This is a genomic window from Nocardia pseudovaccinii, assembly GCF_050942345.1.
Classification (GTDB): domain Bacteria; phylum Actinomycetota; class Actinomycetes; order Mycobacteriales; family Mycobacteriaceae; genus Nocardia; species Nocardia pseudovaccinii.
The window spans coordinates 7,163,371-7,278,713 of sequence record NZ_CP192074.1 but is presented as its reverse complement, the minus strand read 5'-3'; the positions used below and the strand labels follow the sequence as shown (position 1 = coordinate 7,278,713).

102 protein-coding genes, 1 pseudogene and 1 riboswitch (1 of these 104 running past the window's edge) are annotated in these 115,343 nt (G+C 66.7%); of the genes and pseudogenes, 44 read left to right on the top strand and 59 right to left on the bottom strand.

Features of this window, described 5'->3' with window-relative positions:
- Window positions 1–39: 39 nt before the first annotated feature.
- Window positions 40–2,025 carry an asparagine synthase (glutamine-hydrolyzing) gene (gene asnB / locus ACQPZ2_RS32755; RefSeq protein ID WP_433521964.1) on the bottom strand — a complete coding sequence of 662 codons (1,986 nt, stop codon included), beginning with the start codon at window positions 2,023–2,025 and terminating at the stop codon, window positions 40–42.
- A 601-nt stretch (window positions 2,026–2,626) separates the two neighbouring features.
- Here asnB and ctaC point away from each other — a divergent pair.
- Window positions 2,627–3,613 (top strand): aa3-type cytochrome oxidase subunit II, encoded by a 987-nt coding sequence (ctaC, locus tag ACQPZ2_RS32750; RefSeq protein ID WP_433527586.1) that lies wholly within the window; start codon window positions 2,627–2,629, stop codon window positions 3,611–3,613.
- Window positions 3,614–3,626: 13 nt separating this feature from the next.
- Entirely contained in the window at window positions 3,627–4,043 is a 417-nt protein-coding gene (locus ACQPZ2_RS32745) for a cytochrome c oxidase subunit 4 (protein ID WP_433521963.1), read from the top strand.
- Between the two features lie 73 nt (window positions 4,044–4,116).
- Here the strand turns inward: ACQPZ2_RS32745 and ACQPZ2_RS32740 are convergent, their stop codons facing one another.
- From ACQPZ2_RS32740 to qcrB (ACQPZ2_RS32715), 6 genes are all read right to left on the bottom strand, one after another.
- Entirely contained in the window at window positions 4,117–4,941 is an 825-nt protein-coding gene (locus tag ACQPZ2_RS32740; RefSeq protein WP_433521962.1) for an SDR family NAD(P)-dependent oxidoreductase, read from the bottom strand.
- Between the two features lie 147 nt (window positions 4,942–5,088).
- Window positions 5,089–6,366, bottom strand: a complete 1,278-nt coding sequence (locus tag ACQPZ2_RS32735) for an FAD-binding oxidoreductase (protein ID WP_433521961.1) — start codon at window positions 6,364–6,366, stop codon at window positions 5,089–5,091.
- Window positions 6,367–6,418: 52 nt separating this feature from the next.
- On the bottom strand, window positions 6,419–7,978 hold the full coding sequence (locus tag ACQPZ2_RS32730) for an alkaline phosphatase D family protein (protein ID WP_433521960.1): 1,560 nt from the start codon (window positions 7,976–7,978) through the stop codon (window positions 6,419–6,421).
- Between the two features lie 73 nt (window positions 7,979–8,051).
- Window positions 8,052–8,516, bottom strand: a complete 465-nt coding sequence (locus ACQPZ2_RS32725) for a nitroreductase/quinone reductase family protein (protein ID WP_245720957.1) — start codon at window positions 8,514–8,516, stop codon at window positions 8,052–8,054.
- A gap of 128 nt (window positions 8,517–8,644) precedes the next feature.
- Window positions 8,645–8,872, bottom strand: coding sequence for a hypothetical protein (locus tag ACQPZ2_RS32720; protein WP_433521959.1), 228 nt, complete (start codon window positions 8,870–8,872; stop codon window positions 8,645–8,647).
- Window positions 8,869–10,491, bottom strand: coding sequence for a cytochrome bc1 complex cytochrome b subunit (gene qcrB / locus ACQPZ2_RS32715; protein ID WP_433521958.1), 1,623 nt, complete (start codon window positions 10,489–10,491; stop codon window positions 8,869–8,871). Before qcrB (ACQPZ2_RS32715) ends, ACQPZ2_RS32720 begins: the two co-directional genes overlap by 4 nt.
- Before the next feature lie 362 nt (window positions 10,492–10,853).
- On the opposite strand from qcrB (ACQPZ2_RS32715), the gene ACQPZ2_RS32710 reads away from it, so the two are divergent.
- A complete protein-coding gene (locus ACQPZ2_RS32710; RefSeq protein WP_433527585.1) occupies window positions 10,854–12,065 on the top strand; it encodes an RNA-guided endonuclease InsQ/TnpB family protein in 1,212 nt (403 codons plus the stop codon).
- A 122-nt stretch (window positions 12,066–12,187) separates the two neighbouring features.
- Here ACQPZ2_RS32710 and ACQPZ2_RS32705 read toward each other — a convergent pair whose 3' ends face one another.
- The 11 genes from ACQPZ2_RS32705 to ACQPZ2_RS32655 form a co-directional block, all read right to left on the bottom strand.
- Window positions 12,188–12,940 carry a hypothetical protein gene (locus ACQPZ2_RS32705; protein WP_433521957.1) on the bottom strand — a complete coding sequence of 251 codons (753 nt, stop codon included), beginning with the start codon at window positions 12,938–12,940 and terminating at the stop codon, window positions 12,188–12,190.
- Window positions 12,941–13,306: 366 nt separating this feature from the next.
- A complete protein-coding gene (locus ACQPZ2_RS32700) occupies window positions 13,307–14,032 on the bottom strand; it encodes a lysophospholipid acyltransferase family protein (protein WP_433521956.1) in 726 nt (241 codons plus the stop codon).
- A gap of 210 nt (window positions 14,033–14,242) precedes the next feature.
- A complete protein-coding gene (locus tag ACQPZ2_RS32695; protein WP_063042047.1) occupies window positions 14,243–15,256 on the bottom strand; it encodes an ROK family protein in 1,014 nt (337 codons plus the stop codon).
- Window positions 15,253–15,717, bottom strand: coding sequence for a hypothetical protein (locus ACQPZ2_RS32690; protein WP_433521955.1), 465 nt, complete (start codon window positions 15,715–15,717; stop codon window positions 15,253–15,255). Before ACQPZ2_RS32690 ends, ACQPZ2_RS32695 begins: the two co-directional genes overlap by 4 nt.
- Window positions 15,718–15,781: 64 nt before the next feature.
- Window positions 15,782–17,074: an ArsA family ATPase gene (locus tag ACQPZ2_RS32685; RefSeq protein ID WP_433527584.1), complete on the bottom strand. Its 1,293-nt coding sequence runs from the start codon at window positions 17,072–17,074 to the stop codon at window positions 15,782–15,784.
- Window positions 17,074–17,511: an SRPBCC family protein gene (locus ACQPZ2_RS32680; RefSeq protein ID WP_040688545.1), complete on the bottom strand. Its 438-nt coding sequence runs from the start codon at window positions 17,509–17,511 to the stop codon at window positions 17,074–17,076. The genes ACQPZ2_RS32685 and ACQPZ2_RS32680 overlap by 1 nt, the downstream gene beginning before the upstream one ends.
- A 40-nt stretch (window positions 17,512–17,551) precedes the next feature.
- Window positions 17,552–17,941 (bottom strand): polyketide cyclase / dehydrase and lipid transport, encoded by a 390-nt coding sequence (locus ACQPZ2_RS32675; protein ID WP_433521954.1) that lies wholly within the window; start codon window positions 17,939–17,941, stop codon window positions 17,552–17,554.
- A 284-nt stretch (window positions 17,942–18,225) separates the two neighbouring features.
- The gene (locus ACQPZ2_RS32670) at window positions 18,226–19,353 is read right to left on the bottom strand and encodes a glycosyltransferase family 4 protein (protein WP_433521953.1); all 1,128 of its coding nucleotides are present in this window, start codon (window positions 19,351–19,353) and stop codon (window positions 18,226–18,228) included.
- A gap of 193 nt (window positions 19,354–19,546) precedes the next feature.
- Entirely contained in the window at window positions 19,547–20,545 is a 999-nt protein-coding gene (locus ACQPZ2_RS32665) for a hypothetical protein (RefSeq protein ID WP_433521952.1), read from the bottom strand.
- Between the two features lie 6 nt (window positions 20,546–20,551).
- Window positions 20,552–21,577, bottom strand: a complete 1,026-nt coding sequence (locus ACQPZ2_RS32660) for an NlpC/P60 family protein (protein WP_433521951.1) — start codon at window positions 21,575–21,577, stop codon at window positions 20,552–20,554.
- A 247-nt stretch (window positions 21,578–21,824) separates the two neighbouring features.
- Complete coding sequence (locus ACQPZ2_RS32655) at window positions 21,825–22,397, bottom strand: C40 family peptidase (RefSeq protein ID WP_433521950.1); 573 nt, start codon at window positions 22,395–22,397, stop codon at window positions 21,825–21,827.
- 607 nt (window positions 22,398–23,004) lie between these two features.
- On the opposite strand from ACQPZ2_RS32655, the gene ACQPZ2_RS32650 reads away from it, so the two are divergent.
- Window positions 23,005–24,774 (top strand): DEDD exonuclease domain-containing protein, encoded by a 1,770-nt coding sequence (locus ACQPZ2_RS32650; protein ID WP_433521949.1) that lies wholly within the window; start codon window positions 23,005–23,007, stop codon window positions 24,772–24,774.
- Window positions 24,775–24,779: 5 nt separating this feature from the next.
- The gene (locus ACQPZ2_RS32645) at window positions 24,780–25,055 is read left to right on the top strand and encodes an Lrp/AsnC family transcriptional regulator (protein ID WP_040688558.1); all 276 of its coding nucleotides are present in this window, start codon (window positions 24,780–24,782) and stop codon (window positions 25,053–25,055) included.
- A 7-nt stretch (window positions 25,056–25,062) separates the two neighbouring features.
- Here ACQPZ2_RS32645 and ACQPZ2_RS32640 read toward each other — a convergent pair whose 3' ends face one another.
- The 3 genes from ACQPZ2_RS32640 to ACQPZ2_RS32630 all read right to left on the bottom strand — a co-directional run bounded on the left by ACQPZ2_RS32640 (window position 25,063) and on the right by ACQPZ2_RS32630 (window position 27,039).
- The gene (locus ACQPZ2_RS32640) at window positions 25,063–25,359 is read right to left on the bottom strand and encodes a hypothetical protein (protein ID WP_433521948.1); all 297 of its coding nucleotides are present in this window, start codon (window positions 25,357–25,359) and stop codon (window positions 25,063–25,065) included.
- Window positions 25,360–25,493: 134 nt separating this feature from the next.
- Window positions 25,494–26,549 (bottom strand): anthranilate phosphoribosyltransferase, encoded by a 1,056-nt coding sequence (gene trpD / locus ACQPZ2_RS32635; RefSeq protein WP_433521947.1) that lies wholly within the window; start codon window positions 26,547–26,549, stop codon window positions 25,494–25,496.
- 70 nt (window positions 26,550–26,619) lie between these two features.
- Window positions 26,620–27,039 (bottom strand): hypothetical protein, encoded by a 420-nt coding sequence (locus ACQPZ2_RS32630; protein WP_433521946.1) that lies wholly within the window; start codon window positions 27,037–27,039, stop codon window positions 26,620–26,622.
- A gap of 221 nt (window positions 27,040–27,260) precedes the next feature.
- Here ACQPZ2_RS32630 and ctaE point away from each other — a divergent pair, with 221 nt between their 5' ends.
- The 4 genes from ctaE to qcrB (ACQPZ2_RS32610) all read left to right on the top strand — a co-directional run bounded on the left by ctaE (window position 27,261) and on the right by qcrB (ACQPZ2_RS32610) (window position 31,717).
- Complete coding sequence (ctaE, locus tag ACQPZ2_RS32625; RefSeq protein ID WP_433521945.1) at window positions 27,261–27,872, top strand: aa3-type cytochrome oxidase subunit III; 612 nt, start codon at window positions 27,261–27,263, stop codon at window positions 27,870–27,872.
- Window positions 27,873–27,934: 62 nt separating this feature from the next.
- On the top strand, window positions 27,935–28,816 hold the full coding sequence (gene qcrC / locus ACQPZ2_RS32620; RefSeq protein WP_433521944.1) for a cytochrome bc1 complex diheme cytochrome c subunit: 882 nt from the start codon (window positions 27,935–27,937) through the stop codon (window positions 28,814–28,816).
- Between the two features lie 103 nt (window positions 28,817–28,919).
- Window positions 28,920–30,095 carry a cytochrome bc1 complex Rieske iron-sulfur subunit gene (gene qcrA / locus ACQPZ2_RS32615; protein WP_433527583.1) on the top strand — a complete coding sequence of 392 codons (1,176 nt, stop codon included), beginning with the start codon at window positions 28,920–28,922 and terminating at the stop codon, window positions 30,093–30,095.
- Window positions 30,092–31,717 carry a cytochrome bc1 complex cytochrome b subunit gene (gene qcrB, locus ACQPZ2_RS32610; protein ID WP_433521943.1) on the top strand — a complete coding sequence of 542 codons (1,626 nt, stop codon included), beginning with the start codon at window positions 30,092–30,094 and terminating at the stop codon, window positions 31,715–31,717. Before qcrA ends, qcrB (ACQPZ2_RS32610) begins: the two co-directional genes overlap by 4 nt.
- Window positions 31,718–31,766: 49 nt before the next feature.
- On the opposite strand, the gene ACQPZ2_RS32605 is transcribed toward qcrB (ACQPZ2_RS32610), so the two are convergent.
- Complete coding sequence (locus tag ACQPZ2_RS32605) at window positions 31,767–32,285, bottom strand: polyadenylate-specific 3'-exoribonuclease AS (protein WP_433521942.1); 519 nt, start codon at window positions 32,283–32,285, stop codon at window positions 31,767–31,769.
- A 107-nt stretch (window positions 32,286–32,392) separates the two neighbouring features.
- Between ACQPZ2_RS32605 and ACQPZ2_RS32600 the strand changes: the two genes are divergently transcribed.
- Window positions 32,393–33,778: a class II 3-deoxy-7-phosphoheptulonate synthase gene (locus ACQPZ2_RS32600; protein ID WP_433521941.1), complete on the top strand. Its 1,386-nt coding sequence runs from the start codon at window positions 32,393–32,395 to the stop codon at window positions 33,776–33,778.
- A 48-nt stretch (window positions 33,779–33,826) separates the two neighbouring features.
- Here the strand turns inward: ACQPZ2_RS32600 and pknB are convergent, their stop codons facing one another.
- Window positions 33,827–35,785, bottom strand: a complete 1,959-nt coding sequence (gene pknB / locus ACQPZ2_RS32595; RefSeq protein ID WP_433521940.1) for a Stk1 family PASTA domain-containing Ser/Thr kinase — start codon at window positions 35,783–35,785, stop codon at window positions 33,827–33,829.
- 400 nt (window positions 35,786–36,185) lie between these two features.
- Between pknB and ACQPZ2_RS32590 the strand changes: the two genes are divergently transcribed.
- Window positions 36,186–36,554 carry an Rv2175c family DNA-binding protein gene (locus tag ACQPZ2_RS32590; RefSeq protein ID WP_040688576.1) on the top strand — a complete coding sequence of 123 codons (369 nt, stop codon included), beginning with the start codon at window positions 36,186–36,188 and terminating at the stop codon, window positions 36,552–36,554.
- 185 nt (window positions 36,555–36,739) lie between these two features.
- Here ACQPZ2_RS32590 and ACQPZ2_RS32585 read toward each other — a convergent pair whose 3' ends face one another.
- The 4 genes from ACQPZ2_RS32585 to ACQPZ2_RS32570 all read right to left on the bottom strand — a co-directional run bounded on the left by ACQPZ2_RS32585 (window position 36,740) and on the right by ACQPZ2_RS32570 (window position 42,199).
- Window positions 36,740–37,678, bottom strand: a complete 939-nt coding sequence (locus tag ACQPZ2_RS32585) for a phytoene/squalene synthase family protein (RefSeq protein WP_433521939.1) — start codon at window positions 37,676–37,678, stop codon at window positions 36,740–36,742.
- A complete protein-coding gene (locus ACQPZ2_RS32580; RefSeq protein WP_433521938.1) occupies window positions 37,675–39,378 on the bottom strand; it encodes an alpha-(1->6)-mannopyranosyltransferase A in 1,704 nt (567 codons plus the stop codon). The genes ACQPZ2_RS32585 and ACQPZ2_RS32580 overlap by 4 nt, the downstream gene beginning before the upstream one ends.
- A gap of 79 nt (window positions 39,379–39,457) precedes the next feature.
- Complete coding sequence (crtI, locus tag ACQPZ2_RS32575; protein WP_433521937.1) at window positions 39,458–41,041, bottom strand: phytoene desaturase family protein; 1,584 nt, start codon at window positions 41,039–41,041, stop codon at window positions 39,458–39,460.
- Window positions 41,042–41,065: 24 nt separating this feature from the next.
- Window positions 41,066–42,199, bottom strand: a complete 1,134-nt coding sequence (locus ACQPZ2_RS32570) for a polyprenyl synthetase family protein (RefSeq protein ID WP_433521936.1) — start codon at window positions 42,197–42,199, stop codon at window positions 41,066–41,068.
- Between the two features lie 175 nt (window positions 42,200–42,374).
- Here ACQPZ2_RS32570 and ACQPZ2_RS32565 point away from each other — a divergent pair, with 175 nt between their 5' ends.
- On the top strand, window positions 42,375–43,376 hold the full coding sequence (locus tag ACQPZ2_RS32565; RefSeq protein WP_433521935.1) for a methylenetetrahydrofolate reductase: 1,002 nt from the start codon (window positions 42,375–42,377) through the stop codon (window positions 43,374–43,376).
- Window positions 43,377–43,481: 105 nt separating this feature from the next.
- Here the strand turns inward: ACQPZ2_RS32565 and ACQPZ2_RS32560 are convergent, their stop codons facing one another.
- The 10 genes from ACQPZ2_RS32560 to ACQPZ2_RS32515 form a co-directional block, all read right to left on the bottom strand.
- The gene (locus ACQPZ2_RS32560) at window positions 43,482–44,681 is read right to left on the bottom strand and encodes an LLM class flavin-dependent oxidoreductase (protein WP_433521934.1); all 1,200 of its coding nucleotides are present in this window, start codon (window positions 44,679–44,681) and stop codon (window positions 43,482–43,484) included.
- Window positions 44,678–45,484: a DUF1684 domain-containing protein gene (locus ACQPZ2_RS32555; protein ID WP_433521933.1), complete on the bottom strand. Its 807-nt coding sequence runs from the start codon at window positions 45,482–45,484 to the stop codon at window positions 44,678–44,680. Before ACQPZ2_RS32555 ends, ACQPZ2_RS32560 begins: the two co-directional genes overlap by 4 nt.
- Before the next feature lie 61 nt (window positions 45,485–45,545).
- Window positions 45,546–47,240: a dipeptide ABC transporter ATP-binding protein gene (locus tag ACQPZ2_RS32550; RefSeq protein WP_433521932.1), complete on the bottom strand. Its 1,695-nt coding sequence runs from the start codon at window positions 47,238–47,240 to the stop codon at window positions 45,546–45,548.
- Window positions 47,237–48,109: an ABC transporter permease gene (locus ACQPZ2_RS32545; RefSeq protein WP_433521931.1), complete on the bottom strand. Its 873-nt coding sequence runs from the start codon at window positions 48,107–48,109 to the stop codon at window positions 47,237–47,239. Before ACQPZ2_RS32545 ends, ACQPZ2_RS32550 begins: the two co-directional genes overlap by 4 nt.
- A gap of 89 nt (window positions 48,110–48,198) precedes the next feature.
- Window positions 48,199–49,203 carry an ABC transporter permease gene (locus ACQPZ2_RS32540; protein ID WP_433521930.1) on the bottom strand — a complete coding sequence of 335 codons (1,005 nt, stop codon included), beginning with the start codon at window positions 49,201–49,203 and terminating at the stop codon, window positions 48,199–48,201.
- Between the two features lie 2 nt (window positions 49,204–49,205).
- Window positions 49,206–50,825 (bottom strand): ABC transporter substrate-binding protein, encoded by a 1,620-nt coding sequence (locus ACQPZ2_RS32535; RefSeq protein ID WP_433521929.1) that lies wholly within the window; start codon window positions 50,823–50,825, stop codon window positions 49,206–49,208.
- Window positions 50,822–51,949: an LLM class flavin-dependent oxidoreductase gene (locus ACQPZ2_RS32530; protein ID WP_433521928.1), complete on the bottom strand. Its 1,128-nt coding sequence runs from the start codon at window positions 51,947–51,949 to the stop codon at window positions 50,822–50,824. The genes ACQPZ2_RS32535 and ACQPZ2_RS32530 overlap by 4 nt, the downstream gene beginning before the upstream one ends.
- A gap of 4 nt (window positions 51,950–51,953) precedes the next feature.
- Window positions 51,954–52,928, bottom strand: a complete 975-nt coding sequence (locus ACQPZ2_RS32525) for an ABC transporter substrate-binding protein (protein ID WP_433521927.1) — start codon at window positions 52,926–52,928, stop codon at window positions 51,954–51,956.
- Window positions 52,929–52,947: 19 nt separating this feature from the next.
- On the bottom strand, window positions 52,948–53,727 hold the full coding sequence (locus tag ACQPZ2_RS32520; protein ID WP_433521926.1) for an amino acid ABC transporter ATP-binding protein: 780 nt from the start codon (window positions 53,725–53,727) through the stop codon (window positions 52,948–52,950).
- Entirely contained in the window at window positions 53,724–54,719 is a 996-nt protein-coding gene (locus tag ACQPZ2_RS32515; RefSeq protein WP_433521925.1) for an amino acid ABC transporter permease, read from the bottom strand. The genes ACQPZ2_RS32520 and ACQPZ2_RS32515 overlap by 4 nt, the downstream gene beginning before the upstream one ends.
- A gap of 9 nt (window positions 54,720–54,728) precedes the next feature.
- Window positions 54,729–54,822, bottom strand: a riboswitch (SAM riboswitch).
- Window positions 54,823–55,154: 332 nt separating this feature from the next.
- Between ACQPZ2_RS32515 and ACQPZ2_RS32510 the strand changes: the two genes are divergently transcribed.
- A complete protein-coding gene (locus ACQPZ2_RS32510; RefSeq protein ID WP_433521924.1) occupies window positions 55,155–55,868 on the top strand; it encodes a hypothetical protein in 714 nt (237 codons plus the stop codon).
- Between the two features lie 86 nt (window positions 55,869–55,954).
- Here ACQPZ2_RS32510 and ACQPZ2_RS32505 read toward each other — a convergent pair whose 3' ends face one another.
- The 5 genes from ACQPZ2_RS32505 to ACQPZ2_RS32485 form a co-directional block, all read right to left on the bottom strand.
- Window positions 55,955–57,103 (bottom strand): glycosyltransferase, encoded by a 1,149-nt coding sequence (locus ACQPZ2_RS32505; protein WP_433527582.1) that lies wholly within the window; start codon window positions 57,101–57,103, stop codon window positions 55,955–55,957.
- Window positions 57,104–57,111: 8 nt separating this feature from the next.
- Entirely contained in the window at window positions 57,112–57,855 is a 744-nt protein-coding gene (locus ACQPZ2_RS32500) for an LppM family (lipo)protein (protein ID WP_063042024.1), read from the bottom strand.
- A gap of 116 nt (window positions 57,856–57,971) precedes the next feature.
- Window positions 57,972–58,880, bottom strand: a complete 909-nt coding sequence (locus ACQPZ2_RS32495) for a carotenoid biosynthesis protein (protein WP_433521923.1) — start codon at window positions 58,878–58,880, stop codon at window positions 57,972–57,974.
- A 473-nt stretch (window positions 58,881–59,353) separates the two neighbouring features.
- The gene (locus ACQPZ2_RS32490) at window positions 59,354–60,922 is read right to left on the bottom strand and encodes a phytoene desaturase family protein (RefSeq protein WP_433521922.1); all 1,569 of its coding nucleotides are present in this window, start codon (window positions 60,920–60,922) and stop codon (window positions 59,354–59,356) included.
- On the bottom strand, window positions 60,919–61,536 hold the full coding sequence (locus ACQPZ2_RS32485; RefSeq protein WP_433521921.1) for a GNAT family N-acetyltransferase: 618 nt from the start codon (window positions 61,534–61,536) through the stop codon (window positions 60,919–60,921). Before ACQPZ2_RS32485 ends, ACQPZ2_RS32490 begins: the two co-directional genes overlap by 4 nt.
- Window positions 61,537–61,686: 150 nt before the next feature.
- Here ACQPZ2_RS32485 and ACQPZ2_RS32480 point away from each other — a divergent pair, with 150 nt between their 5' ends.
- The 23 genes from ACQPZ2_RS32480 (at window position 61,687) to ACQPZ2_RS32370 (ending at window position 88,200) form a co-directional block, all read left to right on the top strand.
- Window positions 61,687–62,127: an SAV_6107 family HEPN domain-containing protein gene (locus tag ACQPZ2_RS32480; protein WP_063041982.1), complete on the top strand. Its 441-nt coding sequence runs from the start codon at window positions 61,687–61,689 to the stop codon at window positions 62,125–62,127.
- A gap of 122 nt (window positions 62,128–62,249) precedes the next feature.
- Window positions 62,250–62,672 carry a DUF3040 domain-containing protein gene (locus tag ACQPZ2_RS32475; protein WP_040688643.1) on the top strand — a complete coding sequence of 141 codons (423 nt, stop codon included), beginning with the start codon at window positions 62,250–62,252 and terminating at the stop codon, window positions 62,670–62,672.
- Window positions 62,673–63,120: 448 nt separating this feature from the next.
- Entirely contained in the window at window positions 63,121–63,552 is a 432-nt protein-coding gene (gene mraZ, locus ACQPZ2_RS32470; RefSeq protein ID WP_036535307.1) for a division/cell wall cluster transcriptional repressor MraZ, read from the top strand.
- Between the two features lie 207 nt (window positions 63,553–63,759).
- On the top strand, window positions 63,760–64,737 hold the full coding sequence (gene rsmH, locus ACQPZ2_RS32465; protein ID WP_433521920.1) for a 16S rRNA (cytosine(1402)-N(4))-methyltransferase RsmH: 978 nt from the start codon (window positions 63,760–63,762) through the stop codon (window positions 64,735–64,737).
- Entirely contained in the window at window positions 64,734–65,549 is an 816-nt protein-coding gene (locus ACQPZ2_RS32460) for a hypothetical protein (protein ID WP_433521919.1), read from the top strand. The genes rsmH and ACQPZ2_RS32460 overlap by 4 nt, the downstream gene beginning before the upstream one ends.
- Before the next feature lie 2 nt (window positions 65,550–65,551).
- Window positions 65,552–67,477, top strand: a complete 1,926-nt coding sequence (locus ACQPZ2_RS32455) for a peptidoglycan D,D-transpeptidase FtsI family protein (protein ID WP_433527581.1) — start codon at window positions 65,552–65,554, stop codon at window positions 67,475–67,477.
- 188 nt (window positions 67,478–67,665) lie between these two features.
- Window positions 67,666–69,282, top strand: coding sequence for a UDP-N-acetylmuramoyl-L-alanyl-D-glutamate--2,6-diaminopimelate ligase (locus ACQPZ2_RS32450; RefSeq protein WP_433521918.1), 1,617 nt, complete (start codon window positions 67,666–67,668; stop codon window positions 69,280–69,282).
- Window positions 69,279–70,793, top strand: a complete 1,515-nt coding sequence (locus ACQPZ2_RS32445; RefSeq protein ID WP_433521917.1) for a UDP-N-acetylmuramoyl-tripeptide--D-alanyl-D-alanine ligase — start codon at window positions 69,279–69,281, stop codon at window positions 70,791–70,793. The genes ACQPZ2_RS32450 and ACQPZ2_RS32445 overlap by 4 nt, the downstream gene beginning before the upstream one ends.
- Window positions 70,790–71,866 carry a phospho-N-acetylmuramoyl-pentapeptide-transferase gene (mraY, locus tag ACQPZ2_RS32440; RefSeq protein ID WP_063041962.1) on the top strand — a complete coding sequence of 359 codons (1,077 nt, stop codon included), beginning with the start codon at window positions 70,790–70,792 and terminating at the stop codon, window positions 71,864–71,866. Before ACQPZ2_RS32445 ends, mraY begins: the two co-directional genes overlap by 4 nt.
- A 49-nt stretch (window positions 71,867–71,915) precedes the next feature.
- Window positions 71,916–73,361, top strand: a complete 1,446-nt coding sequence (murD, locus tag ACQPZ2_RS32435) for a UDP-N-acetylmuramoyl-L-alanine--D-glutamate ligase (protein WP_433521916.1) — start codon at window positions 71,916–71,918, stop codon at window positions 73,359–73,361.
- Window positions 73,358–74,836 (top strand): putative lipid II flippase FtsW, encoded by a 1,479-nt coding sequence (gene ftsW, locus ACQPZ2_RS32430; RefSeq protein ID WP_433521915.1) that lies wholly within the window; start codon window positions 73,358–73,360, stop codon window positions 74,834–74,836. The genes murD and ftsW overlap by 4 nt, the downstream gene beginning before the upstream one ends.
- Window positions 74,833–75,960, top strand: a complete 1,128-nt coding sequence (gene murG / locus ACQPZ2_RS32425) for an undecaprenyldiphospho-muramoylpentapeptide beta-N-acetylglucosaminyltransferase (protein WP_433521914.1) — start codon at window positions 74,833–74,835, stop codon at window positions 75,958–75,960. The genes ftsW and murG overlap by 4 nt, the downstream gene beginning before the upstream one ends.
- A 92-nt stretch (window positions 75,961–76,052) precedes the next feature.
- The gene (murC, locus tag ACQPZ2_RS32420) at window positions 76,053–77,492 is read left to right on the top strand and encodes a UDP-N-acetylmuramate--L-alanine ligase (protein ID WP_433527580.1); all 1,440 of its coding nucleotides are present in this window, start codon (window positions 76,053–76,055) and stop codon (window positions 77,490–77,492) included.
- A gap of 6 nt (window positions 77,493–77,498) precedes the next feature.
- The gene (locus ACQPZ2_RS32415; protein WP_433521913.1) at window positions 77,499–78,191 is read left to right on the top strand and encodes a cell division protein FtsQ/DivIB; all 693 of its coding nucleotides are present in this window, start codon (window positions 77,499–77,501) and stop codon (window positions 78,189–78,191) included.
- Window positions 78,192–78,513: 322 nt separating this feature from the next.
- Window positions 78,514–79,752, top strand: coding sequence for a cell division protein FtsZ (gene ftsZ, locus ACQPZ2_RS32410; protein WP_063041956.1), 1,239 nt, complete (start codon window positions 78,514–78,516; stop codon window positions 79,750–79,752).
- A gap of 196 nt (window positions 79,753–79,948) precedes the next feature.
- Window positions 79,949–80,644, top strand: a complete 696-nt coding sequence (gene pgeF, locus ACQPZ2_RS32405) for a peptidoglycan editing factor PgeF (RefSeq protein WP_433521912.1) — start codon at window positions 79,949–79,951, stop codon at window positions 80,642–80,644.
- Window positions 80,641–81,390 carry a YggS family pyridoxal phosphate-dependent enzyme gene (locus ACQPZ2_RS32400; protein ID WP_433521911.1) on the top strand — a complete coding sequence of 250 codons (750 nt, stop codon included), beginning with the start codon at window positions 80,641–80,643 and terminating at the stop codon, window positions 81,388–81,390. Before pgeF ends, ACQPZ2_RS32400 begins: the two co-directional genes overlap by 4 nt.
- A gap of 105 nt (window positions 81,391–81,495) precedes the next feature.
- Window positions 81,496–82,272 (top strand): cell division protein SepF, encoded by a 777-nt coding sequence (locus ACQPZ2_RS32395; protein ID WP_433521910.1) that lies wholly within the window; start codon window positions 81,496–81,498, stop codon window positions 82,270–82,272.
- A gap of 89 nt (window positions 82,273–82,361) precedes the next feature.
- Window positions 82,362–82,652, top strand: coding sequence for a YggT family protein (locus ACQPZ2_RS32390; protein ID WP_040688811.1), 291 nt, complete (start codon window positions 82,362–82,364; stop codon window positions 82,650–82,652).
- Between the two features lie 80 nt (window positions 82,653–82,732).
- The gene (wag31, locus tag ACQPZ2_RS32385) at window positions 82,733–83,596 is read left to right on the top strand and encodes a DivIVA-like cell division protein Wag31 (RefSeq protein WP_433521909.1); all 864 of its coding nucleotides are present in this window, start codon (window positions 82,733–82,735) and stop codon (window positions 83,594–83,596) included.
- Between the two features lie 87 nt (window positions 83,597–83,683).
- A complete protein-coding gene (locus ACQPZ2_RS32380) occupies window positions 83,684–83,884 on the top strand; it encodes a hypothetical protein (protein ID WP_040688662.1) in 201 nt (66 codons plus the stop codon).
- A gap of 294 nt (window positions 83,885–84,178) precedes the next feature.
- A complete protein-coding gene (gene ileS, locus ACQPZ2_RS32375) occupies window positions 84,179–87,310 on the top strand; it encodes an isoleucine--tRNA ligase (protein WP_433521908.1) in 3,132 nt (1,043 codons plus the stop codon).
- Between the two features lie 356 nt (window positions 87,311–87,666).
- Entirely contained in the window at window positions 87,667–88,200 is a 534-nt protein-coding gene (locus ACQPZ2_RS32370; RefSeq protein ID WP_433521907.1) for an NlpC/P60 family protein, read from the top strand.
- Between the two features lie 8 nt (window positions 88,201–88,208).
- Here ACQPZ2_RS32370 and ACQPZ2_RS32365 read toward each other — a convergent pair whose 3' ends face one another.
- Entirely contained in the window at window positions 88,209–89,084 is an 876-nt protein-coding gene (locus tag ACQPZ2_RS32365; protein ID WP_433521906.1) for a UTP--glucose-1-phosphate uridylyltransferase, read from the bottom strand.
- A 376-nt stretch (window positions 89,085–89,460) separates the two neighbouring features.
- Between ACQPZ2_RS32365 and ACQPZ2_RS32360 the strand changes: the two genes are divergently transcribed.
- The 3 genes from ACQPZ2_RS32360 (at window position 89,461) to ACQPZ2_RS32350 (ending at window position 94,895) form a co-directional block, all read left to right on the top strand.
- A complete protein-coding gene (locus ACQPZ2_RS32360) occupies window positions 89,461–90,915 on the top strand; it encodes a DNA polymerase IV (protein ID WP_433527579.1) in 1,455 nt (484 codons plus the stop codon).
- 96 nt (window positions 90,916–91,011) lie between these two features.
- On the top strand, window positions 91,012–91,512 hold the full coding sequence (locus ACQPZ2_RS32355) for a hypothetical protein (RefSeq protein WP_433521905.1): 501 nt from the start codon (window positions 91,012–91,014) through the stop codon (window positions 91,510–91,512).
- A gap of 131 nt (window positions 91,513–91,643) precedes the next feature.
- Window positions 91,644–94,895, top strand: coding sequence for an arabinosyltransferase domain-containing protein (locus ACQPZ2_RS32350; RefSeq protein ID WP_433527578.1), 3,252 nt, complete (start codon window positions 91,644–91,646; stop codon window positions 94,893–94,895).
- On the opposite strand, the gene ACQPZ2_RS32345 is transcribed toward ACQPZ2_RS32350, so the two are convergent.
- Both ACQPZ2_RS32345 and rarD read right to left on the bottom strand, forming a co-directional pair.
- Window positions 94,892–95,818: an ADP-ribosylglycohydrolase family protein gene (locus ACQPZ2_RS32345; protein ID WP_433521904.1), complete on the bottom strand. Its 927-nt coding sequence runs from the start codon at window positions 95,816–95,818 to the stop codon at window positions 94,892–94,894. The two genes, ACQPZ2_RS32350 and ACQPZ2_RS32345, sit on opposite strands and share 4 nt — an antisense overlap.
- Before the next feature lie 137 nt (window positions 95,819–95,955).
- Window positions 95,956–96,912, bottom strand: a complete 957-nt coding sequence (gene rarD / locus ACQPZ2_RS32340; protein ID WP_433521903.1) for an EamA family transporter RarD — start codon at window positions 96,910–96,912, stop codon at window positions 95,956–95,958.
- Here rarD and ACQPZ2_RS32335 point away from each other — a divergent pair.
- Both ACQPZ2_RS32335 and ACQPZ2_RS32330 read left to right on the top strand, forming a co-directional pair.
- The gene (locus ACQPZ2_RS32335) at window positions 96,911–99,337 is read left to right on the top strand and encodes an HAD-IC family P-type ATPase (protein ID WP_433521902.1); all 2,427 of its coding nucleotides are present in this window, start codon (window positions 96,911–96,913) and stop codon (window positions 99,335–99,337) included. The genes rarD and ACQPZ2_RS32335 overlap by 2 nt on opposite strands.
- A gap of 79 nt (window positions 99,338–99,416) precedes the next feature.
- Entirely contained in the window at window positions 99,417–100,235 is an 819-nt protein-coding gene (locus ACQPZ2_RS32330; RefSeq protein ID WP_433521901.1) for a PhzF family phenazine biosynthesis protein, read from the top strand.
- 14 nt (window positions 100,236–100,249) lie between these two features.
- On the opposite strand, the gene ACQPZ2_RS32325 is transcribed toward ACQPZ2_RS32330, so the two are convergent.
- From ACQPZ2_RS32325 to lspA, 3 genes are read right to left on the bottom strand one after another with little or no spacing between them, the layout of a single operon-like run.
- Window positions 100,250–100,909, bottom strand: coding sequence for a hypothetical protein (locus tag ACQPZ2_RS32325; protein ID WP_433521900.1), 660 nt, complete (start codon window positions 100,907–100,909; stop codon window positions 100,250–100,252).
- A complete protein-coding gene (locus ACQPZ2_RS32320) occupies window positions 100,902–101,828 on the bottom strand; it encodes an RluA family pseudouridine synthase (protein WP_364485307.1) in 927 nt (308 codons plus the stop codon). The genes ACQPZ2_RS32325 and ACQPZ2_RS32320 overlap by 8 nt, the downstream gene beginning before the upstream one ends.
- A complete protein-coding gene (gene lspA / locus ACQPZ2_RS32315; RefSeq protein ID WP_433521899.1) occupies window positions 101,825–102,526 on the bottom strand; it encodes a signal peptidase II in 702 nt (233 codons plus the stop codon). Before lspA ends, ACQPZ2_RS32320 begins: the two co-directional genes overlap by 4 nt.
- A 77-nt stretch (window positions 102,527–102,603) precedes the next feature.
- Here lspA and ACQPZ2_RS32310 point away from each other — a divergent pair, with 77 nt between their 5' ends.
- Together ACQPZ2_RS32310 and ACQPZ2_RS32305 are read left to right on the top strand one after the other, a co-directional pair.
- Window positions 102,604–103,557 carry a hypothetical protein gene (locus tag ACQPZ2_RS32310; RefSeq protein ID WP_433521898.1) on the top strand — a complete coding sequence of 318 codons (954 nt, stop codon included), beginning with the start codon at window positions 102,604–102,606 and terminating at the stop codon, window positions 103,555–103,557.
- Between the two features lie 93 nt (window positions 103,558–103,650).
- Window positions 103,651–104,118, top strand: a complete 468-nt coding sequence (locus tag ACQPZ2_RS32305) for a VOC family protein (RefSeq protein ID WP_063041909.1) — start codon at window positions 103,651–103,653, stop codon at window positions 104,116–104,118.
- Window positions 104,119–104,173: 55 nt separating this feature from the next.
- Here the strand turns inward: ACQPZ2_RS32305 and ACQPZ2_RS32300 are convergent, their stop codons facing one another.
- The 3 genes from ACQPZ2_RS32300 to ACQPZ2_RS32290 are packed head-to-tail and all read right to left on the bottom strand — an operon-like array spanning window position 104,174 to window position 105,872.
- Window positions 104,174–104,629, bottom strand: coding sequence for a Rieske (2Fe-2S) protein (locus ACQPZ2_RS32300; protein WP_433521897.1), 456 nt, complete (start codon window positions 104,627–104,629; stop codon window positions 104,174–104,176).
- Between the two features lie 12 nt (window positions 104,630–104,641).
- Window positions 104,642–105,226, bottom strand: coding sequence for a DUF6529 family protein (locus tag ACQPZ2_RS32295; RefSeq protein WP_433527577.1), 585 nt, complete (start codon window positions 105,224–105,226; stop codon window positions 104,642–104,644).
- The gene (locus tag ACQPZ2_RS32290; protein WP_433521896.1) at window positions 105,216–105,872 is read right to left on the bottom strand and encodes a hypothetical protein; all 657 of its coding nucleotides are present in this window, start codon (window positions 105,870–105,872) and stop codon (window positions 105,216–105,218) included. Before ACQPZ2_RS32290 ends, ACQPZ2_RS32295 begins: the two co-directional genes overlap by 11 nt.
- A 50-nt stretch (window positions 105,873–105,922) precedes the next feature.
- Here ACQPZ2_RS32290 and ACQPZ2_RS32285 point away from each other — a divergent pair.
- A pseudogene (locus ACQPZ2_RS32285) lies at window positions 105,923–106,198 on the top strand (BTAD domain-containing putative transcriptional regulator); the annotation flags it as partial.
- Between the two features lie 36 nt (window positions 106,199–106,234).
- Here the strand turns inward: ACQPZ2_RS32285 and ACQPZ2_RS32280 are convergent.
- The 8 genes from ACQPZ2_RS32280 to ACQPZ2_RS32245 all read right to left on the bottom strand — a co-directional run.
- Window positions 106,235–107,179: an extracellular catalytic domain type 1 short-chain-length polyhydroxyalkanoate depolymerase gene (locus ACQPZ2_RS32280; protein WP_433521895.1), complete on the bottom strand. Its 945-nt coding sequence runs from the start codon at window positions 107,177–107,179 to the stop codon at window positions 106,235–106,237.
- Between the two features lie 124 nt (window positions 107,180–107,303).
- Window positions 107,304–109,232 carry an acetate--CoA ligase gene (gene acs / locus ACQPZ2_RS32275; protein WP_433521894.1) on the bottom strand — a complete coding sequence of 643 codons (1,929 nt, stop codon included), beginning with the start codon at window positions 109,230–109,232 and terminating at the stop codon, window positions 107,304–107,306.
- A gap of 52 nt (window positions 109,233–109,284) precedes the next feature.
- Entirely contained in the window at window positions 109,285–110,922 is a 1,638-nt protein-coding gene (locus tag ACQPZ2_RS32270; protein WP_433521893.1) for a solute symporter family protein, read from the bottom strand.
- A complete protein-coding gene (locus tag ACQPZ2_RS32265) occupies window positions 110,919–111,281 on the bottom strand; it encodes a DUF485 domain-containing protein (RefSeq protein ID WP_063041895.1) in 363 nt (120 codons plus the stop codon). The genes ACQPZ2_RS32270 and ACQPZ2_RS32265 overlap by 4 nt, the downstream gene beginning before the upstream one ends.
- A 139-nt stretch (window positions 111,282–111,420) precedes the next feature.
- A complete protein-coding gene (locus ACQPZ2_RS32260) occupies window positions 111,421–113,178 on the bottom strand; it encodes a cation acetate symporter (protein WP_433521892.1) in 1,758 nt (585 codons plus the stop codon).
- Window positions 113,179–113,317: 139 nt separating this feature from the next.
- Window positions 113,318–113,683 carry a hypothetical protein gene (locus tag ACQPZ2_RS32255; protein WP_433521891.1) on the bottom strand — a complete coding sequence of 122 codons (366 nt, stop codon included), beginning with the start codon at window positions 113,681–113,683 and terminating at the stop codon, window positions 113,318–113,320.
- Window positions 113,680–114,477 carry a LytR/AlgR family response regulator transcription factor gene (locus ACQPZ2_RS32250; RefSeq protein WP_433521890.1) on the bottom strand — a complete coding sequence of 266 codons (798 nt, stop codon included), beginning with the start codon at window positions 114,475–114,477 and terminating at the stop codon, window positions 113,680–113,682. Before ACQPZ2_RS32250 ends, ACQPZ2_RS32255 begins: the two co-directional genes overlap by 4 nt.
- Window positions 114,478–114,606: 129 nt before the next feature.
- Window positions 114,607–115,343: the 3' portion of a histidine kinase gene (locus ACQPZ2_RS32245; RefSeq protein WP_433527576.1), read on the bottom strand. Its footprint extends 463 nt past the window's final position; 737 of the gene's 1,200 nt are visible here — the last part of the coding sequence; the start codon falls outside the window, past its right edge; it ends in the stop codon at window positions 114,607–114,609.

The window sequence follows — 115,343 nt, the reverse complement described above, 5'->3', positions numbered from 1 at the left end:
TCGGTGCGCGGCGTGCGAAAACGTGCGCGGCAGAGGTGACTACAGCGAGACCGGGTAGACCGGCTCCTGGATGTCGGGAGTAATGCGCTTCTCCACGAAGATCCCGTGCCAGACCATGAAGACCAGCAACGTCCACAACCGGCGGCTGTGGTCGCCGCGGCCCGCGCGGTGGTCTTCGAGCATGCCCTTGATCGCGCCCTTGTCCAGCAGGTGATCGGTCTGCGATTCGGCGATCTGCAGGTGCGCCCAGTCGTAGAGTTCGGTGCCGCGCAACCAATGCCGCAGTGGGACAGGGAAACCCAGCTTCGCTCGGTGCAGCACATGCGGCGGGACGATGCCCTCGAGTGCCTGGCGCAGCGCGTACTTCGTGGTCTCCTTGGTGATCTTCTGCTCGTAGGGCAGTTGCTCGGCGACCTTCAGAACCTCGGAATCCAGGAACGGCACGCGCAGCTCGAGCGAATTCGCCATGGTCATCTTGTCGGCCTTGACCAGGATATCGCCGCGCAGCCAGGTGTAGAGATCCAGATGCTGCATGCGCGCGACCGGGTCCCAGCCGCGTGACTGTGCGTAGATCGGCGCGGTGACGTCCCGGTGGGTCCATTCCGGCCGGAATTCGCGCAGCACCGCACGCAACTGCGCATCGCTGAAGCTGCGCGCATTGCCGTAGTAACGCTCCTCCAACGGGAGCGAACCCCGGTGCAGCAGACTCTTACCGCGGGTGCCGTCCGGAATCCGCTCCGAGAGCTTGCCCGCCAGCTTGCGCACGCCACGCGGCAAGTATTCGAAGGGCTTGAGCGACAACGGTTCCCGGTAGATCGTGTATCCGCCGAACAGCTCGTCTGCGCCCTCGCCGGAGAGCACGACCTTGACGTGCTTGCGTGCCTCCTTGGCGACGAAGTACAGCGGAACCAGCGCCGGGTCGGCCACGGGATCGTCGAGGTACCAGACGATTTCGGGGATGGCGGCCGCGAATTCGGCGGGGGAGACCACCTTCACGATGTGCCGCGCGCCGATCGCCTCGGCGCTCTCGGCGGCCACATCGACCTCGGAGTAGCCCTCGCGTTCGAAGCCGGTGGTGAAGGTGATCAGCTTCGGGTTGTGCCGCATGGCCAGCGCCGCGACCGCGGTGGAGTCGATGCCGCCGGACAGGAACGATCCGACCGTCACATCCGCGCGCATATGCTTGGCGACCGAGTCCTCCAGGGCCTCGGCGATATCGCGATAGCGGGCGGCCGCCGAACCGGGTGCGAAGGCCCGCACCTTGAACCGCGGGTCGAAGTAGCGGGTGATCTGCGGCGCCTGGCCCGCCCGCACGGTCGCGTAGTGCCCGGATTCCAGGCGACGGATGTCCTTGTGCAGGGTCTCCGGCTCCGGCACGTACTGCAGCACCGTGTAGTGCTCCAAAGCCCGCGGATCCAGCGCATCGGACAGCCCGAGTGTGGGCAGCAGCTCCAGCAGGCTCTTCTTCTCGCTGCCGAACGCGGTCCCGCCGGGACCCGTCGCCAGGAACAACGGCTTGATCCCGAACGGATCGCGCGCCAGGAACAACTCCTGGGTCTCGGTATCCCAGATCGCGAACGCGAACATGCCGCGCAGCTTGCGCACCGCCTCCGGACCCCAGTAGTGGAAGGCCGCGACGATCGCCTCGCTGTCGCCCTCGGTCTCGAAGATCTTTCCGTCCGGGTACTCCTCGGCGTGCGCCTTCGCGAGCTCCTCGCGGATCTCGATGTAGTTGTAGATCTCACCGTTGAAGGTCAGCGCGTAGCGCTCCCGATTTTCGGCCGGACCCCAGCGCAGCGGCTGGTGCGAATGCTCGATATCGATGATCGACAGCCGGTTGAAGCCGTAGATCACATGATCGTCGTGCCAGGTGCCGCGCTCGTCCGGGCCGCGATGGCGCACGCAGTGCAGGGCGTCGTACACCCGCTCCACTGTGTTCGCCCACCCCGCCAGCTCCGCTGGCTGCCGTCCCCGACGGTCGTCGGTTGCCGCATCAGATGTCAGAAATCCGAGCAGTCCACACACGGCGTCGGCAACCTCGTTTCCGCTTCGGTACGGGCGCTGGCCCGATTGATTGGGTGGCTGCGCCCGATAGGTGGGCGCACAGGACGAAATCTCGTGTCCGAGTATGCCGCACCGGGCGGATTCGTGTGTCGCGCCCACCGGACAGTTGCCCTGCGAAATGTTGTGTCCGCCTGCATCGCACCTGCCCGATCCGGTCGCGTCGCACGCCTTGTACTGCGACGATGTCCGGGTGACCGGATCACCCCCCGCGTCGGCGGAGTGTCGAATGCGACCCGACGTCAAACGGGGCGCCGGTTTGGTCTACGCTGCGTAGTACTCAGGACATTCTCAGTTGGATCGCGCGCGAAGCAAGCGGCCGACGGAATGCCCTGAAACGTGCTTAGGACGTACCGCCGGGCGATCGCAACCCGAGCGGTGCACTGTCGGAATGTGTGGCGACCAGGAAGGCGTGAGCGTGGCGCATAAGGCGAGCGAAGAGATCGGGGCACGACCCGTGAAGGGTCGGCGGAGCTCACCCACCCCGCCGACTTCGTCGGCTTACCGTCCCCAAGGCCGCATCATTCGGCGGGCCGGGCTGGCGGTGTCCCTGGGGATCACCGCGATGCTCGTCTCGGGCTGCTCGATCGACAATGTTTGGCTGCGATTCGGCTGGCCCTCGGGCATCACGCCGCAGGCCACCCGGATGCGGGAGCTGTGGACCTGGTCGGTCATCGCGGCATTGGCGATGGGTGTGCTGGTGTGGGGTCTGACCTTCTGGACCGTCGCCTTCCACCGCAAGAAGAAGGACTCCCCGGAGTTCCCGCGCCAGACCGGTTACAACGTGCCGCTGGAGCTGACCTACACGGCCGTGCCGTTCGTCATCATCGCGGTGCTGTTCTACTTCACCGTGGTCGTGCAGAACTACGTGCACGAGAAGGTCGACAACCCGGATGTGACCGTCGACGTGACCGCATTCCAGTGGAACTGGAAGTTCGGCTACCGCAATGTCGACTTCAAGGACGGCTATCGCTTCGACGGCATCGACAAGGCCCGCGAGGACGCCAACCAAGAAGAGCTCGAGGAGTACAAGGAGCGGACCAAGGACGGTCACCCGCAGCCGGGCCCGGTGCACGGCAAGCCGGAGAACGAGATCCTGTCCTACCTGCACTACGACAAGGTCGAGACCGTCGGCTCCAGCACCGAGATCCCGGTGCTCGTGCTGCCGACCGGTAAGAACATCGAATTCCAGCTGGCCGCGGCCGATGTGGTGCACGCCTTCTGGGTGCCGGAGTTCCTGTTCAAGCGCGACGTGATGCCGAACCCGAAGGAAAACCACTCGGATAACGTCTTCCAGATCACCAAGATCGAGAAGGAAGGCGCGTTCGTCGGCCGCTGCGCCGAGATGTGCGGCACCTTCCACTCGATGATGAACTTCGAGGTCCGTGCGGTATCGCCGGAGAAGTTCACCAAGTACATCGATGCGCGCAAGGCGGGCAAGACCAACGCCGAGGCGCTCGAGTCCATCGGTGAATCCCCGGTCGCGACCACCACACAGCCGTTCAACACCAAGCGCGACACCAAGAGCGCGTCCGCGGTAGAGAGCAAGTGAGGACTGATCTGACATGAAGATCGAAGCGCGGATTTTCGAACTGCTCACGGTGTTCTTCGTCATCGTGGCAATCGTGTACGGCTACTTCACCGGCCAGTCGCGGACCGGTGTCGAATGGGCGGGCACCACCGCGACGGTGCTGACCGCCGGTCTGTCGCTGATCATCGGCACCTACTTCCGTTTCGTCGCACGTCGCCTCGACCTGCGCCCGGAGGACTACGAGGATGCCGAGATCGTGGACGGCGCGGGCGATCTGGGCTTCTTCTCGCCCGGCAGCTTCTGGCCCATCACCCTGGCAGGCGCGGGCTCCATCACCGCCCTCGGCTTGGCGTTCTTCCAGTTCTGGCTGATCGGCATCGGCGTGGTGTGCATCCTCGGTGCGGCCGCCGGTCTGGTGTTCGAGTACTACCTCGGCCCCGAAAAGCACTGAGCGAATAGCTCTTTACCGAAGCGCCCCACCGGATTCCGGTGGGGCGCTTCGGCGTTCCGAGATCGGCCCGTGGTCAGAGCGAGGCGAGGCGGGACAGGATGCGGTTGGTGGAGCGGGGTGCGACACCGGCCAGTCCGCGCAGGGTGCGCGCGAAGCGGGGTTGGAGGCGGGCCGGGCGGGTGCGGATGGCCGTTTCGATCAGCCGGGCGGCGGCGGTCGGTTCCAGAGCGGGCTCGGTGACGTAGTGCGCGATTGTTCCGGTATCCGGTTGGACGGCCGGATATTGGACGGCGGTCACCTGGATGCCGCGCGGCGAGAGTTCGGCGTCCGCGCATTGACCGAAGGTGGTCCAGGCGGCCTGGGAGCTGGCGTAGGAGGCGAAATTCGATGTGGCACCGGTCTTCAGGCTCCACGGGCCCACATTGATCACATGGCCGGAGCCGGATTCCAGCATGGCGGGCAACAGGCCGAGCGTCAGGCGCAGCGGACCGAAGTAGTTGGTCGCCATCATGCGATGGTAGTCACGGAAGCGGTCCAGGGACTGCGAGACGGGTCGGCGCAGCGGACGGCCCGCATTGTTGATCAGTACATCGACCCGGCCGAAATCGCTGAGCACCCAGTCGACGAGCTGATCGACATCACCGAGTGCGGAAATATCGCAGCGGAACCAATTCGCCGCACCGCCCGCCTCGACGATCTGATTGCAGCCGGCGACGAGTTGATCCCCGCGCCGGGCGACCAGCAGCAGCTGCGCACCCTGTGCGGCAAGCAGTGTGGCTGTGGCGTGACCGATCTCGGAACACGCATCCGTCACGAGAACCCGCAGCCCCTCGACGGATTCGGGCCGCTGACGCTTACGATCGGGCAAACAGGGCGGGGCAGTGCGGAATTCGAGCATCAGAGCAACCTTCACCGTAGATGGGCTGAACCAACGCATCGACACCCCGCCGACAGTGCCGAAGTCGACCGCTATCGCCAACAGATAGCCGAACCGCCGGATGGCGGCGAAGCTATTTGCTGGCGACTATATGCGGCGCGACATAGTCTAATCCGCGGAGTCGTACCGCAGGGCGTGTTCGGATGCGCAGATCTCATCGATTCCGGTAACGATGTCGCGCAACAGTTCTGAGGGCAGCGCCGAGGGCCGCAAACGGCAGGTGAAGGTGATCAGTCCGTGGTCCTCGATCGCGAGTCCGCGCGCTTGCGCCTCCTCACGCAGGTACTTCGAGCGCACGCCGTAGGTCATCGCGGAGATGACGGTGAAGCATCCGGTCCGCTCCCGGTGTCCGGCAAACAAATCGTGCAGTCTGTAGAAAACCGAGGTGTAGGTCGACAGCGGCGCGAAAATCGCGACCCGGTAGGCGGGGCCGCGTTCCGAGGAGCTGATGACCGTGTCGGCAAGATACTCCGCATCGCGCAGTGTCAGCACCTTCGGGGCGAACATGAGCGCGCCCGCCGCGGCATTGCGCACCGGTGCACCCGCGCGGCCGCCCGCGGCAGAGGCGATGACGCCCAACGACTTCCTGGTCTTGGTGCCGACCTCACGGCGCGCCCGCAGCGAGCGGGTGGGCGTGGTGGGGTAGAGGCTCGACCACTGGCCGAAACGCACGGTCCCCAGCTGCACATGGCCGGTCCCGACCGGGCGCGAAACCTTCAGTGGCGCGGTATCGACCCAACGACCGACCTGCAGTGCGACATTGCCCGGCCGGGTGATTTCGGCATAGGCATGTTCGACGAAGGAGTCGAAGTCCAGGAAGCGGTCGGCGTCGGTGGTGAGCCAGGTGTGGTCCTTGTCGATATCGACCGCATCGAGGGTGAGTGCGGTGATGATGCCCGCGCGTCCGCCCGCGCCGAGGATCCGGTGGAAGCGCTCCGTGTGGTGATTGCGACCGCAGGTGCCGATGCGTCCGTCCGGATCGACGTACTCCAGGTCCACGATCTGATCGATGAACATGCCGTACTTGTGCGATGCCGTGCTGACACCGCCGACCGAGGCGAAGCCGCCCGCGGTGATATCGCGGTGGTCGCCGACGATCGGCAGACCGAGCCCGTGCGCGCCGAGGCGGCGATCGATATCGGACAGTTTGGCGCCCGCCTGCACTCGCACGGTGCGCCTGCCGAGGTTGATATCGAGCACCGCATTCATCTTTCGCAGCGACACCACCGCGCGCGGATCGGGTAACGACAGGCCATCGTCGATCGGTTCGCCGCCACGCACCGTGAGGTTTTCCGCGCGACCGCGTGAATTCCGCACCGTACGAACGACATCCGCGGTGTCACGAGGTAGATATTCTTCGGCGGCGACAGTGTGCGGCGTGCTCATGGACCGAAAGCTAACCACAGCGCGGCCTCCGATGCTCGTTCGATCTCTACGGTTACCGGACCGGCGGCGCCAGCCGCTGGCTGAACAGGACGGATCCGGTCGCATCGCACAGATTGACCGTCAGTTCCCTTGACTTGCCGTTGATCAGCACCTCACCGAAATGTTGGAAGCTGTCCAGCGGTGAGGCGTTCTGAACGGTCGGTGCGTGCACGAAGACCGCCTCCGGACCGAAGGTGCCGTCGAGCGGATTCGGGCCGAACGCACCGGCATTCAGCGGTCCCGACACGAACTCCCAGAACTCGTCGAAGTCGGTGAAGGCGGCGCGTTCGGGGGAATAGTGGTGGGCCGCGGTGTAGTGCACGTCCGCGGTCAGCCAGACCACGCCGCCCACCTTGTTCGCCTTGATCGCCGAGAGCACTTGGGCGATTTCGGTTTCCCGGCCGGACGGGGCGCCGTTGTCGCCATTCGCGGGGCCCTCGTAGGCCGCGACTTTTTGTTCACCGTCCTTGACGACAAGACCGAGTGGTAGGTCGTTGGCGACGATTTTCCAGGTGGCCTTGGAATCGCGCAGACCCTCGATGAGCCACTTCGTCTGTTCCGGACCGAAGATGCGACCGGTGGGTCCGTTGTCGATGTCGTTGGTGTCCTTATAGGTCCGCATATCCAGGACGAAGATGTCCAGCAGCGGACCATAGGAGATCTTGCGGTAGAGGCGGCTGTCGACCGCCTCCTTGGGCTCCAATGGCATCCACTCGTGGAAGGCCTGCCAGGAGCGCGTAGCGAGGGCGTCCATGCTGCGCTCGCTGTAGCCCTTGGTCACGGCGACCAGGCCGCCGTGGTACCAGTTGTTGACGGTTTCGTGGTCGTCCCACTGGACCACCTGGGCGACCGAGGTATTGAAGCGGCGGTAGTTCTGGTCGGTCAGGTTGTAGGCGTAGTTGCCGCGGAACTGGGCCAGGGTCTGCGCGACAGCGCTTTTCGCCTCGGAGACGGTATTGCGCCAGATCCGGCCGTCGGGCAGCGTCACCGATTCCTGCAGCGGGCCGTCGGCGTAGATCGAGTCACCGGAGTGGATGAACAGGTGCGGGTCGCGCGCGGCCATGGCGGAGAAGATCTTCATACCGCCGAGTTCGGGGTTGATGCCGTAACCCTGGCCGACCACATCACCGGACCACTGCAGCTTGATATCGGATGCGCCGGTGGGCACGGTGCGGAACACACCGGTAATCGGTTCGGAGGTGGCGCCGTCCTCACCTTCCAGGGTGACCCGGTAGTGCACCTGCTGGCCTGCGGGCAGACCGTTGACGCGCACGCGTCCGGTGCCGTCGGAGTCCGGAGTGAGCATCGGGCCGGTGAATCGTTTGGCGTCGGTGAAGGATTCGGTTGCCGCGGTCTCCACGATCAGCTTCGCGGGCTGATCGGAGCGCGCCCAGATCAGCGCGCCGTCGGCGCGCGGATCGCCCACCGCGACGCCGTGGGTGAGTTTCGGGCGCGGCCGGACCAGTGTTGGCCCGTCGTTCGAGCAGGCGGCGAGTGCGGGGACCGCGACGAGACCGAGGGCGGAGGAGCGCAACAGGGTGCGCCGGGAGATGCCGAAGTCCGAACCAGTCATTGGCTTACCTTGGCGCAGGGAGTCCAACACCATGTGAACTCCCATCGTCGGCTCGGCCAACAGGCGCCCGGTATCAGCTGCGCGGTCGGAGTTCGATGATCGGGATGAGCCGGTCGGTCTTCTTCTGGTAGCCGAGATAGCGCGGTTGCACGGCGGTGATCTGCTTCCATGCCTGCTCACGCCGTTGCTCGTCCAGCTGTTCGGCCGTGACGTGGTACTTCGTACCGCCCACCTCGGCCCACACCTGATCCGGGTGCGCGGCGATATTGTGATACCAGCCCGGATGTTGGATCGCGCCGCCCATGGAGGCGACGATCAGCCAGCCGCCGTCGTCGGCCGGAAACCGGCTCACCGTCACCCGACGTTCCTGACCGCTCTTCGCACCGACGGTGGTCAGATAGACCAGGTCCATCCCCATGAATCGGTCGTGGCGGAATCGGTGGTATCGCTCCATCGCCTGGATGAGGAAACGGAACACCGGATTGGGTGACGGCGGTCGGGATCCCCGGGTCCCTGGTGGAATCTTCTGAAAACTCATGATTCGCTCCCATGCCGCTCGGAACTGTCTACCTGACAGCATTCCACTTCGGTGATCATTTCGTGGCCGGACGCCGGATGATCGAAGGCCCCGAACCCGGATGGTTCGGGGCCTTCTGGTGCGAACCCTCAGATGGTGTTGTCGCAGAGGATTTCGAATGCGCGGACGGCGTCTTCCGGGAAGACGAGTACCCGGTGCCGGCCGGGCTGAGCCGGGCCGATGGTGGCGCGGATCCCGTTGTCGCGCAACAGGTCGCGGACCGTGCGGGCGGTGGCTTCGGCGGCCACCGTCGCGGCCGCGACGAGCAGGCCGTAGTCCTCGGTAGTCGGCTCATGCGAGCGCGTGAGCCACATCATGGGGTGTGCCTTTCGCCGTCGGTGCTTCGGTCCTGGTACTTCTGCAGCACGGCGAGCTGTTTGCGTTCCTCGGCGTGCTCGATCTCGAAGTATCGCTCGGATTCCGCCACGGGATCGGGTCGCAGGAAGCTGCCGGTGCCCGGTTTACCCGCCGAACCGAGTTTGTTCATCTTCTTCGGGATCGCCGCGCCCTGGTAGACCAGCGGCACCGGATGGCCGTACTCGTCGACCGGTCCGAGTGCCTGGTGCACCTCGACGTACTCACCGTGCGGCAGTCGCTTGATTATGCCCGTCTCGATGCCGTGCTCCAGCACCGCCCGGTCGCTGCGCTGCAGACCGATGCAGAACCTATAGGTGATGAAGTACGCGATCGGCGGTGCGATCAGCAGGCCGATGCGGCCCATCCAGGTGGTGGCATTGAGCGAGATGTCGAACTTCAACGCGATGATGTCGTTGACACAGCTGAGCGTCAGCACCAGGTAGAAGGTGATCGCCATCGCGCCGATTCCGCTGCGCACCGGCACATCTCGCGGCCGCTGCAACAGATTGTGGGCCGCGTAGTCCTTGGTGAGCCGCTTCTCGATCCACGGGTAGGCGGGCAGGATCACGAGCACCAGGCCCATCACCAGGGCGACCCAGAACGCCGCCGGGATGGTGTAGTTGCCGAGGTATATCTCCCACGGCGGCATGAGCCGGGCCAGGCCGTCGGTCCACATCATGTAGAAGTCCGGTTGCGAACCCGCCGACACCTGCGCCGGGTTGTACGGCCCGAGTTCCCAGATCGGATTGATCTGGAACACCCCGCCCATGATCGCCACCGTGGCGAGGGTGAACATGAAGAACGCACCCTGGTCCGCGGCGAAGACCGGGACGATGCGCGCACCGATGACATTGCCCTCGGTGCGGCCCGGCCCCGGGAATTGCGTGTGCTTCTGATACCAGACCAGCGCGATATGCGCGGCGATCAGCGCGAGCATGATGCCGGGGAACAGCAGCACATGCGTGATGAACAGCCGCGGAATCAGCACCTCGCCCGGAAATTCGCCGCCGAAAAGGGCGAAATGGATCCAGGTTCCGACGATCGGGACGCTCATCGTGATCCCGCCGAGCGGTGAACGCAGACCGGTGCCCGACAACAGATCGTCGGGCAGGCTGTAGCCGAAGTAGCCCTCGAACATGGCCAGGACCAGCAGGGTCGAGCCGATCACCCAATTCGCTTCGCGCGGTTTGCGGAACGCGCCGGTGAAGAAGATCCGCAGGCAGTGCACGATGATCGCGGCCAGGAACATCAGTGCGGCCCAATGGTGTACCTGCCGGACGAACAGACCACCGCGCACTTCGAACGAAATGTCCAGGGAGCTGGCATAAGCCGCCGACATGTGCACGCCGCGCAGCGGTTGATACGCGCCGTCGTAGACCACTTCCGTCATCGATGGATCGAAGTACAGCGTCAAGTAGATGCCCGAGATCAGCAGAATGATGAAGCTGTACAAGGCGATCTCGCCGAGCAGGAAGGCCCAGTGCGTCGGGAAGACCTTGTTTATCGAACGTTTCACAAAGGCCGCGGCGCGGTACCGCTCGTCCGCGGCGTCGGCGTGCTGCGCCGCCTTCGAGCTCATCGCGGGCTCCCGTCCGAGCCGCGTGGCGCCACCTCGTATCGAATGAACAGCACAGGCATTGTCATCTCCTTCTCGATCCGAAGCCAGTACGCATAAGACGATTGAGCGGACCGAAACGTGACGGCTTGGCGTTGAGAGGTTTTGCCGGAGTGCGGGTTAACGGGCGAATGCCCTGAATCGACAGTGCTCCGCGGTGTCGCTTTTCGAACATGTTTGCGATCCGTGGCGGATGGCGGTACAAGTAGAGCGTGTCTGTGGCGCTGCGGAGCAAATCGAACGGTCGGCGGCGCGCCGTTGTCTGTCATCGAACGCTGCGTCGAGCAGCAGAAGGCACCGTGATGGCGTGCTGACAGGGCGTAGATATTAGGCTCGAGTTCACCCCGGAGCAGGCGGATTTCGCCGAACGAATTGGCGGTATCTGCCGCGCGGTGTGGAACACGGGCCTCGAGCAACGCCGCGAATACCGCCGCCGCGACGCCTGGATCAACTACCGGCAGCAGGCAAAAGAACTCGTGGAAGCCAAGGCTGAGCACAGCTGGCTCAGCGAAGCCCCATCGCATTGCCTTCAGCAAACCCTGATCGACCTGGACAAAGCGTGCCATAGGAACGGTACGTTCCGGGTTCGGTGGCGGTCCGGTCGCCATTGGAGGCCGTCGTTCCGTATGCCGGACGGCGGGAAGATCGAAGTGGAGCGCCTGAACAAGCGTTGGGGGCGGGTAAAGCTCCCGAAGTTCGGTTGGGTGCGGTTCCGGATGTCCCGCGCGCTCGGCGGTACCGTCCGTTCCGCTACGGTTTCCCGCGACGGCGGTCGCTGGTACATCTCTTTCCTGGTCGAGGATGGGATCGTCCAACCCGGAAGACATGCCAGTACATCATCGATCGGTGTGGATCGCGGTGTCGCCGTCGCCGTCGCAGCAAGCGACGGACGGCTCTACGACCGTTCGTTCGCTAGCAAAGTCGAGGCCGAGCGGTATAAGCGGTTCCAGCGAAAGCTCGCCCGCCAGAAGAAGGGCAGCGCGAACCGCCGCAGAACCCTCGACCTGATGCGGGCCATGAAGCGGCGGGAGCGGAACCGGCGTGCCGACTTCAACGCCTGGGTAGTGAACCGCCTCACAGCACGTCACGGCATCATCGCGATTGAGAAGTTGCCTGTCTGGAATATGACAGCCTCGGCCCGAGGCACCGTCATTGCCCCAGGAAAGAACGTTCGCCAGAAAGCGGGCCTGAACCGGTCTATCCTCGACAAGGGCTGGTGCCAGTTCGAGCGGGCACTAACCAACGCTGCCCGTTACACGGGCACAACGATTGTGAAAGTACCGGCTGCGTACACGTCGCAAACGTGTTCCCGATGCCGTACGACCGACCCGGAAAGCCGTGAGAGCCAAGCGGTTTACAGGTGCCGGGCGTGCGGGCACAGCGAGAACGCGGACGTCAACGCCGCCAAGAACATTCTCGCCGCCGGGCTGGCGGTGACAGCCTGTGGAGACCTCGGCGCTGGCCGGTCTGTGAAGCAGGAACCCCAACCCTCACAGGTTGGAATCCCCGCCATTAGGCGTAGGGAGGAAGCCAAGTAGTCGGAGATGCCGGCTCGTTGTCTCGTCCGTCGTTATGCGCCTTTGCAATCCGCGTCCATGGCCGAGTCACCCATTCTCGCGCGGATCGGCGTGAGTCGCAGCCCCCGCGATCGACCGAGGCCTCAGGAGAGCAGGAACGTGACGATCGGTAGCACGACGGCCGTGAAGGCGGCGAAAACTGCTGTGCCGATCCGGCTTTTCGGAACCGTGGGGAATCGTGTCGTGACGTAGACGTAGGTGCTGATGGCGATGAATAGCGTGCCCCACACGACCAAGGCGCGGCTGCCGATATCACCGAGTTGATCGGCGAACGCCACAGACATGATCGCGATGGTCAAACCCGCCGGGCCGCCGATCGCGAGCAGTCCCGCGCCTGCATAACTGTTCGTGACCACCGACTTGCCGCCCGCCGACAACACATCCTGTGGATCGGCGGGGCTGGCTCCTTCATCACGGCAGATGAGGTCGAAGACCTTTGCCGGATTGACCCTTTCGTTCAGTGTCTGTCGAAGTTGTGCAAGCGCCTCGACAGCCTGTGTCGTCGCATAGGTGGTGACGAAGCCCTCGCTCGAGGTCCGGAAACCGCCGCGGGTTGTCAGCGTCGGAACCGTGTCCTGAAGATCGAGGAGATCCTTCAGCGCTTTGCGGAAGATTGGATCGAATACCACTCGACCGGCCGCGTACGCCAGTGCGGTAACCGCCCAATGCAACGAGACGTGCCGCCACGCATCCGTGACATCGCCACGGCGGACTATCTCTTCTTCGACTCGCGCGCCGCCTTGCCGAAGGATGCCCAGGATGTTGTCCCATGCCAATTCCCGTGCGCGCTCGATTTGTTTGCCGCCGAATACTGTGATCTCCGGCAGCGACAACACAATTGCCGCTTGTGCGGATGCATAGAGCGGACGGAATCGTACGTCGTCATCTAGGAGTGCGGAGACGACGAAATTGGTGCCGCGGGAGACAGCCTCCGCCGCGGCGTTCGGGCGGCGTCGGCGTTATCGGTTCGGATGTTCCGGACCAACCAGTCGGCGGCCATATTGATGCGGTCATCCACGCTGGACATCGAATGCTCCCCCGGTAGGTGCGAATACGGCACCCAATACCCTAAGTGGAATCGCCTTGGGGGACCAGCGTGCCTGATTGTGAATACCTTTGCGAGGCAAGCAAGTTCGTAGTCGAGCGGTTACATGGAACGAGCCCGGTGGGTTCGGCACCGGGCTCGCAGAGCGGGAAAGGCCTTAGCTGGCGGCCGTCTCCGGGATACGGGTGGCTTCGGGGGTGGAGCCGCTGGGGACGCCCTTCTTCAGGCTGGCGGCGTAGACGTCGACGTATTCCTGGCCGCCGAGCTGCATGAGGTCGTACATGACCTCATCGGTGACAGCGCGTTCGACGAAACGGTTGCCGCCCATGCCTTCGTAGCGGGAGAAGTCGATGGGGGCGCCGAATTTGACGGTCACCTTGTGGCGACGCCAGCGGAACGGGCCGGGCGGGCAGACCTCGAAGGTGCCGATGACGGCGACCGGGATGACGGGCACGCCGGTCTCGAGCGCGAGCCGCGCCAGGCCGGTCTTGCCCTTGTACAGGCGACCGTCGGGGGAGCGGGTGCCCTCAGGGTAGAGGCCGACGAGGTGCCCCTTGTCGAGCAGTTTGCGTGCGGCATTGAGCGCGTCCTCGGCCGCGGAGGCGCCACTGCGGTCGATCGGGTACTGGCCGGTGGCGCTGAAGAAGAACTTCTGCAGCCGACCCTTGAAGCCGGGGGTGGTGAAGTACTCGGCCTTGGCGAGATAGCTGATCCGACGCGGGCTCATCAGGGGAGCGAACAACCAGTCCGAGAAGGACAGGTGGTTCCCGGCCAGGATGGCCGGTCCGTCGGCGGGGATATGCTCCACGCCTTCGACCGTCGGACGGTTGTAGAGGTGCATGAACGGTCCTGGGAACAGGTACTTCAGCATCCAGTAGAGCATGGCGTCCTAACCCCCGCGGCCGGGATCGTTTACGAGTACAACCGTCTGTTGCCGACTTTACCGCTGGGTACAGATCACATCCAAGCCGAGCGGCGTATCTCACCACATGTTCTCGAGTTCTGATATCCGACCGCCCGCGGCGTGAGCGACGGGCCCGGAGGCGGTAGCGGAGCGTGACCACGGAGGGACCCGGGAGCGCCGCAATTGAACTCAGTGGGTGGAACGAGCCGCCCAGGAACGGCCGCGGCCGGTTTCGGCGAGGGTGGCCCTGGCGAGCTCCGCCGCGCCGATCATCCCCGCCGCCTCACCGAGCTGTGTGGTCCGGATCCGGGCGAGCGGCCGATGCCCGGCGCCGGTGATCGCCCGCGCGTACTCCTCGCGCGCCTCGTCCAGGAACTGCGGCGCCGAACTGCTTACGCCACCGGCGATCACGATCAGCCCGGGATCGAAGATATCGCTGACGAATGCCAGTCCGAGCCCGAGCCAGCGGGCGAAATCGGCCATGACCGCAACGGCCAACGGGTCGCCGTCCTGGGCGGCCCCGGCCACCCTGCGTCCGGTCAGCGAACCGGGATCGCGCAGCACCTCGCGCGCCAGCACCGTCGAATGCACCGGATCGGTGGCCAGCATTTCGATCGCGGTGTCGACCAGAGCCGTTCCGCTGCAATACCTTTCCCAGCAGCCGCGTTTCCCGCACGGACAGGACCGGCCCTGCGGCACCACCTGCAGATGTCCCAGCTCGGGTGCGACGCCGTGCGTGCCCCGATACAGTTCGCCGTCGATGAGCAGTGCCGCGCCGATGCCGGTGCCGATCGCGACGAGCACCGAATTGTGCCCGCCCGCCGCCGCGCCGAAGCGGTACTCGGCCCACATCGCGGCATTGGCGTCGTGTTCGAGGATCACCGGTAGTTCGAGGCGTTCGGTCAGCCGCTGCGCGACCGGGGTGTCCTGCCACGGCAGGTGCGGCGCGAAGCGCACCGTCGAGCGATCGGCGTTGATGAATCCGGCCACCGCGAGGCCGACCGCGCCGATCGGATGTCTGCGGCACAGTTCGCGGACCGCACGGTCCAGCGCGTTCTCCAGTGCCCGCGCCGAATGCGGTGTCGGCGCGACCACGGTGTCGAGCACCTCGCCGTCGCCGTCGACCACCGATGCGCGAATATTGGTGCCACCGACGTCGATTCCGACGGTCAGCGGTCGCGCATCTGCTACTCGCGCCGTCATGCCTTGATCGTCACGGGGATGCCGACATAGCGTGATCGCTTGCGCCCGGCCGAGTTCGACTGCCGTGTGCGGGTATCCGCATCGGCGGGTGTGGATTCCGTATCCGGTGGATCGGCGTGCTGCCCGGGGGCGAACGAATGATCGTGCGGCACATCGTCTTCGGGCATCACCGGATCGACCGGGACACCGGCGAGCGCCTCGCGCAGCACGGTGACGATCGCGGTCCCGTGATCGGCCACCACCGCGAGCACATCGTGATGCTCACCGCGCACCAGCGCCGCGGCCGCGCAGACCGGGCACCAACTGCAACTCGACCAGTCCGGCTGTCCGTCGGCCGCGCGACGCAGCACGGGTTCGACCCGTTCCAGCACCGCCTCCGCAAGCAGCTTCAATTCCGCGGCGAATTCGCCGAGGCCGTCACCGGGCTCGGCAGCGCCGGGCCAGTCATTCGAATCGCTCATGCCTGCGCCTCGCTAGCGCTCGGCTCCGGCATGCGCGCCGCGCGCTGTGACATGATTCGCTCGCTCATACCGGCCACGCTTCCGGGTCCGGGTGGAAACGCACGATCAGATAGCCGTTGTCGAGTTCGGCGCCGTCGACCGTGCACCGTCGCAATACCGGCGCCAGGCGCACCCGGCGCCGGACCCCGTCCGCTCCCACGATCAAATCGTCCTCCACTCGTCCCAGTCGCAGCGTCGCCGGATCGACGACGGGCAGGTGCATCCGCAACGCGTACACCGAATGCAGACCGGTGCCCGATTCCAATCGAACCACCGGCTCGCCGGAACTTGTGCGCACCTCCGCCGGATTGTCGCTCAGCTTCGAGTCCGCATTCAACCGCTCACCCGAATCCATCGCATACGACAGCGCGGACAGGGACGTGAGCCCGACCGGTTCGGGCCCGGTGTGCTGTGCGATCAGCACCCGTGTCCCGTTCATACCCCGTTGCAGCCGGTTCACCACATCCAATTGTTCGGCGCGTCGATTCACATACCACTGCACGGCGGGATGGGCGGCCACCTCGAGCGCGGTCGGCGGGGGCACGGCGGGCAGCACCTTGTTCACCACCACCGCATCCAACCGCAGACCGAGCAGGGCCGCCGCCGAACGCACCCGCTCCGATTCGGCGATGGCGACCTGTTCGGCAACGGTGATCAGTCGCGCACCGGTTCGTCCGTGATCGGTGAGCAGATCGTGCACCTCGGTGACCGCCTTGACGATCCGCTCGACCGTGGTGGCCAGCACCGCGCGCCGCAGATCGGTGCCGACCATGCTCATCGCCCGCGCATGCGGCGGCCACATCCGCTCCACATATCCGAGCAGGGTTTCCGGCGCGGTGATGATGCGCAACATATCCGCCGAGGGCGGGCAGTCGACGACGATCACATCCCAGTCGTCCTCGGCGGCGAACTGGCTGATCTCCACCAGCATCAGCAATTCCTGCACGCCGGGCAGTCCGGTCAGCTCGGCCGGATCCAGTGCGGCCAGGTCGATGCCGTGATCGTGGTCGGTTCCGGTCGCGAGCACGCGCACCACCTCGCGGAACCGATCCTCCAGCAGCGCAAGGGAATCGACCTCGATCACATCGAGTCCGGACAGTACGCTCGCGATCCCGGGCACGGTGCCGGGATCATGCGGAAATCGGAAGCCGAGCGCGTCGCCGAGCGAATGCGCCTGATCCAGCGAGGCCACCAGCACCCGCTGCCCCGCCCGGGCATAGGCCATGGCGGTAGCGCAGGCCAACGTCGTCTTGCCGACTCCGCCCTTGCCGATGAATAGTTCGACCCGAGTACCGGCCGCCTCGGGCTTGTGTGTGATCAGCCTTCGACCCGTTTCTTCAGTTCCTTGAGCGCGGTATCGGTGATCACCTTCTCGGCCTTGCGCTTGAACATGCCGATCATCGGAATATTCAGGTCGACGGTCAGCTCATAGGTCACCTCGGTGGTGCCGTCGGGCTGGTCGACGAGTTCATAGGTGCCGTCCTGGGCCTTCTGCAGTTCGCCGCTGATCAGCGTCCAGCTGACCGATTTGTCGTCGGGCCGCCAGGTGTAGGACAGCACGTAGGTGTCCTTGACGACTCCGGCATCCAGCACGAAGCGCGCGGTCCGGGCCCGGCCGTCGGCGCTCTTCTCCAGCACCTCAACGGTTTTCGCCGCCGAGACCCACTCCGGGTAGGACTCCAGATCGGCGATGACGGACATCACCCGCTGCGACGGTGCATCGATGATGATCGACCTCTGGGTCCTGTCGGCCATGGCGGACAACGATTCCTTTCAGCTGCTGTGCTCGTATGCGTCAGCGGGCGGTCGGTGCGGCGTGTGCCGGCGCGACACCGGCCGCGCGGCCCGCCTCCAGCCTGGCCTTGATCTCGAACGACATATCCTTGCCCGCCACCCGGCGCGCCCGATTCGCGGCGGCCATATCCCGTGTCGGCGCCTTCGGTTCGGCGTGCAGGAAGTAGTGCAGGATCACCCCGTCGAGTGCGGGCTCCAGCCATACCTCCATGGTTCCGGTCAGCGCACCGGTGACCGACCAGCGAATACCCTTGTCGGCCCGGTCTTCCCGGACGCTGAGGGTCAGATCGGGCCACCAGCGGCGCCAATTGTTCTCCCCGGCCAGTATCTCGGCGACCGCGGCCCCGGGGGCGGCGACAAACGTCTGATCAGCGACCTGAATACTGCTCACGGCTGCGCCTCGCTGGCGCTCAGCTCCGCCGTGCGCAGAGCGCGCTGGCACATGGTTCGCTCGCTGCGCTCGCTCACTGCCGCGCCTCGCTGACGCTCAGCTCCGCCGTGCGCAAATGCGCGCTGGCACATGGTTCGCTCGCTGCGCTCGCTCACTGCCGCGCCTCGCTGACGCTCAGCTCCGCCGTGCGCAAATGCGCGCTGTGTCTTTGGTTCACTCGCTGACGCTCGTTCACAGCCCGAGCGTAGTAGATCACAGCGCGAACCTGTGAGCCGCCGTCGCCTTTATTGCAGCAGCTGACGCAGTCGCGCGCCCAGACTGTCCCAGCGCCACTGTTCCTCGACCCAGACGCGTCCCGCCGCGCCCATCTCGGCGGCGGCATCGCGATCGGACAGGATCTCGACGATGGCGTCGGCGATCTCGGTGGTCTTGCGTCCGTCGACGACGCGGCCGGTCTTGCCCTCCAGCACGGTCTCCGGCGCACCGCCCGAACGTCCGGCCACCACCGGTACTCCGGCTGCCGAGGCCTCCAGGTACACGATGCCCAGACCTTCGACATCGAGTCCGGCCCCGCGGGTGCGGCTCGGCATGGCGAATACATCGGCCAGGGTGTGGTGGGCGGCGAGTTCGCTGGACGGGACCCGGCCGGTGAAGACCACGTCATCGCTGACGCCGATGGCCGCCGCGAGCCCGTGCAATTTGTCCTCGTACGGTCCGCCGCCCGCGACCACCAGCACCGCGCCGGGAATCCGCGCGCGGATCTCGAGCATGGCGACGATCAATGCGTCCTGGCCCTTGCGCGGAACCAGCCGGGACAGGCACAGGATGGTCGGGCGATCGCCGAGGCCGTAGCGCTGGCGCAGTTCCGCGCGCGCGGCCGGATCCGGCCGGAACACCTCGGTATCCACTCCCGGCGGCAGATATTCGAGTGCGGCATTCGGCCCGAACGCCGAGGCGAACCGGCCGCGCGTATATCTGCTGACATAGGTGACGACATCGGTGTGGTCACCGATCGCGCGCAGTGCCTGCCGCGCACCCGGCAGCATGGACCAGCCGACCTCGTGACCATGGGTACTCGCCAGAATCCGGGTGGCGCCCGCCCGCCGCAGCATCGGCGACAGCAGTGCCAGCGGCGCTGCCGCACCGAACCACACCGTGTCGCAGTTCTCGCTGCGCAGCAGGCGCGCGGCCCGCCGCAGCACCAGCGGGGTCGGCAGCATCAGCGTGGTCGGGTGGCGCACCACCTGGAACTTCTGCTTCGCATCGAATTTCAGATGACTGTCGCCACGCCACCGCGGAGCGTAAACGACCAGATCATCGGGCGGCAGCTCACCGGCCAACGCCTGCAGATACGACTGGATACCGCCCGGCCGCGGCGGGAAATCATTGGTAACCAGCAGAGTTCGGGCCATGCGAACAAACTACTGTGTTGGATTTGCCGCGCCTGCGGCGCGGCGTGTTCGCGGCCCCCTTCTGTCTCGCGTCCGAGCCGTCGAGACTCGCGACTTCGTCGCATGCGCTTCGACGACTCGGACGCGAGACGGGCCGCGAACGGTCGCTCGTAAGACTCGCTCCCGTCGTGGTCAGGGTGCAACGACGCTCGACTCAAGTGGCTTGGGCCGACAACCAACCGCGCCAGTCGGCGACCAGATCGTCGCGGCTGGTGCCGAGCACATCGCGCATGATGCGGTCCTCGCTCGCGTGGTCCTGTTTGCCCGCGGCGATGCGGCGGTACAGCTCGACCAGGCGCGGCTGGTCGAACTTGTCGGCGACGAACGCGCAGACCGACCACGCCTGCTCATAGGCGGCGACGGCGCCGCTGCCCGCGAAGTCGGCGGCGGACGGGAGATCGCGGGGGACATCCCCGGCGCGGATGCGGGTGGCCACCGTCGGTGCGATATCGGCGAAATGATGTCCGGTGCCGAGGTGGGCCACGAATTCGGCGAAACCCTCGAGCATCCACTGCGGTGCGCCGTCGATGGTTTGGGCCCGCGTGGCGATATGGGTCAGTTCATGGCGCAGCAGGGTGCGCAGACCGTCGGCGTCGAGGCGGCGTCCGGCATCGGAGCTGAAGACCACGCGCTGGCCGGTCGGCTGGGTGCCAGGCACGAACGGATCGGCGACCGAGGCCGCGGCGACATCGGCGGGCATGCTCGCGCCCGAGCGCACCAGCGCCGCGAACTCCGACGGATTCGAAGCGACCACCACCATCGCGGATTGGGCCCAGTCCGGCCCCCACACACCGGTGACGGCAGTCGTCGCGGCGGCGAGTTCGCCCGCGAGCGTATCGATTTCGGCCCGCTGCGCCGGATGACCGACGACCAGGGACTCCTGGCCGTTCCCGGTCGGCACCTGCTCCGTGACGAGTTGCCCGAAGGGTTCGAGCGTGCGACGCACCGAGGCAAGGCGCGGATCGTCATCGGCGGCGCGCAGGCTGCCGATCGAAGTCGGCTGGGCCGCACGCAGTTTCGGCAGTACCGAATTCGGCATCATCAGCAGTGCACCGCAGGTTCCCGTCAGGACGGTGACCATCACGACGGTGGCGACGAACTGGAAGCGGCGCCGCACGAACAACCAGGCGTGGGCCCGCCGAAAGCTACTCATAGCTGATTAGTATCGCCGAGCCGAGTGATAGGGCGTCGACCCCATCGGCGCAACGGCTACCGGAACCCCGAATGTGGAGGCGTGCAGCATCATTCCATTGCCCGCATAGATGCCGACATGGGAGATATCGGAATAGAAGAACACGACGTCGCCGGGTTGCAGATCCGCCTTGTCCACCGGGGTGCCGTAAGCGGCCTGCTGCGAACTGGTTCGCGGCACATCCTTGCCGACCTGTTTGAAGGCCCACTGCACCAGGCCGGAGCAGTCGAACTGGTGCGGTCCGGTCGCGCCCCAGACATACGGGTCGCCGATGCGGGTGAGCCCGGCGGCCAATGCACTGGTGCCGCTGCCGGGAACCAGCCCGCGCAGCAGGGTGTCGGTATCGAAACCGGGTGGGAACGGCGATCCGGCCAATGCCGATTTGTCCTTGGTGGACAACTGACCCCACGCCTCGACCACCTGCGCGATGGAGCCGGACAGACCGGCCCGCTTGCGTTCGAGATCGGCGCGCACCTGGTCGGCCTTATCGGAAGCGGCGCGTGCGGTGTCGGCGGCGGCGCGTGCGGTCTTTTCCGCCTCGGTCGCGGCGGCGGTCGCCTGTTTGTAGAGATTGAGCTGCTCGGAGTTCTTGGCCGAGATCACGTCGATGGTGGACATCTGGTCCAGCAGACGCTGCGGCGAATCGCTCAACAGGACAGCGGACAGCCGGCTCGTGCGTGCGCCCTGATAGGCGGCGATCACGGTGCGATCGATGATCGGCTGGAACTTGCGGACTTCCTCGCGGGCCGCATCGGCGGTCTGCGTGGCCGCGTCGAGTTTGGCGTCGGCATCGTGCAGGGCGTCGAGTTTGGTGTCGAGATCGGCCTGTGCGCCGAGTGCCTGTTGATTGAGCTGCTCGGATTCGCGGGACAGGTCGATCATCCGCTGTACGGCCTCACCGGCCGTGGTCGGCATCGCTGCCGGATCGGCTCCGGCTGGACTGCCACCGGAGAGTGCGGCGCCCAATACTGCGGCCGCTAATGCCCCTCCCACCAGACGTTTCCTGCGATGTCTCCGGTGATGTGCTGTCACAGCGCGCCAGGCCCCGTTTCTCTCGTGAAGCGATCTTGTCGCCTCCGCAAGCTGCGGAACTTCTGCGGCGAACTCCGCAAGCCGGGAAGGTCTCGATTAGGTTACGGAACGGCGCATGTCTGTGTCCAGTGGGCCACAAAACGATCACTCATGCCGTCCAGACGCCCAGCCGTCTCGTACGGCCGGGCGGGATGATCGAAAGAGCTGCTCAGAAGCGGCGCGCGCCGGCGACCGGCATGGAGGAGATCGGCGCGAGCTTCACCGGGGTGCCGGAGGTGGAGGCGTGGACGACGTTGCCGTCACCGGCGTACAGGCCGGAGTGGCTGCCGCCGTAGAACGACACCAGATCGCCCGGCTGCAGGTCGTCGAGCGAGACCGGGGTGCCCGCGTTCAGCTGCTCACCGCTGGTGCGCGGCAGCTCCAGACCGGCCTGCTGGTAGGACCACTTGACCAGGCCCGAGCAGTCGAAGGCGTTCGGGCCCGCGGCGCCGTAGACGTACGGCGAGCCGACCTTGCTCAACGCGGCGTCGAGCGCGATATCGCCGACGGACTTCTTGGGGGCCATGAACGGCAGCGGGCCGGGGTTGGGCACCTCGATGCCCGGGATGCCCTGCGGGATCGGGATCTCGTTGGGCACGTCGAAGGTGCCGATGCCGGGGATGGTGACCGGCTGGGCCGAGGCGGGCGCGGCGGGCAACAGGAAGACGCCGAGCGAGGCAGCTCCGACGGCTCCGGCCGCGACGGCACGCTTGGCATGTCGCTTGACGGTGTTGGTCGCCATGATGCGGTACTTCCAATCTGCCCCACGACGCCGCACCCGGTGGTACAGCGGACTGCGTGTCGAAGCACCGTCGGGTGGTGCGCCGAACTCCGTGAGGTCTCGAAAAGGTTACGAACACATCACGGTGTTTTGTAAAGCCGGAGACATCCGAAATGGCGATGCTCAACAAATTTGCCCCCGAATATGTGCGACTTATGTCACACCAATCACGAAACAATAACGACGCGTGATTTCCCAAGGATGGCGGCATCGCCGCCGGTCTCCTCGACATCTGAGGGCGGCGTGTCCCAGACGCTGAAATTCTCAGGATTTCCCCAGGTCGCGAAGGTATCTCGGCGTATGCTCGGCCGGGCGAGTCGGACCGAACGGTCTTCTCGTTGGCATCGCTGGCAGCACGCCGAGGGTGCCGACGCCTGGCGCCCGGGCGTGTCTGTCCGATTGATGCAATTCGCCGAATAATGTGACGTGCACCACTTTTGGGTGTTCTAGATCATTTCGTGGGAATCGGAGCGAAATCCTCGCCGTGTAATTCGGACATTTCTCTGCTGAAATCCCAGGTGGCTTTTCCGGGCGGGACCTGTCGTACCGAGGCCCTACGCTGCACGCCGTGCCCGATCCGACGCCGCGCCAGGCCGCCGCACTGCAGTTGGCCTTCGACGAGCTCGAGACGCCGCTCTACGACACCACCTTCGTGGTCGTCGACCTCGAGACCACGGGCACCAGCCCCGAAGGCGACGCCATCACCGAGATCGGTGCGGTGAAGGTGCGCGGCGGTGAGGTGCTGGGGGAGTTCGCGACCCTGGTGAATCCGGGACGGGCCATACCGCCCGCGATCGTGCAGATCACCGGGATCACCACCGCGATGGTCTACGAGGCCCCCCGGATCGAGGCGGTGCTGCCGGGTTTTCTCGAATTTGCCAAGGGTGCGGTGCTGGTCGCGCACAACGCCCGCTTCGACATGGCCTTCCTGCGCGCCGCGGCGGCCCGCATGGATACGTCGTGGCCGAGCGGGCCGGTGGTGTGCACGGTGAAGCTGGCGCGGCGCGTGCTCGCCCGCGACGAGGCCCCCTCGGTCCGGCTCGGGGTGCTCGCGCCACTGCTCGGTGCGAGCACCCAGCCGAACCACCGTGCACTCGACGATGCAAGGGCGACAGTGGACGTGCTGCACGCCCTCATCGGGCGGGTCGGCAATCTCGGCGTGCACAGCCTGACCGAACTGCTCGACTATCTGCCGAATGTCACACCGCGCCAACGCGCGAAGCGGGTGCTCGCCAACGATCTGCCGTCGAGTCCGGGCGTCTATCTCTTCCGCGGGCCCTCCGGCGAAGTCCTCTATATAGGGACGGCCGTGAACCTGCGCCGACGCGTGCGTAATTACTTCACCGGATCCGAGACCCGCGGCCGGATGAAAGAGATGGTCTCCCTTGCCATCCGGGTCGACCACGTGGTGTGCGCGCACGGTCTGGAGGCCGGGGTGCGCGAGCTGCGACTGATCGTCGCGCATACGCCGCCTTATAACCGGCGGTCGAAATTCCCGAAGCGCGGTTGGTGGATAACGCTGACCGACGAACCTTTTCCCCGATTCGCGATCGCGCGCACACCGACCGCGGATGCGTTGGGGCCCTTCCCTTCCCGGATGGACGCGAACGACATCGCGCTGACCATCGCGGAGCACAGCGGCCTGCGCACCTGCACCGCGCGACTGCCGCGCGAGGGTCGCCACGACTGTCCGCCCGCGGTGGTCGGCGGATGTCCGGCGGCCGTGAGCGGCACTCCTATATATAGGGAGGAATACGAACCCGCCGCCGCGGCCGTCCGGGCGCTGTTCGCCGGGCATTCCGACGCGGCGCTGCGGGCCATGCTCGACCGCATCGAAACCCATTCGCACGCCGAACATTTCGAGGCCGCCGCCCGACTGCGCGACCGGACCGTCGCGGTGGTGCGGGCGCTGCACCGCACCCAGCGACTCGCCGCGGTGGCGCGGATCGCCGAACTGATCGCGGCGCATCCGGACGGTGCGGGTGGTTGGGAGTACGCGGTGATCCGCTATGGGCGGCTGGCGGGGGCTGGCACCTCGGCGCGGGGTGTGCCGCCCATGCCGGTGATCGAACGCATCGTCGCGGCATCGGAGACCGTACTGCCGGATCCGGTGCCGCCGTTGCGCGGCGCGTCGCCGGAGGAGGTCGGTCTGGTGACGCGATGGTTGGGGCGGCCGGGGGTCCGGATCGTGCGCACGAGTGAGGGATACGGCGATCCGATCCGAAGTGCCGGACGCTGGGCCGGGTGGGCGGATCTCGCCGATGCGGCAGCACGGGCCCGGCCGCACGGGCCGGAGACCGAACTCGCGGAGTACAAGGGCGGTGACCGCCTAGGCTGACAGCCATGATTACCGCGATCGTGATGATCCAGGCCGAGAACGCCCGCATTCCGGAAACCGCACAGGCGGTCGCCGACACCGTGGGCGTGACCGAGGTCTATTCCTGCGCGGGCGATGTCGACCTGATCGCGATCGTGCGGGTGCGCGACCACGAAGAGATCGCCGAGGTGGTGACCGGCCGGATCGACAAGACCCCCGGCGTCGCCCGCACCACCACCCACATCGCCTTCAAGTCCTACTCCAGCGCCGACGTCGAAGCGGGCTTCTCCCTCGGCGAGTGAGCCGTACTCAGCGAACGAGGATGGAGGACCCGAAGAAGGTGCGAGAGGCGCCGGAGGCGAGTACGGCGCCGGCTTCGCCCTTGCAACCGGCCATATAGAAGACGGTGACGGTGGCGTCGGTGTGGTTCTCGATGGCCAAGGGGGCGGCGCCGCCGCCGATCTGCAGGCAGCCGGACGGTTCGCGGTAGACGCTGCCGTTGACGACCAGGCTGCCCTGTGCCGCGTGCGCGGCGGCGGGTCCGACGGCGATCGCCGCGGCGATCGATAGCGCGCCTAGTGCCGCGTAAACGCCCCGCTTCATCATGTGCTCCTCAGCAGTCGAGCCGGGCGGCGTACGCCCGACGCGAAAACGGGGCAACGCCGGATTGCCGCGTCACTGTAACCTGCACCGCCACAAGAGGTCTGCCGACATGCGGCGCACGATGAGCGCCGCGGCAGTCAGTTGTCGCCGAGGGTATTGGTGAGCTTCGCCCAGCGGTCGAGCAAGGCCGCGGATCTGCCGGTGTCGATGGCTTCGGCGGCGCGATCGATGCCCGCGGCGATGGCGTCGTGGATATCGTCGTCCGGATCGCCGACCCCCTGAGACAAGTCGTAGGCGACGATGGCGGCGGCGGAGTTCAGCAGTACGGCATCGCGCACCGGGCCAGCGCTACCCGCGAATACGCTGCGTGCGACACCCGCGTTGACCTCGGCGTCACCGCCGCGCAATGCGTCCAGCTCGACGTGCGCGATGCCGATGCGGGTCGGATCGATGGTGGTTTCGCGCAGTTTTCCGCCCGACACCACCCACGCGTCGGTGGTGTCGGAGGTGGTGATCTCGTCCAGGCCGTCATTGCCGCGCACCACGATGGCGCTGGCGCCGCGCTCGGCGAAGACCCCGGCGATCACCGGCAGTAGTTCGGGGAACGCGCAGCCGACCAGCCCGGCCCGCGGTTGCGCGGGGTTGGTGAGCGGGCCGAGCACATTGAAAACGGTGGGGATGCCGATTTCCTTGCGGGCCGGACCGGCGAAGCGCAACGCGGGATGGAACAGTGGCGCGAAGCAGAAGCCGATGCCGACCTCGCGCACGCAGCGAGCGACGGCCTCGGGGCCGAGGGCCAGCTTCACGCCCAATGCCTCCAGCACATCGGCGCCGCCGCTCTTCGAGGAGGCCGCGCGATTGCCGTGCTTGACCACGGGCACACCGGCCGAGGCCACCACGATCGAGGACATCGTCGAGATATTCACCGAACCGGACCGGTCACCACCGGTCCCGACAATGTCCACCGCGTCACCGTCGACGTGCACCAGGCGGGCGTGGCCGAGCATGCCCGCGGCCATGCCGGACAGCTCGGAAGGAGTCGGGCCCTTGATCTTCATCGCGACACCGAATGCGGCGATCTGTGCCGGCGTCGCATTGTCGGTGAAGATCTCGTCGATCACCCAGGTCGTGTCGTCCGCTGCCAGATCGCCGCCATCGGCAAGGGTCCCGAGTACTTGGGGCCAGCTGCGCATGTCCACTTCTCCTGTCACCACTGGTTCGCGCACCAGTCTGTCGCGATAGAGCGTAGTGGTCGAGACGTTATTACCGCTGCGCGGTCGCGGAACCCGGTTGCAGGGCGTCCCAGCCGTCCGTGACGCCGTCGTGGCGCTGGGCGAGACCGACCATCCTGGCCCGCTCCTGCGAACAATGCAGTGCGTCGAGCAGTTGAACCCGTTGCAGGATCAGCGATTCCAGTTCGTGTGGACCTTCGGTGCGTGGCGCCGCGGCGTAACCGTCCTGGGCCGCGATCGCACACACCTCATCGATCCGATCGGGCGGAATGCGCAGGTGATGGCGCAGCAGCGCGGGCTCGTCGGCTTTGAGAGCCGAGGCGCGCGCGAGTGTTGTCGAACACGCCTCGGAGTCGTCGAAGGACTCCGCTACGACTACTAGATCGGAACGGGCCGGATCCAGCGGTTCGGGTTCGTTCCCGCCGAACAGCCGTTGCCACCAACGCGTCACATCCGCCTCCTGATCTCAGCTTTTACTTACCAACGCCTGCCATGCTCGCCAAGGGAGTCACACCGGTCGTCCCACCTGCCGCGCCGCAGCTGCGCGCGCTCGTAAACAACACGCCGTCCACCTCGGTCGAGACACCGTCTGTCCGTGCGTTTTCCGACACGGGAGGACAAGTTTCGCACCCGGGTACTTGTGTCGTACTACGACGAGTCATACTTACCCCCGTGACGACCGCAGTAGGGACCCCAGGATCGGCCATTACTCAGCGTGTGCATTCGCTGAACCGGCCCAACATGGTGAGCGTCGGTACCATCATCTGGCTGTCTAGCGAGCTGATGTTCTTTGCCGGGCTCTTCGCGATGTACTTCGTCGCGCGCGCCCAGGCCCACGGCAACTGGCCGCCGGAACCGACCGAGCTGAACCTGAAGCTTGCCGTGCCGGTCACCACCGTGCTGGTCGCCTCGTCGTTCACCTGCCAGATGGGTGTGTTCGCGGCGGAGAAGGGCGATGTGTTCGGCTTGCGCCGCTGGTACGTCGCCACCCTGATCATGGGTGCGATGTTCGTGGCCGGTCAGGGCTACGAGTACACCAACCTGGTCAAGGAAGGCACCTCGATCTCGAGCAGTGCCTACGGCTCGGTGTTCTACATCACCACCGGTTTCCACGGTCTGCACGTCATCGGCGGTTTGATCGCCTTCGTGTTCCTGCTGGTCCGCACCAAGGTCAGTAAGTTCACCCCGGCACAGGCCACCGCCGCGATCGTCGTCTCGTACTACTGGCACTTCGTCGACATCGTCTGGATCGGGCTGTTCGCCACGATCTACTTCGTCCGCTGAGTCGGGCCAGTACCCCCAAATCTTTTGCACAAGTCGGTTCCGTCTACTCCAAAGGGACACAGATGAGTTCATCTCCCCCGTCAGCGCCAGAGCCCGCCAGCCCCAGCGCGGCGATCAGCGGCCAAGATGTCGCGGCCAGCAAGACGCGCAAGCAACGCCGCATGCGGCGTCGCATCGCGGGTGGGCTTGCGCTGTTGGTGGGCCTCGTCGGAGCCGGATTCCTCGCCACCGCGATCACGCCGGACCCCCAGGTCGCGACCGCGCACGAGGACCAGTCCGCGCTGATCCGCGACGGTAAGCAGCTCTACGAGACCTCCTGCATCACCTGCCACGGCGCCAACCTGCAGGGCGTGCCCGACCGCGGTCCGAGCCTGATCGGCGTCGGCGAGGCGGCCGTCTACTTCCAGGTTTCCTCGGGTCGCATGCCGCTGGCCGCCAACCAGGCTCAGGCGACGCGCAAGCCGCCGAAGTTCGATGCCCACCAGACCGACGCCCTCGGCGCGTACATCGCCTCCAACGGGGGCGGCCCGTCCGTGGTGCGCGACGCCAACGGCGAGATCGCACAGGAATCGCTGCGCGGGCCGGACGTCGCTCGCGGTTCGGAGTTGTTCCGGATGAACTGCGCGTCCTGCCACAACTTCACCGGCCGTGGCGGCGCGCTGTCCTCCGGTAAGTACGCGCCGCCGCTGGATTCCGCGAGCGAGCAGCAGATCTACGATGCGATGCTCACCGGCCCCGAGAACATGCCGAAGTTCTCCGACCGGCAGCTGAGCCCGGAAGAGAAGCGCGACATCGTCGCCTACGTCAAGAACGCCACCGAGGAGAGGAGCCCCGGCGGCTGGGATCTCGGCGGGTTCGGTCCCGCGACCGAGGGTCTGGCCATGTGGGTGGTCGGCATCACGCTCGTCGTGGGTGCCGCGATGTGGATCGGATCCCGTTCATGAGCGAGCGCAGCGAGCGAACATCAAACACAGCCGACATGTCGGTCATGTCGGAGCCGAGCGGCAGCGAGGCGGAGGCATGAGCGATAGCAAGGAGCCAAACGACATGGGTCGGCCGGATGAGGGCCACGACGGCGTAGAACCGTCGAACGAGCAGGTGAACACCACACCGGCTGAGCCCACCGAGGAAGAACTCGACGCGATGTCGCGCGACGAGCTGGTCAAGCTCGGTACCGAGCGCGACGGCGTCGACGTCGCCTACCGGCGCGAGCGGTTCCCGGTGCCGGGCACCCGCGCCGAGAAGCGCGCCGAGCGGCAGGTCTCGTTCTGGTTCGCGGTCTCCGGTATCGCGGCCGCGGTCCTGGTCGGGGTCTTCCTGTTCTGGCCTTGGGAGTTCAAGGGCAAGGACGAGGAAGGCCACACCGCCTACTCGCTGTTCACCCCGCTGGTCGGCCTCAGCCTCGGTATCGCCGTGCTGGTCATCGGCGTCGCGGTCGTGCTGATCCGCAAGAAGTTCATCCCGGCCGAGCTGTCGATCCAGGTGCGTCACGACGGGCCCTCGCCCGAGGTCGAGCGCCGCACCCTGGTCGCCGAGTTGCAGGACGCGCTGGACACCTCCACGCTGGGTCGCCGCAAGATGATCACCCGGACCGCGGGCGCCGGTGTCGGCGTGCTCGGTATCGGTGCGCTGCTGGTCTTCGTCGGCGGCATGATCAAGAACCCGTGGGCCAAGGGCGACAAGTCGCCGCTGTGGGTCTCGGGCTGGACCCCGGACTTCCCCGGCGAGACGATCTACATCCGTCGCGACACCGGTCGCCCCGAGGACGTCATGCTGGTGCGTCCCGAGGATCTGGACGCGGGCGCGATGGAGACGGTGTTCCCGTGGAAGGAGAAGTGGCGCGGTGACGAACACGCGACGCTGCAGTCCCTGCGCGGTATCCGCAACGCCGTCATGCTGATCCGGCTGCGCACCGAAGACGCGCAGAAGGCCGTCAAGCGCAAGGGGCAGGAGAGCTTCAACTACGGCGACTACTTCGCCTACTCGAAGATCTGCACCCACCTCGGTTGCCCGACGTCGCTGTTCGAGTCGCAGACCAATAAGATTCTGTGCCCCTGCCACCAGTCGCAGTTCCTGGCGACCGAATGGGCTAAGCCGGTCTTCGGTCCCGCCGCTCGCGCACTGCCGCAGCTGCCGATCACCGTCAACTCCGAGGGCTACCTGGTCGCCGCGGGCGACTTCATCGAGCCGCTCGGACCGGCCTACTGGGAGCGTCGTTCATGAGTCCTTCAGTCGCAGCCCAAGCCCACGAGGCCGACGAGCGGTATCGCGCCGCGGCGTTCGTGAAGCGGTCGATCAACAAGGTCTTCCCGACCCACTGGTCGTTCCTGCTCGGCGAGATCGCGCTCTACAGCTTCATCATCCTGCTGCTGTCGGGTGTCTATCTGACGCTGTTCTTCGATCCGTCGATGAGCGAGGTCGTCTACAACGGCGCCTACCAGCCGCTGCGTGGTGTGACCATGTCGCGGGCCTACGAGACGGCGCTGAACATCTCGTTCGAGGTGCGCGGCGGTCTGTTCGTGCGCCAGGTGCACCATTGGGCCGCACTGCTTTTCGCGGCCTCGATCATCGTGCACCTGTTCCGCATCTTCTTCACCGGTGCGTTCCGCAAGCCGCGTGAGGCGAACTGGGTCATCGGCTGCCTGCTGCTGATCCTGGCCATGTTCGAGGGCTTCTTCGGTTACTCGCTGCCCGACGATCTGCTCTCGGGTACCGGTCTGCGGGCCGCGTTCGGCGGTATCACGATGAGTATCCCGATCGTCGGCACCTGGATGCACTGGCTGATCTTCGGTGGTGACTTCCCCGGCGACATCATCATTCCGCGTCTGTACATCGCGCACGTGCTGCTGTTCCCCGGCATCATCCTGGCGCTGATCGCCGCGCACGTCGCGCTGGTCTGGTACCAAAAACACACGCAGTTCCCCGGCCCCGGCCGCACCGAGAACAATGTCGTCGGTGCGCGCATCGTGCCGGTGTTCGCCTCGGATCAGGGCGCGTTCTTCGCCTTCACCCTCGGCATCGTGGCGATCATGGCCGGCGTGCTGCAGATCAACCCGATCTGGAACATGGGTCCGTACAACCCCTCGCAGGTGTCGGCGGGTTCGCAGCCCGACTTCTACATGATGTGGACCGACGGTCTGGCGCGTCTGATGCCGCCGTGGGAGCTCTACCTCGGTCGCTACACGGTGCCCGCCGTGTTCTGGGTGGCGCTGATCATGGGTCTGGTGTTCACGGTGCTGATCCTGTACCCGTGGATCGAGAAGCGCCTCACCGGCGACGATGTGCACCACAACCTGCTGCAGCGCCCGCGCGACGTGCCGGTGCGCACGGCGATCGGTGCGATGTCGATCGGTTTCTACGTGGTGCTGACGCTCTCGTGTGTCAACGACATCCTGGCGCTGAAGTTCGACATCTCGTTGAACGCCACCACCTGGATGGGTCGCATCGGCCTGCTGGTCGTGCCGCCGGTGGCGTACTTCCTCGCCTACCGGTTCTGCATCGGTCTGCAGCGCAGTGACCGGGCGGTGCTCGAGCACGGCATCGAGACCGGTGTGATCAAGCGTCTGCCGCACGGTGAGTACATCGAGGTGCACCAGCCGCTGGGCCCGGTCGACGATCACGGCCACCCGGTCCCGCTGGAGTACCAGGGCGCGCCTGTGCCCAAGAAGATGAACAAGCTGGGCTCGGCGGGTAAGCCGGGCACCGGTAGCTTCCTGCGCGCCGACCCGCCGCACGAGATCGAGCAGGCCTTCGAGGACGACCACGCGGAAGAGCACAAGCAGCTCGCCGTACTGCAGAAGGTTCAGGAGAAGGCGAACGGTCAGAACGGCAAGTCCGCGCACTGACAGATAAAGCAAAGGCCCCGAGTCGAATTCGACTCGGGGCCTTTCGCTTTTATAGAGCGACTCGGCGGCGGGCTGCCTCGATGGCCTCGAATTTGGCCAGGTTGTGGCGGGCATCGGCGAGTGCGTCGTGGGCGTCCGGGGGGACCGGCGGCAGTTCGGGACGACCGTGGGCCTCCCAGTGTTGCCGCAGTTCGTTGGTGTAGCGGGGGAGGGCGTTGGGCAGATCGATCATGGAGCCCCAGAGCTGGCACAGGGCGACGTGGTCGTAGGCGGCCACCCAGGCCCACAGTTCGGGGGTGACGCTGGGCCGCGGGACCAGGAATTCGTAGAGGTCTTTGCGGATCTGTTCGCGGCTGCGCCAGCGCGGAGAGGCGGGCGGCGGAAGCTGCGGAAGCACATACCTGCGTACCCACGGACCCGCCCGTTCGGGATCGAATTCGGTTGAGACCGCGTAGTATTCGCGGCCGTCCTCGCAGACCACACCGATCGATACGAGGTCGATGGTCGACCCGTCCTCGATGAATTCGCAGTCATAAAAATATCGAAGCGAGATCGGTCTCTCCTCCAAAGATCGGTACGGTGCGGCGATACTGCCCGGCAATTCACCCTAGGTGGGCAGAATCCACCCCTAATACCGGGTACCTGCATGCTTCGGGGTATCCGTATTCTGAACGGGTGAACTGGACCGTCGACGTACCCATCGATCGCCTGCCGGAGCTGCCGCCGCTGCCCGCAGAGCTGCGGAGGCGGCTGGACGACGCGTTGGCGCGTCCGGCGCTACAGCAGCCGGCGTGGGATCCGGAGCAGGCGGCAATGATGCGGACCGTGCTGGAGAGTGTGCCGCCGATCTGCGTACCCGCCGAGGTGGAAGAGCTGCGCGGGCAGCTCGCGGAGGTCGCGCGCGGCGAGGCCTTCCTGATGCAGGGCGGTGACTGCGCAGAGACCTTCGCCGACAACACCGAACCGCATATCCGCGGCAATATCCGCACGCTGCTGCAGATGGCCGTCGTGCTCACCTACGGCGCCAGCCTGCCGGTGGTCAAGGTCGCGCGCATCGCGGGCCAGTACGCGAAGCCGCGCTCCTCGGATACCGACTCGCTCGGCCTCAAGTCCTACCGCGGTGACATGGTGAACTCGCTGGTCGCCGATGCGAAGGTGCGCGAGCACGACCCGTCGCGACTGGTGCGCGCCTACGCCAACGCCAGCGCGGCGATGAATCTGGTGCGCGCGCTGACCGGTGCGGGCATGGCGGATCTGCACCGTGTGCACGACTGGAACCGTGATTTCGTGGCCCAGTCGCCCGCGGGTGCGCGCTATGAGGCGATGGCCGGGGAGATCGACCGCGGTCTGGCCTTCATGACCGCCTGCCGGGTGAACGATCCGAGCCTGCAGTCGGCCCGCATCTACGCCAGCCACGAGGCGCTGGTGCTGGACTACGAGCGCGCCATGCTGCGCCTCGGCCAGAATCCGGCGGGCGAGCCGGTGCTCTACGACCTGTCCGCGCACTTCCTATGGATCGGCGAGCGCACCCGTCAGCTCGACGGCGCGCACATCGCCTTCGCGGAACTGGTGGCCAACCCGATCGGCCTCAAGATCGGGCCGACCACCACGCCGGATCAGGCGGTCGAGTATGTCGAACGGCTCGACCCCAATAACGAGCCGGGCCGGTTGACCATCGTCTCGCGCATGGGCAATAACAAGGTTCGCGACGTGCTGCCGCCCATTATCGAGAAGGTGCAGGCGACCGGGCACCAGGTCATCTGGCAGTGCGACCCCATGCACGGCAACACCCACGAGGCCTCCACCGGCTACAAGACCCGGCACTTCGACCGGATCATCGACGAGGTGCAGGGCTTCTTCGAAGTGCATCACGCACTCGGCACGCATCCCGGCGGTCTGCATATCGAACTCACCGGTGAGGATGTCACCGAATGCCTGGGCGGCGCACAGGACATCTCCGACCTGGATCTGTCCGGTCGCTACGAGACCGCATGCGACCCTCGGCTGAACACCCAGCAGTCGCTGGAGCTGGCCTTCCTGGTCGCCGAAATGCTGCGCTGACCAAGGTCTTCCGACAGGAGCGCCGCGACATGCGGCGCTCCTTTGTCGTCAGGGCAGCGCTGTCAGCGAGACGGTACTGCCTGCCTCGACATTGGAACCCACGCCAGGAACTTGGCCGATCACCACGGAGCTGTCGGACGGGGCGAGCTGACGCACCGCCACCACCAAGCCGAGCGCCTGCAGCTTGGAGCGGGCGTCGCCGACGCTCGAGCCGACCAGCAGGGGCACCTTCACGGCATTCGAGACGACCAAGGTGATGCCGTCGCCGGACTGGATCGTGGCGCCCGCGGCCGGTTCGGTGGCGATGACCTTATCCGCCTCGACACTGCGGTCGTACTGAGTTCTGGTCTCGCGCACCGTGATTCCGGCCGCGGTGAGCACCTTGTTCGCTTCCTCGGTGGTCTTGCCGCGCACATCGGGCATCTTCACCGGCTGAGATCCCTTGCTGCGGTACACCTTCACCTGTGCGGCCAGCGGCAGGACGGTGCCGGGAGCCGGATCCACCTTCGCGAGGGTGCCCTTGGGCGCGGCGCTGCCGGCTTCGCCCGCGTCCACCGGTTGCAGTCCGGCATCGCGAATGAGCTGGTTGACCTTCGAAATGTCGTCGCCCGCTTTGATATCCGGCACCCGGGGTTTGCCGCTGGAGATCAGCACGGCCACCGTCGAACCCTTGGTGATCTTGGATCCGGCCGAGGGATCGGTGCCGACCACGCCGCCGACCGGGATGGTGTCGGAGGTCTTCTGTCTGATCTCGGTGTCGAAACCGGCATCCGCCAGCGCCGAAATCGCGCTGGCCTGATCCTTTCCGGCCACCGACGGGACGGCCGAGTAGCGCCCGATGCCCAACCACCAGCCGCCGATCCCGACCAGCAAGGTCAGGACCGCGACGATGGCGACCCAGAGCAGGACCGTGCGCCGCGATTTGGTCCGGTCGTCGAAGGGGGACGGCTGCGGCGAATGCGATGGTGCGTAGTGATCGCGGTAGGTGTCCGGCGGCCCGTAGTTGTCGGGCGGACCGTAGTCGGGCACCCGTGGCCGCGCCGCGGTGACGACCCTGGTGTGCTGCTCGGGCTGTGGTGGCGGTGCCGCGGCCCTGGCCTGCTGCGGGGTCGGTGCGGCAACTTTGAAGCTGGCGCTGAGATGTTCGGCCGACTCCTGGGGTGCGGGCACCCGATACGGCGGCAGATTCAGCGCGACCCCGATCGAATGCAGTTCGGCCGCCATCTCGTTGGCATCGGCGAAGCGATGCGCGGGTTCGCGGTTGGTGGCCCGCGCGATCAGCTCGTCGAACTCCTGCGGGACACCGGAGATGAATTCACTCGGGCTGGGCACATCGTTCTCGATGCGCTGATATGCCACCGATAGCGAAGTGTCGCCGGTGAACGGGACCTGGCCGGTGAGCAGTTCGAAGATCAGGATGCCGAAGGAGTAGACATCGCTGCGGGAATCGGCGGTGCCCGCGGTCACCTGTTCGGGTGACAGGTACGCGGCCGTGCCGAGAATTACGCTCGCCGAGGTGGTGTTCGCGGCCGCGACCGCACGCACCAGACCGAAATCGGCGATCTTGACCTCGCCGGAATCGGAGATCAGCACATTCTCCGGTTTGATATCGCGATGGATCAGGCCCGCCGAATGCGCGACGCCGATCGCGGCCAGTACCGGCTCGGCGACCGCACGCACCGCATGCGGTGGCATCGGACCGCGTTCGCGCAGCAGCTCGCGCAGCGTGCCGCCCTCGACCAACTCCATGATCAGGAACGGATACTCGCCGTCCACACCCTGGTCATAGACCGCGACCAGGGATGGATGCTTGAGCTTGGCGACCGCGCGCGCTTCGAATTCGAACCGGGTCAGAAACTGGGGATCGGCGGCGAACTTGGGCTCCATCACCTTGATGGCGACCGGACGGTCCAGACGGGTATCCACCCCTCGGAAGACCATCGACATCCCGCCCCGCGCGATCGGCGCGTCGATGCGGTAGCGCCCCTCCAGGATTTGCCCGATCAAGTGATGTCCTCCGGCTTTCACGAACTTCTCACCCCTCGCTCCGACGCGACAAGCGATTGACCGCCTCGCGCGGCCCGCTCACGATCGTAGCCGTGTCGAATCGCTGTGCTTTTGGCCGCGCGGGCGCGGCGTGTTCGCGGCCCCCTGGTGTCTCGCGGGCTGACCCTTTCGAGCGACCTGCAAGCAGTCGCCAGCGGCGCCGTCGAGACTCGCGCCTGCGGCGCATGCGCTTCGATGACTCGAACGCGAGACGGGCCGCGAACGGTCGCGCGTAAGACTCGCTCCGTGGTGGTTGGTTTGTGTGCAACCGATGGTTCGTGGCCACCAGGGTGTCGAATCGCGCGGGAACCGTCCAGGGTGTCTCGAGCCACGCGGCGCGGGACCGTCTACCGTTATCCGGGTGAGTGCATTTCCTTGCAGTGACGATGTTCTTCCCCAGTCGGAGGCGGTGATCCCGCTGCCCGAGGTGGCCGACAAGCTCGGGCTCGTGGTAACCCGAGTGCATCAGATGCTGCGCGACCACCAGTTGCTCGCCCTGCGCCGCGATGGCGTGGCCGGCGTGCCCGAGCGATTCTTCGACGATACCGGCGCGATCGTGAAGTCGCTGCCGGGCCTGATCACCGTCATGAAAGACGCCAAGTACACCGACGAGGAGATCCTGGAGTGGATCTTCACCGACGACGAGAGCCTGCCCGGTAAGCCCGTCGACGCATTGCACGGCCCGCTCGCGCGCGAGGTCCTGCGCCGCGCCGCAGCCGAGCCGTTCTGAATTTTTGGCCGCGCGGGCGCGGCGTGTTCGCGGCCCCCTGGTGTCTCGCGTCCGAGCCGTCGAGACTCGCGACTTCGTCGCATGCGCTTCGACGGCTCGGACGCGAGACGGCCGCGAACGGTCGCTCGTAAGACTCGCTCCGTGGTGGTTGCGTGAGTGAGTTGCGTAGTTGCTGCGATCGAGTGTCAGCGCCGTAGGGCCGCAGCGGTGAACTCGACCGCCGCGACACGCAGACGTCGGTGGCGGGGGACCACGGCGCGGCGCGCGAATACCGCGTAGTCGGAGTGTTCGATTTCATCGAGAATGCCGGAGTAGAGCGTGCTCGCGGTGCGAATGGCGGGGCGCACACGGGGGTCGAGTAGGTCGATGCCCGGGTTCGCGAAGCGGTAGAGGTCGCGGTTGATCGCGATCAGGTGGGCCAGTGCGCGGCGGACCCGCTGGTCGGTGTGGCCGATGCGGTGGCAGTGGGCCAGCAGGTTCGCGTCCACGCCGAAGGCCGCGAGTTCGTCGGTGGGGAGGTAGATCCGGCCCCGGTCCAGATCCTCGGCGATATCGCGCAGGAAGTTGGTGAGCTGAAAGGCTTCGCCGAGGGCGGCGGCGGCGGGTTCGGCCTCGGCTACCGTGCCGACCGTGCCGAGTACCGGCAGCAGTTGCAGACCGATCGCGGCCGCGGAACCGCGCATGTAGTCGCGCAGTTCGGTCATGGTGGCGTAGTCGGCGCGGAAGTGCGCGGTTCCCGGAACATCCATGCGCATGGAGTCCAGGAAGGTCCAGAAGTGCTGGGGCGCAATGTCGTAGCGCTGGATGGTGTCGGCCAATGCGGCCAGTACCTGGGTGCGGCGGTCGGTGGGAGGCGTCGCCTGTTCCAATGCGACGCGCAGTTGTTTCTCGACCAGATCGAGTTCGCCCGCGGGGCCGTGTTCGGCGTCGTACGCCGGGTGATCGACGATGTCGTCGACCATGCGCGCGAAGGCGTAGAGCGCGTGCACCGCGGGTCTTCGTGGTGCGGACAGCAGGCGGGTGGCGAGGAAGTAGGTGCGTCCGTGTTCGGCGGCGATCGCTCGGCAGACGCGGTATGCCGCGGCAAGTTCCGAGGCGCGGGCGGGTAGCGCGACCTCGGTCATGACCGGGTGACGGCGACCGGATTGCTCTCCGGTGGGGTGGCGCGCAATCGCAACGGGTCGACCCGTCGCAGTGACAGGGCCGCGACCACGGCCGCGAACGTCGCGGCGGCCACGTGCCCGAAGCTGTAGAGCCCGATCGAGCCGTCCGGCTGGAAGACCAGCATCAACCAGGTGCACAGCCCGACCAGCACCATCAGCGTGGTGGTGGACAGTGCGAACCCGGCGGCCAGCGCCAGCGGCCAGGAGTAGTACCAGGGCAGTGCGGCGGGCGAGAGGATGACGATGGCGACGAAGGCGATGAGGATGCCGAAGACCGCCTCGCGCTCGCTGTGCCGGAACCGCCACCAGGTCCACGCCAGCACGGCGATCAGCGCCAGCGCACAGAGTGCGCGGGTCACCGCGAGCACCGGATCCATCTGGAACGGTGTCACCCACCGGACCATATGCGCCATGATCGTCGGCAGCGAGAGCCAGTTGATGATCTTCTTCGAGCCCGACAGCGCGGTCAGCCAGCCGATGCCGACCCCGGCGATGGCCGAGGCGGCCACGAAGACCACCGCGAACACGCTCAAACCGAGTCCGGCGATCTTGGCGAACATCAGCGCCGGATGCGGTACTTCCGCACTCGGTCGCGTGGGTTCGGCCTCGCTTTCGACCTGCTGGGTCGCACCCGGTGATTGCGCGGCGCGTTGCAGCGCCCGGCGTTCACGTTCGTGCAGCATCCAGATCCACACCAGGAACGGCAGTGCGACACCGGCGGTCGCCTTGATGGCGACGCCGATCGCGACGACCACGATGCCCGCCACATGATGGCGCTCCAGCACGAGTGCGATACCCGCGCACATGAGCCCGACCATGAGCATTTCGTTGTGCACGCCGCCGATGAGGTGGATCAGCACCAGCGGGTTGAGCACCGCCAGCCACAGCGCGACCGTCGGCTTACCGCCGAGATGTTTGGTCAGATACGGCACCGCCCACATCATCAGCGCCAGTCCCGGCAGCATGACCAGCCGCAGCGCGATGGTGCCCGCGACCACGTTATCGCCGGTGATCGCGGTGATCGCATTGCCGAGCAGCAGGAAGATCGGACCGTATGGCGCGGTGGTGGTGGTCCAGACCGGGCTCACATTGTCGAGCAGTACGCCGGGATTGGCGACCGGCGGGGAAACGTAGGGATCGAAGCCGTCGCGTAGCAGTGCGCCCTGGGCCAGATACGAATACGCGTCCCGGCTGAACATCGGCACCGCGAACAGCAGTGGGAAGATCCAGATGCCGACAATCGCGCGCAGCTCGTTCAGCGTGACCCCGGCGTCGGGCCGATCGCCGAATCCGATCGTGGTGCGACCAAGGCGCACCCACGCGGTGATCATCAACAGCACACCGACCCAGATGACCATGGTGGACAGCACATAGCCGTGCCCGAATCGCAGCCAGGACAGATGTATCGCCTCGAGCAGCGGATCGCGCTTGCGCACGCTGCCCGCGCCGAATCCGCCGAAGGTGATCATCAGCGCGCCGAAGAAACCGAGCAGCGCCGAATGTCCCTCGGGGCTGCGGGCGAAGTCGGCGGTGGTCCGCAGCCAGGCCCGGAACCCGTGTTCGTCGACGGCCTGCGGTGCCTGGCGCGCCGGGACGCTCGACGGACGCGCCTCGTCTTCGGTCGCGGTGATCGAGTTGTCGGTGGGCGCGGGGGCCGTCATCTCAGGGGGATGCATGTGGTGTCGGTCCCCCCGGAGTGGTCGGCGGTCGCAACCGCAGGCTGATAGGTCGGCCGTTAGTTTATCGGCTCGCCGGGAACACTATCCCGCTGGTGCGTGGGGATTCATCCCGAGTGGCTCGCGTGGTGCCGATAATTCGGTTTGCCGCCAGTTTTCCGGATAGCAAGGTGGTTGGCACGCCGACACCCGGAGTAGTGCCACAACCGGCGATAACCACGTTGTCGCTGCCGCCGGAAAAATTGCGCGGACGAAATGGACCGGTTTGCCGGAACAGGTGCGCGGCGGAGAAGGGTGTGCCCGCCAGCATGCCCTGATCGCGCCAGGTGCCGGGTGTGTCGAGATGATCGACGGTGAAGTGTTCGGCGATGCCGTGATATCCGCGTTCCGCCAACACATTCAGGAGTTCACGCAGGTACGAGGGTCCGAGTCGGTCCCAGTCCAGCGGTGCGGCGTCGAGGTTGGGGCAGGGGGCGAGCAGTGAGAACGGCTCGTACCTGCCGTCGGCACGGTCGATGTAGAGCCCGGGATCGGTCAGGGCGGGCCGGGTGAGCAGCAACGACGGGTCGCTCATCAGGCGCCCGCGGCCGGGGCGGGCGGCGATCTCGTCGAAGGTTCCGTTCCAGGCGTCGCCGAAATCGATGGCGTGGTGGGCTTGGATCGGCCAGGTCTCGGCGATCGCGGCGGGGATGGTGCCGTGTGCGACGACGGCGGACGGTGCGGCGCGTAGTCGACGGCGGCGGCGCACACCGAAGCGCTCGAGCGCGCCGAGGTCGGCGGTGAGCACCACGGCGTCGCAGTCGAAGGTGCGGCCGTTCGCGGTGCGGACCCGCCTGGCCCGCCCGTCCGCGTATTCGATCCCGGTGACCTCGGTGTTCAGCTCGAGTGCGCCGCCCGCCGCGGTGAAGGCGTCGGCGAGTGCGGCGGTGATGGCGCGCATACCGCCCTCGGGGAAGTAGACGCCCAGTGAGGTGTCCATATGCGGGATCGCGCCGTATACGGCCAGTGCCTTGGCCGGGGCCATGCCCGCGTAGAGCGCCTGGAAGGTGAACAGTCGGGCCAGGCGTGGATCCCGGAGGAAGTGGGAGACGCGCGGGCCGAGCCTGCCGAATCCGCCCAGACGCACGAGGGTGGCCAGTGCGCGGCGCTTGGCCGGATGTCGGACCATATCGAGCGGCGAATCGAAGTTCGTATCCATGAACTCGGTGAATTCGGCCTGGTAGATCTCCGCGAGCCAGTTGCGCAGCCGTCGGTAGCGCAGTGCCTCGTCCGCGCCGCAGACCCGGGCCACTTCGATGGCCATCGCTTCGGGATCGGCGTAGACGCGAATGGTGGAGTCGTCGGCGAAGCGGGCGTGATAGCTGGGGGCGAGTTGGTGGATGCGCAGTGGCGGAGTGCAGGTTTCCGGGGTCGCGCCGACGGCGGCGAGGGCATCGGCGATCAGCTCCGGCAAGGTGAGTACCGTTGCGCCGGAGTCGATTTCGTAATCGGGGCCGCGGTACAGGCCGACTCGGCCGCCGGGATGATCGGCGCGTTCCAGCAGGGTGACGGTGCGCCCGGCCCCGGTCAGATACAGGGCGGCGGCGAGGCCGGATAGGCCCGCGCCCACCACAACGACGCGATCGGTCGGTCCCGCAACGGTTTTCATGTGGATCTCCTCGCGCGGTCGCGGCTAGTGCGTGCGACTCGTCGCGGCCAGGGCCATGGCGCGCAACCGCTCCTTGGCATCGGGCGTTGCGGTACTCGAGGCCAGTGCGGCCAGGCCCTGTTCGGTGAGTTCGGTGATGCGGCGCTCCACCTCGCCGACCGCGCCGAGCTCGGTGATCACCGCACGCAACCGTTCGACCTGGTCCGCGGTCAGATCGGTGCCGATGCTGGTGCGCAGCAGATCGGCGGCGGCCGGGTCGGTGGCGTCGGCGCGCTGCAGCGCCTCGGCGACCAGGACGGTGCGCTTGCCCTCGCGCAGGTCGTCGCCGGAGGGCTTTCCGGTGACCGCCGGGTCACCGAAGACGCCGAGCAGATCGTCGCGCAGCTGGAAGGCGATGCCGATATCGGTTCCGAAGGTCCGGTAGGCCTCGATCAGATGCGGATCGGCGTCGGCGAGTGCCGCACCCAGGTGCAGCGGGCGCTCCACGGTGTAGGCCGCGGTCTTGTAGCGGTTGATGCGCAGCGCCGCCGCGACGGATTCGTCACCCGCCGATTCGCCGTGGATATCGAGCAGTTGCCCGCCGAGCACCTCGGTGCGCATCAGCGCCCAGACCGGTGCGAAGCGGCCGAGGGCGGCGGCGTCGAGTCCGGCGGCGTGCACCATGTCATCGGCCCAGGCCAGCGCCAGATCGCCGACCAGGATGGCGACCGAGGTGCCGAAGTGTTCGGCATCACCGGCCCAGCCGTGGTCGCGGTGGCGCTGTTCGAAGTCGACGTGCACGGTGGGGAAGCGGCGGCGGGTGCGCGAGGAGTCGATGATGTCGTCGTGCACCAGCGCGCAGGCCTGCACCAATTCCAGTGCGGCACAGGCGTTCAGGACCGCGGCGGCGTGCGGGCCGGTGGGATCGCCGCCCGCGCCGAGCCAGCCGGTCCAGGCGAAGGCCGGACGGGTGCGCTTACCGCCGCGCAGCACGAACAATTCGAGCGCTTCCGCGGCCTGGACGAAAACCGGACCGAGCGGCTCGACTATCGGGCGTCGGGTCAGGAAGAAGGCTTTGAGCGCATCCTCGACCGCCGCGACGAATCCGGGGGTGCCGGGCGCGGGCGGGGCGGGGTGAGGCGTCTGGATACCGGTTCCGGCGGACAGGGGAGCCTCCAAGGTCGTGCGGGTGCTGGTGCGCGGTGGATCGTGGGCGCTATAGGTAGTTCGGTGCCGGACGGTGGGCGTCGCGCGTGTCGTTCCGGCGATTGCGAGCGTGTCGCTTGCTCGCAGAATACGCGTACGGTTGCGACGACCTGACGGCCCGGTGACGGCCCACCACTACACTGAACCGGTGACTTTCGATAACGTGCGGGGACGTTCGACCCCTGGCCGGCCGTCCCCGACGCCACCGATCGTCTCTGGAACACCCTCGGTTGTACAGAGTCTGCGGACCCATTCCGGGGGTTCGGTGCCCTTCTCGGTGGAGTTCAATCCGCCGCGTGACGCCGCGGGCGAGGCGCGGCTGTGGCGCGCGGCGCGCACCTTCGAGCGCATGCATCCGGCCTTTGTCTCGATGACCTACGGCGCAGGCGGCACCACTCGTGACCGCACCGTGCGGATCACCGGCGCGCTGGCCGAGGAGACCACGCTGCTGCCGGTCGCGCATCTGACCGCCGTCGAGCACAGCGTCGCCGAACTGCGCTCACTGGTCGGCGCGTACGCCGATTCGGGCATCCGCAATATCCTCGTGCTGCGCGGCGACCCGCCCGGCGATCCACTCGGCGAATGGCGCAAACATCCCGAGGGTGTGGCCTACGCCGAGGAACTGGTGCGCATCGTGCGCGACCTCGGTGACTTCCATGTCGGCGTGGCCTCGTTCCCACAGGGCCACCACCGCTCCCCGGATCTGGAGCACGACACCGCGTACCTGGCAGCGAAACTGCGTGCGGGCGCGGAGTATTCGATCACCCAGATGTTCTTCGACGTCGAGCACTATCTGCGGCTGCGCGATCGCATCGCGGCCTTCGACCCGATCGAGGGCGCGAAGCCGATCATTCCGGAGCTGATGCCCATCACCTCGCTGCGCACGGTGGCGCGCGCCGAGGAACTGTGCGGACGTCCCCTGCCGCCCGCGGTCATGGAGCGCCTGCGCAAGGCCGCCGGTGACGGTCCGGAGGAGAACAATGCCGCGGTCCGCGAGGTCGGCATCGAAATCGCCACCGAAATGGGCCAGCGCCTCATCGATGAGGGCGCGCCCTGCCTGCACTTCATCACGCTGAACTTCGCCAAGGCCACCGGTGAGGTCCTCACCAACCTCGGCTACGGCGTAACCGCCGCCCCTATCAGCGCCTGAGCATCGGACGTACGCCGAGCCCGCCGGGGCAGACTCCGGCGTACGAGGCCGACGAAACAGCTGAGCACATGGGTAACTCTCGGGTACGCCCGAACTGCTCCGTGGTCAACCGCCGATCCGCGACGGTGCCGTCGGGGCACTTACGGCTGGCAAAAGATCCGGGGAGGTGGGGGAGCGAACCCACGCATCGGCGAGGAGCCGGTGGGATTCCAGGCGGTCCTCGTGACGATGCGTGATGCTGGTGACGAGGAGTTCGTTCGCGCCGGTGACCCGCTGCAGGGCCTGCAGGCGTTCGACGACGGTGCGCGGGCTGCCGACGAATTGGGTGGCGAGGCGGTCGTCGACCAGTCGGCGCTGCTCCGGTGTCAGCGGGGTGGCGGTATCCGGATCGAGGTAGTCGGCGGCGCCCGCACCGCTGCGGATGCTGTGCACCCAGTGGCCGTAGGTGGCGGCCAGATGTCGGGCGCGCGCGTCGTCGGGGGCGACGACCACGTCCGCGGAGATCACCACATACGGCTCGGCGAGCTCGGCCGAGGGGCGGAAGGCCGCCCGGTAGGCTGTGACCGCATCCAGGGCGGTGCCGGGGGAGACGTGATAGGCCGCGGCGAAGGGCAGACCGAGTTTGCCTGCCAACTCGGCGCTTTCGCTGGCCGCACTGCCGAACAACCACAGCTCGACCTGTGCGCCCTCACCCGGAACCGCGTGCAGCGCAATGCCTTCGGCGCTCTTGTAGGTGCCGTTGAGCAGGGCGCGCACCTCGTCGACCTGGTCCGGAAAGTCCGGTGCCTGCGCGCCCTGCTGTTGCAGTGCGCCGAGGGAGGCGATGAACCTGGACCTGTCGGTGATCCGTCCGGGATCGAACGGCGGCGGAACCACCACGCCATCGCGGACCTCGGTGCGCCCGGTCACGGTATCGACGACCGGGTGACCGCCTTTGGGGTGCGCGGGCTGCGCGCCGAACTGGGTGCGGCGATGGCCCGATCGGCCAAGGCCAAGGTCGAGCCGTCCCGGGTAGAGGGCGTCGATGGTGCCGAACGCCTCCACGATCGATGCCGAGGTGTGGTGGCCGACCTGAACCGCCGCCGAGCCGACGCGAATCCGGGTGGTTGCCGCGGCGACCAGGCCGATCAGCGTGATGGAGGAGGAACTCGCCACCGAAACGAAATGATGTTCGGCCAGCCAGTAGCGGCGGTAACCCCACTGCTCGGCGTGCTGGGCCAGATCGATGGTGTTGCGCAGGGCCTGCTGTGCGGTGGATCCGGCGCTGATCGGGGCCAGATCGAGGATGGAAAGCGGGATCGTCATGCGGACCGTCCCAGGCGCGGATGCTGCTCGCCCGCTTCGATGGCGACCCGCAGCCGGTTTTCCGCGGGTGCCAGCGGGCAGGTGGCGAAATCGGTGAAGGCGCAGGGCAGATTGGCCGCCCGGTTGAAATCGAGACGCAAGGTCCCATGGGCGTCGGGCGCCTCGACGGCCAGCGAGCGGGCCGCCGGGTAGGTGGTGACGCCGCTGGTGGCGTCGGTGAACAGCACCCGCAGGTTGGTCGGCTCGCCGAAGGCGATGACGCGCTCGGTGACCTCGCCGATGCTGAATTCGATGGTGCCCGAGGCGGTGTGGTGATGTTCGAGTCCGTCGATGACGGCGCCGGTAGTGATCGTGCGCGGCTCGTCGAACGGTTCGAAGCGACCCTCGACCACCCAGTGCTGGTCCGGGGCATAGGCCGGGATGCCCTCGAAACTCAGCAATGTGGGTGCGGCGGGGTCGTGTACGCGCACGGCGTAGCGGCCGCTGCGGCGAATCACCTCGAGTACCCGATTCTCGTGCAGCACCTCGAGTCCCGGCGCGCCTTCGGCCGGTGTGACGATCTGTACGCCCGCGATGTCGCTGCCCTCGAACCGCAGGCGGTCGGCGGGCTGGGCGGTGATGAACACCTTGTCGTCGGTGACCCACCAGGTGCCGGGTAGGTCGGGGAGGCGCTCGGGTTGGTCGGTGAGCCAATGCAATCCGGTCAGGCTCAGGAAGCCGAGCGGATCGCGCAACTGGTCCTCCCTGGCGTGATGCCAATGCGCCCACTCGGTTTCGAAAAGACTGGTGATGCTGGTCGTCATGACGCTCTGACTCCTTCGAGTGTGCGGTTGCGATGGGGATGGCGTAGTCGGGTGCCGGTCATCAGGCCGCCCCCGGTGCGGTGACGTGCGGTGTGGGGATGGCCGACAGCAGTTCGCGGGTGTACTCGTGCTGTGGGTTGTCGAAAATCTCGGCGGTGGAGCCGGATTCGACGATGCGACCGTCGCGCATGACCGCGACGCGGTCGCTGATGCGGCGGACCACGGCGAGGTCGTGCGAGATGAACAGGTAGCTCAGTCCGAGTTCGGTTTGCAGGCGGTCCAGCAGTTCCAGGATCTGGGCCTGGACGGAGGCGTCGAGTGCCGAGACCGGTTCGTCGAGTACTAGCAAGTCGGGGTGCAGGGCCAGGGCGCGGGCGATGGCAACACGTTGGCGTTGTCCGCCGGACAGTTCCGCTGGGCGGCGCTGGGCGAAGTTCTCCGGCAGCGCGACCTGGCCGAGCAGTTCCCGTACCCGCTCCTGCCTGGCCTTGCGATCACCGACGGCATAGGCTCGCAGCGGTTCCTCGATGATCGATCCGACCCGCCAGCGCGGATCCAATGAGCCGTAGGGATTCTGGTAGACCACCTGGAAGCGCTGACGCAGGTCGCGCAGCCGTCCACCTTTCACCGCGGTCAGGTCATGTCCGTCGAACGTGATCGCGCCGCTATCGGGTTCCGTGAGCCGCAGAGCGATTCGCGCCGTGGTGGACTTGCCGGAGCCGGATTCACCGACCAGTGACAGGGTTTCGCCGCGACCGAGTTCGAATCCGACACCCGCGACCGCGGTGACCGAACCACCGGCCGGTGCGCGGAACCGCTTGTGCACGTCCCGCACCGTGAGCAGCGGCGGACCGGAGTTCGCGCGCGGCGTGCGGAACCCGTCGAAAGGGGCCAGACTCGGCGAGGCAGCGAGCAATCGCTTCGTATACGGATGACGGGGTTCGGCGAGCACCGTCGCGGTCGGCCCGGTTTCGACGATTTCCCCGCCGCTCAGCACCACGATCCGATCGGCCCGCTCGGCGGCGATCGCCAGATCGTGGGTGATCAGCAGCACCGCCGTACCGCGTGCCGCGGTCTGCGCGGCGAGTTTGTCGAGCACCCGCCGCGCCACCGTGGCGTCGAGCGCACTGGTCGGCTCATCGGCGATCACCAGTTCCGGTCCGGCGATGAGCGCCGCCGCGATCAGCACCCGCTGCCGCTGGCCGCCGGACAGTTCGTGCGGATACTGCGCCGCCCGCAGCTCCGGCAGATCCAGTCCGGCGTCGGCGAGCAATTCGATCGCCCGCGCGGTCGCATCGTGGCGATCGGCGAGTCCGTGCACCAGCAGCGCCTCGGCGACCTGATCACCGACGTGCCGCACCGGATTCAGCGACAGCCCAGGATCCTGCGGTACGAATCCGATCCGTGCGCCGCGAATCCTCCGCAGCGCCCGCTCGGATCCGGTATCCACCGTCTCTCCGTCGAAGGTGACGGTCCCACCGGTGATCTCGGCATTGGGGCCGAGCAATCCGATCACCGATTGCGCGAGAGTCGACTTGCCGGAACCGGATTCGCCGACCAGCGCGACGACCTCGCCGCGTGCGACGGTGAGGGATACGCCGCTGAGTGCGGCGACATCGCCGCTGTCGGAGGCGTAGCGCACATGCAGGCCGTCGATATGCAACAGTGCTGCTGCCGACCCATCCGGTCCATTTGCGACGTCGCGGATATGTGGCGTGCGGTCCGTCGGATCGGCGGACGTAATGCACTCACTCATGCGCTGTGACTCCTTCCTACGGCGCGGCCGAGGCGTTGGGCCGAGAGGACGACGACGATGATCACCAGGCCCGGCATGGTGGTCATCCACCAAGCCGTGGCGAGGAAATTGCGTCCCTCCGATATCAGTGAGCCCCATTCGGGGGTGGGGGGTTTCGCGCCGTAGCCGAGGAAGCTCAGCGCTGAGACCGACAGCACCGCCATACCGAATTCGACTGCGGCCAAGGCGAGTACCGGCTGATAGGAGTTCGGAAGAACATGCCGGGCCAGCACCATGTACCAGCGGACCCCGGAAGCGTGTGCCGCCTCCACATACGGCGCTTGTCGCACCCGGAGTACCTCCGAGCGCATGACCCGCGCGAAGTTGGCGATCAGCGAAACACCCACCGCGACGGCCACATTGCGGGTGCCGAACCCCAGCGCGGTGACCAGGGCGAGCGACAGCAGCAGCGATGGAATCGACAGCAGCACATCGACGAACCGCATGATGACGGTGTCGACGAAGCCGCCGAGCGATCCGGACAGCAGCCCGAGTATCGATCCGGCGATCAGGGCGATGGCGACCGCGGAGAGGGTGGCGGTGAGCGAAAGTCCCGCGCCGTGCACCATCCGGGTGTACAGATCGCGCCCGAGATTGTCGGTGCCGAACCAGTGTCGGGCACTCGGTCCCTGGAATTTCTGCGCGGGCACACCGGTCAGCGGATCACCGCTGGCGAAAGCCGAAGGGAACAGCGCCCAGCCGAGCGCCAGCACCGCGACGGCGCCGGACAGGATCACTACGATATTGCCGCGCAGCGACTTCCATCGCAGGGCGGGCCGGTGGAGTCCGGGAAGCGCGATCCGCCGCGACTCATCGGCGACATCAACCATGATCGGTCACCTGCTGTCGATGGTCAGGCGACGACGCGAAGCCACTGACGAGAGGGCCGGACGCGGCGCGGGTGTGGGTAACGAGTGGTTCAGGCACGGACGACCACCTCCTGCGCGATATCGTTCGCGGCGGTCTCGGAATCGGTTGTCGCACGGCGGGATCGACCGGCGATGCGCGGATCGAGCAGCGGATACAGCAGATCCACCGCCAGATTCACGGTGACGAAGACCGTCGAGGTGAGTAGCACGATGCCCTGCACCACCGGAATGTCCTGGGCCAGTACGGAGGTCTGGGTGAGCCGACCCACGCCCTGACGGGCGAAAACGGTTTCCACCACCACGGACCCGGCGAGCATATTGCCGACCAGCACACCGGCAATGGTGAACGTCGGCACGCTGGCCGGACGCAGTACATGTTTGCGCAGTACCCAACCACGAGAGCCACCCTTGGCCAGTGCCACATCGACGAACGGCTGACGCCAGGTCGAGGCCAGCCCGGCGGCGAGCACCTGGGCCAGTACCGCGCCGATGGGTATGGCGAGGGTGAGCGCGGGCAGCACCGTGCCCTTGAAACCGTGTCCGCCGAAGGCCGGGGCGAGCCGCCAGTGGAACGAGAAGAGTTGCAGCAGTAGCAGTCCGGTCCAGAAGGTCGGCACCGAAACCCCGAGGGAGGGCAGCGAGCTGAGTGTGTCGCGCAACCACGGGCGGCGGACATAGGTTGCTGCGAAGGCCACGCTCACCCCGCCGAACACCGCGAAGAGCAGTGCCAGACCGGCCAATCCGAGTGTATTGGGCAGCGCGTCGCCCAGCGCACTGGTGACCGGCTGGCCGGTGGCGATGGAGTGGCCGAGGTCGCCGGTCAGCGCGTGGGTCAGTGCGGTCCAATACTGCTCCCAGAGCGGACGATCCAGACCGTAGCGCGCCTGCAACTCGGCGATCGCGGCCTTGTCGATCGGGGTACCCGCACCCGCACCGTCGGCCGCGATGGAGACCGGATCGGCGGGCAGCAGATAGAGCACCACGAACGAAATGGTGAAGGCCGCCCACAGCACCCATATCGCCTGCAGGACCCGCACAACCACATACCGAGCCATGACTACCGCCCGCTCAACCAGGTATCGAAGAACTGCAGCCGCGCGGAAGCCTCGAACTTCAGCTCCTGCACGCTCCGTGCCGCACCGATGGCCTGCGACAGTTCGACCGTCGGAATCCACAGCCCCGCGTCGAGTACTGCCTGTTGCGCCGTGCGGATCAGTGCGGTGCGCGCGGCGGTATCCGAGGCGCTGAGCTGGCCGTCGAGCACGTCGTCCAGCGCCGGGATGCGTTCGCGGGCATTGAGATTGCGGCCGTCGACACTGAAGGAGGTGCGCAGAATGTCACCGTCGGCGCGGGTGGTGTTGTAGTAGGTGGTGTCGAAATCCTTGACGTTCTGCCGAGCCGTGCTCTCCGGGCCCGACACCAGATCGAGCTTCAGCTCGACGCCCACCTGACGCAGCTGCTGCTGCACCAGCTCCAGGATGGCCTGATTACCCGCGAACGCCTGACTGAAGAGCACTGCGAAGGACAGGCGCTCACCATTCTTCGCGCGGATACCATCGCCACCTGGTGTCCAGCCCGCCTGGTCCAGGATGCCGCGCGCCTTGGCCGGGTCGTAGCTCAGCCGGGCCGAAAGGTCTTGGTAGCCGGGCGTACTGCTGGCCAAGGTGCTGGAAGCGGGTTTGAACTGCGGGCCGAGTACGGTGTCCACCAGCTGTTTCCGGTCGATCGCGGGCAGCAGCGCCTGGCGTACCGCGGCATCGCGCAGCGGCCCGCGCGTGACATTGGTCTGGAAGCCGAACGGCACACCGGGATTCGCGGTGCTCAGCACCCGCCCGCTCGCGGCCTCGATCTGCGGTGCGTCCTGCGGCAGCGCATCGCTGACGGCGTCGAGCTGGCCGGAAATGAGACTGCCGGTGCGAACACCGGATTCGGGCACGACCGTGAACTCGATCTTGTCCAGATAGGCCTCGCCCTGATGGGCGAAGACCGCCGAACCCCAGCGGTATCCCGCGCGCTTGGCCAGGGTCGCCGAGGCATCCTGGCGCCAGGCCGCATAGGTGAACGGTCCGCTGCCGACGTTGTCGCCGAGGCAGCGCTGATCGGCAGGCTTGGCCGTCGTTACATCGCCCTGGATACCGAGCTGCGCGGTCGAAGAGGCCTGCAGGAACTGGGCATTGGGCTTGCTGAATTCGACCCGCGCGGTCAGCTTGTCGACCGCGGTGGTGCCGACGTAATTGGTGAGATAACTGGAGCCGAGCGGTGTCTTGGCCGCGCCCAGTTTGATCACCGAATCGAAGGTGTTGCGCACCGAATCCGCGGTGAGCGGGGTGCCGTCGCTGAAGGTGACGCCATCGGCGAGATGGAAGGTGAACACCTTGGCGTCGGGGGAGATCTCCCAGCTCTTGGCCAGCCACGGCTTGATCTCACCGGTCTTCGGATCCTGATCGGTCAGTGAATCCACGATCTGGCGGGTCACGTACAGCGTCTGGTTGGTGCCGGACTGCGCCGGATCCGAGCAGGTCGGCGCCTGCGAAAGGCCGTAGCGCAGTGCGCCGCCCGGCTGCGGCGGACCCGCGTCAGCGCCGCCGGTGGCCGAATCATTACCGCAGGCGGCGAGACTCGCGGCCGCGGTGACGGCGGCGGCCACGGCCGCGATTCGGTGGCGGGGACGGATCACTGTGGTACTCCAGATGTTTCGGTGCGGACGAGTTCGCCGCGGGAATCGATGTCGTAATCGGTGGGACGTGCGGTGTTGGGGGCGGTGGCCAGTGGTCGGCTCGGGATGCGTCGGCGCAGTTCGGGCGCGACCTCGGTCTGAAACAGTTCGAGGCCGGTGCGATGTTGCGATTCGGTGCGGCCGTCGCGTTCGGCGGACAGGTGGATCACCTCGTGCCCGAACGCCTCGTGCTGGCGACCCACTTTGTCGATCACTTGCTGCGGGCTGCCGACCAGCGCCGAACTGCGCGCGACGAAATCGTCGAGCGTCTCGAAGACGATCGGCAGCCCGAGCTTGCGCGCCAATGCCAGTCGTGCCTCGAAGATCGGGCGGTACACATCGAGGGCCACTTGTGACGTGCGCGCCACATGAAATCCCGCCGTGCCCGCGCCGACCAGGGCGTCGGCCGGATCGTGCCCGTAGTGTTCCCAGCGCTCCCGATAGTGGCGTACCAGTTCGGCATACGGTTCGATCGGATTGGTGACATTCGCCGAGAACAGCGGATCACCGTGGTGTGCGGCGAGTTCCACCGAATCGCGGCTGGTCGCGCTGCCGTGCCAGATGCGGATGCGCGGCTGCCAGGGCCGCGGCAGCGCCTTGGCCTCGACCAGCTCCGGACGGAATCGGCCCGACCAGGTCACGGTGTCGCTGTCCCACAGCGCCCGGAACAGTTCGTAGCCTTCGCGATTGCGATCCCACTGGTCCTCGGTGGTGACGTGGTACAGCTTCGCCTGGGCGGCACCGTTGCCCTTGCCGATAATGAGTTCGAGGCGGCCGCCGGAGAGATTGTCCAGCGTCGAATAGTCCTCGAACGCGCGCACCGGATCCAACAGACTCAGCGTCGTGACGGCGGTGAACAGACTGATCCGCGAGGTGACCGCGGCGATATGGGACAGGATCACCGGCGGTGCGGCCGAGAGGAACGGATCCTCGTGCCGCTCGCCGACGGCGAACCCGTCGTAGCCGAGTTCCTCGGCGGTGCGGGCCTGGCCGATGATATCGAGCAGTCGCTCCCTGGTCTCGGGCAGCCGACCGGTATTCGGATCCGGCACCCGGGAGACGAGGGTGAACAGCAGGAACTTCATGCGATCACGACTTCTTCGGTAGGCCGGGCGGATTGATCCGCGAACTCGGCACGGTCTCGGTCTTCAACCCCCAGCGGTCGATGACCTGCTGGTAGGTGCCGGTCTGGATGGCATTGTCGATGGCCTTGTTGATAGGGCCGATCAGCCCGTTGTCCTTCTTGGTGAGCACACCGATCTCGCCTTGCAATGCGTCACCGGCGCCGGAGAAGGTTGCGACGATCCTGGTCTGATTCGCGGTGGTGCTGTGATAGATCGCGGACGGATTCGGGCCGATGTAGCCGTCCAAACGCTGCGAGGCCAGCGCCAGGTAATAGTCGGTGACCTGCTGGAAGTAGGCGATATCGATCGGGGCCAAGCCCTCGGCGATATTCTGCTCGTTCCACTTGACCAGCAGCTGCTCCTGATTGGTGCCGCTGCCGACGCCGATCCGCTTGCCCGCCAGGCTCTTACGATCCTTGTAATCGAGCGTGCTCTGCTTCGGGATCTCCAGCGCGACAGTGTCATTGCGGTAGGTGGCGAAGTCGTACTTTTCCTTGCGCTCCTCGGTCACGGTGACGTTGGAGATGAAGACATCGGCCTCGCCGGAGTCGACCCGCACGAAGTTCTGTGACCAATCGGCCACCTGTGCAACGAGTTTCAGCCCGAGGATGTCCGCGATGAGCGAGGCGAAATCGATCTCGGACCCGACGATGGTCTTATCGTCGGTGGCGTAGAACCGCAATGGCGGTGCGGCACCCCCGGATCCGGTGACCACCAGCGTGCCGCGGTCGCGAATGGCCTGCGGCAGTTCAGCGGCGATGGCATCGACCTCGGCGGCGTGGATCCGGCCGGACTGGCCGGGGGAGAGGTCGAAGGTGATCGAACCGGCGGGCTGCGCGGAGTTTTCCGCGTCCGGATCGGTGCCGCAGCCGGTGGCCAGCAAGGCGACCGTGGCGGCCAGGCCGACCAGGGCAGAGAGCTTCATCGAATACCTGTTCATCGTGGAGCGCGCACCGCGCTCAGCGGACTCGGGACAGAAATGCGCGGGTGCGCGCGTGTTGCGGGTTGTCGAGTACGGCGGCGGGCGGACCTTGTTCGACGATCACGCCGCCGTCGAGGAATACGACGGTGTCGGCGACCTCACGGGCGAAACCGATTTCGTGGGTGACGATCACCAGCGCGGTCCCGCCGTCGGCGAGATCGCGGATCACATCGAGGACTTCGCCGACGAGCTCCGGATCCAGCGCGGAGGTGGGTTCGTCGAAGAGGATCACCGGCGGTCGCAGCGCCAACGCGCGCGCGATGGCAACGCGCTGCTGTTGTCCGCCGGACAGCCGCCGCGGATAGGCGTCGGTCAGGTCGCCGATACCGACCCGCTCGAGCAGATCCCGTGCCTCGGCCTCGATTTCCGCACGCGGGCGACCCCGCGCGGAAATCGGTGCGAGCGTGACATTGTCGAGCACCGTCAGATGCGGGAAGAGATTGAACTGCTGGAAGACGAAGCCGATATGCGAGCGCTGTCTGCGCACTTCGCGGTCCGACAGCGCGTGCAACTTATTGCGACGCAGCCGATATCCGATCAGTTCGCCGTCGATGTGCACGGTGCCCGCATCCAGCGACTCCAGGTGGTTGACCACCCGCAGCAGCGTCGACTTGCCGGAGCCGGACGGTCCGATCACAGTGACCACCTCACCGGCGTGGACCGTGAGGTCGATGCCACCGAGTACCTCGGTGCTGCCGTAGGACTTACGCACCCCGCGCACCTGTACCGCAGGAGCCGGGGCCACCGGCGCGCTCATCGAGTCGCTCCGCGTGGTGCTGCGGAACCGATTTCGGCGATTTCGCGCAACCGGCGCCAGACCTTCCGCACCGGTGTCGGTGGGGGCGTGCGGTGCGCGCCCTTGGCGTAGTGGCGTTCGATATAGAACTGCACCACCGACAGAATCGTGGTCAGCACGATGTACCAGACGGTGGCCACCATGAGCAGTGGCACCACCCGGCCGTTGCGGCCGTAGATCACCTGGACCTGGTAGAAGAGTTCCGCGATCGCCATGACCGAGACGATCGAGGTGCCCTTGAACAGGCTGATCACCTCATTGGTCGCATTCGGCAGAATCGAGCGCATGGCCTGCGGGACGATGACCGTGCGGAACTGGCGCACCCGTGGAATGCCGAGTGCCGCAGCTGCTTCCAGCTGCCCCGGATCGACCGAAATATATCCGGCCCGGATGATCTCGGCCGCATACGCCGCCTGATGCAATGCGAGTCCGATGACCGCCGCGGTGAAACCGCTGATCACCCCGTTCACCTCGAAGGTGAGAAAGGAAGGGCCGAACGGGATTCCGAGCGAAAGCGTGTGGTAAAGGTAGGCGATGTTGAACCAGAACAGCAGCTGCACGATGAGCGGAATCGAGCGGAACGCCCAGATATAGACCCACGAGATCACCCGCAGCACCGGATTATTCGACAGGCGGGCGATCGCCAATGCCGTACCGATCAGGAATCCGAGTGCCGTACCCCACAGGGTCAGCTCCAAGGTGACCTTCAGCGCCGACAGCACCGATTTCGCGGTGAAGTACTTCGCGAACGTCGACCAATCCCAGCCCGGATTGGTGGCCAGTCCGTGGACGAACTGCGCGAGCAGCACCAGCGCGATGGCGCTGACGACCCAGCGCCACGGATGCCAGGACTTGGCGATCGCCGGTTCGTCGGTACTGCTTACGGTGGCGGTGGGTGCAGCCGGTATCGGGACATCCGATACCGGAGTATCGGATGCGACGGATGCGCTCATATTTCGGTTCCTCCATCGTTCCCGGCGGAAGCACCCGCACCCGGTGACCGGGGGGTTGCTGCGACGTCGATGAGCCAGGTCTCTCGGTCGCTCTGGATGGTGTGTCCGACGCCGAGCACGGGTCGGTCAATGGGTCTAGCCGAAATATCATGCGAAGCAGGCGAAGTCTGGCACAAGGGTACGAATCAGCGTGAGCGCAGACCTTGTTTGCATGGTCGTGAGCAGGCACTATTGGCTCGGTCGTGCGGTGGATCGCGGCATTTCGAACCAAGTTTTCCGCGTGCTCTTCGTCCGGTTCGCCCGCCCGCGGATCGCCGCGGCGGTCCATCGGGACGCGCGGCGCGAACGTGTCGCCTGCCGAAATAGACGCTGTTGCGAAGGTTTGCCGGAGTACTCTCGGACCTCGATTCGTGCCCGACGATGAGGAGGTCCGCCGTGACCCTGCTGCGCCGTCTGATCACGCTAACCGCTATCGCGACCGGTACGGCCGCGATGACTCTCGCCGCCCCCGGCATCGCCGCCGCGGGTCCGGCGCCGATACCCGCACCCGCCGTTCCGGCCGCGACCGCACCGTCGGCCCAAGCCGCACCCGGTGATCTGTTCGCCGGTTACCGAGCCGTCGTGGAGGCGCTGCGCACCTTCGGCATCGACCCGTTCCTGTACCCGGCGGTCGCGCCGTTCTGCTCCGACACCGGCAGCCTCGGTCTGGTGCCCGCGGTGGCGGGCGCGGTCCCGGGGCCGTGGCCCAAAACCACGGTGGCCATTCCAGGACTCGACCCGGCCGCCGTCAAGGCGGGCCAGGTCATGTTCACCTTCGTCCCCTACGGCCTCGGCGCGGACGGCACGAATGCTTCGGGCATGAACGTCGCCTGGGTCAACCTGGCCAATGGCCGCAGCGGCATCACCGCCATGGGATCGATCTCCGATGTGGTCCGCACGATGGTGCCCGCCGAAACCCCGGCCGAGATAAGGCCATTGGCCGAACGCGCCGTCCAAGACTTCTTCGCCATATTCCCGGTCGGCGGTGTGCGCGCGGTTCCGGTCGACACCGGATCCGGCACGGTACTCGCCGCAGTCTTCGGAACCGTCGACAACGGCACCAAGTCCTGCTTCTTCCTCCCGACCGTAGGACTCACCACCGTGCGCTGATCCACGGGCCCCACCGATCAAGATCAGGTGGCACTGGCGGCTGGGTCTACTCGGGCGATGCCGCCACGGATTCCACCTGATCTTGATCAGTGGTTGGGGGCGAGGGGGCGGGATTTCCAGGTCAGCGCGCCGGTGCGGTGGGCTCGGCGGGAGCGGGTCCAGAGGCGGAGGTAGGCGTCGATGGAGATCGGATGTGCCAGGGCCGCAAGGGCGTCCGTGCGGGTCGTGGTGCCGCGTTCCAGCGAGCGCGCGAGCAGGCGGCTGGCGACCGCGGCGCCGTAGCCGATGAGACCGGCGATGCGTACCGAGCCTCGGCCGCCGATCGCCGCCAGCGGGGGCGCCCAGTAGGCCAGTGTCGCAACGGCTCCCACCGCCGCGCCGCCGATTGTCGTGCCGCCGTAGGCGGACCACAGCCAGCGGTTGTAACCGGTCTCCAGTTCGGCTGCGCCACGATACATTCGGGTGCTCGCCGCTCGGCCTGCCGTGACCAGCGCGGTCCGGCGACCCGAGCGACGCAGTGCGCGAGCGATATCCAGGTCCTCGGTCGGGCTCGCGGCGACCGCGGCATGCCCGCCGATGGCGTGGTAGGCGGTGGCGTCGAACACCAGGAACTGGCCGCAGGCCACGGCCGTCGAGGGGCGCAGGCTGCGATTGGCGGCCGCGATCGGCAGGCTCGTCGCCCACGACCAGCACAGCAGCGGCTGCACCAGCGCCTCGGCCAGCGATTCGGTCACCTGGTACGGCCACGGTGACAACAATGCGGCTCGGCTGCGGCGCAATTCGGCGGCCGCCGCGGCGATCGCATTCGGTGCCAGCCGCACATCGGCATCGAGAAAGATCAGCACAGTGGCATCGGCCAACTCGGCCAGTCGCGCGCAGGCCGCGGCCTTCCCGGTCCATCCGGGTGCGGGTTCGGCCTCGGAGCGGAACACCGTGAAGCGCGAATCGCCTGCAATCGCGTCGAGCGCGGCCGCTTCGGTCCGGTCCGACGACGCGTCGTCGAGAATCAGCACCCGCAGTCGCGGCACGCCCACCTGGCCACGGAGATCATCGATCAGCTCGGGCAGTCGCTGTGCCTCATCGCGCGCCGGGATACACACCGACACCGGCTCGATCACCGTATTCGGTCCGGCCGAGAGCCTGCGCACCGTCACGCGGTTGAATAACGCGGTTCCGCAACCGAACAGCGCGATACCCGCACCCGTCCACGCGGCGATCGCCGCGCCCGCGCGCAGGGTTCGCGTCAGCGGCGGGTCAGCGAACGCCACAGATGGCTCGGTGAGAAGTTGGTTTCCGGCGCACCGGGCGGTGCCGGATTGCGGTCCATATAGGCGATGGCGGCGATGATGGCGGCGACGGCGAGGGTGATACCGCCGACGATGCCTGCCCAGCCCGCGAAGGAACGGGTATTCGGGTCCGCGTAGCTGACCTCGGCGCGCACGGTAGAGACATCGCCGGGCGGCAGTTTCCAGGAGACGGTCGAGTCGTCCTCGCGATTGCCGTTGGTCTTGGCGACGCGGGCCGGGAAAGCCACGGTGAACTGCACATCTGAACCGTGCGGCGGAACGGATTTCAGATCGATCCGGCCATTGAGGCTGACCAGGTCGCCGGTGCGCTGGAACGACAGGTTGAACATGCCCTGGGTCTGATCGGAGAGCGCGCCGAGCTGGCCGACCTCACCGAAGGACAGATCCTCGAAGAACACCTTGCTGCCGACATAGCCGTCCTGGCTGTACGGCTCGACCCGCACCTTCGCGGCCAGCGAATCGGGCGCCTTCAGCTGCGGGCCCTTGTCGTTGGCGTCCGCGGGGACCACCGCGGCCACGATCCGACCGGAGACCCGGTCATTGGACGACACACCCATCGACACCTGCACCCGCAGGCAGCCCGCGAGCATGGGCACCAGCATCGCGGCCAGCAGTACTGCCGCGGCCACCCGTGCTCCGGGCCGGGGAGAACGTGGCGGTAGAACCGATGTGTCGGGCATCGCGGTGAGAGGACTCGGCTGCACGGCTCACATCGTGCCAGGCGCTCGCCCCGAATTGCCACGCGACGGGCGGAACGTACGCCGACCGAAGTATCGGACAGCTGGTCCGCATCGCTTCAGCCCCGCCGGGCCGCGACCGATCGCACCAGCAGCGGCACGCCGAGCACCCCCAGCCCGACGCACCCGTACCAGGCCGAATACGGCAGATCGAGGAACGCAGCGTGCGCGAGCGTCGAACCGAGCCAGGTCCACATGAACACCCCTACCGGGACCACCGCGTCTGCCGAGATCGGGGATACCGGCCCTCGGGATCCGTGCTCCGGACTGGTCGAGTCAGGCGTTGCCAACTCCAGCGCCGGTATTCCAGCCTGCGCCGCATCGGAGGCTCTCGCCGGTGTCTGCGCTGTCGACAGCAGGCGCTCTGCCGCGGGCGCGAACGTATTCGCACTCCCCGCCCCCGCGACGCGATCCAAGCCGGTCAGCAGCAACGCCATCACCAGCGCCACCGCGAACCACCCCAGATAGTTCGTGTACGGAATCCCATCGAGCCCGGGCAGCCCCCGACCGGCGGCGCACCAAGTCCACTGCCCGTCCGCCACCATCTGCGGATCGAGGAACAGATCCCAGCCCACGGCCCCGACCGCGGTCATAGCGACTCGCACGGCCCACCGCCGAGTCGACAACCCGGCGACCACCCACACCGGATACAGCCCACCGGTCCAGGCCAGCGCGACCACCAACGGCACCCCCGCCACCGCGGGCCCCGATCTGCCGTCGGCATACGCATAACAACCGAATGGGAAACCCGTTGCCGTACCGCCGATTTCGGCAACCAATCCGAGCCCGGAGACAATCACCACGAACCCCAACGCGTACCTGATGCCGCGCGTCGCCACCGCGTGCACCAGCGCCGTCCCCGCCGACAACAGCACGACTGCGACGGTCACCCGATCGCGAGCGACCCCCGAGGCAAGCGGATAACTGATCTGCACGAGCACGAGCAGCACCGCCGGGACCGCGGGCACCAGCAGCCGCGGCGTCCATCGAAAGGCCGCCGCCGACCGCGAGAGCCGACCTGCGCCGTGCCGACTTGCCGGGTCCCCGTCAGCACCGCAGACGTCGGAGTCCGTTGTGTCGGAGGACTCCGCGCATCCAGTGGTCTCTGGATTCGCTGGACTGTGGGCGTTGGAGTCTTTTGTGTCGGAGCGCTTGGTTTGTCGGGTGGTCTCCGGACTGGCTGGACTGTGGGCGTTGGAGTCTTTTGTGTCGGAGCGCTTGGTTTGTCGGGTGGTCTCCGGACTGGCTGGACTGTGGATGTCGGAGTCTTTTGTGTCGGAGCGCTCGGTTCGTCGGGTGGTCTCCGGACTCGCTGGACTATGGACGTCGGAATCCGTTGCGCGAGCGGGCCCTGCTCGCCCGATGGTCCCCGGACCAGGGCTTTCCGTCCCTGATGTGGGTCGCTCGTCCGGCTCCGGCACGGCTGGCCCGGTGAAGTCCGTCATCGTCTGCGCAGCAGGGGTAACCGGTTGCGCCGTCGATCGCGCAGCACCAACTGTGCCGCGCTGCGCCCGCTCGCTCCGGACACTCCGCCACCGGGATGCGTCGACGCACCGGTGAGATATAACCCGGGCGCGCCTGGTACTCGCTGCCCGGACAACTCCGGCAGCGGCCGCCACAGCATCATCTGATCCAGCGACATCTCCACATGCATCACATTCCCGCCGCGCAACCCGAGCTCACGCTCCAGATCGACCGGCGTCTGCACGAATCGCCGCAGCACACTCGCCCCGAAACCCGGTGCATAGGAATCGACTTCGGCGATGATCCGATCGGCCTCCGACTCCGCGTGCGCGGCCCAGTCGCTCCCGTCCGCCAGCTCGTACGGATGCCACTGCGCCCACAGCGAGAGCTGATGCTCACCGGCCGGGGCGATGCTCGGATCCAGCGCACTGAAACTCATGGCAAGCACCACCGGACGCGGTGGCAGATCACCGGCCAGCGCCGCACCGTGCGCGCGCCGCAGCTGCCGCCGATCGGAGACGAGGAATTGCAGACCATCGGCGGATTCAGCGGTCGAACTACCGGGATACTGCGGCAGCGCAGACGTCGCGAGTCGCACCACCATGCCGATACCGGGCCCGACCCGGATCCGCCGCTGCCAGTCGTCGAGCACCGCACCGTCGAATCCGCCGCCCCGCAGCAGATCCAGTGTGGTCAGCACATGGGCGCCCGCGATCACGGTGTCCGCGTGCAGGCTTCGTCCCGACGCCGTGCGCACCTGCCAGCCCGCACCGACCTGCCGCAGCTCGGTGACCGCGTCGCCCGCCGAAACCACTCCGCCGTCGGCGCGCAGCCGCGCGACCAGTGCCGTCGTCAGCGCCCCACTTCCTCCCACCGCCCGTCCCGGCGGCAGCGTATGCATCAGTGCGGCGAATCCGACCATCGGCGCGGTTCCCGGCTCCGACATCGGCGGCCCGGACTGCGCACCGAACCAGGCCAGCGACGCCTTGAGGCGCTCATCGTCGAAGTAGCTGTCCAGCAGGGCGTCGCCGGTCTGCAGGAACTCCCGCGACAACGCACTCCCGCCATCGCGCGCGTCCAGCCCCCAGAACGAACGCAGCAGCCGCCCCGGCGTCGGTGCACCGCCGAACGCGCGCATCACCCGCGCCGACCGCGGCCCCCAGACCTCGACGAAGCGCCGATAGGCCACCGCATCCCGCGCACCACAGATCTCCGCGATTCCGGCGCAGGTCCGATCGAGATCGCGATGGAAAACGATCGGCGGACCGCCATCCGGCCCCGTGGGCGTGAAACCCCAAGGATCGCAATCGATATAACGCAACCCGAAGCGCGACAACTCGAGTTCCTCGATGATCCCGGTATGGCGCACCATGATGTGCGCCGACGATCCGCGATCGACCAGATGACCGGGAAAGCGTTCGACCGTCGAGACCGCGCCGCCGAGCACCTCGTCGCGCTCGAGTACCTCCACCCGCTCCCCGGCCCGCGCCAGATAGCAAGCCGCGACGAGCGCGTTATGGCCCGACCCGACGACCACAACGGTCACAGAGGCAGCCGCCGTCCCAGGATGGCGAACGGCCTGGTATCCCCGGCGAAGACGAAATTCCGGATCACATCGGTGAATCCGAGTCGCCGATACAGCTTCCAGGCGCGATTGGCCTCGCCCTGCACTTCCGGCGTGGACAGCAGCACCGCGCTCTCGGCGCGATTCGCCAGCAGCCGCGTCAGCAGTTCGCCGCCGATGCCGCGGCCCTGCGCCGACGGATGCACGTGCAGCTCGGTCAGTTCGAAATAGTCCGAAAGCAGTTCGCGTGCAGAATGTTCCGGCCAGCCCGAGCGCCGCATCCCGCTGTGCACCTGCTGATGCCACCACTGATGGGCGGCACCGCGATAGCCGTAGGCGATGGCCACGATCGGTGCGGTCCGCAGGTCGATCTGCCCGGAATCATCGGGGATGACGGCGGCGACGCCCTGCCAGCCGACGCGGGTGGTGTGCTCGGTCCACATCGGTGCGCGATGGTGTTCGGTGCCGTGCGGATATTCCATCGCCGCGACGTACACCGCAAGCGCGTCGTGCAGCCGGGAGCGCAGCGCCGCGACGGAGAGGTCGATGACGACAGGGGCGTTGGCGGGGGTGTGTTTGGGCTTGACGGCTGTCATGGCTCTCGTCGGTCCGCGGAAAGTTGTCGGTGGGTGTCCCTATATTCAATCTCAATTCAAACGTTCGAATACCTGTTCGATCCCCGCGGTGCTGGGAACTCGGCATTCGCGCCCAGGATAGGCCAGGTGAGCGACTCGGAGGGACGGCTGATGTCTGGTCGGATCGAACACCCGGGGCAACCCGGCAAGGCGGGCAAGCTGCTGCAGCGGGCGGACGGCTTGCTGATGCAGGCGGCGGGGGAACGCGACCCGCGCGAACGTTTTCGGACCGCGTATCTCGCCGCGCTGCGCGGTGCCGGTGCCGTGCTCGCGTTCACCGGGGCAGACGCAGCGCCGCGGGCGCGCTCGCGCAATGCCTGGGTGCTGATGCAGCGCGCCGCGCCCGAATTCGTCATGTGGGCCGACTACTTCAGCGCCCGTTCGGAGATCAGGGCGGCGCTGGAGGCGGGGTTGGATCGCAATGTGGATGATCAGCAGGCCGACGAGTTCTATTCGCGGGTGGGCGCATTCCTCCACGATGTGGAAGATCTGGTGAATGCCGGGGCTCGATTGCGCCCGGCGCCGGGCTGGTCCGGCGGTATGACCGCTTAGTTATCGGCGAGTAGGTGGTACGGCACTGATCGAACTCGTATCATTGGTGGCAGATAGCCGACCTTGGTTATCTGTCGCCTACCCGGAGGCGACAGCCACGTCCTAGTGCCGGGGGAGGTACCGTGCCACTCTCCGAGCACGAGCAGCGCATGCTCGAACAGATCGAGAGCGCGCTCTATGCTGAGGATCCGAAGTTCGCGTCGTCCGTCCGCGGCGGACGCCTTCGCTCGACCTCGAGTCGTCGCAGACTCCAGGCCGCGGCCTTGTTCGTCCTCGGCCTGTTTCTACTCGTCGCCGGTATAGCCGCTCCGGTGAAGCTGGGCGACTTTCCGATCATCAGCCTGATCGGATTCATCGTGATGTTCGCCGCAGGCGTGCTGTTGCTGCTCGGCAGTTCCAAGGGCATCGCCAAGGGCGACCGGTCGGGCAATGCCCAATCCGGTGGCGCGAGTGGCGGATCGGGCGGACGTGGGCGACAGCGCAAGTCCGGTGGTTTCTCCGAGCGCATGGAGGATCGGTTCCGCCGCCGCTTCGACCAGGAGTAGCGCGCCCGTAGCCGACATCTGCATATCGAACGCGCCGCCGCACCGACCAGGTGCGGCGGCGCGTTCTCATGCGTGCACCATCCGGCTGCTGGAGGTGCGCCGCGCGCGGTTCCCCACAACGCCCCACGATCTTCCTCCACAACCTCCCACCACCCACCTCCGCGCCGCCCCGTGACCGGCCGGAACCTGGGGAACCAGGGCGTTTGCTGGTAGTTGTCGGGCGCTTGTCTCGCCCTGTGGCGCGTGTCGCCAGAACACGGAAAAAGTTCTCCACCACAGTGATAGCTGGGATGACCTGCGCAATCGACGACGCGGGGAGCCAGATCACCCCGAGTTTCGATTGAAAGTGGGGGAAAGTGGGGTAATGTGGAGCGCGCACAAGAGGAAGGGCATACATCCGAGGTGATCGTGCTCCCCGTATCACGGGGTTGATCCGGGAGGTAGCGGGTTGTTTCTCGGTACCTATACACCTCGGTTGGATGACAAGGGGCGACTGACGTTGCCTGCGAAGTTTCGAGACGATCTGGCGGGAGGGTTGATGGTCACGAAGGGTCAGGACCACAGCCTTGCCGTATATCCCAAGGAAGAGTTCACCGCTCTCGCACGGCGAGCCGCGGCGGCCTCTCGAAGCAATCCGCAGGCGCGCGCGTTCGTCCGGGCACTCGCGGCCGGTACGGATGAACAGCGTCCGGACGCCCAGGGCCGGATCGTGTTGTCGGCCGATCATCGTCGCTACGCGAACCTTTCGCGGGATTGCGTGGTGATCGGATCGGTCGACTTCCTCGAGATATGGGATAAGCAGGCGTGGGAGTCCTACCTCGCCGAGCACGAGGAGGACTACGCGCAAGCGAGAGATGAGTCGCTGGGCGGAATCTTCTAGCCCTGAGCGAACGAGTGCCACGCGGCCTCTGCCCGGACGCGCGGACCCTGACGTACTTCCCCGACGCCAGGTGCCGAGGCTCCGGTCAGAGACCCCGCGGCATTCGTATTTCGAAAGTAGCTGTGTAACAAGGCGACCCCGCAGCGATTGATCCCACTGACACGGCTCGATGCGCGACGACGCGAGGCAGGATTCCGGGAGGTCGAGGTGAACCGTGAACAGGACGGTCCTCGCCATGTTCCGGTTCTGCTCCAGCGGGCCGACGCGCTTCTCGGTCCGGCACTCGCCGAGCCCGGCGCGGTATATGTCGACGCCACATTGGGTTTGGGCGGACACGCCGAACACTTCCTACGCACCTATCCGAATATCCATCTCGTCGGACTCGATCGCGATACCCATGCGCTGGCATTGGCCGGTGCGCGATTGGCGCCGTTCGCGGACCGAATCACCTTGGTGCACATCCGATATGACGGAATCGCTGCCGCGCTGAAGCAGGCCGGATTGCCGACCACCGGATCGGTGAGCGCCATCCTGATGGACCTCGGCGTGTCCTCGATGCAACTCGACGAGGCCGAGCGCGGCTTCGCCTACTCCGTCGACGCGCCACTGGATATGCGGATGGATCCGACCACCGGCATCACCGCCGCCGATGTGCTCAACACCTATAGCCACGGTGATCTGGCGCGCGTGCTGAAAACCTATGGCGAGGAACGCTTCGCGGGCAAGATCGCCTCCGAGGTGTTACGCCGTCGGCAGCAGAAGCCGTTTCGCACGAGTGCCGAATTGGTCGAATTGCTTTATGCCACAATCCCGGCCGCCGCCAGGCGGACGGGCGGGCATCCAGCCAAGCGGACCTTCCAGGCGCTGCGGGTGGAGGTGAACGGTGAGCTCGACTCGCTGCGTGCCGCTCTGCCCGCCGCTCTGGACTCGCTGCGGGTCGGCGGCCGGATCGTGATCATGTCGTATCAGTCGCTCGAGGATCGGGTGGTCAAACAGGAGTTGGCGCCGCGCACGACATCGCGGACACCGGTCGACCTGCCGGTCGAATTGCCCGGTATGGGACCGGAATTCAAGTTGCTGACCCGGGGCGCCGAGAAGGCGACCGAACAAGAGATCGAAGAGAACCCGAGGGCGGCACCCGTGCGGATGCGCGCGGCGCAGAGAATCCAGGAGGGGACAGCATGAGTGTGCGCACGCGTACCGTCGAGGCGCCGGGCCGGATCGCTCGCCGGGTTCAGGCCGCCGAGCGGGTGAAATCGGGTGCCGCACAACGGGCCTACGCCAAGCGGCGGATGCGGGCCGAGCAGTCGGGGGACCAGCACGATCTGCCGAAGCAACGCGCATCTGCGATGGCTTCGCGAATTCCGTTCGTGGCGGCCATCATCGCGCTGCTCGGCTGCGGTCTCGCGCTCACCCTGCTGCTCACCACTCGTTCGGCGGAGGACAGCTATCAGCTCGGCGATGCCAGGGCGACCAACCGCAAGCTGGCCGACGAACGCGCGGCGCTGCAGCGCGAGGTCGAGGCCGCCGACTCCGCGCCCGAACTTGCCGCCAGGGCCCGCGAACTCGGAATGATCCCGGCCAAGGATCCGGCCCGGCTGGTGATCGGACCGGATGGCGGGGTAACGGTGATCGGCAAGCCGACGCCCGCCCAGGGCGCGCCGGTGCCGCCGCTGAACAGTTCGCCTACCACGCCCACCGTCCCGCCGACCGGCAATGCCCAGGCCCGCGGTGAACGATTGGTTCCGGTGACGACCACGCCGACCGCGCCGCCCACCCAGCCGAATACCGGCCAGCCCGCGAACGCGGTTGCGGGACAGGCGAGTCCGACGCCCAGCCCGACACCGGCGAGCCCGGGGCCGACGCCGAGTCCGCTCGCGCAGGCTCCGGTGGAGACACCGCAACCGGAAACTCCGCAGCCCGTACCGGCGCAAGCTAGAGCGCCGCAGTCCGAGATGCCCGAACCAGCGCCCACCCCGGACGAGGGCGCCCGATGAGCATGCGGCAGACCAGGCCCGCGTCGCGTCAGCGCCGCGGGCCGTCGGCATCCAAGGCGGGCTCTACCAGAGCCGCCGGGACATCGAGGACGGCAACCGCGTCCAGACCGCGGGCGGCCGCCCCGGATCGCCCGCTGCGCTTGCGGCTCGGTGTCGGCCGGGTGATCATGCTGATCGCACTGGCGGTCGTCGCGCTGCAATTGCTGTGGGTGCAGAGCATTTCCGCGCCCAGCCTGTCCGCGCAGGCGGCCAGTCAGCGCACCACCCACGAGCCCGAGTACGCCACCCGTGGGCCGATCACCGATCGCAACGGGAAGTCCCTCGCGATCACGCTGAGCGCGCAGGCGCTGACCTTCCAGCCGGTGGTCGTGCGCAAACAACTCGCCGATGCGAAGGAGAAGTCGGCCAAGGCTCCGGATCCCGATGAGCGGCTCAAAGCGATCGCCAAGACCATCCACGACAAGATCGGCAAGGACGCGCCCGCCGAATCGGCACTGTTGGACAAGCTGAAGAGCGATACAGAGTTCGTCTATCTCGCCCGCAATGTCGATCCGCGCATAGCCTCCGATATCAAGGTGCAATTTCCCGAGGTCGGGGCCGAGCGCCAGGATGTGCGCGATTATCCGGGCGGCTCGCTGGCAGCCAATGTGCTCGGCACCACCGGCTGGGACGGACACGGCCAGATGGGTCTCGAATCGTCGCTGGACTCGCTGCTGGCGGGTACCGACGGCTCGCAGACCTACGACCGCGGCTCCGACGGTGCGGTCATTCCGGGCAGCTGGCGCGATAAGCAGCCTGCGGTGAACGGCTATTCGGTGCAACTGACCCTGGACTCGGATCTGCAGTACTACGTGCAGCAGCAGGTGCAGCAGGCCAAGGAGATGTCCGGCGCGAACGCGGCCTCGGCCGTCGTGCTGGATGCCAAGACCGGCCAGGTGCTGGCGATGTCGAACGACAACACCTTCAACCCGGCGCTCGGACCGCAGCATTGGGGCAATGCCGAGATGCAGAACCCCTCGGTGCAGGATCCCTTCGAGCCCGGTTCGGTCAACAAGATCGTGACGGCGGCCGCGGCCATCGAATACGGCTTGACCAATCCCGACGAGGTGCTGCAGGTGCCCGGCGAGATCCGGATGTCGGGCGTCACCGTGCACGACGCCTGGGAGCACAGCACTCTGCCGTACACCACCACCGGCATCTTCGGTAAGTCCTCCAATGTCGGCACGCTGATGCTGGCGCAGCGGGTCGGCGAGGACCGGTTCGCGGATATGGTCAACCGATTCGGACTCGGCCAGCGCACCGGTGTCGGACTGCCCGGCGAGAGCCCGGGCCAGGTGCCTGCCCGCGACCAGTGGTCCGGCGGTACCTTCGCGAACCTGCCCATCGGACAGGGCCTTTCGATGACGACCCTGCAGATGACGGGGATGTATCAAGCCATTGCCAATGGCGGCGTGCGGATTCCGCCGCGCATCGTCAAGTCCGAGACCGCACCGGACGGCACCCGCACCGAGGAGCCGCAGCCCGACGGCGTGCGTGTGGTGAGCGAACTGACCGCGGCCACGCTGCGCACCATGTTCCAGGCGGTCGTGCAGCGCGATCCGATGGGTGTGCAGATGGGGACCGGTGGGTCCGCGGCGATCGATGGCTATCAGGTGGCGGGCAAGACCGGTACCGCCCAGAAGGTCGACCCGAGCTGCCACTGCTATTCGACCTCGTCGTTCTACATCACTTTCGCCGGTATTGCTCCCGCGGACAATCCGCGCTATGTCATCGGCCTGATGCTCGACGCGCCGATTCGCAGCTCCGACGGCAGCGGTGGCGGGTCGGTGGCGCCGCTGTTCCACAACATCGCTTCCTGGGCGCTGCAGCGCGACCGGATCCCCCCTTCACCCGAGCCGTCGCGACGGTTCGTTCTGCAGGCTTCATAAGATTGGAGCCGCGTTGCCCGGCCGTGAGCCGACGTCGGTAACCTGACTCGACGTTCCCGCCTTTCCTATAGATCCACCCAGTCCCGTCCGCGCCGATTCCCGAGAGGAGCCCTGTGCCCGCGCAGTCCAGCCAGCACGTGCTCCGGCCGACCCATTCGCGGTCGACGTCGTTGTCCACCGTACTGGCCATGACCGGTGCCGGCTCGTCGCGAGCCGACCTCGCGCAGATCCAGGTCACCGGCATCGAGCAACGCTCGCATGCGGTGCAGCCGGGTGATCTGTTCGCCGCACTGCCGGGCGCGCAGGCGCACGGCGCACGTTTCGCGCGCGATGCCGTAGAACGGGGCGCGGTCGCGGTCTTCACCGACCCCGCGGGCGCCGAACTGGCCGGTGAGCTCGGCGTGCCGGTGTTGGTGCGCGAGCAGCCCAGGTCGGTGCTCGGCGAGCTTTCGGGCGCGCTCTACGGCAATCCGTCCGAGCGGTTGCGCATCGTCGGCATCACCGGCACCTCGGGCAAGACGACCACTGTGTATCTCGTGGAGGCCGGGCTGGCCGCCAGCGGCCTGTCCACGGCGCTGATCGGCACCATCGAGACCAGGATCGGCGGTCGCCGGGTGCCGAGCGCATTGACCACGCCCGAGGCGCCGCAGTTGCACGCCATGTTCGCGCTGATGGTCGAGCAGGGTGTGGATGCGGTCGTGATGGAGGTTTCCAGCCACGCGCTGGCGCTGGGCCGGGTGGACGGTGTGCGCTTCGCGGTGGGCGCGTTCACCAATCTCTCCCAGGACCACCTGGACTTCCACGCCGACTTCGAGGATTACTTCGCCGCCAAGCGCAGGCTTTTCGAACCGGAGTCGCCGGTCGCCGCACGTACCTCGGTCATCTGCGTCGATGACGAATGGGGGCGGCGCCTCGCCGCCGACCTCACGGATCCGATCACCGTATCCACCACCGGTTCCGGTACGTGGCAGCTCGCTGGCGAGGTATCCGCGCACGGCGGCGAGCAGGAATTCACCGCTGCCGGACCGGGGACGAATGTCGATGTGCGCCTTCGGCTTCCGGGCCGCTACAACGTCGCCAACGGACTGCTCGCGGTCGCGGTGTGCACCGCTGCTGGAGTGGAGCCCGCCGTCGCCGCGCCCGCTCTGGCCACTGTCGACGTGCCGGGCCGGATGCAGCGGGTCGAGCGCGGACAGGACTTCCTCGCCATCGTCGACTACGCGCACAAGCCCGCCGCGGTGGAGTCGGTGATCGCCACGCTGCGCGGTCATCTGGCGGCCGATACCGGTGGTCGGCTGGCCGTGGTCGTCGGCGCGGGCGGGGACCGGGACGCGGGTAAGCGCCCGCTGATGGGTGCGGCCGGTGCGCGCGGCGCCGATCTGCTGATCATCACCGACGACAATCCGCGCAGCGAGGATCCGGCCGCGATCCGCGCCGCGCTGCGCCGAGGCGCGCTGGCGGTCCCGGAGGCCGAACGCGGTGAAGTACGTGAAATCGGGGACCGGGCCGCGGCCATCGCCGCCGCCGTCGACTGGGCCCGTCCCGGTGACGTGGTGCTGGTGGCAGGTAAGGGACATGAGGCAGGGCAGGAGATCCAGGGCGTGAAGCATCCGTTCGACGACCGCGACGTGCTCGCGGCGGCGTTGGAGCGACGGGAGCGGGGCCCGCGGGACGACAACACCGCCGCGGGAGCGACGGGCCAGGCGGTAGCGAAGCGTGACCACGTAGGGCCCCGCGAGCGCGGCCGATCCAATACTGAGCAGAGTCCGCAGGGGTCGGACGCGGAGGACTTGACGGTTTCATGATCGAGATGACGCTGCGGGAGATCGCGGAGGTCGTCGGCGGCACGCTGCACGACACCCCAGACCCGGAGGTGACGGTAACGGGTTCGGTCGAATTCGATTCGCGCCGAATCGGTTCCGGGGATCTTTTCCTGGCCCTGCCCGGCGAGCAGGCCGACGGCCACGACTATGCGAAGGCCGCCGTCGACGCCGGTGCGGTCGCGGTGCTCGCGGCCCGCCCGGTGGGCGTGCCCGCGATCGTGGTGGCTCCCAGTCCGGGTACTGTGCCCGCGAAATCCGTTGCGCTGGCCGGTGATTCGGACGGGTCGGGAGCCGCGGTGCTGGTCGCGCTCGCTACTCTCGCCCGGGTGAGCGTCGAACGTCTTTCCGCGGCAGGCGGACTCACCGTGGTCGGGGTGACCGGCTCCTCGGGCAAGACCTCGACCAAGGATCTGCTCGCGGCCGTGCTCACGCCGCTGGGGCCGGTCGTCGCGCCGCCCGGATCGTTCAACAACGAACTCGGCCATCCGTGGACCGCACTGCGCGCCGATGCCGACACCCGCTTCCTGGTACTGGAACTGTCCGCGCGCGGTCCCGGCCATATCGCCGCGCTCGCGCAGGTCGCGCCGCCGAAGATCGGTGTCGTGCTCAATGTGGGCACCGCCCATCTCGGTGAGTTCGGCAGTCGTGAGGCGATCGCGCAGACCAAGGGCGAACTCGTCGAGGCATTGCCGTCGACGGGTCTGGCCGTACTCAATGCCGACGATCCGCAGGTGGCCGCGATGGCCGTACGCACGCAGGCCCGCGTGGTGACGGTCGGCCAAGCGGGCAGTGCCGAAATCCGCGCCACCGATGTACATCTCGATGCCGAGGCACGCGCGGGCTTCACGCTGCACACAAGTAAGGGCAGCATCCCGGTGCGGCTTGCCGTGCATGGCGAACACCAGGTCGGCAATGCGCTGTCCGCCGCCGCCGTCGCACTCGAATGCGGTGCGGACCTGGAAACCGTCGCGCAGGCACTCGGCGGCGCACATGCCGCATCGGCCCGCCGCATGGATGTGCGGACCACCGCCGACGGCATCACCGTCGTCAACGACTCCTACAACGCCAATCCGGATTCGGTGCGCGCCGCGCTCAAGGCGTTGGTGACCATGTCGCGTGCGGGCGACACCCCGCGCCGCAGCTGGGCCGTACTCGGCGAAATGGGTGAACTCGGCGAGGAATCCGTCATCGAACACGACCGGATCGGCCGCCTCGCGGTGCGTCTGGACGTCTCGCGGCTGATCGTGGTCGGCACCGGAAGGCCATCCCACGCGATGCACCAGGGCGCGGTAATGGAAGGCTCGTGGGGCGAGGAGTCGATCCTCGTGCCCGACATCGGCGCGGCCATCGCGCTGCTCGACAACGAAGTCGAACCGGGCGATGTGGTGCTGGTCAAGGCGTCCAAAGCGGTCGGACTGTGGGCGGTCGCCGAACATTTGACCAGCGCGGAACGTGCGGGAATTAGTCGGGGTAGCACGGAGGCGCTCGGATGAGGCAGATTCTGTTCGCGGCTGGGATCGCGTTGGCGGTCTCGATTCTGCTGACGCCGCTGTTGATACGGATCTTCGCCAGGCAGGGCTTCGGGCAGGAGATCCGGGTCGACGGTCCGGCCAGTCATCAGGCCAAGCGCGGCACCCCGACCATGGGCGGTGTGGCCATTCTGGTCGGCATGTGGGCCGGCTACCTCGGCTCACATCTGATCGGCATCGGCTACGACGCCGACGGACCTTCCGCCTCGGGCATTCTGGTGCTCGGGCTGACCACCGCACTCGGTGTGGTCGGCTTCCTCGATGACTTCATCAAGCTGCGCAAGCAGCGCAATCTCGGTCTGTCGGCCGCGGGTAAATACGTCGGTCAGCTCAGCGCCGCGATCCTGTTCGGCATCCTCGCCTTGCAGTTCCGTGGCGGCAACGGGTTGACTCCGGCGAGTAAGCATCTGTCCTATGTCCGCGATATCACCACGGTGTCGATGGGCGTGATCATCTTCCTGTGCTGGGTCTGTCTGCTGGTCGTGGCCTGGTCGAATGCGGTGAACCTGACCGACGGTCTGGACGGCCTGGCCGCGGGTTCGATGAGCCTGGTACTCGGCGCCTACGTGATCATCACGTTCTGGCAGTACCGCAATGCCTGCGCGACGATCCCGGAGGCGGGCTGCTACAACGTGCGCGATCCGCTGGACCTGGCACTGGTCTGTGCCTCGGCTGCCGCCGCGTGTGTCGGCTTCCTGTGGTGGAATGCCGCGCCCGCCAAGATCTTCATGGGCGATACCGGTTCGCTGGCCCTGGGCGGCATGCTCGCGGGCCTGTCCATCACGACCCGCACCGAACTGCTGATGGTCGTGATCGGTGCGCTGTTCGTCGCGGAAACCGCCTCGGTGGTGCTTCAGGTCGCGGTGTACCGCACAACCCGCAACCGGCTATTCAAGATGGCGCCGTTCCATCATCACTTCGAACTCAGCAAGTGGGCCGAGACTACGGTGATCATTCGGTTCTGGCTGCTGGCGGCGATGGCGTCGGCGGTCGGACTCGGCCTGTTCTACAGCGAATATCTCTCAGCGGTCGGGTGAAGTAGCGATGGTCGAACATTCTCCGCGGGCCCTGCGAACACCGGGACCTATGCTCGAATTCCTGCGTGGCCGTGACGTTCTGGTGGCCGGATGGGGTGTCTCGGGCCGCTCGTTGGTCGAGCCGCTGCGCGATATCGGCGCGCGTCCGGTGGTCACCGACGGCGGTGCCGCCGCATTGGCCGAGGCGGCCGGGCTCGGTCTGGACATCGCGACCTGCACCGAACTGGAAACCGCGGACTGGAGCCGCTTCGCGCTGGTCATCACCAGTCCGGGCTGGCGGCCGGATTCGCCGGTGCTCGCCGCCGCGGTGACCGAGGGCACCCCGGTCTGGGGCGATGTCGAATTCGCCTGGTGGGTCGATCAGGCCAGGATCTACGGGCCGGTCCGCAAATGGCTGGTGGTGACCGGTACCAACGGCAAGACCACCACCACTTCGATGGTGCATTCGATCCTGCGCGCCGCCGGTATCGCCAGTGTCGCCTGCGGCAATATCGGACTGCCGATCCTGGATGCGCTGCGCCGTAATCCCGGTCCGCAGGTGCTGGCGGTCGAGCTGTCCTCGTTCCAATTGCATTGGGCGCCTTCGGTGCGACCCGAGGCCGGTGTGGTGCTGAATGTGGCCGAGGATCACCTGGATTGGCACGGCGGCCTCGATGCCTACGCCGCCGCCAAGTCCAGGGCGCTGTATGGCCGCGTCGGCGTCGTCGGACTCGACGATCCGGTGGCCGCCTCGCTGGCCCGGCGCAGTAAGGCGCGCCGGACGGTCGGCTTCCGGATCGGCGTACCTGCTGACGGCGAACTCGGTGTCGTGGACGGCAAACTGCTCGACCGCGCCTTCACCAAGGCCGCCATCCTGGCAGAGGTCGGCGATATCAGCCCCAAGGGACCCGCCGGTGTCGCCAACGCACTCGCCGCCGCCGCGCTGACCAGGGCCATCGATGTGGCACCGCAATTCGTGCGGGAAGGTCTCATCGAGCACAAGGTCGGTCCGCACCGGGCCGCCTTCGTGCGTGAGGTGTCCGGTGTCGAATTCATCGATGACTCCAAGGCCACCAACCCGCATGCCGCCCGCTCATCGATTCTCGGTCACCCGCAGGTGGTTTGGATCGCCGGTGGGCAGCTGAAGGGCGCGTCGGTCGAGGATATGGTCGAGGAGATCGCTGACCGCCTCGTCGCCGCCGTGCTGATCGGGGCCGACGCGCCGGTGATCGCGGCCGCATTGGCGCGACACGCGCCCGAGGTCCCGGTTGTCGAGGTCCGCGCGGGAGACCATGCAGGAATGGGTGACGCTGGGGTAGATGGGGCTGCGAGCGCCGACGCCGTGATGGCGCAGGCCGTGCGCGCCGCGGCCGGGCTCGCCCGTCCCGGGGACGCCGTACTGCTGGCTCCGGCCGCGGCCTCCTTGGATATGTTCGCCGACTACACCCACCGCGGGCGCAGCTTCGCCGCGGCGGTGGCCGCGCTGGAAGACGGTGACATCGGGCGGCATCTATGACCGAGACGACCCGGCGGAATCGGCTGGCGGCCACCAAATTCGGCGCCTGGCTGGCGCGCCCGCTCGCGTCGTTCCATCTCGTCGTCACGATCGCGACACTGCTGACGGTGCTCGGTCTGGTCATGGTGTTGTCGGCATCGAGCGTCGAGGCATACGTCGACGGCGGGTCGGCGTATTCGCTGTTCATCCAGCAGGCCATGTTCGCCGCGATCGGCGCGGTGCTGTTCTATCTGGCACTGCGGATTTCGTTGCGCCGACTGCGGCAATGGTCGTTTCCGCTGTTCGCGATCTCGGTGCTGGCGCTGTTGCTGGTGCTGATTCCCGGCATCGGCTCCGAGGTGCAGGGTGCGCGGCGCTGGTTCTTCCTCGGGCCGGTCTCGGTGCAGCCATCGGAGATCGTGAAGGTGACGCTGGTGGTGTGGGGTGCGCATCTGCTCGCCTCACGCCGCTCGGAGCAGGCAGGCCTGAAAGACATTCTGGTGCCGCTGGTGCCTGCCGGTCTGCTGGTGTGTCTGCTCGTCGTGCTGGAGCCGAACCTGTCGACCACCATCGCGCTGGGCATCGTGCTCGCCGCACTGCTGTGGTTCGGCGGGCTGCCGGTGCGGCTGTTCGTCACCATCGCGATTTCGGGCATGATCGCCGCGGGCATCCTCGCGCTGTCCGCCGGCTATCGCTCGGACCGGATGCGCGCCTTCTTCAATCCGGGTGACGATCCGCAGGGCATCAATTACCAAGCGCGCCAGGCGCTGTACTCGCTGGCCGACGGCGGGATCTGGGGTCGCGGCCTCGGCCAGAGCCGCGCCAAATGGCAGTACCTGCCGAACGCGCACAACGACTTCATCTTCGCCATCATCGGCGAGGAACTCGGATTCCTCGGCTGCGCACTGGTTCTGGGCCTGTTCGCACTGTTCGTCTACACCGGCCTGCGCATCGCGAGCCGTTCGGTCGATCCGTTCCTGCGGCTGCTCACCGCGACCGCGACGACCTGGATCACCGGCCAGGCGCTGATCAACATCGGCTATGTGGTCAACCTGCTCCCGGTGACCGGTCTGCAGCTGCCGCTGGTTTCGGCGGGTGGTTCGTCGCTGGCGATCACCCTGTTCATGTTCGGCATCATCGCCAATGCGGCCCGGCACGAGCCCGAGGCGATTTCGGCGCTGCAAGCCGGACAGGACGGCAGATTCAGCCGACTGCTGCGACTGCCCAAGCCGGAGGTGTACTCACCGGCGAAGGCGGACGCGGCACGTGCGCGCTCAGCCGCGGCCAAAGCCAAGGCGACCGAACAGCGGGCACGGGCCGAACGGGCCAAGGCCGACCGGGCGCGGGCCGCACTGCCACAGGGGCGGCGCGGCGAGTCCGAGTCCGGTCGACGGCGCGCGCCCGAGAGCCGGGGAACGAGTTCATTGCGGGCGACCAGGGCATGGGAGCCGAGCTATCCGATAAACCATGCGAGAGATCGGGGAAGATCCAGGTGAGTGCGGAGCGACCCCGCAAACCACTGTCGGTGATCGTCGCGGGCGGTGGTACCGCGGGACATATCGAGCCCGCGCTGGCCGTCGCCGACGCGCTGCGGCGACTCGACGATTCGATCCGGGTCACCGCGCTCGGCACCGAACGCGGACTCGAGACCAAACTGGTGCCCGAGCGCGGCTATCCGCTGGAGTTGATCCCGCCGGTGCCGTTGCCGCGCAAGCCGAGCGCGGATCTGCTGCGGCTGCCCGGCCGCGTCCGCGCCTCGGTGGCCAAGACCAGGGCGGTCATCGATGCGGTCGAGGCCGATGTGATCGTCGGCTTCGGCGGCTATGTCGCACTGCCCGCCTATCTCGCCGCGGGCCGTGGCGCGCTCGGCCGCAGGCGCGCGGTACCTGTGGTGGTGCACGAGGCGAATGCCAAGGCTGGGATCGCGAACAAGGTCGGCGCCAGGCGCGCGGCCAGAGTGCTTGCCGCCGTACCCGATTCGGGTCTGCCCAAGGCCGAGGTCATCGGCATTCCGGTGCGCGGGTCCATTACCTCGCTGGATCGGGCCGCATTGCAGGCCGAGGCCCGTGCGCATTTCGGCCTGCCCGCCGAGGGGCCCGTCCTGCTCGTCTTCGGTGGCTCGCAGGGTGCGGTCTCGTTGAACAAGGCGATCTCCGGCGCGGCGCCACAGCTGGCCGCGGCGGGCGTCTCGGTGCTGCACGCGCACGGACCCAAGAACACCCTCGAGGTCGCGGAATCGGATGAGGGTGGGGCGCGGTATATCGCCGTGCCGTATCTTTCCCGAATGGACCTGGCCTATGCCGCCGCCGACGCGGTCGTCTGCCGCTCCGGCGCGATGACCGTCGCCGAGGTGTCGGCGGTCGGTCTGCCCGCGTTCTATGTACCGCTGCCACACGGCAACGGTGAGCAGGAACTCAATGCCAGGCCGATCGTCCGTCAGGGGGGTGGCAGAATCGTTCCCGATGCCGAGCTGACCCCGAAATACGTGATCGACGAGGTGATACCTTTGCTGACCGACCACGCACGGCTGATCGAGATGAGCCTGTCCGCCGCAGGCGCCGGACACCGCGACGCCGCCGACGAGCTGGCGCGCATTGTCGTCGAGGTGAGCGGCCGGTGACCGCGGGAGCCGATGCCACCGAATCCGGGGCGGTCGAATCCGGCGCCGACGAGACGCGCTCGGCCCTGCCGCCCGAATTGGCGCGCGTGCATATGGTCGGTATCGGCGGGGCGGGCATGTCCGGCATCGCCCGCATTCTGCTCTCGCGCGGTGGCTCGGTCTCCGGCTCGGATGCCAAGGAGAGTCGCGGTGTGCTCGCGCTGCGGGCCAGGGGCGCGCAGGTGCGCATCGGTCACGATGCCAGCGCCCTCGATCTGCTGCCCGGTGGCCCGACCGCGGTGGTCACCACGTACGCGGCCATCCCGAAGACCAATCCCGAACTGGTCGAGGCGAATCGGCGCGATATTCCGGTGCTGTTGCGTCCCGCCGTACTCGCCTCGCTGATGCAGGGACATCGCACGCTGCTGGTCTCGGGCACGCACGGCAAGACCTCGACCACGTCGATGCTGATCGTGTCGTTGCAGCACTGCGGATTCGATCCGTCCTTCGCGGTCGGCGGTGAGCTCAACGAGGCGGGCACCAACGCTCACCATGGCACCGGCGAGATTTTCGTCGCCGAGGCCGACGAGAGCGACGGCTCGCTGCTGCAATACGACCCGGATGTCGCCGTGGTCACCAATATCGAATCCGATCACCTGGACTTCTTCGGCTCGGATGAGGCCTATGTCCAGGTCTTCGACGATTTCGCCGACCGTCTCGGCTCCGGCGGGCTGCTGGTGGTGTGTCTGGACGATCCCGGTTCGCGGGCGCTTGCCGAGCGGGTCGGTGCGCGATTGGCGGAGAAGAACGTTCGGGTGCTCGGCTACGGGTCGGGTGAGCTGTCCGACGCGCCGGTGCCGGTTGGTGTGCGGCTGCACAGTTGGGAGCCGCGCGATGTCGGCGGTCTGGCCCAGTTCCAACTCGCCGATGAGGCCGCGCCGCGCACCCTGCGACTCGCGGTGCCCGGTCGGCATATGGCGCTCAACGCATTGGCCGCGCTGCTCGCCGCACGCGCCGCCGGTGCGGATATGGACGAAATCATCCAGGGGCTGGAGGGTTTCGGTGGTGTGCACCGCCGGTTCCAGTTCGTGGGCCGGGAAAACGGGGTGCGCGTTTTCGACGATTACGCCCACCACCCGACCGAGGTGCGCGCGGTACTCGGCGCGGCCGCGGAGCTGGTGCAGCAGGAGGCCCGCGACGGTGCGCGCTCTCGACAGGGCCGGGTCATCGTGGTGTTCCAACCGCACCTCTACAGCCGTACCGCCACCTTCGCCCAGGATTTCGGCGCGGCGCTGAGCCTCGCCGACGAGGTTGTCGTGCTCGATGTCTTCGGTGCGCGGGAGAAGCCGCTGCCCGGCGTCAACGGCGCACTCGTCGCCCAAGCCGTCACCAAACCCGTGCACTACCAGCCGGATATGTCGCGGGTCGGTCGTCAGGTCGCGGGTCTGGCACTGCCCGGCGATGTGGTGATCACCATGGGTGCGGGCGATGTGACGATGCTCGGCAGCCAGATTCTCGATGGGCTGCGAGCTCGTCCGCAATACGGGCGGTGACCCGCGATGCGAACCGCGGGTGACTGGTTCGACCGGGCACACCGAGGTCGCCTGCGCCTGTGGAGTTTGCTCGGCGTGTGCGTCCTTACCGTTGTCGCTGTACTGGCCTGGTTCACCCCGGTGCTTTCGGCGAGCACGGTCGAGGTCGACGGTTTGGTCGCGGTGCCCGAGGAACAGGTGCGCGACAAACTCGAGATCCCATCCGGTCGCTCGATGTTGCGCATCGACACCGATGCGATGGCCCGGCGGGTGGCCAGCATTCCGAAAGTCCGCACCGCACGGGTGCAACGTGTATTTCCGTCCACCGTCAAGGTGACGGTGGTGGAGCGCACGCCAGTACTGTTCTGGGACAGTCCGCAAGGCGCGCATCTGCTGGATGCGGAGGGTGTGGAGTTCGCGATCGAAGAGGCGCCCATCGACGTTCCGAAGCTGACCACGGAAAATCCCGGCGGCGACGATCCGGTCACCCTGGCCGCGGCCTCGGTTCTATCCGTACTGCCAGCAGCGCTGGTCGTGCAAGTGGACGAGGTTGCCGCGCGGTCGATTTCGGATATTTCGCTGAACCTGCGCGACGGCCGCACGGTACTCTGGGGAGGAACTAATGACGCGGAACGCAAGGCGGCCGTGGTGATGCCGCTGTTGACCCGCGATGGAACGGTGTTCGATGTTTCGAGTCCGAATCTGGTCACGGTAAAGTGATCGATACCCATTGTGCCCAGGGGTTTTTCGATGGAACTGTGACCGCAGTGGGAACAGCCCAGCGAGACCGGGGGTTCGGGGGCAACCGTTCACGATACGACGCGTTGCGCGGTGAGACGAGAGGGATCACACAAGATTCTGTCAGTCGTTTCGGCGCGCCTGCGCGTCTATCGCGGCGGCTGCGAATAGCGTTCCGCAGCAGTCGGATACTTGACATAACGCTAACCCTGTGGTTGAGGTTTAGGGTTTGCCCGGACTGTCACAGGCCGAATGTCGAGAACCCGAAAACGACAGACTTTAGATCGAAGGAAGGCGAGAGCCCATGACGCCCCCGCACAACTACCTTGCTGTGATCAAGGTCGTCGGCATCGGTGGCGGCGGCGTGAATGCCGTCAACCGGATGATCGAACAGGGACTCAAGGGAGTCGAGTTCATCGCGGTCAACACCGACGCGCAGGCGCTGCTGATGAGCGATGCCGACGTCAAACTCGATGTCGGCCGTGAGCTCACGCGCGGTCTCGGCGCCGGTGCCGACCCTGAGGTCGGCCGCAAGGCCGCCGAGGATCACAAGGACGAGATCGAAGAGGTGCTCAAGGGCGCCGATATGGTCTTCGTCACCGCGGGTGAGGGCGGCGGCACCGGTACCGGTGGCGCACCCGTCGTCGCGAGCATCGCGCGCAAACTCGGCGCGCTCACCATCGGCGTGGTCACCAGGCCGTTCTCCTTCGAGGGCAAGCGCCGTGGCAACCAGGCCGAGGTAGGCATCAACCTGCTGCGCGAATCCTGCGACACGCTCATCGTCATCCCGAACGATCGGCTGCTGCAACTCGGCGATGCGGCGGTCAGCCTGATGGACGCCTTCCGCTCCGCCGATGAGGTACTGCTCAACGGTGTGCAGGGCATTACCGACCTGATCACCACCCCGGGTCTGATCAACGTCGACTTCGCCGACGTCAAGAGCGTGATGTCCGGGGCCGGAAGCGCTTTGATGGGTATCGGCTCGGCGCGCGGCGAGGGCCGTTCGGTCAAGGCCGCAGAGTCGGCGATCAATTCGCCACTGCTCGAGGCCTCGATGGATGGTGCGCACGGCGTACTGCTCTCGATCGCGGGCGGTTCGGATCTGGGTCTGTTCGAGATCAACGAGGCGGCCTCGCTGGTGCAGGAGGCCGCGCATATCGAGGCGAATATCATCTTCGGTACCGTCATCGACGATTCGCTCGGCGATGAGGTTCGCGTCACGGTGATCGCGGCTGGTTTCGACGGCGGCGGTCCGGCGAGGCGCACCTTCGAGGCGGGTCGCAGCGCGATCGGGTCGGGCCGCGCCGGTGAGATCGGCCAAACCAGCCGGGCCAGCGAGATCGCCGCCGCCTCGCGTACCGAAACCGCTTCCGCCGCAGGTCAAACCAGCTCCACTCGGGGTGCGGTGCCCAGCTACCGGGATTCCGAGCGAGCCCGCACGCTGGCCGAGCCGACGGCAACGCACAATACGCGCTCGCATATCGAGCCGCCGGATTCCGATGATGACGACGACGTCGACGTGCCGTCGTTCATGCGCCGGTAGGTCATAAGCAAATCGCAAGGCAAGACTGGCACACTGGGCGGTATGCCCACGCAACACCTGATCTCGTACGTACATGGGTAACCCGTCGGGGACACCCAGCACCCAGCTGAGCACACGACCGCCGGTCCGCGACGGTGGTGCTGATGCGACCGACGACCGGCAAAAGGTCCGGGGAGGCGGGGGAGCCGTTCGACGAGTGACGACCACCCGAGCGGGCGGTTTCTCGGCGCCGCCATACGATTCGTTCAATCTCGGGGATCATGTGGGGGACGACCCGGCGACCGTTCAGCGGAACCGGGACCGGCTGGCCGAGGGGATCGGTCTGACACCGGATCGGCTCGTGTGGATGGAACAGATCCACGGGCGCAATGTCGAAATCATCGATGGGCCATCGGATGCGCCGGTGCCCGCCACCGACGCACTGGTGACGACCGTGCCTGGGCTGGCACTGGTGGTGCTCACCGCGGACTGCGTACCGATCCTGCTGTCCGATGACGAAGCAGGGGTGATCGCGGCCGTGCACGCCGGGCGAATCGGTGCCCGCATCGGCATCGTGCCGCGGGTCTTGGACGCGATGGTTTCGGCCGGCGCCCGCATCGAGCGGATCGGAGCCTTCCTGGGTCCGGCCGCATCGGGTCGTCAATACGAGGTGCCCGCCGCGATGCGAGCCGATGTCGAGGCGCATCTGCCCGGCAGCGCGACGACCACCGTGCGCGGCACACCCGGACTCGACCTGCGCGCTGGAATCAGCAGGCAGCTCACCGAAGCCGGAATCGGCGGAGTAGCCCTCGATCCGCGCTGCACGATCGAGGACAAGACGCTGTTCAGTCATCGCCGCGGCGCACCGACCGGGCGCATGGCCGGTGTCATCTGGATACAGGCGGACGCATGAGTACGGAATCCGTTGCGGCCGAGGCCATGGACGGCCGGACCGCCGAACTCGCGGCGAATCTCGCCGATCTCAACAAGCGAATCGGCGCGGCTTGTCATGCGACCGGGCGTGATCCGGACTCGGTGCGGCTGCTGCCCGTGACGAAGTTCTTCCCGGCCGCCGATATCGCCATCCTGCATCGGTTGGGCTGCAGGGAATTCGGCGAGTCCAGGGAGCAGGAGGCCACCGCGAAGGTCGCCGAACTGGCCGATCTCGCGGATGTGCGCTGGCACATGATCGGTCGGCTGCAGCGCAACAAGGCTCGGATCGTCGCGCGCTGGGCACATGCGGTGCACTCGGTCGACAGCGAACGCCTGGCAACGGCCCTTGACACCGCGGCGCGGGCCGCCATGGACGCGGGGGAGCGCGGCGAACCGGTTCGCGTCTTGATACAGGTGAGCCTGGACGAGGATCCGGGTCGCGGCGGCGTCGCTCCGGAAGATCTTGCGGCACTGGCCGATCGAGTGGCCACCGCGCCGGGTCTGCAGCTCGCGGGCCTGATGGCGATTCCCCCGCTCGACGCCGTGCCCGACGATGCTTTTGCACGCCTTGCGCATTTGCACTTGCTGGTACGCGCGGACCATCCGGAAGCGACCGAACTCTCCGCGGGCATGTCGAGTGATCTGGAATCGGCGATCGAACACGGTTCTACCTGTGTGCGTGTCGGTACCGCCTTGATGGGCGCTCGACCGATAACCTCGGCGTAGCAAAGAAACCTCATCAGTCACATTCGACACATATGCTGGGACTGGAGAGGACTGAGCAAGACTTCAACACCCGGCCGCCACCGGGGCCGAAGGAAGGTCTATGAAATGAGCACGCTGCACAAGTTCAAGGCGTACTTCGGCATGGTTCCGCTCGAGGATTACGAAGACGACTATGTCGCCGAACCCGCCCCCCGGGGTGCGGACGAGCGCGGCTCACGTCGCCCCCGGCCCCGTGACTATTCCGAGCGCGCCGGTTACGGCGCGGACCGCTATGCCGAAGACCGCTACGACGATGAGCCGGATTATCCTGAGCCGGCGTACAAGTCGCCGTACAAGGCGGGATACCCGGTGTCTCGGCGCGACGATTATGTCGACGAGCCCTATGTGGACGACCGCTATGACGCGCGGCCGCGTCCCACCAGGATCGATGCCGCGCCGGGCGCGTCCCGATTCCGTGCGGGCGGTAATGCGCCGATGATGCGGGGAGCCACCAGGGGTGCGCTCGCCGTCGATCCCGAGGCCGAGGAGCGGCGACTGGAGGAGCGCGTGCGCCCCGAGCCCGCGCCCGCACGCCGGCCGGGGATCTTCGAGGACGGAGGTCCCTTGTCCAAGATCACGACGCTGCGCCCGCGCGACTACAGCGAGGCCCGCATCATCGGTGAGCGCTTCCGCGAGGGCAACCCGGTGATCATGGACCTGGTCGATCTGAGCAATGCCGACGCAAAACGGCTGGTCGACTTCGCCGCCGGCCTCGCTTTCGCGCTGCGTGGCTCATTCGACAAGGTCGCGACCAAAGTGTTCCTGCTCTCACCGGCCGATGTCGATGTCTCGGCCGAAGAACGTCGCAGGATCGCCGAAACCGGCTTCTACAACCAGAAATAGCGCTGTGATCCGGGGGTTCTGTTAGACCCGTTGCGTATGGGGCGGTGTGGTCATTTTGCGCGACGCGGATTTTGGGGCAGAGTGAGGTCGTGGCCTTGTTTGCGGTGCTGTACTTCGTACTGTTCATCTTCTGGCTGTTGTTGATCAGCCGAGTGATCGTGGAGTTCATCCGCAGCTTTGCCCGAGACTGGCGCCCGAGCGGCTTCGTCGTCGTCATCCTCGAGGTGATCTTCACGATCACCGATCCTCCGGTGAAACTCCTGAGGCGGTTGATACCACCGGTGTCATTGGGAGGAATTCGGCTCGATCTGTCGATTATGGTCCTGCTTTTCGTCGTCTTCATCTCGATGACGTTTGTGGGCGGCCACGCCGACGGGTAGCCCTGGTGTGACAGAATGAACCGAGAAGATAGCTTGCTAGATCTGCTAGATCTCCAAAAGACGCGTGAAGGGATCCTTCCATGCCGCTGACCCCAGCCGATGTGCACAACGTCGCGTTCAGCAAACCGCCGATCGGGAAGCGGGGCTACAACGAGGATGAAGTAGATGCCTTCCTGGATCTCGTGGAGCAGGAGCTCTCGCGTCTGATCGAGGAGAACGCTGACCTGCGCCAGCGGGTTGCCGAACTCGATGCGGAACTGGCGGACGCCAAGAAGAATCGCGGTCCGGCCAATGCCGCCGCAGTGAAAGCACCGGTCCAGCAAGCCCCGCCGCCCCCGCCCGAGCCCATCAAGCCGCCGGTGCAGCAGGCCCCGCCGCCGCCTCCGATGCCGGTCGCGGCACCGGTAGCCAAGGATGCGCCGAGCGCCGATGCGAACCTACAGGCGGCCAAGGTGCTCAGCCTCGCCCAGGAGATGGCGGACCGGCTGACCAGCGATGCGAAGCTCGAAGCGGAGAACCTGCTGTCGAATGCGCGGGCCAATTCCGAACGCCTGGTCGGCGATGCGCGCACCCGCTCGGAAGCGATGATCGCCGATGCGCGGCAGAAGTCGGATGCGATGCTGTCGGATGCCCAGACCCGTTCGGACAATCAGCTACGGCAGGCCAAGGAGAAGGCCGATGCGTTGCAGGCCGATGCCGAGCGCAAGCACACCGAGATCATGGCCACTATCACCCAGCAGCGCAGCGTGCTGGAGAGCCGGATCGAGCAGCTCAAGACCTTCGAGCGGGAATACCGCGTGCGGCTGAAGTCGTACCTGGAGTCCCAGCTCGAGGAGCTGGAGAACCGTGGCTCGGCGGTGCCGGTGGACGGCGGCGAGGCCTTCGTCGACGCCAATACCGCGAACAATCTCGCTCCCGCCTCGTTCGCCAAGGGCGCCAAGTAATCTCGTAGTAGAGAGATATCTCCGCTGTAGTTGCCGTTCGAGTAGCTAGAGGTACGCCGAGCCGCCTGGCATGCCTAGGGGGTCAAAATGCTCGTCTTGACGCTCGTCCTTGCGGCGATCGGGTTCGCCCTGCTAGTGGCCGCGCTGACCACCGGGTCTGTGCTGTGGGCCTGGGGGTGCATCCTTATCTGTATCGTGGGCGCTGTGCTGTTGCTGGTGAGCGCGCTTTCTATGCGCAGCTCCGATGGCGATGCCGCGCCGCCACCTGGTCGGCATGCCAAACGGTAATCGTGGCCCCGACAAACTGGTTTGACCGTCCTGGTTAGAATCAAACATGTAATCGGCGTAGATCCGGCCATCACCGGGGAGTCTTCGGAAGAACGGTGCGCGGGCCGCACTCAGTAGAACCGAACGGGCGAGCCCGTCACAGCTCGAAACGAGAGGTCCTGGTTGGTCGCGCGGATCGGCGCGCCGCCCGGACAAGCGGGGTGGTACCGCGGTTTCGACGCAACCGGCGTCGTCATCGTCCCCGTGCTGACACATACGCGCCACGGCGCGGCGGCACGAGGAGACGGATCCGCGATGGCGGACGAACCTTCCAGCAGCGCATACCCGCGCGTCGATCTGGGTGCTGGCAGCGGTGCATCCTTTCCCGACCTGGAACGCCGGGTACTGGACGCCTGGGCCACCGACGACACCTTCCGCGCCAGCATCGAGAACCGTTCGGGTGCGGCGGAGTTCGTCTTCTACGACGGACCGCCGTTTGCCAACGGGTTGCCACATTACGGACATCTGCTCACCGGGTACGTCAAGGATCTCGTCCCGCGTTTTCAGACCATGCGTGGCAAGCAGGTCGATCGACGTTTCGGCTGGGACTGTCACGGACTGCCCGCGGAAATCGAAGCGGAAAAGCAGCTCGGTATCACGGACAAATCACAGATCGATGCTATGGGGCTCGCGGAATTCAACGCGGCCTGTAAATCGTCGGTACTGCGCTACACCGGGGAATGGCGTAATTATGTGACGCGTCAGGCCCGTTGGGTGGACTTCGACAACGACTACAAGACGTTGGATCTCGACTTCATGGAGTCGGTGATGTGGGCGTTCAAGTCGCTGTTCGACAAGGGCCTGATCTACCAGGGCTTCCGGGTGCTGCCCTACAGCTGGTACGAGCAGACTCCGCTGTCGAATCAGGAAAGCCGGCTCGACGACGCCTACAAGATGCGTCAGGATCCGGCCGTCACCGTGGATATGGTGCTGCGCGTGCCGGGTGAGCATCCGCTGCACGAACTCGACGGCGCGAACGCACTCATCTGGACCACCACGCCGTGGACGCTGCCGTCGAACCTCGCGATCGCGGTGCACCCGGATGTCCGCTACGTGCACGTGCGCGGCGCCGACGGTAAGCGCTATCTGCTGGCCGCCGAGCGCGTCTCGCACTATGCTCGCGAATTCGGCGATGAGCCCGAGGTACTCGGCGAGTTCGACGGCGCCGCCCTCTCGGATCTGGCCTACGCACCGCCGTTCGACTTCTTCGTCGGTCATCCCAACGCGCACCGCGTGCTGACCGCCGACTACGTGACCACCGACTCCGGCACCGGAATCGTGCACCTCGCACCGGCCTTCGGTGAAGAGGATATGGATGTCGCCGGCGCAAACGGCATCGAACTCGTGCAGCCGCTGGATCCGGGCGGCAAGTTCACCTCGATGGTGCCGCCGTACGAGGGCCTGATGGTCTTCGACGCCAATCCGGTGATCATCAAGGACCTCAAGGCGGCCGGAAAGCTGCTGCGGCACGAGACTATCGAGCACTCCTACCCGCACAGCTGGCGCTCCGGCCAGCCGCTGATCTACATGGCGGTGCCCTCCTGGTTCGTCGCGGTGACCAAATTCCGCGACCGGATGGTCGAGCTGAATCAGCAGATCACCTGGGTGCCCGAACACATCCGCGACGGACAGTTCGGCAAGTGGCTCGAGGGTGCGCGGGACTGGAATATCAGCCGCAACCGGTACTGGGGCAGCCCGATCCCGGTGTGGGTCTCCGATGATCCTGCCTACCCGCGCACCGATGTGTACGGCTCGCTGGAGGAGTTGGAGCGCGACTTCGGCGTGCGCCCGACCGATCTGCACCGGCCGGACATCGATGAGCTGACCCGGCCGAATCCCGATGATCCGACCGGTAAGTCGACCATGCGCCGGGTGCCGGAGGTGCTGGACTGCTGGTTCGAATCGGGTTCGATGCCGTACGCCCAAGTGCACTACCCGTTCGAGAACAAGGAGTGGTTCGACAGCCACTTCCCGGGCGATTTCATCGTCGAGTACAACGGGCAGACCCGCGGCTGGTTCTACAACCTGCACGTGCTCTCGACCGCGCTGTTCGACAGTCCGGCCTTCAAAACCGTTGCCGCGCACGGCATCGTGCTCGGCGACGACGGACTGAAGATGAGCAAGTCCAAGGGCAACTACCCGGATGTGAACGAGGTGTTCGACCGGGACGGCTCCGATGCGATGCGCTGGTTCCTGATGAGTTCGCCGATCCTGCGCGGCGGCAATCTCATCGTCACCGAGCGCGGCATCCGCGAGGGGATCGGCCATGCGCTGCGCCCGCTGTGGAACGCGTGGACCTTCCTGCAGCTCTACGCCTCGAAAACCGGTGTGTGGCGGACGGATTCGCCGCATGTGCTGGACCGTTACATCCTGGCCAAGCTGGCTGCGACCCGGGATGTGATGACCGGGGCGCTCGAGGTCTACGACATCGCGGGCGCCTGCGAGGAATTGCGTTCCTTCGCCGACGCGCTCACCAATTGGTATGTGCGCCGGTCGCGTTCACGCTTCTGGGAGGAAGACCGGGATGCGGTCGACACGCTGCACACGGTGCTCGAGGTCGTCACCCGGCTGGCCGCGCCGCTGCTGCCGCTGATCTCGGAGGTGATCTGGCGCGGGCTCACCGGCGAGCAGTCGGTGCACCTGGCCGACTGGCCCAAGGAGGGTGAGCTGCCGGAGGATCCGGATCTGGTCGCGGCCATGGACGAGGTCCGGGTGGTCTGCTCGACGGTGCTGAGCCTGCGCAAGGCACAGAACCTGCGGGTGCGCCTGCCGCTGGCCGAGGTCACCATCGCCGCGCCCGATGCCGAGCGGCTGCGGCCGTTCGCCGACATCATCGCCGATGAGGTGAACGTCAAGAAGGTAGACCTGACCACCGATGTCGCCGTGCACGGCCGTTTCGAGCTGGTCGTGAACGCCCGTGCCGCAGGCCCGCGCCTCGGCAAGGATGTGCAGACGGTGATCAAGGCGGTGAAGGCGGGCGAATGGTCCGAGAACGCCGCCGGTGTGGTCACCGCGGCGGGCGTCGAACTGCTGCCGGAGGAGTACACCCAGCGCCTGGTCGCGGCCGAGCCGGAGTCGACCGCGGCCCTGCCCGGCAATGCGGGGTTGGTCGTGCTCGATTCGGTGGTGACCGAAGAGCTCGAGGCCGAGGGCTGGGCCCGCGATGTGATCCGCGATCTGCAGGAGACGCGAAAGTCCCTGGGACTGGACGTATCCGATCGCATCACCGTGGTGCTCGCGGTGCCCGACGACAAGCAGGTCTGGGCGCAGACCCATCGCGACCTCATCGCGGGCGAAATCCTCGCCACCGAGCTGACATTCGGTGATCCGGGCGCGGATGCCGCCGACATCGTCGGTGGCGTGCGGGTGTCGATCGCGAAGGTCTGACGCGGCGGCTCGGCTGGAGCGCGGTCGTCCGAACAGCAGTCGGGGCGGGATCTCGAGATCCCGCCCCGACTTGCGTCTGCAGCCACGCCCTTCATGTGATGTAAATCACATGCCAAGAATTAGCTGATTTCCTTGTCGTGCTCGAACAATGCCCGGCACAATCGGCATGTTACTGCTGGTACGCAGATCGACTTCTGTGACGGCAGTGAATATTCGTGCTTGAACTGCTCTACCTGAAATACCTTGCGCCACATGCAGATGCGTGCCTCGGCGCAGGTGCTGTGACGTGCGGTTCCATCCCCCGATGACGAGGCCGGTACCGCGTGTTCTGCCAGGTCGACGGAAGGGGCGAGCATATGATCGGCGCGCACAAGAAGGCATTTCGCCGGATAGCTATGGGGTTTCTGGTATCGGTCGTCGTGACGCTCGTCCTGGCCGGACCGGTGCGCGGTGACACCGGCAGCGCGTCCGGCTCGGGTAGTTCCGGCTCCGCATCCGGCAGTTCCGGCAGCTCCAGCGGGTCCGCGGCGCTGCCGCTGCCGAGTATCGCCGGACTCGGCGCACTCGCCGCGGCCTACACCCAAATCGGCAAACCCTACGAATGGGGCGCAACCGGCCCCTTCGCCTGGGACTGCTCGGGGCTGGTCCAGTGGGCGTTCCGTCAGGTCGGGGTGAAGCTGCCGCGCACCACCTATGAGCAAGCCAAGGTCGGCGCGGCGGTGCCGTTCCGGGCCCTGTCACCGGGCGATGTCGTCATCCTCAATGACGACGCGTCACATGTCGGCATCTACGCGGGCCTCGGGCAGGTCCTGGATGCGCACGACTGGGGCGTTCCGGTCGGTCTGCACCCGCTCCGCGAGTTCGATATCTACACCATCCGCCGTTTCTGATCCCGGTATCAATCGACGAGCTGACGCAGCAGCGGTCCGTACTGCGGATGCGTCAGTGCCGAGGCGAACTGCGCGACCAGGTAGTCGGCCGGGTTGCCGGTGTCGTACCAGCGGCCCTGGATGACCTGGCCGAAGACCGGATTGTCCGCGGCGTGCACATTGATGGCATCGGTGAGGTACACCTCGCCGGTGCGGTGTTCATACCACTGCTCGGTCTGTCTGCGCAGTTCGCAGATGATGCCGGGGGTGACGACATAGCCGCCGATCGCGGCATAGTTCGACGGTGCGTCCTCGGGCTTGGGCTTTTCCCGCAGCCCGGTAATGCGCAGCAGGCCGTTGCCCTGGTCGTCCGCGACGACCGGGACGCCGTAGCGCTGGGATTCGGACGGATCCATCGGCATCAGCGCGAGCACCGGCGCGCCGGTCGCCTCATAGGCGTCGATCAGCTGCTGGGCGCGTGGCACCCCGGCGACGAAGACGTCGTCGGGCCACAGCACCAGCATCGGCTCGTCGCCGAGATTGCGGGCGGCATTGAGCACCGGGGTGCCGTTGCCGTAGGGCCCGTGCTGATCGAGGTAGGTGATATGCCCGAGCCGGGACAGCTCGCCGACCTCCTCCACCGCGTCGGCGTAGGCGTCCTTGCCGTCGGCGCGCAGCTGGGCCACCAGGGCCGGATTGGGGCGGAAATGATCCTGGATCAGGGATTTTCCGCTGCTGACCACGATGGTGATATCGGTGATTCCGGATGCGACCAGCTCGCGGACGGTGTGCTCGATAACCGGCTTATCGCCGACCGGCAGCATCTCCTTGGGGATGGCCTTGGTCAGCGGGAGCAGCCGGGAGCCGATTCCGGCGGCCGGTATCACGGCCTTGCGGATCTTCATGGTCCGATCATCACATACCCGAGCGGGTACGAACCGGTGATCCCCAGGCTTGGGCCGGGCATGTCGAGGCGGCAACATATCGGTATCGGACCTGGTCACGGGTGGTTGGGCAGGGCAGAGCGCCGCGCTCGCCGCGTCGTCGCGCCGCGAAGCTCGGTAGCAATCTCGCAGAAACTACTCGGCTGACGTGCACCCGGCACCCAGGTTGTCCGTCGTCTTCACAGGTTGACGCGGTGTTGTGCGGTGGGCCGACCTGTCGGTGGGGCCGCGTAGATTCCGGTGCGTGAGCACCGACAACACCGCTGTGGCCGCCGGGGGAGGCGCGGCGGGGGCCGCGTTCGTGCGCACGGCTCGGCGGTGGGTGCTGCATATCGATATGGATGCCTTCTTCGCTTCGGTCGAACAATTGACGCGGCCGACGCTGCGCGGGCGCCCGGTGCTGGTCGGCGGCACCGGTGGGCGCGGTGTGGTCGCGGGGGCGAGCTATGAGGCGCGGGTCTTCGGTGCGCGCTCGGCCATGCCGATGCATCAGGCGCGGCGATTGGTCGGGGTGACCGCGGTGGTGGTACCGCCGCGCGGTGCGGTCTACGGCGTGGTCAGCGCGCGGGTGTTCGACGCGTTGCGCAGCCGCATCCCGGTCCTGGAGACGCTGTCGTTCGACGAGGCGTTCGGCGAGCCCGCCGAGTTGGTGGGCGCGACCGTCGAGCAGGTGCGCGAATTCTGCGAGGAGTTGCGTGCGCTGGTGCGGCAGCGGACCGGACTGGTCGCCTCGGTCGGTGCGGGTACCGGTAAGCAGCTGGCCAAGATCGCCTCCGGAATGGCCAAACCCGATGGGGTGCGGGTGGTTTCGCCGGATGAGCAGCAGCAACTGCTGGCCGGGCTGCCGGTGCGCAAGCTGTGGGGAATCGGTCCGGTGGCCGAGGGCCGCTTGCGTTCGCTCGGTATCGAGACCGTCGGCGCCTTCGCGGCGCTGCCGGAATTGGAGGCGGTGTCCATTCTCGGCGGCAGCGTCGGCGCGGCACTGCACCGGCTGGCCCGCGGCATCGACGACCGGCCGGTCGCCGAGCGGGCCGAGGCCAAGCAGATCAGCGCGGAGAACACCTATGAGACCGATATCGTCACGATGGCCCAGTTGCGTCCGGCGATCGAGACCATGGCGGCGGCCGCACACCGTCGTCTGGAGAAGGACGGGCGGGCCGCACGCACCGTGGTGCTGAAGCTGAGGAAATCCGATATGAGCATCGTGACCAGGTCGTTCACCCTGCCGTACGCGACGACCGAACTGGCCACGCTGACCACGGCGGCGCAGCGCTCGGCCATTGATCCGGCCGAGCTCGGGCCGATCCGGCTGGTCGGGGTGGGTTACGGCGGGCTGTCGACGGTCCGGCAGGAGTCGCTGTTCCCGGAGTTGGATCAGGCGCCGGTCGAGGACGGCGGCGTCTGGGAGGGCGACGCGCCGCACTCCGATGGTTGGGGCGCACAGGCGGGGCTGTCCGCGGCTGATGACGGAGCCACCGAGCTCGGCGCGGGTGCGCTGGTCGGGGTGGTAGGCGTCGAGGTGGGAGTAACCGCGACATCTCCGGTCCCCGTGACCACGCAGCCGAGCGTTGGTGCAGCTCAGGACGATTCGTCGATGCGGAGCGCGACGTTGTGGTATCCAGGACTGGACGTCACGCACCCTGAATTCGGGCACGGATGGGTGCAGGGTGCCGGGCTCGGTGTGGTTACTGTTCGGTTCGAGACCAGCTCGACAGGGCCCGGTCCGGCGCGTACCTTTGCCGCCGACGACATCAGTCTGTCCCGGGCGGATCCGCTCGGCAGTCTCCGCTGACAGGTAGCCTGGGTCATTCGTGCAGCGTCGCCGATTCGGGTGACTGCTGCCGTTGGTGGAACGACATGTACCTACTCGAACGCAAAGGACGAGCAGTTGAAGCTTCGTAAGACTGGACGCATCGCCATCGCCGCCCTGGCCGTCGTCGCCGCACTCGGCATGACCGCCTGCAGCGATGACAAAGACAGCAAGCCGGCCGCGAAGACCACTACCAGCGCCAAGGCCTCGGCCGGCGCGAGCGCCACCAATCTGCCGCCGGTCCCCTCCGTCGCGGAACTGAACACGCAGCTGCAGCGTGCTCTCGATCCGTCGATCCCTAGTTCGGAGAAGCTCGACGGTGTGCAGGGCGCCGAGGCCGATCCGGAACTGCCGAACCGCCTCGCCGAGGCCGCCAAGGGTGCCAATGTCACTATCACGGTCACCGATGTGACCAGCTTCGGCGACAGCGTCAATGCCAAGGCCAAGGTCCTGCTCAACGGCCAGGAGAACATTATCGACGTGCCGTTCGTCGCCGAGAACGGCAAGTGGAAGATCCAGAAGGCCTGGGCCTGCACCATGCTGACCAACCTCGGCCAGCAGTCGGTGGCCTGCAGCTGATAGACCAGCGGTCGCGGCCGACCCGGTGTCGGCCGCGCCAGCTGTGTGCTTGCTGTGAATCAATGCCGCACGCCGGCAAGAACTTTCGTTTGAAATAGTTACCGTTAGGATCAGGCCCCGTGGCTGACACGATGGTGTGGGCGGGGCAGCCGTCCGTCGAGCACTCCGAACTCGGGACGGCACAATCGAAGACGCGGACGGGTTGGGCCGGGCCGATCGCGCTGATCGCGGGCCTGCTCGGCGCACTGTTCGCGGTGGCGGTGCCGCTGCTGCCGGTGCGGGTGGACGCGGCGACGCTGACCTGGCCGCAGGCGGGTTCGGCGCGCAGTATCGAGGCGCCGCTGATCTCCTATGCGCCACTGACTTTCGACGCAACCTTGCCGTGCACCGCGATCAACCAGCTCAGCGCCAAGGGCGGCACTCTCGCGGCGACCGGACCCGATGGCGCGCCGGACCTCGAGCGCTACGGATTCGTCGCCCGCGTGCACGCCGGAGCCGACACTCCGGCGCGGCTGGATGTGGTGCTGCGCAATCAGGCATTGCTCAGCGTGCCGGTGGCCGAGCTGGTTCCGGGCTGTGAACTCACGGTGCACGCCGACAACACCAGTGCGACCGCCACCCTGGTCGGATTCGAAGCGCCCGGATTCCCGGTGGTGCTCAATGGCGACTACCGGCCGCAGATGGTTGGCATCTTCAGTGATCTGGCCGCGGCCGACGGTGCCCGCGTCACCGCCGAACTCGACACCAGGTTCTCCTCGACGCCCACTCCGGTGAAGCGCACGGCGATCTGGCTCGCGGTGCTGTGCACGATTGTCGCGCTGGTCGCGCTGTATCGGCTCGATCGGCTGGACGGTCGGCGGGTGCGTCGCTTCCTGCCGCAGCGCTGGTGGACATTCACGCTGCTCGATGCCGTGGTGCTGGGCACCATGGTGGTCTGGTACTTCATCGGGTCCACCACCTCCGATGACGGCTATCAGTTCGGTATGGCCCGTGCGTCGGGTGTCGCGGGCTACATGGCCAACTACTTCGCCTACTTCGGGGTGCCCGAAAATCCGGTCGGCACACCGTATTACGACCTGATCCGGATCATGACGGAGATCAGCACCGCCAGTCCGTGGGTTCGGCTGCCCGCGCTGTGCTGCGGTGTGCTGATGTGGCTGCTGCTGAGCCGCGAGGTGGCGACCAGGCTCGGGGTCGCGGTGCGAGGCAACCGCGTCGCGATGTGGACCGGTGCGCTCGGCTTCCTGACCATCTGGCTGGCCTACGACAACGGGCTGCGTCCGGAACCGCCGGTCGCGCTGGGACTGCTGCTCACCTGGTGCCTGGTCGAACGTGCCATTGCCACGCGGCGTTTGCTGCCCGCCGGATTCGCGATCCTGGTCGCGGCCTTCGCCTGTACGGCCGGGCCGTCGGGTGTGATCTGTATCGCAGCGCTGCTGGCGGGCTTGCGGCCGGTCGCGCGAATCATTATGGACCGCACCGGGACTCGGGGATCGATGGGTGCCCGGCTGGTGGGCTATGCGGTGCTGCTCGCCCCGCTGCTGGCCGCCGGTATCGTGGCGCTGGCGATCATGTTCGCCGATCAGCCGTTGGCGGCGATGTTCGAGATGAAGCGGATCCACCACATCGTCGGCCCGGATGTCGAATGGTTCAACGACTATCTGCGCTATCAGTACCTCTTCCAAGGCGAGACCGACGGCTCGGTCGGCCGCCGGATCGGTGTGCTCGCGATGTTGGCGGGGCTGATCGTGTGTGTCATCGTCCTGCTGCGCAAGGGCGGTCGGATTCCGCTGCTGGCGGCTGGGCCGACCCGGCGCATTCTCGGTGTCACCGTCGGCGCACTGCTGCTGATCATGGTCACGCCGACCAAGTGGACTCATCACTTCGGTGTGTACGCGGGTGTGGCCGGTGCCGTCGCCATGGTGACCGCGATGGCCGTCGCGCCAAGGGTTTTGCGGGCGCCGCGCTACCGCGCACTGTTCGCCGCGGTGGTCGCTTTCCTGCTCGCGCTGGTGTTCTCCGGGCCCAATAAGTGGTGGTACGTCTCGTCTTACGGCATTCCTTGGTGGGATAAACCGCCGGTGATCGCCGGTATCGAGCTCAACAAGCTGTTCCTGCTGGCCGCCGCCGCACTGCTGGCCGTGGCCGCGTGGTGGCATGTGCGGTCGCCGGAACCCGGTACCCCGCATCGGGTTTCGCGTCTCGCGTGGCGGGTGTCGGTGCTGCCGCCACTGACCATCGCGCTGGCGCTGCTCGTGGTCTGGGATGTCGGCTCCTTCGCCAAGGCGGCGGTGGCCCAGGGGCCTGCGTTCTCGCTGGCGCGTTCGAATATCGAAGCGCTCACCGGGAAGACGGCGGGTCTGGCCGGTCATGTGCTGGTGGAGACCGATCCGAATGCGGGCAGGCTGCGCCCGCTGACCGGCGATGCGGTGAGCACGCTGTCGGGCACCGGCTCCGGATTCACCGGTTCGGGTGTGGCCGCCGATCTGCGCCCCGACGACGATTCGAGTCCGACCGGCAGTATCGCCGACGCGTTGAGCAGTAAGTCCGCCTCGGAGAACACGGCTGGAACCGCCACCGCCGCACTGCCTTTCGGACTGAACCCGGCGACCACGCCGGTGCTCGGCAGCTACGGCTCCGGTGACGCGGGCCCCGCCGATCTGACCACGGGTTGGTACCGGCTTCCGGAACCCGGTGACCGCAATAGCATTATCGCGCTGACCGCGGCGGGCCGGATCCGCTCGGTCGACGCCGACGGCATCGTCACTCCGGGGCAGACCCTCGAAATCGAATACGGCGCAACCGATTCCGAGAACACCGCAGAGCCCATGGGCAAGGTCACCCCGATCGATATCGGACCGGCGCCGTCGTGGCGTAATCTGCGCGTACCCTTCAGCGAAATCCCCACTGGCGCAGACGTTATCCGTATCGTCGCCGTCGATCGCGACCGCAATCCCAAGCAATGGCTGGCCGTCACCCCACCGCGGGTGCCGCAGACCAGAACGCTGAACGATGTTGTCGGCTCACAGGTCCCGGTTCTCACCGACTGGATGGTAGGCCTGCAATTCCCCAACCAGCGCCCCTACGACCACCGCGACAATATCGCCGAGATCCCGGCCTATCGCATCCTCCCCGACCGTCCGGGTGCCGAGATCACCACCCTCTGGCAGAGCCACGACGGCGGCGGGCCGCTCGGCTGGTCCAATATGCTGCTGCGTCCCCGCACCCTGGCCACCTACCTGGACCAGGACTGGCGGCGAGACTGGGGCGAACTCCAACAGCTGGTCCGCATCGATCCCAAGGCCGACCCCGCGAAACCCGAAATAACCCAGCAGGACCACTCCGGCCTCTGGACGCCGGGCCACATCAATACGGCGTACTAGCGGGTGATGCTGTTGGTCGCTATGCGGGTGGCCAACACGGTCAGGTCGGCGGCGGTGAAGCCCGGATAGCCGTGCAGGAGCTGACGCCAGTGGTGCGGGATGGCGGTGGCGCCCCAGCGGGCGCCGAGGAGGCCGCCCGCGATGGCGGCGGTGGTGTCGGTGTCGCCGCCCGCGCGGACACAGAGTTCGAGTGCGCGCGGGAGGTGGTCCGGATCGGAGGCGTCGGCGGTGGTGATGGCCCACCAGGCGGTCTGGAGGGCGTGCACGACCCAGCCGTTATTCGAAAAGTCTTGCGGGGTACCGGCTTCGGCCTGGTCGAGCAGGTGGGTCCAGTAGGCGGCGCTCGGCGAGGCGTCGACGAACTGGCGGACACCGTCGAGGGTTCCGGTGAGCACGGCGTGCCGGATGCCGGAGGTCCAGATCTTGCAGGCCTCGATCGCCTGCTGATCGTGATGGGTGAGCGCGCCGATCGCGCCGGCCATGCGGACGCATTCGTCCGCATCGCCGAGATAGGCAAGGGCGACAGGGGCGGTGCGCATCAGCGAACCGTTGCCGCCGGTCTTGCCGTGCAAGGACATGGCCTGCGTCTGCATCTCCCGGGCCGAGCGCGGGCGCACCGAGAGCACGGCGCGGGTCTGGATGCCGATATCCGGTGGATCGGAATCGAACCACCGGACGAATCCGGCTGCCACTTCGTCGAGATCGATGCCGGGCCCCTTATCGGCCGCCAGTGCGATGGCGATCGCCATCGAGGTGTCATCGGTCCATTGTCCAGGTGCCCACCGGCACGGCCCGCCGCCGATCATCTCGATCGCGACTTGCGTTCCCGGCCACGTGAATTCGTAGCCCGCCCCGAGCGCATCGCCCGCCGCGGTGCCGAGCAGGACACCCGCCGCTCGATCCAGTTGCGCATCGTCCAGCATCAAGAAACCTTCCGCCGCCTGCGGTTTTTCGCGGTCAATGTACCCGAGGACATGGGCTGCACCGTCCTGTCGAACTCGACAAGCGATCGCGTGGAAAACTGTGCCCTCACTACGAAGCCATGGCTGGGAAGGGCAGATCAGCGACGCTCTGTTGAACTGGCCGGTTCGGGCTGCGTGGTCCTGACCCGCCGCCGCCCGCGCACCAGCGCGTCGGCGGTGAAAATCGCCAGCGCCGCCCAGATGAGCGCGAAACCGGCCCACCGCGACGCGGGCATCGGCTCATGCGCGACGGCCACACCCCAGGCCATCTGCAGCGCGGGCGTGAGGTACTGCAGCAGTCCCATGGTCGACAGCGGAACCCGTTGCGCGGCAACGGCGAACAGCAGCAGCGGCAGCAGAGTGACCGGACCGGTCGAGATCATCAATCCGGAATGTGCAATGCCACTGGCGAATTCACTACGTCCGGTCATCGCGAAGACGATCACGAAGGCCAGCGCGAACGGGGCCGCGACCAGACCCTCGGCCGCGATCCCGTGCAGCGCGTCGAGCGGAATCACCTTCTTCACCAGCCCGTAGGTGGCGAATGAGCAGGCCAGTGCCAGCGCGATGAGCGGCGGTCTGCCGTAGTCGACGGTGAGCACGGCGACCGCCAGCGCGCCCAGCCCGAGCGCCGCCCACTGTGCCCTGGCCAACCGCTCACGGAAGATCAGCACGCCGAACGCCACCGTCACCAGCGGATTGATGAAGTACCCGAGTGCGCACTCCACCACATGCCCGGAAGTGACGCCGTAGACGTACACACCCCAGTTGATCGATAGCGCCGCGATGGCCACCGCCGCCATCCGCCAGGTCCGCGGTGCGATTCCGCGCAGCCCACCGAGCTGCCCGGTTATCGCAAGCACGACCAGCACCAGCACCAGCGTCCACAGAATCCGCTGTGCGACCACCTCGGCCGGATTGGCGAAGGCCAGCAACCCGAAGTACGCCGGAAACAGCCCCCAGATCAGAAATGCGCCTGTACCGAACACAACACCTGGGACCGCCCTGCTTCGCTGCACCCTACCGACGGTAGTTCTCGGTAGCCTGGCGGTCATGTCGATTACCGTGCCCCAAACGGCCGTCACCGGGCTGACCGCGGCGGAGGTCGAGCAACGCCGCCGCGACGGGCTGACCAATGACGTGCCGGACCGGGCGAGCCGATCCGTACGCGACATCGTCCGCGCCAATGTCTTCACCCGGATCAATGCCATCCTCGGTGTGCTGTTCATCCTGGTGCTGGCGACCGGCTCGATCATCGACGGCATGTTCGGCCTGCTGATCATCGCCAATAGCGCGGTCGGCATCATCCAGGAGATCCGCGCCAAGCGCACCCTGGACCAGTTGGCCATTGTCAGCCAGGCCAAGCCGACCGTGCGCCGCGACGGACAGTCGGTCGAGGTGGCGCCGAAGGAGGTCGTCCTCGACGATCTGATCGAGCTCGGCCCCGGCGACCAGATCGTGGTCGACGGCACGGTCGAGGAATCCGCACTGCTCGAGGTCGACGAATCACTGCTCACCGGTGAGGCCGATCCGGTGGACAAGCCGATCGGCGCGTCGGTGATGTCGGGCAGCTACGTCGTCTCCGGTTCCGGCGCCTACCGTGCGACGAAGGTCGGCCGGGACGCCTACGCCGCCAAGCTGTCCGAAGAGGCGAGCAAGTTCACGCTGGTCAAGTCCGAATTGCGCAGCGGTATCGACACCATCCTCAAGGTCATCACCTATCTGTTGATCCCGGCGGGTCTGCTGAGCATCTACAACCAGCTGTTCTCCAGTAAGGAGTCCTGGCGGCCCGCGGTCACCGGCATGGTCGCCGCACTGGTGCCGATGGTGCCCGAGGGCCTGGTGCTGATGACCTCGGTCGCCTTCGCGGTCGGTGTCGTGCGACTCGGCAGGCGCAAATGTCTGGTGCAGGAGCTGCCCGCCATCGAGGGCCTGGCCCGCGTCGATGTGGTGTGCGCGGATAAGACCGGCACGCTCACCGAGAACGGGATGCGCCTGTCGGATATCAAGACGCTCGGCACGTTCGACGACGCCGAGGTGCGACAGGCCTTGGCCGCCATGGCCGCCGACGATCCGCGCCCGAATGCGAGCGTGCAGGCCATCGGCGAGGAGCTCACCGATAAGCCGAATTGGCAGCACACCGCGGTCGCACCGTTCTCCTCGGCGAAGAAATGGAGCGGGTTCTCCTACGGCGAGCACGGCGACTGGCTGCTCGGCGCGCCCGATGTGCTGCTCGACCCGAGTTCCGAAGATGCCCGTGTCGCAGAGGAACTCGGCTCCTCGGGGCTGCGCATTCTGCTGCTCGCGCGCAGCGACCGTCCGGTCGACGCCGCCGACGCACCGGGTGCAGTCGACCCCGCGGCGCTGGTCGTACTCGAGCAGAAGGTGCGCCCTGATGCTCGCGAAACTCTCGATTACTTTGCCAGCCAGCAGGTTTCGATCAAGGTGATCTCCGGCGACAATGCCGTCTCGGTCGGTGCGGTCGCCTCCTCGCTGGATCTGCGTGGCGGCGATCACGCGGTCGACGCCCGCGAATTGCCCGAGGATCGTGCCGCACTCGCCGACGTGCTCGAACGTGAGACCACCTTCGGCCGGGTGCGCCCCGATCAGAAGCGAGCCATGGTGGGCGCCTTGCAATCTCGGGGCCACACCGTAGCCATGACCGGTGACGGCGTGAACGATGTGCTGGCGCTGAAGGATTCCGATATCGGCGTGGCCATGGGGTCGGGCAGTCCGGCCACCCGCGCGGTCGCCCAGATCGTGTTGTTGGACAACAAGTTCGCCACACTGCCGTATGTGGTCGGCGAGGGCCGCCGGGTGATCGGCAATATCGAGCGGGTCTCGAATCTGTTCCTCACCAAGACCGTGTACTCGGTGGTGCTCGCTTTCTTGATCGGCGTCGCCGGTGTCGGCTCGCAGATCTTCGACTACGAAGCGATCGGATATCCGTTCCTGCCAAGGCATGTCACGATCGCGGCCTGGTTCACCATCGGTATCCCCGCCTTCATCCTCTCGCTGGCTCCGAACAATGAACGCGCCCGGTCCGGATTCGTGTCGCGGGTCATGCGTTTGGCGATTCCGTCCGGCGTGGTGATCGGCATCGCCACCTTCGTCGCCTACCTGATCGCCAATGCGGGGTCGTATGACTCCCTGGAGCAGCAGAAGGAGCAGGCAGGTACCACGGCGCTCATCACCTTGATCATGATCGCGGTGTGGGTCCTGGCCATCGTCGCCCGGCCGTATGTGTGGTGGAAAGTGGTGCTCATCGGCGCATCGATCCTGGCCTATGTGCTGTTGTTCACAATCCCGTTCACCAGGCATTTCTTCAAACTCGACCCCTCGAATATCGGGCTCACCACCGCGGCGTTCATCTGCGGCGCCATCGGCATCGTGCTCGTCGAGGCCGCCTGGTGGATCGCCGCCGCAGTTCAGGGCGAGAAGCACACGCTACTTCCGAGCTCACCGGGCGGGGGCGCCTGAACAATTGGACGCCCGACTCGCCGCGCCACGAGATACCTTGTGCGAAGCGATCATTCAGGGTTGGAGTACCTTCTCGACTATGGAGGTATTGCTGCATCAGATCGACGCGTTCGCCGACGCACCGTTCTCGGGCAATCCGGCCGCGGTCATGCCGCTGTCGACCTGGTTGCCGGACGAGCTGTTGCAACATCTGGCCGAGGAGAACAACCTCGCCGAGACCGCCTTCTACACCTCGCAATTACCCGTCGAGGCGGGCGGTCCACCCGGGGAGTGGCCCGCCGTCCACCTGCGCTGGTTCACCCCGACCCGGGAGGTCGATATGTGCGGCCACGCCACCATGGCGACGGCCGCGCAGATTCTCGAGGACATCCATCCCGGTGAGGACCGGGTGAGCTTCTTCACGCGCAGCGGCTGGCTACACGTCGACCGCACCGATGACGACGAATACGTACTCGACCTACCCGCGCTCGAATCCAAGGAGGTCACGCCCGATCCCGCGCTGGTCGATGCGCTCGGCGTCCGTGCGGTGCGTGCCTACACCGGATTCGACGAGGTGATCGTGGTGGGTTCCGAACGTGAAGTACGTGAGGCGCGGCCGAATTTCGCGGCCTTCCCACCGCTCGCCTTCGACGCGGTGATCACCGCGCCCGGCGATACCGTCGACTTCGTCTCCCGCGTCTTCGGCCCGGATCTCGGTGTGGTCGAGGATCCGGTCACGGGATCGGCACACGCACAGCTGGTTCCGCTGTGGAGCCGCGAATTCGGTCGCGCCGAACTCAGCGCCCGTCAGCTGTCCCGGCGTGGCGGCAGGCTGCGCTGTGAACTCGCGGGCGACCGGGTACTGCTCATCGGCCGCTGCCGCCGGTACCTGGATGGTGTTGTGGCACTGCCGGATTGACCGGCCCGGCCGCGTTACTGATCCGGGACGGGGCCGTCGTCCGTACCGGGCAGCGCGATGCCTTCGTATTCCGGCAGCAGCGGAACGATCGCGAAACTGGTGGCGACCGCGTCGGCGGGCAGGGCCTGCACGGCGCGAATTCCGTCCTGGGTCGCCAGATTCCGGAGTTGGGGGAGCCCGCCGCGGACCACGAGGCCGACGGTGCAGGCGCACCCGGCGCGCAGGCGGGCCGCCGATACCGAATTGATGTGGTTGGTGCGATCGTCGGTCGCGTGCTGGGCCAGCAGTTGCCAGGCGGCATTGTCGGCGGATGCCACGGCCACCGCATTTCCCGCGGGCAGTTGAACCGTGACGATCGGAGTGTTCACCCGCGGTATCGACACATGGTGGCTCGCCGCGGCGATGCGCAGGCCGCCGCTATGTGCCGGAATCTGGTCCGGGGTGAGGGATTCGGTGAACGAGACCAGCGCCCAGTGCTCGTCACTATCCGAACCCGACAGCGAATCCCGTGCTCGCGCAAGGTAATCCGCGACATGCTCACCCCGTTCCGGACCGAGCCGGTCGGTCGAAATGCCGGACGGTCGCGGGGGATTCAGCACACCGAGCACCACGATCAGGACTACGAAGCCGACGGCCCCGACGGCAATGGCAATGCGGCGCAATGTTTCAGGCATTGCGCAACACGTCGAGTGCGTTCTTCAGATCATCGGGATATTCGCTGGTGATCTCCAGATACCGGCCGTCGGCCGGATGGTTGAATCCCAGCGAACGCGCGTGCAGCCATTGCCGTTCCAGCCCCAGCCGCTCCGCCAGCCGCGGATCCGCGCCATAGGTGAGATCACCGCAGCAGGGGTGCCGGATCGCGGAGAAATGCACCCGGATCTGGTGGGTGCGCCCGGTTTCCAGATGAATATCGAGCAGGCTGGCCGCCTGGAACGCCTCGACGGTGTCGTAGTGGGTAATGCTCGGGCGTCCGTCCGCGGTGACCGCGAACTTCCAGGCATCGCCGCGGGCCCGGCCGATCGGCGCATCGATGGTGCCGCTGCTCGGATCCGGATGTCCCTGTACCAGTGCGTGATAGCGCTTATCGACGGTGCGCTGTTTGAATGCCCGCTTGAGCACCGTGTACGCGTGTTCGGACTGCGCGACCACCATGACCCCGGAGGTCCCGACATCGAGCCGGTGCACAATGCCCTGCCGCTCGTGCGCGCCCGAGGTCGAGATGCGATAGCCCGCCGCGGCCAGGCCGCCGACCACCGTCGGCCCGGTCCAACCGACGCCGGTATGCGCCGCGACGCCGACCGGCTTGTCGACCGCGACGATGTCATCGTCGGCGTAGAGGATCTTCATACCCTCGACCGGTTCGGGCTCGATGGTGAGTTCACGCTTCGGTTCCGGGAACTCGACCTCCAGCCAGGCCCCCGCGACGAGCCGATCCGATTTGCCCGCGGCGACGCCGTCGAGCTGCACCGAACCGTCCTCGGCCAGCGCGGCCACGGCGGTGCGGGACAGACCGAGCAACCGGGATAGCCCGGCGTCGACGCGCATTCCGTCGAGTCCGTCGGGTACCGGCATGGTCCGCGTTTCTCTCACGCCGCATTCCCCTTGCTGCTGGCCGCGCCGTTGGCGCCGTTGTCCGATGGCTCGTCCGGCTTCGCGGCGGTCTCGGTGGCGGTCGCTTCGGGGTGGCCGTGTCCCGCGCGCGTGCCGTCGGGTTCGAAGCCGAAGACCGTCAGCACCACCAGCAGGATCGCGCCGCACACGATCGAGGAGTCGGCGAGATTGAATACCGGCCACCAACCGACGGCGATGAAGTCCACCACATGTCCCTGCAGTGGTCCGGGCGCGCGGAACAACCTGTCGACCAGATTGCCGAGCGCGCCGCCGAGCACCATGCCGAGCCCGATCGCCCACCACAGGGAGCGCAGCGTGCGACCGATGCGGATCACCCCGATCACCACGGCCGCGGCGACCAGGGTCAGCAGCCAGGTCATGCCGGTGGCCATCGAGAACGCCGCGCCCGGGTTGCGTACCAGCGACAATCGCGCGAAATCGCCGATGATCGGCACCGGATCGCCCGGGGTCAGCTCGGCCACCACGATGGTCTTGGTGAGCAGGTCGAGGCCGAGCAATACCGCGGCGATGATCAGCAGCGTGCGTAGCCGCAGCGGTGCGGCGGGCTTCCCCGGATCGGCGGTCGGGGTCGGATTTTCTGCGTCGTCGCTGGGTGGCATCGCGCTATCGGCGGGCTTGTCCTCGGGCGGCCGGTCGTCACTCACGCCGACCATCATCTCTCGAGTAACGATTTGCGCTACGCACGCGGTCACCTGCATGTCCCAGCTGACACTCAGGAAGCGGTCGTACTCTGATGCTCGTGACGGTGTTGTCTTCCTCCCACGTACCCCGAATCGCGCGCTCGGGTGCGCTTCTGGTGGTGCTCGCGGTCGGACTGTCCGCGTTCGGTGTCGGCTGTAGTGACGGTGCCGAGTCGCGCGTCGATTCCGACAGCACCGAGCCGGTCGGCATCGGCAAGGAAGTGACCGTGCCGATTTCGGCCGCGGTCGCCACTGTGGTCTCGGCGGGTGAGGAGCCGCGATCGCTGCTGCGTCCCGGCTATCCGGCGGGCACGGTGCAGCAGGTGACGCTGCGCACCGATCACCACATCGAGCAGCAGATCAATGATCAGCCGCCGAGCGATTTCTCCTCGCCCGCATTGACGATTCCGATGACGGCGCAGACCGACGGTGACGGTGTCGAGTTGACTCTCGGCACCATTTCCACCCCGGATCCGTCGCTGGCCAAGGCGCTCACCGCCGCCGACGGTTCGCACGCCGGATTCGATATGAGCGAACTCGGCGCGATCACCGCGCTGCGGCTCGCCCCGGCACCGGACACCTCCAATAACGCCCGCGCAGCCTTGGAACAGGCCTTCTACCAGGCGGTCTACCGTTCGATCACCTTTCCCGACCAACCGGTCGGTGAGGGTGCGGTGTGGACGGTGCAGCAGGAGGTCGACGGTGGTGTCGCACTCGATCAGGTGACCACCGCCACGCTGACCAAGCGCGAGGGCGACCGGCTGACCATCGAACTAGAGGTGACCCAGAAACCGAAGTCACAGGTGTGGTCGCTGCCCAATAATGCGGGCACCCTCGACATCAAGGATTACGTCATGCAGGGTTCGGGCACGATCACCGTCGACCTGGGCCTGCCGCTGCCGGTCGCGGGCTCGATCACGGTCGGCGGACACCAGGCATACCGCGACCCGCGCAGCGCGAGCATGCTGCAGCAGACGATCAATACGCAGGTCACCTGGAACGAATGAGTCCGTAGCTGTTTGTGCCGATCAGGCATGTCGTCTTACGGGTGAGGAATAGGCTCGCACCTGTCCGACAAACGCCTCGATCGGAGGTATCCCATGTCCGATGTGAAACCGATCCCCGAGGGTTATCCGGTGGTCTCGCCGGGATTGGCAATCGATGGGGCCGCTGCCGCCATCGACTTCTACAAGAATATTTTCGGCGCATCGGAGCGAATGCGCATGCCTGGACCGGAGGGCAAGATCGCACACTGCGAGCTCACGTTCGGCAATTCGCTCATCATGGTCGGCGATCCGGCCCCCGATATGGATTTCCTCGACCCGAAGACGGTCGGCGGCACGCCGGTCAATCTCTATGTCTATGTCGAGGACGCCGACGCCGCTTTCAGCGCCGCCCTCGCCGCGGGCGCCAAGGAGCTCACCCCGATGACCACCCAGTTCTACGGTGACCGCAGTGGTGCGTTCGAGGATCCGTGGGGCCACCGGTGGACCGTGGCCACGCACGTCGAGGATGTGCCGCCGGATGAGATGGACCGGCGGATGGCCGAATTGTTCGGCGGGGCCTGAGCGTTTGTGTGATCTGCCGCGCGGTCGGTGTGCCGCGCGGCAGATCGCGTGCTGCTTATCCCAGCACGATCGAGTCGCCCTCGACGTGAACGGATTTCGGGGCGAGCGGCTGGGTGGCCGGGCCGTTGACGACCGAGCCGTCGAGACCGAATTTGCTGCCGTGGCAGGCACAGTTGATGGTGCCGCCGGAAACCGTCGCGACCTTGCACCCCGCATGTGTGCAGGTCGAGGACAGGCCGACGAAGGAACCGGCATTCGGCTGGGTCACCACCACATCGCCCTTGATCACACCGCCGCCGACCGGCACCTCGGCAGTGGTGGCGATGGCATTCGGCTGTCCGGCGGAGACATTCGGTCCGTTCGATCCGGCGGCGGCCTTGGGTGGTTCGGCCGCGGGGGCGTCGGACTTGCCGTAGGTGGTGCATGCGGTCAGTGCGGCCATGGCGGCCGCTGCCCCGGCGCCCGCGATTACGACGCGGCGGCGGTCGAGGACGAGATCATCGTTGGTCATATCGGACTCCGATCAGAAGGTGATGCCGTTGTGCTGGAAGAACCACAGGGCCGAGGTGAGCCAGAGGCCGGTCGACCCGGCGAGTACCAGGCCGCCCGCGACGGGAATGACCCAGCCGGGCAGGCCCTTTCGGGTCAGCAGCAGCATCTTGGCGACGAATGCTCCATAAAAGAAGCAACCGAGCAGGGAATGGATGAGTATGCGGTTTTCGTAGTCCTGAAAACCCAAGGCGAACAGGCAATGCACGGCGACCGGGACGGTGACGAGAACGGCGAGTCGGCCCGACCAGACATGCGCGGGTGCGATCCAGGACGGAGTCTTCGGGAGGATCGCGCCGAGCTTGCCGTACATGGTCAGCGCGGAAAGCAATTGGAACAGCGCGAGTGCGGTGGCCACGGTGGCCAGCCAGGTCTTCACCGCGACCGGACTGGAGAATCCGGCCACGTTGATCGAAAAGAACCGTGGCTCATGCTGTTTCGCGTAGACGCCCAGCAGCACCGAGACTGCCGCGCCGACGAGCAGCGGAATGACGATGGCCGCCGCCGATACTCGGCCCGGATTCACCCGGACCGTCGGCGCTTCTCGATCAGCCGACACTGTCACCACCACTTACCTTGTTCGCGGTTACCTTTTTGCCGTTGACGATGGCCGTCGCGTCCGGCGCGAGACCGACGGCAGGGGTGGTGGAGCCGTCGGGATTGCGTTGGACGCCAGTGACTCCGCCGTTCGCATCGACGATCCAGCTCTGGCGGGTGCCCGCCTCGCTGTAGACATAGAGTCCGGCGGGTGGTTGCACCGGGTTCGCGGTGTAACTCCACTGCTTGCCGCCGATCCAGAGTGTCCCGCGCACCGCCTTGCCGTCGAAGGCGCCGGTCAGTTTCGCGTCGTCTTTGCCTGTCAGCTGCAAGGATCCGTTCGTGGCCGGACCTCGCAGCCAGGACTCGATGCTCTTGCCGTCACAGGCATAGGCGATGGCCTTGTCGCCCGCGACGGTGATCTCGAGTGTGATGGTGCCACCGGAGGCGAGCGGGATGGTGCCTACGTAGTCGGCCTTGCCGGGAAATGGAACGGCCGCAGTGGTGGTCGGTAGCGGCGTCTGTGTCGTGGCCACGGGGGTGGTTGTGACCACCGCATTCGTATTCGCGGCCGGTGGGTCGGTGTCCTTGGACATATTGATGACCAGTAGGACGAGGCCGAGTACGGCCACTGCCGCCAGGGTGAGCCACGGTCCCAGTCGTTTCATAGGGTCTCCTCGATGCGCGGCCACCAGGCGCCGCCGTTCGCATTGACTACGTGGTGAACCCGTCGAACGGTTCAAACAGCGCACTCGCGGCAGCCGTTCAACGGCGTGTCTCGAGACGTGTCGGTTCCCACCGCCGGGTGTGGCGGGCCTGGATCCGTGCTCGCCGATGTCCTGACGCCGAATTCGCCAGGGCTGTCATCGCTCAGCTCGAGGAGCAGCGCTTGGTCGCAGTCGAGGAATTGGCCGAGGCGCGGCTTTCGCTGGGTGAATATCGGGAAGCCGCGCGCGATCTCGCAGTATTCGTGCGCGAATATCCACTGCGCGAACGCTGCTGCGCACCGCGGTATCCGAGACTTCGTCGACTAACAGGCTTGGTGGGGTGCGGTCATGCGGTGGGCGAGCAGAAAACGCATCAGGTTGCGCTGGACCTCGATGCCCCCGTCGTCCTGAACGACGCGTGCCCCTATCGCGTGCTCGGCGAGCAGCGGTGTGGTGAATTGCGCCAGTTCACATCCGCGCGGACTCTGGTAGTGCTCGACGGTGAGCGGGATCGGAAGACCCGGTCCGGCGGCGAGAACTTCCTGGCGCGTCGGCAGGGTCGGCATCGAACCCGGATCCGCGAGGTTATCGGCCGCGCGCCACTGTGCGAGGTTGGTGCGGCCGATCACGTAGTTGCTGATCTCGTCGAAGAGGGTCTGCAGAAAGTATGTCGGCATCGGGCGGGCACGTGCGGCCATCGCGTCGATGATCACCTGGCCGCCGAGTTCGGAGCGATACGGCGCACCGGCCATCGGGGCGATCGCCGCGTAGAGGTCCGGGTAGTTGGCGCCCAGATTGGTGGTCATCGCGCCACCCGCGGAGTATCCGCCGAGATAGACCCGCGAGCGATCGAGTTGGAATCCATCGATGAGCGTGGTGGTGATGCCCGCGATGATCGACGACTCGCCGCGGCCGCGTTCGCGGTCCTCGGCCTTGTCCCAGTTCCAGCAGGAGTCTTTGTTCGCCGCCTGATCCTGGATCGGATAGGCGAGTACGAAACCCATTTCGTCGGCGACCTGGGTGAGCGAGAACCCCCTCGGTTGCGTCTCGGTGAGCGGGTCGTTGCAACCGTGCAGGTACACCATCAGCGGCCTACCCGCACTACTGCCCGGCGGTACATGCAGGTAGTAGCAGCGGGTGCCCGCGGCATTGGTGTAGCACTGTTTGTCTGCCATGGCTTGCGCGCGCGGTACACCGAGCAGCAGACAAGTGGTGGCGATCAGGATGGCGCCGACGACAGCGCAGGGGCGGAGCGCGGCAATTCGCACGTCGCGAATTCTAGCCGGGTGCCGAGTTCGCGCCGCGATCTCGGCGGCGAGTCGGCTGAGGCGAAGCGGCGGACCCGGTCCCCCTCATCGTCGTGGTGGCCGGGTCCGCCGCTGGGGGCGACGCCTATCCGCGGGCGATGGCCTCGAAGACCAACGGATCGACGAGGGTCGATGTATCGCCGAGTTCTCGACCCTCTGCGACATCGCGGAGCAGGCGGCGCATGATCTTGCCGCTGCGGGTTTTCGGGAGTTCCGGGACGATATGGATCTGTCTCGGTCGGGCAATGGGGCTGATCTCCTGGGAGACAGCGGCTTTCAGTTCACTGATCAGCGCATCACCGGAATTGTGCGCGCCCGCGGTGAGAATGACGAAGGCGACGATGGCTTGTCCGGTGGTCGCATCGTTCGCGCCGACCACCGCGGCCTCGGCGACCGAGGCATGTCCGACGAGCGCGGATTCGACCTCGGCGGTGGAGATCCGGTGGCCGGAGACATTCATGACATCGTCGACCCGGCCGAGTACCCACAGGTCGCCGCCGTCGTCGAACTTGGCGCCGTCACCGGCGAAATACCAGCCGCGGTCGGCGAATCGGTCCCAGTACGTCTCGCGGAACCGGTCCATATCACCCCAGATACCGCGCAGCATCGAGGGCCACGGTTGATCCAGCACCAGCAGTCCGGAGCGGCCGTGCGCGAGTTCGGCGCCGTCGTCGTCGACGATCTTCGCGCAGATGCCGGGCAGCGGTGTCATGGCCGCACCCGGTTTGGCCGCGGTCACACCGGGCAGCGGGGAGATCATGATCGCACCGGTCTCGGTCTGCCACCAGGTGTCGACGATGGGAGTCCGATTGCCGCCCAATACCTCTCGGTACCAGCGCCAGGCCTCCGGATTGATCGGCTCGCCGACGCTGCCGAGCAGTCGTAGCGAGGACAGGTCGTGCGCGTCCGGAATCTCGCGACCCCACTTCATGAAGGTCCGCACCAGGGTGGGGGCGGTGTAATAGATGGTGACGCCGTACTTTTCGATGATGTCGAAATGCCGGTGCTCATCGGGGGAGTTGGGGGTGCCCTCGTAGACGACCTGGGTCGTGCGGTTCGCCAGCGGTCCGTAGACGATATAGCTGTGTCCGGTGACCCAGCCGATATCAGCGGTGCACCAGTAAACGTCTTGTCCCGCACGATGATCGAAGACGTTGTGGTGGGTATAGGCGACCTGGGTGAGATAGCCGCCGGTGGTGTGCAGGATGCCCTTGGGTTTTCCGGTGGTGCCCGAGGTGTAGAGGATGAACAGCGGATGTTCGGCGTCGAAGGCCTGCGCCTCGTGATCGGGGGACGCGTCGGTGACGGTGTCGTGCCACCACAGATCGCGGCCCTCGGTCCACGGCACCTCGATGTTGGTGCGCCGCACCACGAGTACGCGCTCGACGGTGTGTTCGCCATCGGCCAGCGCTTCGTCGACCGCGGCCTTCAGCGGTGCGGCGGAACCGCGCCGCCACTGCCCATCGGTGGTGATCACCAATCGGGCCCCGGCATCGTCGACCCGCTGGCGCAGGGCAGTCGGCGAGAATCCGGCGAATACCACCGAATGGGTGAGCCCGAGCCGGGCGCAGGCCAGCATGGCGACGATCGCCTCCGGCACCATCGGCATGTAGATGGCGACGCGATCGCCGGTCCCCAGCCCGAGCTCGGTGAAATAGTTTGCCGCCCTGGATACCTCGGCGAGCAACTCGCCGTAGGTGATATCGCGGGAGTCGCCCGGCTCGCCCTCCCAATGGATGGCCACCTGCTCGCCGTATCCGTCGAGTACGTGCCGGTCCACACAGTTGTAGGCGACATTGAGTTTGCCGTCGACGAACCATTTCGCGACCGGCGCGTCGCTCCAGTCGAGGACCTGGGTCCACGGCCGATGCCAATGCAACCGCCGAGCCTGCTCGGCCCAGAACTCCAGCCGATCGGCGGCAGCGCGATCGTACAGTGCCGCATCGGCATTGGCGCTCGCGGCGAACGCCGCATCCGGCGGGTAGGTGGTCGGGTCGGTGGTTGCACTGGTCAACGTCGATCTATCCTCTCGAAACAACAAGGGCGGCAGGCTCAGTCGGATGCGGTCAGTGCACGACCGCCTTCTCCGCGCCGACACCGGTGAGCGAGCGAACCTCCATCTCGGCCTGCTTCGCCGGATCCTCCGGCTTACGCCCGCCCAGGAAGGTGCCGACCACACCGAGTACGAAAGCCAGTGGGATGGAGACGATTCCTGGATTCGACAGCGGGAACCAATCGAAATCCGACCCCGGGATCATCGAGGTCTTCGTCCCGGATACCGCGGGGGAGAACACGATCAGCACAATGGTCGAGATCAGGCCGCCGTACATGCTGAACAGGGCGCCGGTGGTGTTGAACCGCTTCCAGAACAGCGAGTACACGATGGTCGGCAGATTCGCCGCCGCCGCGACCGCGAAGGCCAGCGCCACCAGGAAGGCGATGTTCTGGCCGTTGGCCAGGATGCCGAGGCCGATGGCCAGCGCACCGATCACCACCGCGGTGATCCGCGATACCCTGACCTGCTTGTTCTCGTCGACTTGCCCTTTCTTGATCACACTCGCGTAGATATCGTGCGCGAACGATGCCGATGCGGTGATGGTCAGGCCCGCGACGACCGCGAGGATGGTGGCGAAGGCGACCGCGGAAATGACGCCGAGCAGGATTACCCCGCCGAGTTCGAAGGCCAGCAGCGGCGCCGCCGAATTCTGCCCGCCCGCCGCGGCGAGAATGCGATCCGGCCCGACAATGGCGGCCGCACCGTAACCGAGCACCAGGGTGAACAGGTAGAACGCACCGATCAGGCCGATCGCCCAAACCACCGAGCGCCGTGCCTCTTTCGCGGTCGGCACGGTGTAGAAGCGCATCAGCACATGCGGCAGACCAGCGGTGCCGAGCACCAGCGCCAGGCCGAGCGAGACGAAGTTCAGCTTGGAGGTCGCGCTGCCGCCGTACTGAGCGCCCGGGGCGAGCACGTCACGGGCGGCGACGCCCTTGGTCTTGGAACCGTGCACCGCATCCTGTGCCGAGCCGAGGATGTCGGAGAAGTTGAAGCCGAACTTGGCGAACACCATAACCGTCATCAGCGCCGCGCCGGTGATGAGCAGTACCGCCTTGATGATCTGCACCCATGTGGTGCCCTTCATGCCGCCGACCAGCACGTACACGATCATCAGCACGCCGACGACGGCAATGACGATGCTCTGTCCGGTCTTATCGGAGATATCGAGCAGCAGCGCGACCAGACCGCCCGCGCCCGCCATCTGCGCGAGCAGATAGAACAGTGAGACCGCGAGCGTGGTCAACGCGGCCGCGGTGCGGACCGGGCCTTCTTTCAGCCGGAAGCTCAGCACATCCGCCATGGTGAATTTGCCGGTGTTCCTGAGCATTTCGGCGACCAGCAGGAGTGCGACCAGCCAGGCCACCAGGAAGCCGATCGAGTACAGGAACCCGTCGTAGCCGTATACCGCGATGGCGCCCGCGATGCCGAGAAAGCTTGCGGCGGAAAGGTAATCGCCCGCGATGGCGATGCCGTTCTGCGGGCCGGAGAAGCCACGGCCGCCGGTGAAGTAGTCGGCGGCGGTGCGGTTGTTGCGGCTGGCCCGGATCACCACGATCATCGTGATCGCCACGAACAGGCCGAAAATGGCGATATTCGCGGCCGGGTTGCCGACCTTCTCCGCGGCGGACAGATATTGCGTACTCACGCCTGGTCTCCCTCGAGATAGTTGCGGATCGACGCGGCGCGCGGATCCAGTTCCTTATTGGCGAACCGGACATACAGCCAGGTGATCACGAACGTCGAGACGAATTGCCCGAGGCCGAGCAGCAGGCCGAGATTGATATTGCCGATGACCTGGGTGGCCATGAAGTCGTGCGCGTAGGCGCCGAGCAACACATAGCTCAGGTACCAGACCAGGAACAGTGCGGTCATCGGAAAGATGAAGCGGCGCAACCGGCTTCGCAATTCCTGGAACTGGGGACTCGACTGGACGGCGGCGAAATCCTCCGCTGTCGGCGTGCGCCGCGGTGGCGTGCCATCTTTGTCGAGGTCGATACTGGTCATCGCAGGGTCCTAGCGTGTGACGTGACTTACTATCCGCCGACCATAAGGGGGCGCCCGTGAGAGATTCATGATGTGGCGTGGATCACTCTGTGAAGGCGACGGTTTGTGCGGTGAACGGTCGGCAGGCCGCGACGAACGGTCAGCGGCTCAGCCCGATGGCGCGCTCCCGGTCCGCGCCCATACCCAGCCGCTCCGGCGCGTGCATTCGGACGAAGATGCGCCCGATCGTGCGGGCGTTCTGACCGCGCGTCAGCACGCTGACCAGGATCATCGATGCGAATGCCAGCGGTACGCTGAGCGCCGCCGGATAGCCGAGGACGGCCGCGAGCCAGCCGTCCGCGAGCTCGTCGGAGATGCCGCCGGTCACCGAAACCGCGGTCGCGCCGCCCGCCGCCAGGCCGCCCACGATCAGTCCGGTGGCCGCGCCCTTGGCCGTCAGACCGCGCCACCAGATGCCGAGCACCAGCAGCGGGCACAGTGTCGAGGCGGCGACCGAAAAGGCAAGGGCGACAGTGCGGGACAGATCCAGCGAGACCACCATGATCGAAACACCGAGGGGCACGGCACCGGCGAATACCGCGGCGGTCCGGAAGTCGCGGATCCGTCCGCGCAGCATGTCCGTGCTGAGCACACCCGCGATGCTGACCAACAGCCCGGACGACGTGGAAAGAAACGCCGCGATCGCACCCGCCGCGGCCAGTGCCGCCAGCAGTTGTCCCGGCAGGCCCGCCAGCACTGATCCGGGCAGCAGCACCACGGCGGCATCGGATGTGCCGGTGATCAGCAACTGCGGCACGTACAGCCGCGCGAAAACCCCCAGCAGAATGGGGAAGAGGTAGAACACTCCGACCAGGCCGATCACCGCGAGCGCGGTCGTGCGCGCCGCGCGCCCGTCGGGATTCGTATAGAACCGCACCAAAACGTGCGGAAGTCCCATTGTGCCCAGGAAAGTGGCGATGATCAGCGAATACACCTGGTAGGTGGGATGGGAGCCGCCGAATCCGCCGCCGGGCGCCAGCCAGGCCGCACCGTCCGTCGGCGCTCCGGCCACCACCGGGACGGTGGAGCCCGCCTCCAGGGTCAGTTCGGTGCCCGCCGCCAGTTCGTGTGCGCCGGGTGTGAGCAGGACCGGACCGTCCACCGTGCGATCGTCGAGCGTTCCGGTGATCGAAACCTGCTGCGGCGCACCGACCTGCACGATGACGCCGGTGCTGACATCCACCGTGGTGCGCTCGGTGACCACCGGGGGCGCGGGTGTGCCGAGTTCGCGGTCCTCGGCCAGGAAATGGCCGAGCAGCACCAGCGCCGGAATCGCCACCGCGGTCAGCTTCAGCCAGTACTGGAAGGCCTGCACCAGCGTGATCGACCGCATGCCGCCGCCGGCCACATTCGCGATGATGATCGCGCCGACCGCCACCGCGCCGACCCATTTCGGCACATTCAGCAGGATGTGCAGCGTGAGCCCCGCGCCCTGGAACTGCGGAATGAGATAGACCCCGCACACCAGCACCACCACGACCGCCGCCAGCCTGCGCAGCCGCAGCGATCCGAGTCGGAACTCCGCGAAATCGGGCACGGTGTACGCGCCCGACCGGCGCAGCGGCGCGGCGACGAACAGCAGCAGTCCGAGATATCCGGCGGTGAACCCGACCGGATACCAGAGCGCGTCCGCGCCGTATTTCGCGATCAGTCCCGCGACCCCGAGAAATGAAGCGGCCGAGAGGTATTCGCCGGAGATCGCGGCCGCATTCCAGCGCGGCCCGACGCTGCGTGAGGCGACCAGGAAGTCGGAGGTGGTGCGTGCCAACCGAACACCGTAGACGCCGATCGCGACCGTGGCGAGGGCGGCGAGCAGCAAGGCGAAAACTGTGAGTGCTGGTGTCGAGGCGGTGTTCACGGCAGGCAACCCGTGTCGTTCGAGACGGCATCCGGTCGACAGAGATCCTCGCTCGGTGGGTGCCCGGTCCGGCTTGTGGTGGCGCGGGGATATTCGGCGGGACGGTGAGTCGGCAGTGTTGCGGCGGGGGGCATAGAAGTCAGTCCTCGGCCAAATCCAGGAAGTCCTGCTCATTGCGTTCTGCGAGTCGGACGTACAGTCGTCCGACGCCGTACAGCACCGGATACACCGCAACACCGAGCAGCAGCCACGGCAATCGCACACCGAGCAGAACGAACGATCCCACCGACCCGAGCCGGAAAAGCACCGGGAGCGAACACAATACGAGCACCATGACCAACCCGGCCCGCACCGCCAACCCCAACTGCGCCCGAATCAGCCCACCGATCAGTGCCTCGCCGATCTCGGTCTGCTCGACCACCTCCGTGCGGGTCCGCACGCGTCGCGCGCCGCGGCGTTCGGCGAGCACGACGCGCTGTCTGGTCGGACGCTGCGGAGTGGTCACGGATTCGTCCACTGCTGTCGCGGCCCGTGCACCAGCCGTTGCTTCAGCTCGCGTACTTGCCGACGGCTCACCGGCAACTCCACCGCCGCGGCCTTGCCGTCGGCGCGCAGCCGCACCACCGTTCCGGTACCGACCGTGCGCAGCCCGGTCACCAACCGCAGTGCCACCAGATAGGACCGGTGCACCCGCAGGAATCCGGCGTTCTCCCACCGGGATTCCAACGCCGACAACGGAATCCGCACCAGATGCGAGCCGCCGCTGGTGTGCAGTCGGGCATAATCGCCCTCCGCCTCGACCCAGCTCACACTCGACCGATGCACCAGCGTGGTGACCCCGCCCAGCTCGACCGGAATCACCTCGTTCGGGTCGGTGCGCGAGGCCGCAACGGCCGGGGCCGGTGTGGTGCGTGTCGTGACGATCCGCCGCACCGCCTCCGCCAACCGCGCCTCTCGCAGCGGTTTGAGCAGATAGTCCACCGCACCCAGATCGAAGGCCGCGATCGCCTGGTCATCGTGGGCCGTCACGAAGACGACCGCGGGCGGGTTCGCGAACTCGGACAGGATGCCGGCCAATTCCATGCCGTCCAGCCCGGGCATATTGATATCGAGGAATACCGCATCGATCGGATGTGCCCGCATCAGCCGCAATGCGCTGGTCGCATCGCTAGCGTTGTGGATTTCACCGACCCCCGGCTGCGCGCGCAGCAAATACACCAGCTCGTCCAGAGCGGGCTTCTCGTCGTCCACAGCGAGCACGCGCAGTGCGGCGGCGGACTGGTCGGTGGTCCGGGTCACAGTCGTTCCATCGTAAGCGGAGCCTGTTCACCGTCGACCCGGATGTCGACACCTGGCTTCACCAGCGTTCGTAGTTGGAGCCGTGCGGTCGAGCCGGAGCCGGGTGCCGTGTGGAGCAGGCGTGTGTAGTCAGGCCTGGATCCCTGCGCGGAACTTCGGGACGCGCAGGCTCACCTTGGTGCCCGCGCCGCGGGCGGTCTCCACGATCAGGCCGTAGTCGTTGCCGAAGGCCGCCCGCAGCCGGTCGTCGACATTGGCCAGACCCACATGGGCGGATTCGCCGGAACCCGCTGGGCCGGTACCGGTTTCGATGGCATCGAGGGCACCGGAGCGCAGCAGATCCGGATCCATCCCGATTCCGTCGTCCTCGACGCTGATCACACAGTCGGTACCCGCATCGGTCGCGACGATGGTCACCGTCCCGCCGCGCGTCGCCCCGGCCAAGCCGTGCCGAACCGCGTTCTCCACCAACGGTTGCAACGCCAGGAACGGCAGTACGACGCCGAGCACTTCCGGCGCGATCTGCAACCGAACCTGCAAGGCGTCACCGAACCGGGCGCGTTCCAGCGCGAGGTACCGCTCGATATTGCGCAGTTCGTCGGAGAGCAACGTGAATTCGCCCGCGGCGCGGAAGGAATATCGGGTGAAGTCCGCGAACTCCAGGATCAGCTCGCGCGCCCGATCCGGATCGGTACGTACAAAGGACGCAACGGTATTGAGCGCGTTATAGATGAAATGCGGGCTGATCTGGGCCCGCAACGCACGCACCTCGGCCCGATCGAGGCGGGCCCGCGAGGCGTCCAATTCCGCCAATTCCAGCTGCCCGCAGGCGTATCGCGCCACCTCGGCCACCGCACCCAGCCGTC

Excerpts from the sequence above, each read along its gene's own strand:
- ctaC (WP_433527586.1), top strand. The coding sequence starts at position 2,627 with ATGCTCGTCTCGGGCTGCTCGATCGACAATGTTTGGCTGCGATTCGGC.
- ACQPZ2_RS32745 (WP_433521963.1), top strand. The coding sequence starts at position 3,627 with ATGAAGATCGAAGCGCGGATTTTCGAACTGCTCACGGTGTTCTTCGTC.
- ACQPZ2_RS32740 (WP_433521962.1), bottom strand. The coding sequence starts at position 4,941 with ATGCTCGAATTCCGCACTGCCCCGCCCTGTTTGCCCGATCGTAAGCGT.
- ACQPZ2_RS32735 (WP_433521961.1), bottom strand. The coding sequence starts at position 6,366 with ATGAGCACGCCGCACACTGTCGCCGCCGAAGAATATCTACCTCGTGAC.
- ACQPZ2_RS32730 (WP_433521960.1), bottom strand. The coding sequence starts at position 7,978 with ATGACTGGTTCGGACTTCGGCATCTCCCGGCGCACCCTGTTGCGCTCC.
- ACQPZ2_RS32725 (WP_245720957.1), bottom strand. The coding sequence starts at position 8,516 with ATGAGTTTTCAGAAGATTCCACCAGGGACCCGGGGATCCCGACCGCCG.
- ACQPZ2_RS32720 (WP_433521959.1), bottom strand. The coding sequence starts at position 8,872 with ATGATGTGGCTCACGCGCTCGCATGAGCCGACTACCGAGGACTACGGC.
- qcrB (WP_433521958.1), bottom strand. The coding sequence starts at position 10,491 with ATGAGCTCGAAGGCGGCGCAGCACGCCGACGCCGCGGACGAGCGGTAC.
- ACQPZ2_RS32700 (WP_433521956.1), bottom strand. The coding sequence starts at position 14,032 with ATGCTCTACTGGATGCTGAAGTACCTGTTCCCAGGACCGTTCATGCAC.
- ACQPZ2_RS32695 (WP_063042047.1), bottom strand. The coding sequence starts at position 15,256 with ATGACGGCGCGAGTAGCAGATGCGCGACCGCTGACCGTCGGAATCGAC.
- ACQPZ2_RS32690 (WP_433521955.1), bottom strand. The coding sequence starts at position 15,717 with ATGAGCGATTCGAATGACTGGCCCGGCGCTGCCGAGCCCGGTGACGGC.
- ACQPZ2_RS32680 (WP_040688545.1), bottom strand. The coding sequence starts at position 17,511 with ATGGCCGACAGGACCCAGAGGTCGATCATCATCGATGCACCGTCGCAG.
- ACQPZ2_RS32670 (WP_433521953.1), bottom strand. The coding sequence starts at position 19,353 with ATGGCCCGAACTCTGCTGGTTACCAATGATTTCCCGCCGCGGCCGGGC.
- ACQPZ2_RS32665 (WP_433521952.1), bottom strand. The coding sequence starts at position 20,545 with ATGAGTAGCTTTCGGCGGGCCCACGCCTGGTTGTTCGTGCGGCGCCGC.
- ACQPZ2_RS32655 (WP_433521950.1), bottom strand. The coding sequence starts at position 22,397 with ATGGCGACCAACACCGTCAAGCGACATGCCAAGCGTGCCGTCGCGGCC.
- ACQPZ2_RS32645 (WP_040688558.1), top strand. The coding sequence starts at position 24,780 with ATGATTACCGCGATCGTGATGATCCAGGCCGAGAACGCCCGCATTCCG.
- ACQPZ2_RS32640 (WP_433521948.1), bottom strand. The coding sequence starts at position 25,359 with ATGATGAAGCGGGGCGTTTACGCGGCACTAGGCGCGCTATCGATCGCC.
- trpD (WP_433521947.1), bottom strand. The coding sequence starts at position 26,549 with ATGCGCAGCTGGCCCCAAGTACTCGGGACCCTTGCCGATGGCGGCGAT.
- qcrC (WP_433521944.1), top strand. The coding sequence starts at position 27,935 with ATGAGTTCATCTCCCCCGTCAGCGCCAGAGCCCGCCAGCCCCAGCGCG.
- qcrA (WP_433527583.1), top strand. The coding sequence starts at position 28,920 with ATGGGTCGGCCGGATGAGGGCCACGACGGCGTAGAACCGTCGAACGAG.
- qcrB (WP_433521943.1), top strand. The coding sequence starts at position 30,092 with ATGAGTCCTTCAGTCGCAGCCCAAGCCCACGAGGCCGACGAGCGGTAT.
- ACQPZ2_RS32585 (WP_433521939.1), bottom strand. The coding sequence starts at position 37,678 with ATGACCGAGGTCGCGCTACCCGCCCGCGCCTCGGAACTTGCCGCGGCA.
- ACQPZ2_RS32580 (WP_433521938.1), bottom strand. The coding sequence starts at position 39,378 with ATGACGGCCCCCGCGCCCACCGACAACTCGATCACCGCGACCGAAGAC.
- crtI (WP_433521937.1), bottom strand. The coding sequence starts at position 41,041 with ATGAAAACCGTTGCGGGACCGACCGATCGCGTCGTTGTGGTGGGCGCG.
- ACQPZ2_RS32560 (WP_433521934.1), bottom strand. The coding sequence starts at position 44,681 with ATGACGATCCCGCTTTCCATCCTCGATCTGGCCCCGATCAGCGCCGGA.
- ACQPZ2_RS32555 (WP_433521933.1), bottom strand. The coding sequence starts at position 45,484 with ATGACGACCAGCATCACCAGTCTTTTCGAAACCGAGTGGGCGCATTGG.
- ACQPZ2_RS32550 (WP_433521932.1), bottom strand. The coding sequence starts at position 47,240 with ATGAGTGAGTGCATTACGTCCGCCGATCCGACGGACCGCACGCCACAT.
- ACQPZ2_RS32545 (WP_433521931.1), bottom strand. The coding sequence starts at position 48,109 with ATGGTTGATGTCGCCGATGAGTCGCGGCGGATCGCGCTTCCCGGACTC.
- ACQPZ2_RS32540 (WP_433521930.1), bottom strand. The coding sequence starts at position 49,203 with ATGGCTCGGTATGTGGTTGTGCGGGTCCTGCAGGCGATATGGGTGCTG.
- ACQPZ2_RS32530 (WP_433521928.1), bottom strand. The coding sequence starts at position 51,949 with ATGAAGTTCCTGCTGTTCACCCTCGTCTCCCGGGTGCCGGATCCGAAT.
- ACQPZ2_RS32525 (WP_433521927.1), bottom strand. The coding sequence starts at position 52,928 with ATGAACAGGTATTCGATGAAGCTCTCTGCCCTGGTCGGCCTGGCCGCC.
- ACQPZ2_RS32520 (WP_433521926.1), bottom strand. The coding sequence starts at position 53,727 with ATGAGCGCGCCGGTGGCCCCGGCTCCTGCGGTACAGGTGCGCGGGGTG.
- ACQPZ2_RS32515 (WP_433521925.1), bottom strand. The coding sequence starts at position 54,719 with ATGAGCGCATCCGTCGCATCCGATACTCCGGTATCGGATGTCCCGATA.
- ACQPZ2_RS32500 (WP_063042024.1), bottom strand. The coding sequence starts at position 57,855 with ATGCCCGACACATCGGTTCTACCGCCACGTTCTCCCCGGCCCGGAGCA.
- ACQPZ2_RS32485 (WP_433521921.1), bottom strand. The coding sequence starts at position 61,536 with ATGACAGCCGTCAAGCCCAAACACACCCCCGCCAACGCCCCTGTCGTC.
- ACQPZ2_RS32480 (WP_063041982.1), top strand. The coding sequence starts at position 61,687 with ATGTCTGGTCGGATCGAACACCCGGGGCAACCCGGCAAGGCGGGCAAG.
- ACQPZ2_RS32460 (WP_433521919.1), top strand. The coding sequence starts at position 64,734 with ATGAGTGTGCGCACGCGTACCGTCGAGGCGCCGGGCCGGATCGCTCGC.
- ACQPZ2_RS32455 (WP_433527581.1), top strand. The coding sequence starts at position 65,552 with ATGCGGCAGACCAGGCCCGCGTCGCGTCAGCGCCGCGGGCCGTCGGCA.
- ACQPZ2_RS32450 (WP_433521918.1), top strand. The coding sequence starts at position 67,666 with ATGACCGGTGCCGGCTCGTCGCGAGCCGACCTCGCGCAGATCCAGGTC.
- ACQPZ2_RS32445 (WP_433521917.1), top strand. The coding sequence starts at position 69,279 with ATGATCGAGATGACGCTGCGGGAGATCGCGGAGGTCGTCGGCGGCACG.
- mraY (WP_063041962.1), top strand. The coding sequence starts at position 70,790 with ATGAGGCAGATTCTGTTCGCGGCTGGGATCGCGTTGGCGGTCTCGATT.
- murD (WP_433521916.1), top strand. The coding sequence starts at position 71,916 with ATGCTCGAATTCCTGCGTGGCCGTGACGTTCTGGTGGCCGGATGGGGT.
- ftsW (WP_433521915.1), top strand. The coding sequence starts at position 73,358 with ATGACCGAGACGACCCGGCGGAATCGGCTGGCGGCCACCAAATTCGGC.
- murC (WP_433527580.1), top strand. The coding sequence starts at position 76,053 with ATGGTCGGTATCGGCGGGGCGGGCATGTCCGGCATCGCCCGCATTCTG.
- ACQPZ2_RS32415 (WP_433521913.1), top strand. The coding sequence starts at position 77,499 with ATGCGAACCGCGGGTGACTGGTTCGACCGGGCACACCGAGGTCGCCTG.
- ftsZ (WP_063041956.1), top strand. The coding sequence starts at position 78,514 with ATGACGCCCCCGCACAACTACCTTGCTGTGATCAAGGTCGTCGGCATC.
- ACQPZ2_RS32400 (WP_433521911.1), top strand. The coding sequence starts at position 80,641 with ATGAGTACGGAATCCGTTGCGGCCGAGGCCATGGACGGCCGGACCGCC.
- ACQPZ2_RS32395 (WP_433521910.1), top strand. The coding sequence starts at position 81,496 with ATGAGCACGCTGCACAAGTTCAAGGCGTACTTCGGCATGGTTCCGCTC.
- wag31 (WP_433521909.1), top strand. The coding sequence starts at position 82,733 with ATGCCGCTGACCCCAGCCGATGTGCACAACGTCGCGTTCAGCAAACCG.
- ACQPZ2_RS32380 (WP_040688662.1), top strand. The coding sequence starts at position 83,684 with ATGCTCGTCTTGACGCTCGTCCTTGCGGCGATCGGGTTCGCCCTGCTA.
- ileS (WP_433521908.1), top strand. The coding sequence starts at position 84,179 with ATGGCGGACGAACCTTCCAGCAGCGCATACCCGCGCGTCGATCTGGGT.
- ACQPZ2_RS32370 (WP_433521907.1), top strand. The coding sequence starts at position 87,667 with ATGATCGGCGCGCACAAGAAGGCATTTCGCCGGATAGCTATGGGGTTT.
- ACQPZ2_RS32365 (WP_433521906.1), bottom strand. The coding sequence starts at position 89,084 with ATGAAGATCCGCAAGGCCGTGATACCGGCCGCCGGAATCGGCTCCCGG.
- ACQPZ2_RS32360 (WP_433527579.1), top strand. The coding sequence starts at position 89,461 with ATGGATGCCTTCTTCGCTTCGGTCGAACAATTGACGCGGCCGACGCTG.
- ACQPZ2_RS32350 (WP_433527578.1), top strand. The coding sequence starts at position 91,644 with ATGGTGTGGGCGGGGCAGCCGTCCGTCGAGCACTCCGAACTCGGGACG.
- ACQPZ2_RS32345 (WP_433521904.1), bottom strand. The coding sequence starts at position 95,818 with ATGCTGGACGATGCGCAACTGGATCGAGCGGCGGGTGTCCTGCTCGGC.
- ACQPZ2_RS32335 (WP_433521902.1), top strand. The coding sequence starts at position 96,911 with ATGTCGATTACCGTGCCCCAAACGGCCGTCACCGGGCTGACCGCGGCG.
- rarD (WP_433521903.1), bottom strand. The coding sequence starts at position 96,912 with ATGACCGCCAGGCTACCGAGAACTACCGTCGGTAGGGTGCAGCGAAGC.
- ACQPZ2_RS32330 (WP_433521901.1), top strand. The coding sequence starts at position 99,417 with ATGGAGGTATTGCTGCATCAGATCGACGCGTTCGCCGACGCACCGTTC.
- ACQPZ2_RS32325 (WP_433521900.1), bottom strand. The coding sequence starts at position 100,909 with ATGCCTGAAACATTGCGCCGCATTGCCATTGCCGTCGGGGCCGTCGGC.
- lspA (WP_433521899.1), bottom strand. The coding sequence starts at position 102,526 with ATGATGGTCGGCGTGAGTGACGACCGGCCGCCCGAGGACAAGCCCGCC.
- ACQPZ2_RS32310 (WP_433521898.1), top strand. The coding sequence starts at position 102,604 with ATGCTCGTGACGGTGTTGTCTTCCTCCCACGTACCCCGAATCGCGCGC.
- ACQPZ2_RS32305 (WP_063041909.1), top strand. The coding sequence starts at position 103,651 with ATGTCCGATGTGAAACCGATCCCCGAGGGTTATCCGGTGGTCTCGCCG.
- ACQPZ2_RS32300 (WP_433521897.1), bottom strand. The coding sequence starts at position 104,629 with ATGACCAACGATGATCTCGTCCTCGACCGCCGCCGCGTCGTAATCGCG.
- ACQPZ2_RS32290 (WP_433521896.1), bottom strand. The coding sequence starts at position 105,872 with ATGAAACGACTGGGACCGTGGCTCACCCTGGCGGCAGTGGCCGTACTC.
- ACQPZ2_RS32265 (WP_063041895.1), bottom strand. The coding sequence starts at position 111,281 with ATGACCAGTATCGACCTCGACAAAGATGGCACGCCACCGCGGCGCACG.